The sequence below is a fragment of the Flavobacterium sp. LM5 genome, assembly GCF_002017945.1.
In the GTDB taxonomy this organism is placed as follows: domain Bacteria; phylum Bacteroidota; class Bacteroidia; order Flavobacteriales; family Flavobacteriaceae; genus Flavobacterium; species Flavobacterium succinicans.
The window spans coordinates 1,440,643-1,555,985 of record NZ_MUFX01000001.1; the positions used below are offsets into that span (position 1 = coordinate 1,440,643).

Annotated in this window: 94 protein-coding genes (2 of these 94 only partly in view); 68 read left to right on the forward strand and 26 right to left on the reverse strand. The window is 35.8% G+C overall.

Translation table 11 applies throughout. The annotated features are described in order from the left end of the window. From BXU11_RS06120 to dnaA, 3 genes are all read right to left on the reverse strand, one after another. A protein-coding gene (locus BXU11_RS06120; RefSeq protein ID WP_078211361.1) for a Uma2 family endonuclease crosses the window boundary here: on the reverse strand, positions 1-73 show its 5' portion. Its footprint begins 530 nt before the window's first position; the window shows 73 of its 603 coding nt (coding positions 1-73); it begins with the start codon at positions 71-73; the stop codon falls past the left edge of the window. Between the two features lie 153 nt (positions 74-226). Further along, a complete protein-coding gene (locus BXU11_RS06125; RefSeq protein ID WP_024982347.1) occupies positions 227-694 on the reverse strand; it encodes a low molecular weight protein-tyrosine-phosphatase in 468 nt (155 codons plus the stop codon). 9 nt (positions 695-703) lie between these two features. Further along, entirely contained in the window at positions 704-2,131 is a 1,428-nt protein-coding gene (dnaA, locus tag BXU11_RS06130) for a chromosomal replication initiator protein DnaA (protein WP_024982346.1), read from the reverse strand. 185 nt (positions 2,132-2,316) lie between these two features. On the opposite strand from dnaA, the gene BXU11_RS06135 reads away from it, so the two are divergent. Beyond that, positions 2,317-2,721 carry a thioesterase family protein gene (locus BXU11_RS06135; protein WP_024982345.1) on the forward strand — a complete coding sequence of 135 codons (405 nt, stop codon included), beginning with the start codon at positions 2,317-2,319 and terminating at the stop codon, positions 2,719-2,721. Between the two features lie 29 nt (positions 2,722-2,750). Here BXU11_RS06135 and BXU11_RS06140 read toward each other — a convergent pair whose 3' ends face one another. The 3 genes from BXU11_RS06140 to ribD form a co-directional block, all read right to left on the reverse strand. Further along, positions 2,751-3,383: a YigZ family protein gene (locus BXU11_RS06140; protein ID WP_078212113.1), complete on the reverse strand. Its 633-nt coding sequence runs from the start codon at positions 3,381-3,383 to the stop codon at positions 2,751-2,753. A gap of 401 nt (positions 3,384-3,784) precedes the next feature. Next, positions 3,785-4,390, reverse strand: a complete 606-nt coding sequence (locus BXU11_RS06145) for an HAD family phosphatase (RefSeq protein ID WP_078211362.1) — start codon at positions 4,388-4,390, stop codon at positions 3,785-3,787. Beyond that, positions 4,383-5,432: a bifunctional diaminohydroxyphosphoribosylaminopyrimidine deaminase/5-amino-6-(5-phosphoribosylamino)uracil reductase RibD gene (ribD, locus tag BXU11_RS06150; RefSeq protein ID WP_078211363.1), complete on the reverse strand. Its 1,050-nt coding sequence runs from the start codon at positions 5,430-5,432 to the stop codon at positions 4,383-4,385. Before ribD ends, BXU11_RS06145 begins: the two co-directional genes overlap by 8 nt. 556 nt (positions 5,433-5,988) lie before the next feature. Here ribD and BXU11_RS06155 point away from each other — a divergent pair. Together BXU11_RS06155 and prmC are read left to right on the forward strand one after the other, a co-directional pair. Then, positions 5,989-6,474, forward strand: a complete 486-nt coding sequence (locus BXU11_RS06155) for a GNAT family N-acetyltransferase (RefSeq protein ID WP_078212115.1) — start codon at positions 5,989-5,991, stop codon at positions 6,472-6,474. 42 nt (positions 6,475-6,516) lie between these two features. Next, complete coding sequence (gene prmC / locus BXU11_RS06160; protein WP_078211364.1) at positions 6,517-7,371, forward strand: peptide chain release factor N(5)-glutamine methyltransferase; 855 nt, start codon at positions 6,517-6,519, stop codon at positions 7,369-7,371. Positions 7,372-7,625: 254 nt separating this feature from the next. Here the strand turns inward: prmC and BXU11_RS06165 are convergent, their stop codons facing one another. Together BXU11_RS06165 and BXU11_RS06170 are read right to left on the reverse strand one after the other, a co-directional pair. Then, a complete protein-coding gene (locus BXU11_RS06165) occupies positions 7,626-8,870 on the reverse strand; it encodes an ABC transporter permease (protein ID WP_035717867.1) in 1,245 nt (414 codons plus the stop codon). A 266-nt stretch (positions 8,871-9,136) separates the two neighbouring features. Then, positions 9,137-9,976: a hypothetical protein gene (locus BXU11_RS06170; RefSeq protein ID WP_078211365.1), complete on the reverse strand. Its 840-nt coding sequence runs from the start codon at positions 9,974-9,976 to the stop codon at positions 9,137-9,139. A 330-nt stretch (positions 9,977-10,306) separates the two neighbouring features. On the opposite strand from BXU11_RS06170, the gene BXU11_RS06175 reads away from it, so the two are divergent. The 5 genes from BXU11_RS06175 (at position 10,307) to BXU11_RS06195 (ending at position 16,481) form a co-directional block, all read left to right on the forward strand. Then, a complete protein-coding gene (locus tag BXU11_RS06175) occupies positions 10,307-11,755 on the forward strand; it encodes a hypothetical protein (RefSeq protein ID WP_078212117.1) in 1,449 nt (482 codons plus the stop codon). A gap of 116 nt (positions 11,756-11,871) precedes the next feature. Next, complete coding sequence (locus tag BXU11_RS06180; RefSeq protein WP_078211366.1) at positions 11,872-13,641, forward strand: cytochrome-c peroxidase; 1,770 nt, start codon at positions 11,872-11,874, stop codon at positions 13,639-13,641. Between the two features lie 79 nt (positions 13,642-13,720). Next, on the forward strand, positions 13,721-15,133 hold the full coding sequence (locus tag BXU11_RS06185) for an MATE family efflux transporter (protein ID WP_223253709.1): 1,413 nt from the start codon (positions 13,721-13,723) through the stop codon (positions 15,131-15,133). A gap of 71 nt (positions 15,134-15,204) precedes the next feature. Next, positions 15,205-16,110, forward strand: a complete 906-nt coding sequence (locus BXU11_RS06190; protein ID WP_139363449.1) for a prohibitin family protein — start codon at positions 15,205-15,207, stop codon at positions 16,108-16,110. Between the two features lie 140 nt (positions 16,111-16,250). Then, positions 16,251-16,481, forward strand: a complete 231-nt coding sequence (locus BXU11_RS06195; RefSeq protein ID WP_024982332.1) for a hypothetical protein — start codon at positions 16,251-16,253, stop codon at positions 16,479-16,481. Between the two features lie 73 nt (positions 16,482-16,554). Here BXU11_RS06195 and BXU11_RS06200 read toward each other — a convergent pair whose 3' ends face one another. Together BXU11_RS06200 and meaB are read right to left on the reverse strand one after the other, a co-directional pair. Further along, positions 16,555-18,483 (reverse strand): LTA synthase family protein, encoded by a 1,929-nt coding sequence (locus tag BXU11_RS06200; protein WP_078211368.1) that lies wholly within the window; start codon positions 18,481-18,483, stop codon positions 16,555-16,557. An 84-nt stretch (positions 18,484-18,567) separates the two neighbouring features. Then, positions 18,568-19,656, reverse strand: coding sequence for a methylmalonyl Co-A mutase-associated GTPase MeaB (gene meaB, locus BXU11_RS06205; RefSeq protein WP_078211369.1), 1,089 nt, complete (start codon positions 19,654-19,656; stop codon positions 18,568-18,570). A gap of 117 nt (positions 19,657-19,773) precedes the next feature. Here meaB and BXU11_RS06210 point away from each other — a divergent pair, with 117 nt between their 5' ends. From BXU11_RS06210 to BXU11_RS06330, 25 genes are all read left to right on the forward strand, one after another. After that, positions 19,774-20,685: an AEC family transporter gene (locus BXU11_RS06210; protein WP_024982329.1), complete on the forward strand. Its 912-nt coding sequence runs from the start codon at positions 19,774-19,776 to the stop codon at positions 20,683-20,685. Positions 20,686-21,263: 578 nt separating this feature from the next. Continuing rightward, positions 21,264-22,205 carry a 5'-nucleotidase gene (locus BXU11_RS06215; protein ID WP_078211370.1) on the forward strand — a complete coding sequence of 314 codons (942 nt, stop codon included), beginning with the start codon at positions 21,264-21,266 and terminating at the stop codon, positions 22,203-22,205. A 168-nt stretch (positions 22,206-22,373) separates the two neighbouring features. After that, on the forward strand, positions 22,374-24,002 hold the full coding sequence (locus tag BXU11_RS06220; RefSeq protein WP_078211371.1) for a P-loop ATPase, Sll1717 family: 1,629 nt from the start codon (positions 22,374-22,376) through the stop codon (positions 24,000-24,002). Between the two features lie 335 nt (positions 24,003-24,337). Then, entirely contained in the window at positions 24,338-24,895 is a 558-nt protein-coding gene (locus BXU11_RS06225) for a hypothetical protein (RefSeq protein ID WP_078211372.1), read from the forward strand. Positions 24,896-25,081: 186 nt separating this feature from the next. Next, positions 25,082-25,774, forward strand: coding sequence for a potassium channel family protein (locus tag BXU11_RS06230; RefSeq protein ID WP_078211373.1), 693 nt, complete (start codon positions 25,082-25,084; stop codon positions 25,772-25,774). A gap of 451 nt (positions 25,775-26,225) precedes the next feature. Continuing rightward, complete coding sequence (locus BXU11_RS06235) at positions 26,226-27,113, forward strand: CorA family divalent cation transporter (RefSeq protein ID WP_078211374.1); 888 nt, start codon at positions 26,226-26,228, stop codon at positions 27,111-27,113. 72 nt (positions 27,114-27,185) lie between these two features. Continuing rightward, on the forward strand, positions 27,186-27,737 hold the full coding sequence (hemG, locus tag BXU11_RS06240; protein ID WP_223253678.1) for a menaquinone-dependent protoporphyrinogen IX dehydrogenase: 552 nt from the start codon (positions 27,186-27,188) through the stop codon (positions 27,735-27,737). 438 nt (positions 27,738-28,175) lie between these two features. After that, entirely contained in the window at positions 28,176-30,278 is a 2,103-nt protein-coding gene (locus BXU11_RS06245) for a glycoside hydrolase family 97 protein (RefSeq protein WP_078211375.1), read from the forward strand. 347 nt (positions 30,279-30,625) lie between these two features. Continuing rightward, complete coding sequence (locus tag BXU11_RS06250) at positions 30,626-31,636, forward strand: LacI family DNA-binding transcriptional regulator (RefSeq protein WP_078211376.1); 1,011 nt, start codon at positions 30,626-30,628, stop codon at positions 31,634-31,636. A 197-nt stretch (positions 31,637-31,833) separates the two neighbouring features. Beyond that, entirely contained in the window at positions 31,834-34,926 is a 3,093-nt protein-coding gene (locus BXU11_RS06255; RefSeq protein WP_024981211.1) for a SusC/RagA family TonB-linked outer membrane protein, read from the forward strand. Between the two features lie 17 nt (positions 34,927-34,943). Next, positions 34,944-36,452 (forward strand): SusD/RagB family nutrient-binding outer membrane lipoprotein, encoded by a 1,509-nt coding sequence (locus BXU11_RS06260; protein ID WP_078211377.1) that lies wholly within the window; start codon positions 34,944-34,946, stop codon positions 36,450-36,452. Between the two features lie 73 nt (positions 36,453-36,525). Further along, the gene (locus BXU11_RS06265; protein ID WP_078211378.1) at positions 36,526-38,976 is read left to right on the forward strand and encodes a prolyl oligopeptidase family serine peptidase; all 2,451 of its coding nucleotides are present in this window, start codon (positions 36,526-36,528) and stop codon (positions 38,974-38,976) included. Between the two features lie 55 nt (positions 38,977-39,031). Continuing rightward, positions 39,032-41,032: a glycoside hydrolase family 2 protein gene (locus BXU11_RS06270; RefSeq protein ID WP_078211379.1), complete on the forward strand. Its 2,001-nt coding sequence runs from the start codon at positions 39,032-39,034 to the stop codon at positions 41,030-41,032. A gap of 28 nt (positions 41,033-41,060) precedes the next feature. Beyond that, on the forward strand, positions 41,061-43,331 hold the full coding sequence (locus tag BXU11_RS06275; protein WP_078211380.1) for a GH92 family glycosyl hydrolase: 2,271 nt from the start codon (positions 41,061-41,063) through the stop codon (positions 43,329-43,331). 186 nt (positions 43,332-43,517) lie between these two features. Next, entirely contained in the window at positions 43,518-44,375 is an 858-nt protein-coding gene (locus BXU11_RS06280; RefSeq protein ID WP_078211381.1) for an endonuclease/exonuclease/phosphatase family protein, read from the forward strand. A 57-nt stretch (positions 44,376-44,432) separates the two neighbouring features. After that, the gene (locus tag BXU11_RS06285; protein WP_078211382.1) at positions 44,433-46,718 is read left to right on the forward strand and encodes a GH92 family glycosyl hydrolase; all 2,286 of its coding nucleotides are present in this window, start codon (positions 44,433-44,435) and stop codon (positions 46,716-46,718) included. Between the two features lie 6 nt (positions 46,719-46,724). Further along, positions 46,725-48,191, forward strand: coding sequence for a glycoside hydrolase family 125 protein (locus tag BXU11_RS06290; RefSeq protein ID WP_078211383.1), 1,467 nt, complete (start codon positions 46,725-46,727; stop codon positions 48,189-48,191). A 339-nt stretch (positions 48,192-48,530) separates the two neighbouring features. After that, positions 48,531-49,625, forward strand: coding sequence for a glycoside hydrolase family 18 protein (locus BXU11_RS06295; RefSeq protein ID WP_223253679.1), 1,095 nt, complete (start codon positions 48,531-48,533; stop codon positions 49,623-49,625). A gap of 234 nt (positions 49,626-49,859) precedes the next feature. Further along, entirely contained in the window at positions 49,860-50,771 is a 912-nt protein-coding gene (locus BXU11_RS06300) for an ROK family protein (protein ID WP_223253680.1), read from the forward strand. A 26-nt stretch (positions 50,772-50,797) separates the two neighbouring features. Beyond that, positions 50,798-51,793 (forward strand): isoaspartyl peptidase/L-asparaginase family protein, encoded by a 996-nt coding sequence (locus tag BXU11_RS06305; RefSeq protein ID WP_078211385.1) that lies wholly within the window; start codon positions 50,798-50,800, stop codon positions 51,791-51,793. Between the two features lie 603 nt (positions 51,794-52,396). Beyond that, the gene (locus tag BXU11_RS06310; RefSeq protein ID WP_078212125.1) at positions 52,397-53,071 is read left to right on the forward strand and encodes a copper homeostasis protein CutC; all 675 of its coding nucleotides are present in this window, start codon (positions 52,397-52,399) and stop codon (positions 53,069-53,071) included. Between the two features lie 257 nt (positions 53,072-53,328). Then, positions 53,329-53,988 carry a hypothetical protein gene (locus tag BXU11_RS06315; RefSeq protein WP_139363450.1) on the forward strand — a complete coding sequence of 220 codons (660 nt, stop codon included), beginning with the start codon at positions 53,329-53,331 and terminating at the stop codon, positions 53,986-53,988. Positions 53,989-54,114: 126 nt separating this feature from the next. Next, positions 54,115-54,963, forward strand: a complete 849-nt coding sequence (locus BXU11_RS06320) for an AbaSI family restriction endonuclease (protein WP_078211387.1) — start codon at positions 54,115-54,117, stop codon at positions 54,961-54,963. 176 nt (positions 54,964-55,139) lie between these two features. Next, positions 55,140-55,748: a hypothetical protein gene (locus tag BXU11_RS06325; protein WP_078211388.1), complete on the forward strand. Its 609-nt coding sequence runs from the start codon at positions 55,140-55,142 to the stop codon at positions 55,746-55,748. A 56-nt stretch (positions 55,749-55,804) separates the two neighbouring features. Further along, positions 55,805-56,890 (forward strand): nuclease-related domain-containing protein, encoded by a 1,086-nt coding sequence (locus BXU11_RS06330; protein WP_078211389.1) that lies wholly within the window; start codon positions 55,805-55,807, stop codon positions 56,888-56,890. A 130-nt stretch (positions 56,891-57,020) separates the two neighbouring features. Here the strand turns inward: BXU11_RS06330 and BXU11_RS17825 are convergent, their stop codons facing one another. After that, entirely contained in the window at positions 57,021-57,191 is a 171-nt protein-coding gene (locus tag BXU11_RS17825; RefSeq protein ID WP_189318508.1) for a hypothetical protein, read from the reverse strand. Positions 57,192-57,473: 282 nt separating this feature from the next. On the opposite strand from BXU11_RS17825, the gene hisS reads away from it, so the two are divergent. The 10 genes from hisS (at position 57,474) to mtaB (ending at position 68,715) form a co-directional block, all read left to right on the forward strand. Then, on the forward strand, positions 57,474-58,844 hold the full coding sequence (gene hisS / locus BXU11_RS06340) for a histidine--tRNA ligase (RefSeq protein WP_078211391.1): 1,371 nt from the start codon (positions 57,474-57,476) through the stop codon (positions 58,842-58,844). 315 nt (positions 58,845-59,159) lie between these two features. Then, complete coding sequence (locus BXU11_RS06345; protein ID WP_078211392.1) at positions 59,160-59,735, forward strand: nucleotide exchange factor GrpE; 576 nt, start codon at positions 59,160-59,162, stop codon at positions 59,733-59,735. 53 nt (positions 59,736-59,788) lie between these two features. Next, entirely contained in the window at positions 59,789-60,898 is a 1,110-nt protein-coding gene (dnaJ, locus tag BXU11_RS06350; protein WP_024981194.1) for a molecular chaperone DnaJ, read from the forward strand. A 477-nt stretch (positions 60,899-61,375) separates the two neighbouring features. Further along, positions 61,376-62,299 (forward strand): ABC transporter ATP-binding protein, encoded by a 924-nt coding sequence (locus tag BXU11_RS06355; RefSeq protein ID WP_024981193.1) that lies wholly within the window; start codon positions 61,376-61,378, stop codon positions 62,297-62,299. 227 nt (positions 62,300-62,526) lie between these two features. After that, on the forward strand, positions 62,527-63,843 hold the full coding sequence (locus BXU11_RS06360; RefSeq protein WP_024981192.1) for an ABC transporter permease: 1,317 nt from the start codon (positions 62,527-62,529) through the stop codon (positions 63,841-63,843). 70 nt (positions 63,844-63,913) lie between these two features. Continuing rightward, on the forward strand, positions 63,914-65,077 hold the full coding sequence (locus tag BXU11_RS06365) for a sigma-54 dependent transcriptional regulator (RefSeq protein ID WP_078211393.1): 1,164 nt from the start codon (positions 63,914-63,916) through the stop codon (positions 65,075-65,077). A gap of 90 nt (positions 65,078-65,167) precedes the next feature. Next, the gene (locus tag BXU11_RS06370; protein WP_078211394.1) at positions 65,168-65,812 is read left to right on the forward strand and encodes a DEAD/DEAH box helicase; all 645 of its coding nucleotides are present in this window, start codon (positions 65,168-65,170) and stop codon (positions 65,810-65,812) included. A 368-nt stretch (positions 65,813-66,180) separates the two neighbouring features. Then, the gene (locus BXU11_RS06375) at positions 66,181-66,399 is read left to right on the forward strand and encodes a putative signal transducing protein (protein ID WP_024981189.1); all 219 of its coding nucleotides are present in this window, start codon (positions 66,181-66,183) and stop codon (positions 66,397-66,399) included. 16 nt (positions 66,400-66,415) lie between these two features. Further along, a complete protein-coding gene (locus tag BXU11_RS06380) occupies positions 66,416-67,207 on the forward strand; it encodes a Cof-type HAD-IIB family hydrolase (RefSeq protein WP_078211395.1) in 792 nt (263 codons plus the stop codon). 188 nt (positions 67,208-67,395) lie between these two features. Beyond that, entirely contained in the window at positions 67,396-68,715 is a 1,320-nt protein-coding gene (gene mtaB, locus BXU11_RS06385) for a tRNA (N(6)-L-threonylcarbamoyladenosine(37)-C(2))-methylthiotransferase MtaB (RefSeq protein ID WP_078211396.1), read from the forward strand. Between the two features lie 73 nt (positions 68,716-68,788). Here mtaB and BXU11_RS06390 read toward each other — a convergent pair whose 3' ends face one another. The 7 genes from BXU11_RS06390 to BXU11_RS06420 all read right to left on the reverse strand — a co-directional run bounded on the left by BXU11_RS06390 (position 68,789) and on the right by BXU11_RS06420 (position 75,935). Continuing rightward, positions 68,789-69,298, reverse strand: a complete 510-nt coding sequence (locus BXU11_RS06390) for a hypothetical protein (protein WP_024981187.1) — start codon at positions 69,296-69,298, stop codon at positions 68,789-68,791. 11 nt (positions 69,299-69,309) lie between these two features. After that, positions 69,310-70,026 carry a 3-ketoacyl-ACP reductase gene (locus BXU11_RS06395; protein ID WP_024981186.1) on the reverse strand — a complete coding sequence of 239 codons (717 nt, stop codon included), beginning with the start codon at positions 70,024-70,026 and terminating at the stop codon, positions 69,310-69,312. Positions 70,027-70,259: 233 nt separating this feature from the next. Next, a complete protein-coding gene (gene nudK, locus BXU11_RS06400; RefSeq protein WP_078211397.1) occupies positions 70,260-70,880 on the reverse strand; it encodes a GDP-mannose pyrophosphatase NudK in 621 nt (206 codons plus the stop codon). A 64-nt stretch (positions 70,881-70,944) separates the two neighbouring features. Then, positions 70,945-72,216: an adenylosuccinate synthase gene (locus BXU11_RS06405; RefSeq protein ID WP_078211398.1), complete on the reverse strand. Its 1,272-nt coding sequence runs from the start codon at positions 72,214-72,216 to the stop codon at positions 70,945-70,947. Between the two features lie 77 nt (positions 72,217-72,293). Continuing rightward, positions 72,294-72,752: a Fur family transcriptional regulator gene (locus BXU11_RS06410; protein ID WP_024981183.1), complete on the reverse strand. Its 459-nt coding sequence runs from the start codon at positions 72,750-72,752 to the stop codon at positions 72,294-72,296. Between the two features lie 83 nt (positions 72,753-72,835). Next, positions 72,836-75,058, reverse strand: coding sequence for a bifunctional (p)ppGpp synthetase/guanosine-3',5'-bis(diphosphate) 3'-pyrophosphohydrolase (locus tag BXU11_RS06415; RefSeq protein ID WP_024981182.1), 2,223 nt, complete (start codon positions 75,056-75,058; stop codon positions 72,836-72,838). Between the two features lie 91 nt (positions 75,059-75,149). Further along, positions 75,150-75,935: an RNA methyltransferase gene (locus BXU11_RS06420; protein WP_078211399.1), complete on the reverse strand. Its 786-nt coding sequence runs from the start codon at positions 75,933-75,935 to the stop codon at positions 75,150-75,152. 166 nt (positions 75,936-76,101) lie between these two features. On the opposite strand from BXU11_RS06420, the gene BXU11_RS06425 reads away from it, so the two are divergent. Genes BXU11_RS06425 through BXU11_RS06440 form a run of 4 tightly spaced genes read left to right on the forward strand, consistent with a single transcriptional unit; the run spans position 76,102 to position 80,112 of the window. Next, positions 76,102-76,719, forward strand: a complete 618-nt coding sequence (locus BXU11_RS06425) for a trimeric intracellular cation channel family protein (RefSeq protein WP_078211400.1) — start codon at positions 76,102-76,104, stop codon at positions 76,717-76,719. A 13-nt stretch (positions 76,720-76,732) separates the two neighbouring features. Beyond that, positions 76,733-77,686: a FemAB family protein gene (locus BXU11_RS06430; RefSeq protein WP_078211401.1), complete on the forward strand. Its 954-nt coding sequence runs from the start codon at positions 76,733-76,735 to the stop codon at positions 77,684-77,686. Next, positions 77,683-78,807, forward strand: coding sequence for a DegT/DnrJ/EryC1/StrS aminotransferase family protein (locus BXU11_RS06435; protein ID WP_078211402.1), 1,125 nt, complete (start codon positions 77,683-77,685; stop codon positions 78,805-78,807). Before BXU11_RS06430 ends, BXU11_RS06435 begins: the two co-directional genes overlap by 4 nt. 33 nt (positions 78,808-78,840) lie before the next feature. After that, a complete protein-coding gene (locus tag BXU11_RS06440) occupies positions 78,841-80,112 on the forward strand; it encodes an O-antigen translocase (RefSeq protein ID WP_189318509.1) in 1,272 nt (423 codons plus the stop codon). On the opposite strand, the gene BXU11_RS06445 is transcribed toward BXU11_RS06440, so the two are convergent. Beyond that, complete coding sequence (locus BXU11_RS06445) at positions 80,109-81,248, reverse strand: glycosyltransferase (RefSeq protein ID WP_078211406.1); 1,140 nt, start codon at positions 81,246-81,248, stop codon at positions 80,109-80,111. The genes BXU11_RS06440 and BXU11_RS06445 overlap by 4 nt on opposite strands. Positions 81,249-81,292: 44 nt before the next feature. Between BXU11_RS06445 and BXU11_RS06450 the strand changes: the two genes are divergently transcribed. The 3 genes from BXU11_RS06450 to BXU11_RS06460 are packed head-to-tail and all read left to right on the forward strand — an operon-like array spanning position 81,293 to position 83,621. Further along, positions 81,293-82,117 (forward strand): glycosyltransferase family A protein, encoded by an 825-nt coding sequence (locus BXU11_RS06450; RefSeq protein ID WP_189318510.1) that lies wholly within the window; start codon positions 81,293-81,295, stop codon positions 82,115-82,117. Continuing rightward, complete coding sequence (locus BXU11_RS06455) at positions 82,114-82,521, forward strand: FdtA/QdtA family cupin domain-containing protein (protein ID WP_078211408.1); 408 nt, start codon at positions 82,114-82,116, stop codon at positions 82,519-82,521. The genes BXU11_RS06450 and BXU11_RS06455 overlap by 4 nt, the downstream gene beginning before the upstream one ends. Continuing rightward, positions 82,518-83,621, forward strand: coding sequence for a glycosyltransferase family 4 protein (locus tag BXU11_RS06460; RefSeq protein WP_078211410.1), 1,104 nt, complete (start codon positions 82,518-82,520; stop codon positions 83,619-83,621). Before BXU11_RS06455 ends, BXU11_RS06460 begins: the two co-directional genes overlap by 4 nt. On the opposite strand, the gene BXU11_RS06465 is transcribed toward BXU11_RS06460, so the two are convergent. After that, positions 83,608-84,504 (reverse strand): glycosyltransferase, encoded by an 897-nt coding sequence (locus BXU11_RS06465; RefSeq protein ID WP_078211412.1) that lies wholly within the window; start codon positions 84,502-84,504, stop codon positions 83,608-83,610. The two genes, BXU11_RS06460 and BXU11_RS06465, sit on opposite strands and share 14 nt — an antisense overlap. Continuing rightward, entirely contained in the window at positions 84,504-85,187 is a 684-nt protein-coding gene (locus BXU11_RS06470) for a cell division ATP-binding protein FtsE (protein ID WP_024981171.1), read from the reverse strand. Before BXU11_RS06470 ends, BXU11_RS06465 begins: the two co-directional genes overlap by 1 nt. 349 nt (positions 85,188-85,536) lie before the next feature. Here BXU11_RS06470 and BXU11_RS06475 point away from each other — a divergent pair, with 349 nt between their 5' ends. The 7 genes from BXU11_RS06475 (at position 85,537) to BXU11_RS06515 (ending at position 94,572) form a co-directional block, all read left to right on the forward strand. Beyond that, positions 85,537-88,551 (forward strand): tetratricopeptide repeat protein, encoded by a 3,015-nt coding sequence (locus BXU11_RS06475; RefSeq protein ID WP_078211414.1) that lies wholly within the window; start codon positions 85,537-85,539, stop codon positions 88,549-88,551. Between the two features lie 66 nt (positions 88,552-88,617). Then, positions 88,618-89,481, forward strand: coding sequence for a PhzF family phenazine biosynthesis protein (locus BXU11_RS06480; RefSeq protein ID WP_078211416.1), 864 nt, complete (start codon positions 88,618-88,620; stop codon positions 89,479-89,481). A 123-nt stretch (positions 89,482-89,604) separates the two neighbouring features. Then, a complete protein-coding gene (locus tag BXU11_RS06485) occupies positions 89,605-91,353 on the forward strand; it encodes a TonB-dependent receptor (protein ID WP_078211418.1) in 1,749 nt (582 codons plus the stop codon). A gap of 58 nt (positions 91,354-91,411) precedes the next feature. Beyond that, the gene (locus tag BXU11_RS06490) at positions 91,412-91,861 is read left to right on the forward strand and encodes a hypothetical protein (protein WP_024981167.1); all 450 of its coding nucleotides are present in this window, start codon (positions 91,412-91,414) and stop codon (positions 91,859-91,861) included. Positions 91,862-92,865: 1,004 nt separating this feature from the next. After that, positions 92,866-93,861, forward strand: a complete 996-nt coding sequence (locus BXU11_RS06505) for a hypothetical protein (RefSeq protein ID WP_078211424.1) — start codon at positions 92,866-92,868, stop codon at positions 93,859-93,861. Between the two features lie 4 nt (positions 93,862-93,865). After that, a complete protein-coding gene (locus BXU11_RS06510; protein ID WP_024981164.1) occupies positions 93,866-94,210 on the forward strand; it encodes a hypothetical protein in 345 nt (114 codons plus the stop codon). An 11-nt stretch (positions 94,211-94,221) separates the two neighbouring features. Then, a complete protein-coding gene (locus BXU11_RS06515) occupies positions 94,222-94,572 on the forward strand; it encodes a hypothetical protein (protein ID WP_078211426.1) in 351 nt (116 codons plus the stop codon). A 56-nt stretch (positions 94,573-94,628) separates the two neighbouring features. Here BXU11_RS06515 and BXU11_RS06520 read toward each other — a convergent pair whose 3' ends face one another. Then, entirely contained in the window at positions 94,629-94,835 is a 207-nt protein-coding gene (locus BXU11_RS06520; RefSeq protein ID WP_024981162.1) for a hypothetical protein, read from the reverse strand. A gap of 193 nt (positions 94,836-95,028) precedes the next feature. Here BXU11_RS06520 and BXU11_RS06525 point away from each other — a divergent pair, with 193 nt between their 5' ends. The 7 genes from BXU11_RS06525 (at position 95,029) to BXU11_RS06555 (ending at position 108,170) form a co-directional block, all read left to right on the forward strand. Further along, entirely contained in the window at positions 95,029-96,654 is a 1,626-nt protein-coding gene (locus BXU11_RS06525; protein ID WP_078212128.1) for an amidohydrolase, read from the forward strand. A 421-nt stretch (positions 96,655-97,075) separates the two neighbouring features. Next, positions 97,076-98,752, forward strand: a complete 1,677-nt coding sequence (asnB, locus tag BXU11_RS06530; protein ID WP_024981160.1) for an asparagine synthase B — start codon at positions 97,076-97,078, stop codon at positions 98,750-98,752. A 185-nt stretch (positions 98,753-98,937) separates the two neighbouring features. Then, a complete protein-coding gene (gene gyrB, locus BXU11_RS06535) occupies positions 98,938-100,881 on the forward strand; it encodes a DNA topoisomerase (ATP-hydrolyzing) subunit B (RefSeq protein ID WP_024981159.1) in 1,944 nt (647 codons plus the stop codon). A 55-nt stretch (positions 100,882-100,936) separates the two neighbouring features. After that, positions 100,937-101,872 carry a malate dehydrogenase gene (mdh, locus tag BXU11_RS06540; protein WP_078211428.1) on the forward strand — a complete coding sequence of 312 codons (936 nt, stop codon included), beginning with the start codon at positions 100,937-100,939 and terminating at the stop codon, positions 101,870-101,872. 227 nt (positions 101,873-102,099) lie between these two features. After that, complete coding sequence (gene secDF / locus BXU11_RS06545) at positions 102,100-105,078, forward strand: protein translocase subunit SecDF (RefSeq protein WP_078211430.1); 2,979 nt, start codon at positions 102,100-102,102, stop codon at positions 105,076-105,078. Between the two features lie 299 nt (positions 105,079-105,377). Then, on the forward strand, positions 105,378-107,486 hold the full coding sequence (locus BXU11_RS06550; RefSeq protein WP_078211432.1) for a prolyl oligopeptidase family protein: 2,109 nt from the start codon (positions 105,378-105,380) through the stop codon (positions 107,484-107,486). Between the two features lie 75 nt (positions 107,487-107,561). Continuing rightward, positions 107,562-108,170, forward strand: a complete 609-nt coding sequence (locus BXU11_RS06555) for an acyloxyacyl hydrolase (protein WP_078211434.1) — start codon at positions 107,562-107,564, stop codon at positions 108,168-108,170. 47 nt (positions 108,171-108,217) lie between these two features. Here the strand turns inward: BXU11_RS06555 and BXU11_RS06560 are convergent, their stop codons facing one another. The 3 genes from BXU11_RS06560 to BXU11_RS06570 all read right to left on the reverse strand — a co-directional run bounded on the left by BXU11_RS06560 (position 108,218) and on the right by BXU11_RS06570 (position 110,286). Then, complete coding sequence (locus BXU11_RS06560) at positions 108,218-108,616, reverse strand: hypothetical protein (RefSeq protein ID WP_024981153.1); 399 nt, start codon at positions 108,614-108,616, stop codon at positions 108,218-108,220. Between the two features lie 649 nt (positions 108,617-109,265). Continuing rightward, positions 109,266-109,664, reverse strand: a complete 399-nt coding sequence (locus BXU11_RS06565) for a hypothetical protein (protein WP_078211436.1) — start codon at positions 109,662-109,664, stop codon at positions 109,266-109,268. A 226-nt stretch (positions 109,665-109,890) separates the two neighbouring features. Further along, positions 109,891-110,286, reverse strand: a complete 396-nt coding sequence (locus BXU11_RS06570; RefSeq protein WP_024981151.1) for a hypothetical protein — start codon at positions 110,284-110,286, stop codon at positions 109,891-109,893. Positions 110,287-110,477: 191 nt separating this feature from the next. Here BXU11_RS06570 and BXU11_RS06575 point away from each other — a divergent pair, with 191 nt between their 5' ends. The 3 genes from BXU11_RS06575 (at position 110,478) to BXU11_RS06585 (ending at position 112,843) form a co-directional block, all read left to right on the forward strand. Then, positions 110,478-111,350: an AraC family transcriptional regulator gene (locus tag BXU11_RS06575; protein ID WP_078211438.1), complete on the forward strand. Its 873-nt coding sequence runs from the start codon at positions 110,478-110,480 to the stop codon at positions 111,348-111,350. Between the two features lie 70 nt (positions 111,351-111,420). After that, on the forward strand, positions 111,421-112,272 hold the full coding sequence (locus BXU11_RS06580; RefSeq protein ID WP_078211440.1) for an alpha/beta hydrolase family protein: 852 nt from the start codon (positions 111,421-111,423) through the stop codon (positions 112,270-112,272). Between the two features lie 73 nt (positions 112,273-112,345). Continuing rightward, complete coding sequence (locus tag BXU11_RS06585; RefSeq protein ID WP_078211442.1) at positions 112,346-112,843, forward strand: hypothetical protein; 498 nt, start codon at positions 112,346-112,348, stop codon at positions 112,841-112,843. Positions 112,844-112,897: 54 nt separating this feature from the next. On the opposite strand, the gene BXU11_RS06590 is transcribed toward BXU11_RS06585, so the two are convergent. After that, positions 112,898-113,851, reverse strand: a complete 954-nt coding sequence (locus BXU11_RS06590) for a TerC family protein (RefSeq protein ID WP_078211444.1) — start codon at positions 113,849-113,851, stop codon at positions 112,898-112,900. Between the two features lie 293 nt (positions 113,852-114,144). On the opposite strand from BXU11_RS06590, the gene BXU11_RS06595 reads away from it, so the two are divergent. After that, a protein-coding gene (locus BXU11_RS06595) for a glutamine synthetase III (RefSeq protein WP_078211446.1) crosses the window boundary here: on the forward strand, positions 114,145-115,343 show its 5' portion. It continues 991 nt past the right edge of the window; only the first 1,199 of its 2,190 coding nucleotides appear in the window; it begins with the start codon at positions 114,145-114,147; its stop codon lies off the right edge, out of view.

Here is a 115,343-nt window from a genome sequence, read left to right on the forward strand (position 1 = left end):
GCCATAGCAAATAATCGGAATAGGTGTAGGTTTTTGTCAAATCTAAGTCTGAAAAATTTTTTACTACTGACATGTGCTGTGTTTTTTACAAAGTTATAAAACTATCTGAACTTGTTTGTGATTTTTTACAATTGAGTAATAATTACAATTGTGTTTTTAACCACTTAATGTTCAATAAATATGTGAAGTTTTATACTTTATAGAAGAGCAGGAATTCTTGTTGTATTTAAGAATGCTTCTCAATGACTTTTTTGGCAATTACATCACAAGCTTCGTCTAGCATTTGATATACATTTTCAAATCCATTGGTTAAGCCGTAATAAGGATCGGGTACATCTACATTTTCACCTGGAAACAATTCGTTTAAAATCATTTGAACTTTGTTTTTCTGGGTGTCATTTTTTGCCATCTCAATCACGGTGTCATAATTGGAGATGTCCATCACGTAAATATAATCGAAGGTATCGAAATCTTTGGTGCTAAATTGTCTTCCTTTTTGGTGCGCAATCGAGAGGTTGTGGTGCTCAGCTACTGCAATGGAGCGTTTGTCAGGAGCGTGGCCTATGTGCCAAGAGCCTGTTCCGGCAGAATCAACAACGAATTGATCCGCTGGTAGTTTTGAGGCTAATATTCCTTCTGCCAAGGGAGAACGACAAATGTTTCCTAAGCAAACCATTAATATTTTTACAGGCATAATCCGCTTTTATAGCGTTAATTTAGAGTTGATATCGTCAACAAATTTTTTGAATTGTTTGTCGGTGGCTACAAGGTTGTCAACCGTCTTGCAAGCATGTAAAACGGTAGCATGATCACGATCGCCAATTTGTGAGCCAATATTGGCTAGAGATGCCTTAGTGAATTTTTTAGCAAAAAACATGGCCAGTTGACGGGCTTGAACCACGTGTCTTTTTCTGGTTTTGGATTGCAAAGTTTCGATGTCCAATTGAAAATAGTCAGAAACAATTTTTTGAATAAAATCAATCGAGATTTCTCTTTTGACGTTTTTGACAAATTTCTCCACCACGCTTTTGGCTAACTCAATAGTTACTTCTTTTTTGTTGAAAGAAGATTGTGCGATTAAGGAGATAATGGCGCCTTCGAGTTCACGAACATTGGATTTGATATTCCGGGCAACATACTCAATGATGTCTTCTGGAATTTCAACACCATCGCGGTACAAGATGTTTTTCAAAATTGAAATACGAGTTTCGTAGTCCGGTTGATGTAACTCGGCCGATAATCCCCATTTGAAACGAGACAGCAAACGTTGTTCGATATCTTGCATGTCAACAGGAGCTTTGTCTGAAGTCAAAATTACTTGTTTGCCGTTTTGGTGCAAATAGTTGAAGATGTGGAAAAATACATCTTGAGTTCCTGATTTTCCAGATAAAAACTGAACATCATCAATAATCAATACATCGATCAATTGATAGAAGTGAATGAAATCATTACGGTTGTTTTTCTTAACCGAATCGATATATTGCTGGGTGAAAATTTCGGCAGAAATGTATAAAACCGTTTTTTCTGGATATTTGTCTTTAATCTCTACACCAATAGCGTGAGCTAAGTGAGTTTTTCCCAATCCAACGCCACCAAAGATTAATAGAGGGTTGAACGAGGTGCCTCCGGGTTTGTTGGCTACAGCCATACCTGCCGAACGCGCCAATCTGTTGGAGTCCCCTTCTAGGAAATTATCAAAACTATAATTAGGGTTTAATTGCGATTCAATTTTTAAATTGCGAATCCCAGGAATCACAAAAGGATTTTTTAGTTCGGGATTCAAATTTTTGATTGGAGCATCCACTTCCTGTGGTTTCATCACCACACGATTGGTACTTGGTAATTGTTCCGTAAACGGTTGTTTATTACCATAAGTGTTCTCCATTCTAATTTTATAAAGCAGCTTAGCATTCTTACCAAGTTCTTTGGTAAGGGCTACTTTTAATAATTTTACATAGTGCTCCTCTAGCCATTCGTAAAAGAATTTACTAGGTACTTGAATATATAAAGCATTGTCGGTTAACTCAACTGATTTTATAGGTTCAAACCAAGTTTTGTACGCTTGCTCTTGAATGTTGTCCTTTATAAAAGATAAACAGTTTTCCCATACCGATTGTGCAGTTTTATTCATAGATTTGGCGAAATTATTTTTACTTTAGATGATTTTTGAAGCAAAAAACGGTGACTGTTTTTTGTGATTTTCAGGTTAACAAAAGTGTGAATAATTTTTTGTATAAAAAAATATATTGACCAATAATTTTAGAAAAAAATGTTGTAAGGGCATTAAAAATTTTAATTTTTTTTTAAGAAAACACAATGAAAAATCATCAAGTAGAAGTACGTGTTCGTTATTCCGAAACGGATCAAATGGGAGTAGTTTATCACGGGAATTATGTGCCTTATTTTGAGATAGGGCGCGTGGAATGGCTTAGAAATAAGGGGGTTTCGTATAAAGTGATGGAAGAAAACGGCATTGCGCTCCCCATCGTTTCTATGACAATCAATTACAAAAAATCGGCTCGTTATGATGATTTATTGACAATTCATACCACTTTTAAAAGGCAGACGTCCGTGAAGATCGAATTCGAGTGCGCCATTTACAGCGAAACCCAAGAGTTATTAACAACGGCCGATTTTGTACTGGTTTTTGTCTCTCTAAAAACGGGTCGTCCAATCGCTCCTCCAGATTATATTTTGGAGCTTTTAAAAAACATCGACTAACGACAAAAAACATCGACAAAAAACATGTTTCATTCTTTTTTTTCGATCTGAATCTCAAACATATTTTCAAAAATGCCGAAAATCATTTCGGCGTTTTTTTTTCGAATACAACACTCTATTTTGCCAATCGGTACATTCGTTTGGACATCAATTTCCATTTCTTGATTCACAATTTGAAGTTGTTTTTCTTTAATAACACGCATCACTTTGTTCATGTTCTTATAATCGAAAGTGATTACGAAAAAAACATCAATAGTTTTCTCCACAATTTCACTCGCTGCTATCGCTAATTGCGCTGTGGTTTTATAGGCCGCAATCAAGCCACCAACCCCCAATTTGGTACCTCCAAAAATCCGAACTACCACAATCAAAATATTCGTCAAACCAAAGGACTGAATTTGACCGTAAATGGGAGTTCCCGCCGTATTGCTCGGCTCCCCATCATCGTTGGCCCTATACACGAACGTTTCAGTTCCAATTTGGTAGGCATAACAATAATGCACCGCATGCGGATGTTCTTTTTTAAGCACTTCAAGAATAGGTTTCACTTCGTCTTCGTGCGTGATCGGAAACGTGTACCCAAAAAACTTACTGTTTTTTTCCTTAAACAATATTGGTTCGTTGGGCGCAGCAATAGTTTGATAAGTATCTTTCATGTTCAACTTTTCTGAAAGGGGGATTTTTGTTGCAAATTTAAGTTTATTTCTTGGAGCAGCACCCAAGGCATAGTTATGAGGCATGGGTTCCCGCTATTCGCTATATCTTTTTCATACGCTTGGCAGGTTTTAGGGACCTGCCAAGCGTATGAAAAAGGATGCCGCTACTATCGGGGCTAAGGAGAAGCAGGGTTTTTTACTTAGAAAGATTTTTCATCAACGATGCGCTAAGTTGCAGGAATAAGGATTGTCAAATTTAATTCCGATTTTGACTTGCCATTTTTTGCTTGCAATTTACCAAACCATATTCTCGCTAAAACGCTAAGGAGTAGTATTCACAAGGTTTTTTTGCGACTTTGCGAGCAATCAATATAAATAGGACACTATTTTATTTTGATTGCTTAGCATTAGTCTAAGCTATTTTTTTTAAACAAATCGACCACATCTTCTTTTCCAACTTGTAGGTGCCAAACTTGCATGCCTAGTGCTTGAGCAGCGTCGGTGTTTTCTTTCTTATCGTCTACAAACAAAGTTCTTTTCGGCGACAATTCATTTTGTTGTAGCACGTGTAAGTAAATTTCAGCATCTGGTTTTCGCATCCCTACTTCAAAAGAAAAATACACTTTCTCAAAACATTGATAAAAAGCACTGTAGAAGGAACTCCCCGTTTTTTGCTCAAAGGTGTCAATATGAATCGCATCGGTATTGCTCAACAAAAACAGGCGGTATTTTTGTGATAATAATTGTAAAAACTCCAAACGATACAGCGGAAAATCTAGTAAAATAGCATTCCAAGCTGCAAGAATTTCTTCTGGACTGGCGTGGGGTAAATGTTTTTGAAAACCATTCAAAAATGCGTCTCGTGTACAATTTCCTTTTTCAAATGCCATATTGAGCTCGTTCAAATCGTCATGCCAAGCCGTAAGCCCTAATTGTCGCAGTTGGTCTTGCGTGGCTTGCTTGTCTAAATTGATAAATACATCTCCAAAATCAAAAATAATCGCATTAATCATGATTGCTAAGTATTAAAAGTTCGTCGGTGCCGTAGGTTGTTTTTTCAAGGCAATGACCCGTAATTTGTGGGGCTGGTATCCCACTAGTAAAGGTAACGGCTCCTTTAAAAATTCGGGCTTCATCCCACATATTCAAATCAATAAAATGCTGAATGGTAGTGGTGCCTCCTTCAATAATAACGGATTGCAGGCGGTGTTCATACAGTTTTGCTAGGAGTTGGGATACAATGTTTTGATTGAAATCTATCGCTTCAAAAATGCAGTTTTCCTTTGAGACACGGTCAGTTGCTGATGTGAAAATCAAAGTAGGGACACTTTGATCCAATACAAAACTATCCGCTGGAATGCGACCTTCTCGGTCAATAATTACTCGAGTAGGATGTTGACCAAACCAATCTCTGGTGTCTAACTTCGGATTGTCGGCAACAACGGTTTGAGTGCCTACCAAAATCGCTTGCTCTTCGCTGCGCCATTTGTGCACCAATTGTCGCGAGTAGGGATTGGTAATCCAAATCGGAGCTCGTTCGTGATCAGGGTTTGGACTTGGAGCGATAAATCCGTCTTGACTTTCGGCCCATTTCAAGATAATGTAAGGGCGTTTTTGGTTGTGATAGGTAAAAAAACGTTTGTTCAAGGCTTGGCATTCTTTTTCGAGTACACCCACTAGTACTTCAATCCCCGCGTTTTTCAAACGTTCTATGCCTTTACCCGCCACTTGATGGTTGGGGTCAACCGTGCCTATGACCACTTTCGGGATGCCACTTCTCACGATCAAATCAGCACAAGGCGGTGTTTTTCCAAAATGACTACAGGGTTCAAGGCTGACATAAATAGTAGCTTCTTTTAATAAAGAGGTATCTTTTACGCTATTGATGGCGTGGACTTCGGCGTGGGGCTCTCCGGCTTTTCGGTGCCAACCTTCGCCGATAATTTGCCCGTTGGCTACAACTACGCTGCCCACCATCGGGTTAGGATAGGTAGCGCCTAAGCCGTTCTTGGCCAGTTCAATGCAACGTTTTATGTATTTTTCAGGACTATTCATCATACAAAAGTACTATTTTTTAGGTGTCAGATTTAGTTTTCCTTGTGCAAGACGTTCGCTTTTATGTGTTTTAATCGCAAAGGTCGCAAAGGATTACGCAAGGAGCGCAAAACTTTAAACGTTTATTATGACGTTATTTGTGCAACTTTCTTAGTTTTCATTATACTCAAGCTATAATTTGTGAATTCGTGGCTGCTTTTATATTTTTTGTCCTGAATTTCACTAAGCATGCACAAATTCTTAAACCCTCGTTATTTGTGTAACTTCGTCAATTTTCATTATATTCAAACTACAATTAGTGAATTCGTGGTTGCTTTTATTTTTGATTACATTCAGGCTGCAATTTGTGAATTCGTGGCCGTTATAAAGATTTTGTTACAATTATACATAAACTATTTTTAGCCTAGTTATTTGTGTAATTTTTCTCAATTATATTATATTCAAGCTACAATTAGTGAATTCGTGGCTGCTTTTTTAAAAGCGAATGCCAATTAGTTTTGCTAATTTGTCAATTAACAATGCTATTTTTGTCGCACTAACTTCAGTACTAAACACTATGTCAAATTGGACCATTAGAAAAATTGAAAAAAAAGATAATCCTGCCGTAGCTCAGTTAATACGTGCCGTTTTTGATGAGTTGGAAATTCCAAAAGTAGGCACCGCTTACGAGGATCCTTATTTGGATTTGATGTTCGAAGAATACAGCAAGCCACGGTCGCTGTATTTTGTAGTGGAGCAGGATGGCGAAGTTGTTGGTTGTGCTGGAGTGGCGCCTTTGGCTAACGAAAAAGAAACCATTTGTGAATTGCAAAAAATGTACTTTTTGCCAGCCACGCGCGGGAAAGGAATTGGAAGCGAAATGATGGCTATTTGTTTGCAAGCTGCTAAAGACTTTGGTTTTGAGCAATGCTATCTCGAAACGATGCCGTTTATGCATGAAGCCCAAAAGTTGTATAAGAAAACAGGTTTTGAGTACTTGTGCAGTGCCATGGGCAATACTGGACACAGCAGTTGTCCGGTTTGGATGCTGAAAGATTTGTAAACACCTAATGTCGATACGAATCGATATTCAGTACTATTGATTATGATAATAAAAGAATATAGAACTCATTTTATTCAGGAACTTTCCTCTATTTATGACGAAGGCGAGGCCGAAAGTTTTTTCTATTTGATTTTGGAAGCCAAACAGCAACTCAAACGAATCGATTTGGCGTTGCGACCTGAATTGACTTTTTCGGAGGTCGAACTCGTGGTTTGGAACACGATTTTAGAAGATTTGAAAAAAGAAATCCCGATTCAGTACCTTTTAGGAAAGACTAGTTTTTATGGTTTGGATTTTGAAGTCAATGAAAACGTGTTGATTCCAAGACCCGAAACCGAAGAGTTGGTGGAATGGATGCTAGAAGTTTGTAGCAAAATGGAAACAACAGCAGAATTTTCCATTCTCGATATCGGGACGGGAAGTGGTTGTATTCCGATTAGTTTGAAACAACATTTGCCTCAGGCCAAAGTTTCGGCTATTGATGTTTCGGAAAAGGCTTTGGAAGTCGCTAAAGGCAATGCAAAGTTGAATGGAGTAGAAGTGCATTTTATACTGCAAAACATTTTGGAAACAACCGAATTATTGGAGCGTTATGATGTGATTGTTTCGAATCCGCCCTATGTTCGGAATTTGGAAAAGCAAGAAATCAAGAACAATGTGTTGGAATATGAACCGCATTTGGCTTTGTTTGTAGCCGATGATGATGCTTTGATTTTTTATCGAAAAATTGGGGAGTTGGCATTGAAAAGTTTGCGTCCGAACGGCAAGTTGTTTTTTGAAATCAATCAGTATTTAGGTAAGGAAACGGTTGATTTGTTAAAAGATTTAGGTTTTCAAAACGTGGAATTACGAAAAGATATTTACGGAAATGACAGGATGATTTTGGTTTCTTTGTAAGTGGAGTTGTTGAATTAAAATCATAGTAGATTTTGGCTAAAGCCCAAAGTAAAACTAATTATAAAGAATGGGCTAAAGCCCATTCCTATTGATATTTTGATGTCAAATTTATAATTATCAATCTTTTTGCTTTGCGTGAGGGATAGGAGCTGGCTACCGAAGTAGCGCGTATAGCCCGACCGCATAAAAAAAAGGGACCGACTAGCACGATTGCTGAGTGGGTCCCTTTTTTTTATGGGGTCACGCCCTAATACTTATTCATATCGCAATGCCTCAATTGGGTCGAGTTTAGAAGCTTTTACGGCAGGGTAGAGTCCAGAAACAATCGCGACCATAAAACTGGTGGCAAAGGCAGCGAAGATGGCGCCCCACGGAATAACGAAGGCGAAATCCATGGCGCTGGCGATGCCGTAACCGATTAGGATTCCGAATATAATACCGACTAATCCACCAATTTGACCAATGAGCAAGGTTTCGATAAAAAACTGAATCGCCACGGTTGATTTTTTGGCACCCAAGGCTTTTCGAACGCCAATTTCTCGGGTTCTTTCGGTTACCGATACAATCATGATGTTCATTAAAGCAATTGAGGAACCAAAAATCGTGATTACCCCGATGAGCCATGCTGCTAAACCTAAATATTGGGTGATGCCCAAAATACGATTGATCAAATCATCGCTGCGCACTACGCCAAAGTTATTGTCTTTGACAGGGCTTAATTTTCGCACGCGACGCATGACGCTGGTGGCGTTGTCTACGGCTTGGTCTAACAATTCTTTTCGGCCCACCATTACGCTCACGCTGTAGTTGATGTTTGGCGCACTGAAAATGGAACGCGCTACTTGAATAGGTATCAACACGCGTAAATCCTGACTGTTACCAAAAGTAGATCCTTTTTCTTTGAGCACGCCAATGACTCTGAATTTGGCTCCGCGAATAGAAATGATTTTGTCGATAGGGTTGATGTCTTTTAGTAGACCTTTTTCGAAATCCGACCCAACTACACAAACGAATGCGTTGTTTTTGATGTCGAAACTTGTGAAATTACGACCCGCACTAAACTCTAATCCGGAGTTTACCGCATACATTTCGTCGACCCCTACAATTTTGTTCTCGGGATCGGTTTTGGTGTTCAGGTACTTGACTTCGGCAGCTTGGCTGGCGTTGAACGAAATGGAGGTTTCGGTAAATGGATATTTGTATTTATTTCTAAACGCTACAGCATCTGGGTAAGAGATAATCGGGTTGATGATTTCTCGCTCGCCGCCGCCACGGTTTCTGGTCGTGTTTTCGTATTGATTGATGTTGAAGGTATTGGCACCCATCGAGGCAAAATCCGATGAAATTTGATTTTCTAAAGCCGCCACCACGGTCAAAATTCCTACCAAAGCTGTGATTCCAATAGCGATAATCAGTACCGTAAGTATGGTACGCAGCAATTGCGTTTTGATCGAACCCAACGCAATTTTTATGTTTTCTTTGAATAATTTTAGCATCATGTAAGTTTGTCACGAAAATACAATTTTTGTTACAAAGTTTGTTTTTCAAAAACGCTATATTGTAAAATAAAAAACATGGAATGGCAAAGTTGAAAGTCTTCTTCGCTAATTTAATTTGCCTGTTGATGCAGTTAGTTACAAGTCTATGTGATTTTGGTTTTTTATTTCTAAATAGTTGAATTTTATGTATTTGTGTTTTGTAAGGTTTTTGGAATCTCGTAGTTTGTTTCTTGATTTTATGTAGTGACAAAATCAAAAAAAAACTTTTAGAGCTTGCTTTTGTTTAAAGATAATTTATAAATATTCGTTTCTAGCACTTCCGAGTCTTTGTCTTCACAGAGCAAAAAGTCCAAGGTTTTGTCCGAATTTTGATAGAGGGTAAGACCTTCAAATTTTTGGGTATCGCTAATTTTTTGAGTAAATTCTATTTTCATGGTTTCCAGATTTATAGTGCCAATTAAACTCCCCAAAACCTCTCCGTCTTTATAGGTCGATTGCGTATCTTCGGCGGTAGCCAAGAAGTAAATTTTATCGTCAACCAAAACAGCATCAGTAAAACTGCTGCGTACACCATTAATTTTAGGCAACTTATACTCGTTGCTTATCATATTAAACTCATTGATCAAGTTTTTGCCATAAATTGTAAAAATGACATTCTTGCTCGATTTGCCGTTCCCGCGATTAAAAAGCATCCATTCTTTTCCATTATAAATCGCTCCTTCTAAATTAAAATCAGCCGGTTTGATTTGGCCAAAACTCTGCATTACGCCATACAAGTCGGTCAAATCGTTGGTTTTGATTTCTTTTTCGGTCGTATTGATTTCTATCATTTTGTTGCGTTTGGCCGTAGAACCTGAACCAAAAACATATAATTTGTCGTCGAAACTCGTCATGGCTTCAAAATCGGGTTTGTCTTTTTTGGCAATATTGACGCTGGCATTTTCAATAATTGCGTGCTGCTGTAAGTCTTTGGCTTCCATATTGTATTCGTATAAATAGCCACTGTTGTCACTAATAACATATAAGGAAGGCGATTTGTAAATAAGACCAGAAGCAGAACCAATACCGATGATTTGAAATAAAAGTTCGAGAGTGAATTTTTCCATTGCATTATAATATTTGTATCCAACATTCCATTAAAGTGCGGAATCGAGATGAATTAAAAAGCAACTAAAGTAATGATTTGTTTCAAAAAACTCATTGGTTTATTAGGACTTTAAAATTTTCTTTTAATATTTTTTTTGGCAATAGTCCAAGTGATTTGACTTCTTATTGTTAATTCAATTTAAACTCAATATTTTGTTACTGTTAGATTGTAAATTTTAGATTAATTTATAATTTAAAATCTTACGCATTGATAGCTTTTCATTAATCTTAGAATGATAATTACTTTAAATGTAGGTACTTATTTTGTGGGTATAAAAAAACTTAAATCAATGAAAAAACTAATCTTACCCTTATTGTGTTTGGTCTCACTTATTTCGTGTGAGAATGATTCTAATGATGCTAAAGAAACATCAGCAGTTGTTTTAAAAAATCAATCTGTAACGCCAGTTTTGCTGAAAAAAATGACAGGATTTGAAAATCTAGAGTTGTTCTCTTTGATTTCATCTGATGATGTTATAGCGAATAGTCCAAAATTTGTTTTCGGAGGTTCAGCAGATGGAACAGGTTTATTGAAAAATGCCGATGGAACTTTTACTTTTTTAGTAAATCACGAAGACAATTTTGCGGTTTCAAGAGTTACTCTTGATAAAACATTTAAACCTGTTAAAGGTGAGTATTTGTTAAACTCGGATGGAGGATTTTGGAGGTTGTGTAGCGCAACAATGGCTACCCCAGCAGAACATGGTTTTGGTCCTATATTTTTAACTTCTGGTGAGTCTGGAGAAGAATCGCTTACGCATGGTTTGGATCCTTTTGCTAGTGTAGCTGAAGCATCTAAAAACAGAGGTTTAGAGGCGTTAGGGAGATTAAATGCCGAAAATGCAGTGCCATTAAATGCAAAGGCATATCCTGGTAAAACTGTAATTCTTTTGGGTGATGACGATTCAGACACTTACGGCGGTCAAGTTTTTATGTATGTTGCTGATAAAGTGGGCGATTTGCAAAATGGTTCGTTGTACATGATGAAGCGTAATGACGACAATCAAAGAGAAAAAGATATTGCGGTGAACCAAAAATATCCTGTTTCATTTGTGAAAATAGAAAATCATAAAACGTTGACAGGAGCTGCTATCAATGCTTCGGTAAATACACTTAAAGCGCTAAAGTTTGGTCGTGTTGAAGATTTGGATTACAAAAAAGGAAGCGTTGAAGGCACAAGAGAAATTTATTTTAACGTAACAGGGCAAAACAATACGGGAACAAATGCTGATGCCTCTAGAGCCAAATATGGACGTGTGTACAAATTGAATTTAGACGAAAAAGATCCTTTAAAAGGGAGCTTAGAAGTTATCTTAGACGGAGACGATCGTAATGGTGTTGCTGGTAAATTTCAAAATCCAGACAATATATGTGTTACTAAAAATTATGTTTACATTCAAGAAGATTCTAATGGCTACGGTGACGAAACACATGATGCCTATATTTATCAATACAATATCGCTACCAAACAATTAAAAGTAGTTTTTGAATTAGATCATCGTCGTACGGCTACCGATGCTGCTACTTATAATGTTGGAGGTGCTTCAAAATTCGGAAGCTGGGAATACGGCGCAATGATTGATGTATCTGAGCAATTAGGCATTGATGATACCTTTTTATTATCTGTGCAACCTCATACATGGAGAGGTGATAAATACAAAGGTGTAGACGGAGGAACAAAACGTCCTACTGAAAATCAAGCTAGTCAAATAGTTCTAATTAAAGGATTAGCAAGATAATATCATTTTTAAATTTTTACTTAGCCACGATTGTATGTAAGCAATCGTGGTTTTAGTTTTTTTATGCATCCGTTTTTATGATTGCAGTTTAAAAGCAAAAACAACTCATTTTTTTTATGAAAAAATATTTTTTCTTAGTGCTATTATGTTCTTTTTTTTCTTGTGAAAAAAAGGAAAATACTCATGAGCTTATTTCATCTAATTTTACCAATGGCGTTTCCGAATTAATTCACGAAGTAGATCAATTAAAACTTTTGGTAGCTTCAGATGCCAAGCTTTCAACGATTCAGAATCAATTTTTAAAAGCTAGAAATAGCTACAAGAAATTGGAATGGATGAGCGAGTACTATTACCCAACAGTTTCTAAATCAATCAACGGACCAGCAATTCCTGAGTTTGAAGAAAATGATGGCATAACAGTACCTCCAGAGGGTTTGCAAGTGGTAGAAGAATTTTTGTTTCCAAAATATGATGTAGCTACTAAATCAGATTTAGAAATGGAAATAGGTGTATTGAGGTCTAATTTAAATCGATTACAAAAGGTTTCGGAAAAAACCACATTAGCGGATACTTACATTTTTGATGCGTTGCGACTATCTGTTTTTAGAATGATTACCCTCGGAATTACGGGCTTTGATTCTCCAGTTGCACTGCATTCCATCCCAGAAGCAAAAGTGGTTTTAGAGAGTATTGCTCAAACGGTAGCTCTCTACAAAAATAAAATAGATAAGGAGTCATTTCAAGCGCTTACAACAACGCTTTCTCAAGGAAAAAAATACTTGGGAACTCATACCAATTTCAATGCTTTTGATAGAGCGTATTTTATAAAAAATATAGCTAATCCATTGAGTAAACAGTTATATCAATGTCAAAAAAATGCTTTGATTTCCTTTGCAAAAGAGACCAGAGGCTTAAAAACTACAGCGCAAACCCTTTTTGATAAAGAGGCTTTTGATATAGAAGCTTTTAATGGTTTTCCTGATTATAAAACCACGCCAGAAAAAATTGCTTTAGGAAAAAAGTTATTCAATGACCCTATTTTGTCGGGCAATAATACGCGCTCTTGTGCTTCTTGTCACCATTCTGATATTGCTTTTACAGATGGTTTAGAGCAAACCATTTCCTTAGATGGTAAAACCAAAGTAAAGCGAAACACGCCCACTTTGATGAACATCGCTTTCCAACGTGCTTTCTTCTATGATTCTAAAGTAAGTTATCTCGAAGACCAAGCGGTGGCAGTCATCACAAACGAAATCGAAATGCACGGTTCTCTTGAAAAATCAGTGAAAGCCTTGCAAAAAGATAAAAAGTATGTCGCAGAATTCAAAAAAGCATTTCCTAAAAATGAGATTAACGAATTCGGAATCAAAAACGCCTTGGCTTCCTACGTTCGTTCTTTGAGCCAATACAATTCAAAGTTTGATGAGTATATGCGTGACGAAGGCGAATTTTCATCAGATGAAAAAGCAGGTTTTAATCTATTTGCAGGTAAAGCTAAATGTGCTACTTGCCATTTTATTCCTTTAACCAACGGGACAGTCCCACCTAATTTTATGAAAACAGAAAGCGAAATTTTAGGAGTACCGAACAGGCATAATTATTTAGATGCCGATTTAGGAAAATATGAATTGACCCAAGCCGAAATTCATAGAAATTCTTTTAAAACACCCACAATCAGAAACATTGAGTTAACGGCGCCTTACATGCATAATGGTGTTTTCAAAACCTTAGAAGAAGTCATTGATTTTTATAACAAAGGTGGTGGTATTGGCCTTGGATTTAAAGTACCCAATCAAACCCTTCCTGAAGATCCGTTACTTCTATCAGAAAAAGAGAAAAAACAATTGATTGCTTTTATGAAGACACTAACAGATACAAAAAGTTAGCGACTAAATTGGAAAAAAGGGTGTTAAGAGCTTTAGCTTTTTTATAACCCTTTTTTTAAACAAAAATCGTCAGGTTCTGATTACCTTTGCCGACTTAAAAAATAGATGCATGAACCTGTCACAATACACCAAAGAATTTTCGGCCAATATTAGATTAGCATATCCTGTTATTTTGGGGATGTTAGGACATACAATGATTGGAGTAGTGGATAATTATATGGTAGGATCTTTAGGATCAACTGAATTGGCGGCGGTTTCATTAGGAAATAGTTTTGTTTTTCTGGCACTTTCATTGGGTATCGGGTTTTCTACAGCCATTACACCTTTGGTAGCCGAGGCACATGCTGAGAGAAATACAGATAAAATTAGAGCTACGTTTCATCATGGATTATTTTTGTGTACGATTCTAGGATTGGTATTGTTTGTATTGACCATTTTATCGAAACATTTGATGTACTTGATGGATCAACCCGCAGCAGTAGTAGCTTTAGCAGGACCTTATATTGATTGGATTGCTTTTTCTTTGCTTCCATTAGTGGTTTATCAGGGATATAAACAATTTTCCGACGGATTATCTCAAACGAAATATGCGATGTATGCTATTTTTTTAGCAGTGGTTTTAAATATTTTTTTCAATTATTTATTGATCCATGGTATTTGGATTTTTCCAAAATTAGGGATTATTGGGGCTGCCTTAGGAACGGTCATTTCCAGAGTGATTATGGTCATATTCATGCATTATATCATGAAACACAATGCAATTATGCAAGAGTTTTTTACAGGATTTAGTTTTAGTTCCATAAAAAAATCGATTTTACAAAAAATAATCAACCTTGGTGTGCCTTCTTCCATGCAAATGATGTTTGAAGTCACTTTATTTACAGCCGCGATTTGGCTTTCGGGAACTCTTGGAAAAAACAATCAGGCGGCGAATCAAATTGCATTGACCTTGGCTTCGTCCACGTTTATGGTAGCCATGGGACTTAATGTTACGGCTATGATCCGAGTAGGAAATGCCAAAGGTATGGCAGATTTTAAGGGATTAATTGTTGTGGCACGTTCCATTTTTATACTGACCATCCTTTTAGAAACCGTTTTTGCATTTCTTTTTATCGTGTTTCATCAATATTTACCTTATTTGTTCTTGAATACCGACGATGTAACTCAGGCAATCGATAATCAAGAAATTGTAATGATTACGGCCAAATTACTAATTGTAGCTGCTTTTTTTCAAATTTCAGATGGTATTCAGGTGGTTGTTTTGGGAGCTTTGAGAGGGCTTCAAGACGTCAAAATCCCCATGTATATTACTTTTGTAGCCTATTGGGTGGTAGGGTTTCCAATTTCAATTTATTTAGGAAAATATACAGAGCTTGGAGCTGTTGGTATCTGGATTGGTTTATTAGCAGGACTAACTGCTGCTGCGGTTTTTTTATACATCCGATTTGCACGATTAACCAAGAAATTAGTAGTGTTGGAAATGTTGAAATAAAATTTTTCTTATAAATGTAACTTCTTTTTTATTCCGTCGTATAATAAGCATATCAACTAAAACCAAAAAAAATGATTGTATTTATTATTCTAGGAATAATTTTATTAGTCGTTAGTTTCTATTTAACCAACAGTGCTAATCCTTTATCTAAATTTTCTAATCTTTTAAAGATTGTAGGTATTTTATTATTGATAATCGGAGTTTTTTCTTCGATGTTCAAGCAAATCGACGCGGGTAAAGTAGGCGTAAAATCGCTTTATGGTAGCGTACAACCCGATGTTTTAGAAAGTGGCCTTCACGTAGTAAATCCGCTTTTGGATATTACTGTTTTTGATGTGCAAACACAAAACTATACCATGTCAGCCGTTCATAATGAAGGGGCTCAAGAAGGTGATGACGCCATCAGAGTATTGTCTAATGACGGATTGGAAGTAGTCATAGACTTAACCGTGTTGTATCGTGTAATCCCAAATGAAGCTCCAAAAATTCTAAAAGGAATTGGAGAAAGCTATACCGATAAAATTGTACGTCCAGTAACGAGAACCCGTATTCGCGACAATGCTGTTTATTATGATGCGGTGGCTTTGTATTCAACCAAAAGGAATGAATTTCAGCAACGCATTTTCCAAAGTATTGAGGCCGATTTCAAAGCTAGAGGATTGGTGTTAGAGCAATTGCTGATTCGAAATATCAATTTGCCAGAATCCGTAAAGAAAACCATCGAAAGTAAAATTAATGCCGAACAAGATGCTCAAAAAATGACCTTTGTTTTGCAAAAAGAAAAACAAGAAGCGGAACGTAAAAGGGTAGAAGCACAGGGTATCGCAGATTATCAACGTATCATTTCTTTAGGGCTAACCGACAAACAATTGCAATACGAACAAATTAAAGCTCAGAAAGAAATCGCAACTTCTCCCAATACTAAAATTATTTTTATGGGAAAAGGTAGTGCACCCGTGATTCTTTCGGATAAATAGTTTTTGAGGTTAATAGGTTATTTGATTAATCGGTCAACTTTTAAGGACTGAATGCTTAAATTTGTAAAAAATTATACGCTTTGCATAGTTTCGAAGTAAAATAGAGTCAATAGACAACAAATAATAAACAACAAACAAAAATGGAATTACCAAAATTTTTACTAGGCGACAATACCGACTTTCCAGACGATATTTTTATCATTCATATGGATTATCCTCGATTTATCATTAATCTTAAAGATGATGAGGTAGAGTTTTTAGAAGAACCTGAAGATCTAGACGAAGCCGAATTAAACGCCGAAATGGAAGGCTTAATCGAACAAGCGAATGCGTTTTATGACCGCGAAATAGCACGATTCGAAGAAGAATAAGTTGGAATTAATCTCATAATAAAAAGGGTAGTGTATGATTTTGATACACTACCCTTTTTTTATGTTACCCATTCTATTTCTGGATAGAATATTTACTCTTTTTGTATAAATACGAAGCCGTAATCACGTGACTCAACGCATCCTTTGCTAGTTCTTTGTTCAGAGGTACAGGCGTAAAAATGGTGTCTTTTGAAACTTTAAATTGCAATGGCTCTTTGTTGGGTTGCATAATGACCACTTGGTCTTCTACTCGGAAGGCATTCACATCGTGAAACTGCATAATTGCTCTTCCTTGGGTTGTAGCAGGCAAACGGAACAGATTTCGACCCGGCATTGGCGTGATAACATTCATTCCAATTTTACTCAATGTGGTAGGTTGGATGTCAATTTGGCTACACAATTTTTCATATTTGGTATTTTTTGGAATGTTGGGACCAATCAACAAAGCCGGTATATGAAATTTATGAATAGGTACTAAATGTTTTCCATAAGTTCTAGTGTTGTGGTCGGCAATGACTAAGAAAATGGTGTTTTTGTAATAGGCCTCTTTTTTGGCTAATGCAAAAAACTTCCCAATAGCATAATCGGCATATTTCATTGCATTATGCACGGTGTTTTTAGGCTTTTCGTACAACTGAATTCTGCCATCAGGAAACTCAAATGGTTCGTGATTCGAAGAGGAGAAAACCAGAGACACAAAAGGTTTGTCTTTTAGTGTTTTGAAATACGCATTGGCTTTCACCATTACATCTTCATCGGACCAACCCCAAGTTCCGTGAAATGCACTTGTTTTAGGGTCGTATTGCGGTTCGTCAATGATGGTGCTAAAGCCGTTTCCGTTAAAAAAAGCGCCCATATTATCAAAGTTGGCCATTCCTCCATAAATAAAACTGGTGTCATATCCTTTTGTTTTCAATAAACTAGCAATGGTATAAAAGTCTTTTTGAGAGTTATTCAGTTTGACCACACTTTCTGATGGCGAAGGCAGAAAACCAGTGACAACGGCTTCAATCCCGCGAACACTTCTAGTACCTGTCGAGTACATATTGGTAAACAGTGTTCCTTCTTTCGTCAATTTATCAAATTCTGGTGTTAGTGGTAATCCGCCCAAACTTCCCACATATTCGGCGCCTAAGCTTTCTTCCAAAATAATAACAATATTGTAAGGCTTTTTTAGAATGGTATCCGATTCGCTTTTATGAAGTAATGGAAAATTGGCATCCACAAAATCTTCTGGTTTTGCATCCATATATTTTTTTACGCGAGGAATGGCTTCTTCGGGTTTCATTTTTCCGTACATCTTATCGGAGTTTCCTTCATTCTTTAAAGAATAAACAGCAAAACCAAGCGTGTAAAATGAGTTCAATCCCAAACAATTCGTTAACTGGTCAGTAGAAAAAATAGCGTTACTAGCATTAATTGGTCTTTTGGAAGTCAAACTTGAACGCGCACCAAAAAACAACAAAAAAGCGACTAAAGGAAATAGGAGTAATTTGGTTTTGTAAGACGCTTTTCCAACTCCAAAAAGCTGTTTTCTAAACCGAATTAATGCATAAATAAAGGCCGACAAGAAAACGATAGTAGCCAAAATCGAAGGCAAATAGCCTTTGTACAACATCCCAATCACTTCTTTTGGGTAAATCAAATACTCAATGAAAAGTTGGTTAGGTCGTGTGTCGTATTGCGCAATAAAATTGGGCGTAGCCAATTCAAAGAACAGTAATAAACTCAGAAAAAAGATAAAGTAAACCGTCAAAAAAGATTGAATTTTGAGTACCCATTTTTCTGGAAAGACACTAATCAATACGGCTGGAAGCAACGAAACATAGCACAATAATATCAAATCCATTCGGAGACCGATGGGGAAAAGATATCCGTAGTTTTCGGTGGCAACCACACGTTCTTTGAATAGAAAAAATAAAACGATTCGGCTTAGGGTAGTGATGCATAAACCAAGTAACAAAAAGTTTACAATTGGTCGTAAGTGGGCTGTTTTTTTCAAGAGAAATTAAAATTTAGTAGCGCAAAAATACTATTTAGTGAAAGATTTTTAATGATTTTGTTCGGATAAACAGAAAGGAAAAAGTTATTTTTTAAAGTAAGCATCCAAAATTTGTTGTGCAGCAGCAAATGGAGAAAGGGCATTATTGGCCACAGCTTCTTTATTTTTTTCTAATAGCGGAACAATTTCTGGATGATTATAAAAATGGTTTTTCAAATACTCATTGATGGTTTCGAGCATCCAATATTGGTTTTGTGCAGCTCTTTTTTCAAAAAAATACTGATTGCTTTGAGTGGTTTCTATGTAGGTTAAAATAGTTTCCCAAATGGCTGAAATGCCTTCTTTTGTTAGGGCACTACACGTTGAAGTAGTAGGTGTCCAACCCGATTTTTTTGCTGGGAAAAGATGCAAAGCACGGTTGAATTCCACCTTTGCTAAATTTGATTTTCGGATATTGTCGCCATCCGCTTTGTTGATGACTATCGCATCGGCCATTTCCATAATGCCGCGTTTGATGCCTTGTAATTCATCGCCGGCTCCGGCAATTTTTAGCAATAAAAAAAAGTCGACCATACTGTGCACCGCGGTTTCGCTTTGGCCAACACCTACCGTTTCAATGATAATGGTGTCAAAGCCAAAAGCTTCGCACAAGGAGATGGTTTCTCTGGTTTTTCGAGCCACACCACCCAAAGTTTCCCCAGATGCTGAAGGTCGAATAAATGCATTTTTATCTTTCACCAATTCCTCCATTCGGGTTTTGTCGCCCAAGATACTTCCGTGCGAAATGGTGCTGCTAGGATCGACAGCAAGAACAGCTACTTTTCTACCTAAACTCGTTAAGTGTTTTCCAAAAGCTTCTATAAAAGTACTTTTGCCAACACCGGGAACTCCTGTAATACCTATTCTAACGGATTCTTTTACGTGTAACAAACACGAATTTATGACTTCGTTGGCTTGACTCAAATGTTTAGGATTGGTGCTTTCTACTAGTGTAATGGCACGGCTCAATGCGGTAATATTACCAGCCAAAATCCCTTCAACTAATTCCGTAGGAGTTGGTGTTTTTTTTCGAAACGATTGAATGGTGTTAGCCGCTAAAGCACTAACACTTTCGGGTGAAGCAATACCCGGAATTTCGTGAAGCGCTGATTTTTTTGGATTCGTATGGGTCAAGATGAAATTGTTTTGAGAGTAAAATTAAATAAAACTTGCGGGTTTGCGTGACTATTAAAATAATTTTAATCGTATTTTTGAAATCATCTCTTACATTTTTATTGAATAATAAGCCCTATGATTAATTTTATCGTTATAGTTGTTTTTTTAGTGCTCGGACTGATGCTTCAACGCGTTTCAGCCATTCCAAAAAACACCCCCAAAATCCTCAATTGGATTGTAATTCAAATTTGTCTTCCCGCTTTGGCCTTGTATCACATTCCAAAAATTCAGTGGAATGCACAATTGTTGTATCCTATTCTAGTGGCTTGGATTATTTTTCTATTGTCGTGGCTCTTTTTTGGCATCCTTGGAAAACAACTGGGATGGTCAAGAAAGTTAATCGGTTGTATGATTATTTGTAGCGGCATGAGCAATACCTCTTTTCTAGGTTTCCCCATCATTACCGCACTCTATGGCGAGAGCGGAATGAAAACCGCCATCTTAGTCGATCAACCCGGATCTTTTGTGGTGTTGTCTACCCTTGCAGTTTTGGTCGCTACTTTGTATTCAAAAGGCAATACTAGCGGATTTCAAATTCTAAAAAAAATAGCTTTTTTTCCGCCCTTCATCACCTTTGTCTTGGCCTGTTTTCTTAATGTGTATCAGTTTCAAATGCCGTCTTTTATAGAACAAGGACTCAAAATTTTGGGCGCAGGCGTTACACCCTTGGCGTTGCTTTCAGTAGGATTGCAACTGCAGTTTGATCGCAAAAGCAAACACTGGAATTTTTTAGGATTGGGACTATTTTTCAAACTACTATTGGCACCCGCTTTTGTTTTTTTGCTTTACATAATAATTTTACAACAGCATTCAGAGGTTATCGAAGTGGCTTTGCTTGAAAGTGCCATGGCGCCCATGATTACGGCAAGTATTTTGGCCACAAGTTATGGTTTGAAACCCAAATTATGCAGCATGATGATAGGTTTTGGAATACCAATTTCCTTTATCACCCTAGGTTTTTGGTATTTTATGCTACAATGGATATAAGAATTTAGGAGCTATTCCCGCTTTACATTACAAGTCCTCACCCCCAAAGCCATGGTACTACGCCCCAAAAGGAGCTTCCGTTGGTCGCTCTTTTGAGGCAAGTACCATTGTCTTTGGGCGCTCCGGGCTTTTCATTGCAATCGGGGCTAGGGCACAATGTCTTTAGTTAAGAGATTTTAGATTGAAGATTAACGATTCTTGACCCGAGCGTTAGCGAACTGGCGAAGCATTTTAGATTTTGGAGTAAGTGAGTAAAAAACATGTGATTTTCAGTATCTTATATATCAGCAATCAAAAATCGTTAATCAAAAATCAGCAATCATTTTATCCTTAACTTAATGACATTGGGCTAGGGCAGTAGGAAACCCAAAACGTTTGGTTGGAAGTATAACCCGAAAAGAAACAGTTTTTGTCGATTTTTGTAAGTAAATTTTGTTATATTTGAAAAAACAAAGCAACATTTTTTTGCTTAGTTACCTTGATTGTTGGTGAGTAGCTGAAAAAATTGTTTCGCTTATATACTAGTTGGCAAACAGTTTAGAAAAACCGAAAAACCTCATTAGAAATTACAATAAAATATGGCATTAGACTTTTCAAAAATATTAGTAGTTGGAGTTTCTTCTAGAGCTCTTTTTAATTTAGAAGTAGAAAATGAAATTTTCAAAAATGAAAATATAGAAGGATTTAGAAAATATCAATTAGAACACGAAAATGAATTATTATCTGAAGGAACAGCTTTTCCTTTAATTAAAAGTCTATTAAAGTTAAATGAAATTGCTTCTAAACAAATTATTGAAGTTGTCGTAATGTCTAGAAATAGTCCAGAAACAGGAGTTCGAGTTTTAAAATCAATGAAACACTTTAATCTTCCAATTACTAGATGGGCATTTTCGGGAGGCGAACCACTTTCTCCATTTATTGATGCTTTTGATATTGACTTATTTTTATCAAAAGACGAAGTTGAAGTTCAGAAGATAAGTGATACTTCAAATTGTGCCACAGCATTAATATACGCACCACCAACAGATTATCTTCCCGAGATAGACAGAGTGAAATTTGCGTTTGATGCTGATGCTGTTGTTTTCTCAGAAGAATCCGAACAGATTTATAAAGAAAAAGGTATTGAAGCTTTTCATCAACACGAAACCGAAAATGAAGATATTCCATTAAGTGACGGACCATTTGCAGAATTGTTAAGAAAATTATCTAAAATTCAAGAATTTTTACCAACAACAATAGAATTAACACCATTAAGAATTGCAATTGTAACGGCTAGAAATGCCCCAAGTCATATGAGAGTAATTAAGACACTACGTCATTGGGGTGTTTACGTTGATGAAGCATATTTTTTGGGTGGATTATCGAAAGACAAAGTTTTAAAAGCATTTGGAGCTCATATTTTTTTTGACGATCAAGAAACTCATCTTGAAGGCTCAAGTAAAGTCGTGCCTTCTGGAAAAGTATTATACAAAACCGACTCTCCATTAAAAAAATACGAAAAAAACAAAATCAAAGAATAAAAAACCGATTTGCCAACAGCTGTTTTGAGCTAGCTGGAATTTAGTAGAATTACCGTTTCACATCATATTTTCGTTAAACCGAAAATTGAGCGGTTACGCATTTCCAGCCATCTCAAAGCAGCAAAACGTTGGCAGAAATATTACCAATAAAACACACAAACATAGTTGATGGATAAATATAATAAAGCAATACCCGAATTTGATTTAAAAAAAATTGGATGTATTAATTTCGGAAATTTAGAAGGTGAAAAAGACACAAAACTTTCAAATTCATTTTTTATAACTGACTCAATATTAAATTTAATACAAGGTAGATTTAATTATGTATTATCTCCAAAAGGGGGTGGGAAAAGCGCAGTTTTTAGAGCATTGAATGAAAAATTATTAGATTTTTCAGATTTTTTCGAATACCATAAATACAGTATTGTACCTATAAATAATGCATTTGTATTTGAAACAGATTATTTGCCTACTGAAAAATTTAAAATAGAAGATAACAGAAAAACATATACCTTAAGTTGGGCGTTATATTTCTTAACAGAACTGATTAATGATATAAAGACAAATCACTCTGACAAGCAAAATTATGGGACTTTTATAAAAAAAGTTGCTCGTGTTGAAGAATTGAAAGAAAATTTCAGACTTTACAATATTGTCGATATAATCAATAATTTTAATTTAGGATTGACCTTTTCTGTTAGTGGTTTACCAATAGAAATGTCTCCAACAATAAAAATTACTGAAAAAAAAGACAGACTTGTTCTTAATAATTTGTTTGTTGAAATAAATAAATTTTACAAAGAGAATAATTTAACATCACTAATCTTAATTGATAGATTGGATAATTTTGTTAGAAAAGAAGCATATCATATACAAAAGAATTATATACAAGGTTTAATAGATTGCATTGAAGAAATTTCTATTCTTGAAAATATCAATCCAATTCTATTTATTAGAACAGATTTATTCTACGCTTATGATATAGATTTTGAATACGATAAAGTAAAAGAAAGAACAATTGAATTAAATTGGAGTGAAGATGAAACCTTAAATTTTATTGTTTATCGTTTACTTTCAAATAATTATATACATCACAATTATGGGGAATATTTTCATTTTGTTATTGAAGAAGGATTTTCTGGAAAGCACCGACATACAAAAAATGATATTAATGGACTTTGGAAAAAATTTAAAAATCTTTTCAAAAACGATGAGGTTAAATATGATTTAAAAAGAACACTAGGCTACACTATTGCAGAAAAATTTATTAGATTATTTTTTCCTAAAACAATTGGAGAATCAAATACTGATTTTTGTGTTTGGATAACTGAAAGCTTAAAAGATTCAAATTCGTTTGTCAATCCAAGAGTTGTAATTTACTTTTTTAATCAACTTTTTGAATTACAAAAACAGTTTTATAAAGATAATCCCATTGATGTAGATGTCAAATTAAAAGCCTTAAATAATACTGACGAATACCATTTTGATATATTCAAACAAGAGGTTATCGAACAGGTCTATAATAAAGTTAAAAATGACGAATTAAGAAATATATTGAAAATTTTGAAAAACAGTAATTCTCAATCAATTTTTAAAGAAATTAATTTAAGAACGTTGAATAAATCAAGATTTTTTTATGGAGATATAAATGTAAAAAAGTTAGGCGTTCAAAAAGAAGAATATGATAGAGTTCTTAAATATTTATCATTATTAGGATATTGTAAAGAAGTTGAAAAACAGATTTATGAAATTCCTAAGATTTACAGATATGAAATGACTTTACAAACAATCGAATAAATACTTCTACCAACACACATGGCTGTTGCACAACTAAAAAAAAGATTAAATCTAACTTTTAATTAATTTTTCAAAACTAATTTAGTTCTATAAATTAATGTATTACGCTTTGAGCGATTTAAAAAACCAGAATATTAGGAGGAAGTTTTAGTTGTGCAACAAGCACACACGCTGTAAACAATTCGGGAATTAGGCTTAATGTAAAAATGGTTTTGTACTTGGAATATTGTGATTAACTGAAACAATAAGAATTATTAACCCTGACCATCGCCTACTAGCAAACCGTTATGCAACATTTTAGAAAAACATCCCCAACTAAAAAACAATAGAATTAAATGAAAAAAAGCTTATTTATTTTAACATTTGGACTTTTATCAACCTTGAATTATGCTCAAGAAAAAAACAACATTGAAACTGAAAAAGTTTTCCGTGTAAATTTTTTAAATCCAGCAATTGAATTGGAAATTCCAACAGGACAATACTCAACTTTTTCTTCAGCTCTCGGAGTTGGTTATGGTGGAGGATACCCTGATTTGACTTATGGTGGAAGCGGATTTATTTATATAATTAGTCCATTTGCGGATTTTCAACAAAAATGGTTTTATAACCTGAATAAAAGAAACGGTAAAAACCGAAATACGGAAAATAACTCTGGAAATTTTGTATCGTTAAGATTTATAACACGTGGAAATTCAATAGCAGAAAATGTAAATCGGACTTCAGATTTTGATTATGCATTTGGACCAACTTGGGGAATACAAAGAAAATATGGAAAAAATTTTCACTTACTGTTTGACGTTGGACCTCAATACTATTTTGACACAAATGGAAATGGAAATATTTGGCCAATTATGTTACAACTGAATTTAGGATTTGACTTAAAAAGAAAATAAAAATTGCTGGTAATACAAGCTACAAGCGATTTGGATATTAGGCTTAAATAGTAAGTTGGTTTTGTATTTAGGATGATTTGATAAATCCGAATAATGGGCTTAATTTAGTCCCAAACTGCTTGTCGAACGGGAAAGTTAGCTCTAATTTTATCGTAAAAAAGAGAATTCAAATTAGCCAATTAGAAAATGATTCAACTAAAAATATTGAAAAAAAAAATAATTATATTTCATTCAAACCATAGTTATGAAATTTTATTAATTGCTTTGCTTTTCCATCTATATGGAAGTGTTTTTTTTACAGATTTACATTTCTATGGAACTTACGTAAGAATAATAAACACGATTATTCTTTATTTTGCATCAACAAATAGTTTTTTTCAAAGAAAAAATAAAATATCCCAAACAAATAAAATTATTATATTTACTACACTATTTCTTAATTTAAGTTTACTATTATTTGATGGAAATCAAGTATTAAAGGTAATTAGAGAGTTTTCATATTTAATATTTCTAAGCTTAATTTTATACAACACAGCTGTTTTTCTATTTTCTCCTCATCGCCTTGATAAAGCATTAATTTCTGCATCAATATCAGGATATTTATTAATAATTGAAATTGCTGTTAGAACTTTTATGATTTTTTACCAATCAAACAAGAATCACATTTTAAGCAATATTGATTTCAGTTACCACACAAATACATTTATTGATACAGTATATTTTTGTACTGTTACAATAACAAGTATTGGTTATGGAGATGTACTTCCAATTTCTCATAACGCTAAAATGGCAACGTCTTTATTAGGTCTTACAGGTCAATTTTATTTAGTAATCATTATGGGAATAATGGTAAGCAAATTTATATCCAAAGAAAAATAAATAAAAACATATGAATATTTTGAAACTACAATTAAAAGAATTGTAACTATTCAGTTTTTCGGGACATTAATTGCCTCCAACTTTAGTTGGAGGGGTGAAATTTTAAATATTTAAAGGCTTTAGCCAAAATCAGCTGCTTTTATTTGGCTAAAGCCAACACAATCCATCCCAATAACTCCAGCTAAAGCTGGAGCCAATTGAAAGCACGACAACCTGAATAGTTACAAAGAATTTTAGTTAGAACTGTTGATAAAACAATTTCAAACGCTGTAAGAAATGTAACATATAGCGCAACAGATTATAAAAACACACACCAATAGCTACTCCTATTGTAAATCATCACAAAGCCTTGTAACTTTTTTATATATTCGTATCCAAATAAATATTTGTAATGCGTTTCATATTGGTTTCTTGATTTTTCGATGAGCGCATCTATTCACACCAAAACAAAATGACACCACCCACCCAAAAAAAAATACAATTCGACAACTTTGTTTGGATAGACATTTGCCAACCTAGTCAAGAAAATCTAGACCAAATTGCCAAAGAATACCAGTTGGATTTTTTTCAAATTAAAGACAGTTTAGAGCGAGGCCACTTGCCAAAATTTGAAAAGCAGCCCAATTATAATTTTTTAATTCTTAGGGCTTTTACGCCGAGAATGGCCAGTAAAGCTACTACTATCAATGAATTGTCGCATAAAATCGCATTTTTTTACAACGGACACAAAATCATCACGGTGCATCGCAGTCCGTTTGCATTTTTGGAAACCGTAAAAAAAGACCACAAAACACCCGAGGAAATTTTGATTTATTTGATACATAAAATGGTAGAAACCTATCAAGTCCCTTTGAACGACTTGGACGAAAAAATCATTCAAATCGAAAAGACGATTTTCCTGCAAGACTATTCTAAAATCTCCTTGGAAGAACTGTATTTCTTGAAAGCACAAACGCGGATTACCAAAAAGTTGTTGCAGATATTTCAAAATGTCATTCACCAACTCGAAGTGAGCGAGTCCTCCAAAACCGCTTTGCAAGACATCAAAGATAAGCTGCTGAGCTTGCTGCTCAATTATGACGAAGTACTCGAAAACGCCAACAATTTATTGAATACCTTTCTTTCGGTTAACGCTCAAAAAAGCAATGATGTGATGAAATTGTTGACCATCTTTTCGGCTTTCTTTTTGCCGCTAACGTTTATTGCAGGAATTTATGGAATGAATTTTGAGCATATGCCCGAACTAAAATGGCCGCTCGGCTATTTCATGACACTGGGCGTGATGGTCGTCATTGCTTTGGTCATCTATTTTTGGTTCAAGAGAAAACGGATTCTTTGAGGCATCATTCCGTTGCAAACTTTGAATTTTGAATCAAAACAAAATAAAAAAACGGAGAACAACTATTAAACCATGATGATGGACGAAAAACCTAAAAAAGCAACGCAAATCCTGATAATTTTCGCCTCGGTTGATGGCATGACACAACGAATTTGCGAATCAATAGCGCGTGTTCTTCAGCAAGATCAATCCAGTGTAACGTTGGTGTCTGTTGATGAATACGATGCTGAAATAGCGGATTTTGATAAAGTTTTGATCGCTTCGAGTATTCGGTACGGCAAGCATCATTCCAAAATAACTACTTTTATTCAGGACAATGCCACGCTTTTGAATGCTAAAAAATCGGCCTTTATTTCGGTGAATTTGGTCGCTCGTAAAGTAGAAAAGCGCACGGCCGACACCAATCCGTACGTGATTAAATTTTTGAAAAATATTTCTTGGAAACCCGCACGAGTTGCTGTATTTGCTGGTAAATTAGATTATCCTCACTATGGTTTTTGGGATCGAATCATGATTCAATTGATCATGCGATTGACCAAAGGCCCAACGGATCCGAAAACAGTCATAGAATATACCGATTGGGATCAAGTAGACGCTTTTGCGCGATCTTTTTCTGAATGGTAAGACCAATTTTGACCCTTTTTTAGTGCTATTTTTTTCTTTTTAAATGAGGGCGATTGTTGTTTTTTGCAAAGAAAAAAAAGCAGGAATAAGCTTTGGCCAAATCTACTGCTACAAGTTCAGTATTGAATAATTCTGCGATGGAGAAAGGGTAAATTGTTGGAGGAGACTTTTTTTAAACAACAAAAAACTTTCGAAGTGGAATTTCAAAACATACTTTCAAAAACGGAATGCCTTGTTGTTTTTTAATGATTTAGTATTCAATTGGTTACGCCTTCTGTTGTTTTTTATTGATAATTACTTCAAAATTTTACTAAAAAAAGCCTGAGTTTTAAAGTTTTGTTAAATAATGGAGCTTTGTTTATGAAATCGATAATTTTATGAAAAATCGGAATATTTCTTCTTTCCGTAATTTGTTTAATTTTTCTTCCCCAGTCGATTATGAAAAAAATAGTAGCACTAAGTCTGTTTTTAGTATTGTTTATGCCTTTGGGTTTTTCACAAGTTTTGCAATCTCCCAACAAGGATTTGGCACTTTCCTTTGCATTAGATGAAAAAGGCACTCCTGTTTATGATTTGTCCTATAAAAATAAAACAGCGATCCAAAAAAGTAACATGGGTTTTGTGATTCAAAAAGACATTCTTTTCAATCAAAACTTCGAGATTCAAAAAGTATCTTTTACTACCGAGCATTCAAAATGGGAACCTGTTTTGGGCGAACAAAAGGAAATTACAAACCATTACAATGAAATGAAAGTGGAGTTGCTACAACCCAAAAGCAAAAGGTTGTTGACGATTTACTTTCGATTGTTTGACGATGGCTTAGGCTTTCGATACGAATTTCCGGTGCAACCAAATTTGAGACATTTTATGATTCAGGAAGAAACAACCGAGTTCAATTTGGTGGGTAATCATAAGGCGTTTTGGATTCCTGGGGATTACGATACCAACGAGTACAAATACACCACTTCTTTAATATCTGAAATTCCAGGATTGTATGAGGCTTCTTCAAAAGAATCTTTAGCGGCTCAATCCAGAATTAAAAATGTAGCTGTGCAAACGCCCTTGATGATGAAATCAAAAGACGGATTGTATATTAATATTCACGAAGCGGCTTTGGTGGATTTTCCCGCTATGGCTTTGAATGTTGAGGCTGCTAAATTTGGATTATCGTCACATTTAACGCCAGATGCTGTAGGCAATAAAGGCTATGTGCAAACGGGTAAAAAAACACCTTGGCGAACCATTATTGTTAGTGATGATGCCCGTCAGATATTGGCTTCCAAAATGATTTTGAATTTAAATGAGCCTTGTGCTTTGACAGACGTTTCGTGGATTAAACCCGTGAAATATGTTGGGGTTTGGTGGGAATATTTTACTGGAGGCGGTTCCACTTGGGCGTATAGCAATGACCAAGATGTAAAGATTGGAGAAACTGATTTTTCAAAACTAAAACCCAATACCACACACGGTGCTAACACTAAGCATGTGAAAGAATATATCGATTTTGCTTCAGAAAATGGTATCGACGCAGTATTGGTAGAAGGTTGGAACGAAGGTTGGGAAGACAACACCGCTTTCAAAAAAGAAAAAATCTATAGTTTCACGAAAGCATATCCTGATTTTGATGTATCAGAACTTCAAAAGTATGCAAAGGCTAAAGGCGTGAAAATGATCATGCATCACGAAACCACTTCGTCTACCATTGATTATGAGCGTCAGTTGGCGGCTGCTTTTCAATTTATGAACGATCATGAGTATGATGCTGTAAAAACAGGTTATGTAGGGCCAATGATTCCAAGAGGCGAACATCATGATGGTCAAATGATGGTCAATCATTATTTGCATGTTGCAAAAGAAGCCGCGAAGCATAAAATTATGGTCAATTCGCATGAAGCGGTGCGCCCAACAGGATTGCATCGTACGTATCCGAATTGGATTGCACAAGAGTCGGCTCGTGGTACCGAATTTGAATCCTTTGAAGGAAATAATCCCGATCATACCACTATTTTGCCATTTACCCGATTGATGGGAGGGCCGATGGATTACACACCAGGGATTTTTCAAGGTGATTTTTCGGTATACGGTAGCAAAAAAAATAAATTGAGTACAACTTTGGTCAAACAATTGGCTTTGTACGTAACGATGTATAGTCCGTTGCAAATGGCTGCCGATTTACCTGAAAACTACAACCGATTTAAGGATGCTTTTCAATTTATTAAGGACGTAGCTTTAGATTGGGACAGTACCACTATATTAGAGGCTGAACCCGGAGATTATCTTACTATAGCTCGAAAAGCCAAAGGTAAGGACGAGTGGTTTGTAGGAGGTATCACGGATGAAAAGGCTCGTGAAGCGTTGATTGATTTCAGTTTTTTACCCAAGGGGAAAACCTTTACGGCTACCATTTATGCCGATGCTAAGAATGCCGATTATTTGAACAATCCGCAAGCCTATACCATTAAGAAGATTAAAGTAAAAAGCACGACTCAATTAAAACAACGTTTGGCCAAAAGTGGCGGCGTAGCTATTTCGATTCGATAATAGCTGAGACAAGTGGTTTGATAAAAGCGATAAAGTAGCAGTACTTTGTCGCTTTTTTTTATTGTTTCTTTTCAAGGACTCTTTTTCAAGGGGAAAGATCCGAATTATTATTTTTTTAAGATTCTTGTTAACTCATTATTGATATGTAAGCAAATTGATAAAAACGGGATTTATTTTTTTTCTATGCTGTTAAAATCATTTATTTTATTTAACACAACTCCGTTTATTTATCCGAATAATGCAATTTTATGTAGAAATATTTAGGAAAATCTTTCCCTAAAACGTTTTTGTATTGAAAAATTAGTTGTATGTTTGTGTGGAGGTACTAAAAGAAGTATTTCACAATTATGAAAAAAACTACCATTAAAGATATAGCAAAAGAAGCAGGAGTCTCGGTTTCAACCGTGTCATTTGTGATGAATGGTAAGGGCAAAAAAATGGGGATAAGTGAGGCTGTTATTTTAAAAGTTCAAAAAGTAGTTTCGGAATTAGGGTATAAGCCCAATGTAAATGCGAGTAGTTTGCGAACTGGAAAAACGCAAAGTATTGTTTTTTTGGTAGAGGATATTTCGAATCCTTTTTTTTCCAGTTTTGCCCGTGTGATAGAAGAAGAAGCGAGTAAGTATGATTATCGTGTTTTTTATTTTAGTACGAATAACAATGATGAGTCCACAAAGGTATTGTTGAAAAGATTGGTACAAGAAAACGCCGATGGATTTGTGATTACGCCTACGGAAAATTTGCAAGACGAAATCGATATGCTACTTCATGATAAAAGGCCAGTAGTACTCATTGATCGTTTTTTTGAGGGACAAAATGTAAGCCATGTTATTATTGATAACTATGACGGTGCTTTTCAAGCTACGAAAGTTTTAATAGATAAAGGGTGTAAAAAAATTGCCTTAGTGACCACTTTGCATGGAATGGTTCAAATGGAGTTACGAAAATCAGGATATATTGATGCTTTGAAACAACATAGTGTTTTTGATCCGAATTTGATATTGATTACTGATTTTTTAGAAAAAGAAGAAGATAGGGTAAATGATATAGTGACGTTACTTCAAAAGGATAAAGAGATAGATGGTATTTTGTTTTTGTCTAACTATTTAGGATTTGCTGGATTATTGGCCATGCGAAAATTAGGTTTGCAAATCCCCAAGGATGTTTCTGTTATTTGTTTTGATGATGTAGATAGCTTCAGAATTCATTCCCCAGCTATTTCAGTAGTAGCACAACCTATTGACGAAATGGGAAAAAAAGTGGTGGACTTGTTGATGGCTCAGATTAAAACACCAGAAAGTTATCAAGTTGAGAAACTATTTGTAAAAGGAAAATATATTGAGAGGGAATCGGTTTAAGGCTATAAGTAGCCCCTCTTTTTTTAAAAAAATGCAATTCAATTGCATTTTTTTAAAAAAAGTTTACTAAAACGTTTTAGCGAACTTTTTAAAGCCAAAAAAAACAAGTGTAACATAAAAAAAGAGATATGAAAAAATGAATTAAAAACAGAATCAATTTTTAAAATAAATCAAAACAAAAAACAAATAGTAATTTTATGAAACGAATAGGAATAGTTTTGTGTTTTATTTTGTTGGGTTGCTTTAATGCAATGGCCCAAAATAGAACGATAAGTGGAAAAGTGAAGGATCAACAAAACATGACCGTAATAGGTGCAAATGTGAAAGTAATTGGTCAATCATTGAGTACGGTAACTGATTTTGACGGGAATTTTTCTTTGTCAGTACCTGCCGAGAGTGTGAAACTTGAAGTGTCATCTGTAGGTTTAAACACCTTGGTGTACACTGTAGACCCATCTAAAAACAATGTTGTTATTGTTTTATCTGAAAGCGTAACTCAATTAAAAGATGTGGTAATTACTTCGATGGGAGTAAAAAAACAAAGAAAAAGTTTAGGATATGCTGTTGGTGAGATTAAAGGAGAAGATTTAACTAAGACTAAAGAGGTAAATCTAGGAAATGCATTGCAAGGTAGAATAGCGGGGGTAAATGTTTCTGCTCCGGTAAGTGGTCCTTCTGGATCGAGTCGTGTGGTGATTCGTGGGGCAACTTCTGCTTCTGGCTCTAACCAACCTTTGTATGTAATTGACGGAATTCCAGTAGATAATACGCAACAAGGTAACGCTGGACAATGGGGAGGAAATGACAAAGGAGATGGTATGTCTTCTTTTAATCCAGATGATATTGCTTCGATGTCTGTAATGAAAGGGAGTGCGGCTTCTGCTTTGTATGGATTTAGAGGATCTAACGGGGTAATTTTAATTACGACCAAAAAAGGAAAATCTGGTAAAGGAATTGGTGTTGATTTTAGTACCAATATTACCATGAGTAATGCTATGGATTTATTAGAATGGCAAGATAAGTACGGTGCAGGTCAACCTAATGCTTCTGGTGTTTACGAGCGTTTCCCTTCTACAGATCAAGTACAAAATAGTTTCTTTTTTGCTTGGGGAGACCGTTATGATGGTACAGCTGCTGCATCTATTGATGGACAAAGCAGACCGTATCAAGCGTATGGTAAAAATAATGTAAAAAATTTCTACAGAACAGGTTTCAATATGGCCAACACTTTGGCATTATCTGGTGGGAACGAAACCTCTAATTTTAGATTGTCTTTAGGAAATACTAAAAACGAATCTATTATGCCAAACAATGATTTTGGAAGAACGAATATTGCTTTTAATTACAATGCAAATCCTAACGAGAAAATCAATATTGAGACCAACGCACAATACATTATTGAGAAAACCAATAATAGACCTTATTTGAATGATGGTCCAAGAAATGCAGCTTTCCCAGTGGTATTCATGTCGCCTTCTACAGATATCAGATGGTTAAGCAATCCATTTGACGCTAAAGGTGGAGAATCGGATATGTTAGGATCTAATCTTTACATGACACAACCTTATTTTGCTACTGGTGTAGATTTGAATAATGATTTGAGAAAGCGTTTTGTAGGTTCGGCCAAAGTAAATTATAATATTACCGATAAATTATACGCAAAAGGGGTAATTGGTATTGATGATATCAATTACGAATACGAAGAAATTGAACCAACGGGTATTGCTTATAACCCAGGAGGATCTATTGAGAACAGAATTGAAAACCGTTCTGAGGTAAATGCTTCGGCTTATTTAGGATACAAAACCGATATTGGTAAAAACTTTTCACTAGATGCTTTTGTTGGAGGAAACATGCAATACAATAGATTTAGTGGGATCAAAATGAAAGGAAATAATTTCATCATACCATTTGAGTACTTTTATGGAAATACTACTCCAGAAAGAACTGAGAAATTGTTTTCTGAAAGTGCTGTAAATTCACTTTTTTACTCAGCTGATTTTGGGTATAAAGACTACTTATTCCTTGGTCTAACAGGACGTCAAGATTGGTTCTCTACCTTGGATCCTTCTAGCAATTCTATTTTTTACCCTTCAGTAAGTTCAAGTTTTATATATTCTGAAGTATTAAAATTACCAGAATGGATGTCTTATGGTAAAGTTAGAGTAGGTTGGGGTAACGTAGGTGGTGCCTTGCCAGATGCTTATGCTTTAAATTTAGCGTACTCTGCTCCTGATGGACAAACCATCATCAACGGGCAACCGGTACTTGGAATCAACAGTGAAAGTGTGCCTAATAGTAAATTGAAACCTTACAATGTAAGCACGATTGAATTTGGTTTCGAAAACACCTTTTTCAATAATATATTGAGTACCGATTTGACTTTTTATCGCAAAAAGACTACCAATGATATTGCCGATGTAGATATTTCATCAGCAACAGGATTCAAAAGAACCAAAATTAATGTGGGTGAAATTCTAAACAAAGGGGTTGAATTTGCCGTAAATACTAGAGCGATCAAAACCGATAATTTCTCTTGGAATATTGGTTACAACATTGGCTACAATGACAACCAAGTTTTAAGTTTATCCGAAGGAATTACTACTAAAACACTTGAAGGTGGTAGAGACGGTAGAGCTTCTGTAGTTTTAGAAGTTGGACAAGCCTTTGGAACGATCAAAGCGTATGATTACATGAGAGATGCCAATGGCGAAATAGTATTGCAAGCAGATGGTAGATTTGCAAGAGGTGAATTAATCAATTGTGGACCTGGAGTTGCACCAGTATCGATGGGTTTCACTAACGATTTTAAATACAAAAACTTTACCCTTTCTGTTTTGATTGATGCCAAATTTGGTGGACACATTTACTCAGCGACTAACCAATTGGGAACTCGTTATGGATTGACAGAAAAAACATTAGAAGGTCGTGAAACAGGTATTCAAGTTTCAGGAAAAGATATCAATGGAAACCCTGTAAATAAAACGGTTTCGGCATACAATTACTGGAGAAGTTACAGCGATGTGTCATCCAACTTTGTGTACGATGCTGATTTTATCAAATTAAGATCGATTTCTTTCAACTATAACATGCCACAACGTTACTTCAAAAACACAGGAATTCAAGCCTTGAGTTTGGGAGTATCTGGACACAACTTACTTACTTTATACAGCACGACTCCAAATATTGACCCAGAATCGAATTATTCTAACAGCAATGCGCAAGGTTTAGAAAGAGCCTCTATGCCATTGACAAGAAATTTTGGATTTAATTTGAATGTTAAGTTTTAATACAAAAAAAGAACAAGATGAAAAATAAATTAATACCCTATATCGGTGCGCTTTTGCTTGGTGTATTTAGTTTAAGCTCATGCGACAATGGGTTTGAAGACATGAATGAGAATCCTAATGCGGTACTTAAACCAGATCCAAAATCAATGTTCACCTTAGCCGAGGTATACATGAATGGTCAAGATTTCTCGCACACTAGAACGAATAATTTGTATACCAGCCAGTTTGTGCAATACTTTGCTTCACCAGGAAGTTCAGGCTCTATTTATGTTTGGAGTGGTTCTTTGAGTGGCGCAGTATTTGGGGAAACTTACGGGAAAGGTTTAAATCAAACCTTTCAATTACAATCCGTAATACCTCAAACAGACGACTACAACAACATGAATCAGGCGTGTCGCATCATGAAAGCCTATATGTTTCAACGATTGACCGATGCCTACGGAGAGATTCCTTACTTTGAAGCAGGTAAAGGATACAATGGACTTCTTTTTGCCCCAAAATATGATACTCAAAAGGTTATTTATGATGATTTATTGAAAGAGCTAGACCAAGCCAGCGATGCCTTGGACGCTAGTAAACCATTTGTTGGAAATGCCGATTTGTTTTACAAAGGCGATATCGCCAAATGGAAAAAATTCGCCAACTCTTTACTTTTAAGAGTAGCGATGCGTATCTCAAATGTAGATCCTGCTTTATCGAAACAATATGTGGAGAAAGCGGTAGCCAAAGGAGTTTTTACTTCTAATGCAGACAATGTGGTTTTACAACATGAGCTTAATCCTCAAGGGGTAAAAACCAATCCAATTACTTCTACTTGGGCGATCAAAGAAATAAATGGTGGAGATTGTAACATCAAATACAGTAAAACCTTTATCGATCAGTTAAAAAATAACAACGATCCAAGGTTACGAATCTTAGCTAAATTAGAAGGCTCAGGAGATAATACTCCAGCGAAGCAACAAGGTTTAGATAATGGTGCGTTAGAGTTTCCAAATGGAGGAAACAAGAAATTAATTTCAGATCCTAACACGTCTACCGTTTTACGTACTGATGCTCCAACGATCATCATGCACAACGCCGAAGTACAATTCTTATTGGCCGAAGCCGCTCAAAAAGGATGGGACGTTAAGGGTACGGCCAAAACATTCTATGAAGATGGAGTAAAAGCTGCCATGCAAATGCTAACCGTTTTTGGTAATAAAGTGCCAGCGGTAACCGATGCAGAATATACAGACTACATTACCGCTCATCCTTTTGATGCCAATAAAGCTTTGGAACAAATTGGAACTCAAAAATGGATTTCTTTATTGTTTAATGGGTACGAAGCATTTGCAGAGTACAGAAGAACAGGTTTCCCTATTTTAACTCCTGTGAATCATCCAGGTAGCGAAACCAATGGAACTATTCCAAGAAGATTAATTTACGATCAATCAGAGTTGATCACTAATGCAGCCAATTACAGAGAGGCGATTAAACGTCAAGGACCAGATTTGTTAACAACAAAAATTTGGTGGGACAAGAAATAATTCAATAAAAAAATAATAAGCTGGGTAATCTCTTTACCCAGCTTATATTTAATAACAGCATAAATTTAATACGATGAGAAAACTCTTTTTATTATTATTATCATTTCAAGTAACGACAATGGTAGCCCAAACTACCGTCAAAGGAAATGTAGTAGAATATTTTGGTAAAGAAAAAATAGAAACCACCGCAGAAGGAAAGGTTTTACATCAATTCACCAATGGTTTTTTTCTTATCGATCCTATTCCAGCAGGAACCCTTTTTAACGGACAAGATATTGTCGCTTGGAACTATGCCAATACGGCAACTTTACAATCAAAAGTTAACAAAGAATGGACGCCAGTAAGCGCAGATTCAGCAGGCGTTTTTAAAAGTACTGATGCTTCAAAAGGCTTTTTGTTTACACAATTTAATGCCGCAAATGAGCAAATCGTACTTTTAGAAACTACCGGAGGCACACGAACCTATGTAAACGGTTTTCCACATGAAGGTGATACTTATGATTATGGTTACGCTTTGGCTCCCATAGTTTTGAAAAAAGGACATAATGAATTTATTTTTACTGCTGGTCGCTACGGAAGAGTGGCCACAAAATTGGTAATTCCATCCAAAAATATTCTGTTTACCTCACGCGATATGACTTTACCCGATGTTATTATTGGTGAAACAAATGCCAAATGGGGCGCTATCCGAATCATTAATGCTACTAATAAAGCTGTAAAAGGACTAACCATTACTACCGAGTTGGCCACTGGAGAAAAAACAGTGTACCAAACCGATGCCATCATGCCATTGCATGTGCGTAAAGCCAAATTCTTAATTCCAGCCACAACTTCTAATGTTGTCGGCCCTATAAAAGCAGTGGTAACCCTCTCAGATAGCAAAGGAAAAGTACTCGATACTATGTCTTTTGAATTGCAAGTACGAAAAGCAACCGTTCACCACGAAAGAACTTTTTTGAGTAAAGTAGACAAAAGTGTGCAATACTACAGTTTGGCTCCAGCCCTAAATCCTGGGCCACAAGCCTTGGTTTTGTCAGTACACGGTGCTTCTGTAGAAGCCAGAAATCAAACAAGAGCGTACAAGCAAAAAGATTGGACGCACATTGTAGCACCAACCAATCGTCGTCCTTTTGGATACAATTGGGAAGAATGGGGACGCATCGATGCGCTTGAAGTTTTAGCCGAAGCTAAGAAAATATTGCAACCCATTCCGGCATTAACCTATTTAACCGGACATTCTATGGGCGGACACGGGTCTTGGTTTTTAGGAACGAATTACCCAGATAAATTTGCTGCGGTGGCGCCTTGTGCTTCTTATCCAGATATCATGACCTATCGTTCTGAAAAAACCGATTTGAATAATGCTGATACTGATGCTTTTTCGTTCATAAAAAGAGCAGCCAATGCCGGAAGAGTCAAAAGCATGATTCACAATTTAAAACAATCTGGAGTGTATGTGTTGCATGGCGACGCTGATAGTACTGTTCCGGTACATCATGCGCGTACTATGCGCAATGTTTTGAGTGATTTTCATCCGAATTTCTGTTATTATGAATACCCAAAAGGGGAACATTGGTACGGAGACGAATCGGTAGATTGGCATCCTATCTTCGAATTTTTCAAACGTCAATCCATTCCAGAGAATAATCAAGTAACCGAAATTGATTTTACAACAGCTTCTCCAGTAGTTTCTGCCAAAGATTATTGGATTAAAATTGAACAACAAGAACAACCTTTTGAGTTCTCGAATGTAAAAGCCAATTGGGAAAAGCATTTTATTACCATTACCACTCAAAACGTGGCGATGTTGGAATTGGATTTACCTTCTTTAAAAATAAAAGGAACGGTGGTTATAAAAATAAATGACCAACAAGTGACTACGAGTACCGACAAAAAAGTACTTATCGCGGTTCAAAAAGGAAAAGTACAGTTGGTCAATCAATTGAATACCAAACAAAAATATGCTGAGCGTCAAGGCGGATTCAAATATGCTTTTGATAATAATGTGGTATTGGTCTATGCTACAGGCGGGACAAAAGCTGAAAAAGAATGGTATGAAAACCGCGCTCGTGTAGATGCCGAAACGTTTTATTACAGAGGCAATGCCAGTATTGATGTTGTGGCGGATACCGATTTTAATCTAAAAGCCTACAAAGACCGAAATGTCGTGCTTTATGGTAATGCTACTACTAACAAAGCTTGGAATGTATTGCTGAAAAATGCGCCAATTCAAGTGAAAAACAATCAAATTTCGGTTGGAAATAAAACTCTTAAAGGGAATGATTTGGCAACTTACTTTGTGTATCCTCGAAAAGATAGTCCAACGGCATTAGTTGGAGTAGTGGCAGGTACTGGTGAAAAAGGAATGAAAGCGACAGCATTGAATAGTTATATTTCTGGAATTACAGGATTTCCTGATGTCATGATATTTACTGCCGATATGCTCAAAAACGGTTTGACTGATATGAAAGTGACTGGTTTTTTTGATAACGATTGGTCGGTACAATCTTTGAAATTTTATTAACTAACTTTAGGATTCATTAGCCATGCAATAGTCTTTGGTAATTAAAATAGAAAATATGAAGCACTTCTCCAAAATAAAATCATTCGGTTTACTGCTACTATCGTTGGTACACCTTTCGGCAGTTGCCCAAAAAGCGACTATTGAAATTCATTCGAATTGGAACTATAAAGAAGTAGGTACGTCAAAATGGTTTCCCGCTAGCGTTCCTGGTGAAATTCACACCGATTTGTTGAACAATAAACAAATTGAAGATCCTTATTTCGGTACTAACGAAGAAAAATTACAATGGATCGAAAAGAAAGATTGGGAATACAGCACGACTTTTAAAGTGACACCAGTTCTTTTGAAAAAGAAAAACATCAACCTTGTTTTTGACGGCTTAGATACTTTCGCGACCGTTTACCTGAACAATCAAGAAATTTTGAAAGCAGATAATATGTTCCGTCAGTGGAAAGTTGAGGTAAAAAAAGCACTTCGTCCCGGAAATAATACGCTAAGAATCGTCTTTGAATCGGCACAAAATAAAGCCGATGCCCTAGCCAAAAAGGACTTGCCTTTCGTAATTCCAGACAATCCCAGAGCCTATATTCGTAAAGCACAGTTTCATTTTGGATGGGATTGGGGACCAAAATTTACCACTTGCGGTATTTGGAAAGCGGTTCGTTTAGAAGCCTTTGATGCGCTTCCTTTAGAAAAACCGTACACTTTAGATCGCAAAATTGAATTGGTGCAAGAAGATGACAAACATGGAAAATCTTTCTATTTTAAAATCGATGGAAAACCAGTCTACATGAAAGGAGCGAACTATATTCCATCAGATGCTTTTCAATCTAGAGTGACGAAAAAAGAATACGAGAAAGTAATCAAAATGGCCAAAGAAGCCAATATGAATATGCTTCGTATTTGGGGAGGTGGTATTTATGAAGACGATTATTTTTATGATTTATGCGATAAAAACGGTATTTATGTTTGGCAAGATTTTATGTTCGCAGGAACGATGGTGCCCGGAGACAAAGCCTTTTTTGACAATGTTAGGGAAGAAGTAAAATACCAAGTAAAACGCTTGCGTCACCACCCGAGTATCGTGGCTTGGTGTGGAAATAACGAAATTGATGAGGCTTTTCATCATTGGGGATGGCAAAAATCATTTGCAATTTCTAAAAAAGATTCGACCAAATTATGGCACGATTATGTGCGACTTTTTCAAGATAGTATTCCAAAATGGGTGAAAGAAGTTGACGGAAAACGCCCTTATATCAGTACTTCGCCAGTGTACGGCTGGGGAAAAGAAAAAAGTATTACCCACGGCGATAGCCATTATTGGGGCACTTGGTGGGGATTGCAAGACCTAGAAATTGTAGAACAAAAAACAGGCCGATTTGTGAGTGAATACGGTATGCAAGCCATGCCAAATTATAGCACGATCGAAAAAATTACGTCGCCAAAAGATCGTTTTTTATACTCAGACGCTATCAAATCACATCAAAAAGCGGGGAAAGGTTTTGAAAAATTGAATTCGTATTTGAATCGTTATTTTATAGATTCGACTCAAATTAAGAAAATGAACGTAAAGGATTATACCTATCTCACTCAATGTTTGCAGTATTATGCTTTGAAAAATATCATTGGCGTTCATCGTGCAAAAGCACCTTACAACATGGGCACCTTGGTTTGGCAGCTCAACGATTGTTGGCCCGTTTCGAGTTGGAGTGTAACCGACTATTACAACCGACAACCCAAAGCCGCTTGGTATGCCATGCGCGAAGCTTATCGAGACGATACAACGCCACAAGTTGATTGGACACGCCCTATTGATTTCAAACTCGAAGATCCAAAAATCAGCTACACGATACAAGGCAATGTTATAACTGTAAAAGCAGTACGAGAGGCCAAATATGTACACATTGAAATAGAAAATTTCACCGACAAATTGAGCGATGATTATTTTGATCTAAAAGCAGGAGAAGAGAAAAAAATCATGATTGAGGGACCTAAAATTAAGCCCAAAATTTCGATCACATCGCTTTATGAGGTTTTAGAAAAATACAAATTATAATAGTAGAATGGAATAAAAAGGGAAGATTATGAGGAAGTTTAAGGGACAGAATAAGAGTAGAATAGTTGGGATGGCCTTGTTGCTGGTTTTTCAATTGGGATTTTCTCAAAGTAAACCGTTATCCAAAAAACAAAGCCTAACGCAATTTGTAGATCCATATATTGGTTCTGGAGGTCATGGACATGTTTTTGTGGGAGCCAATGTACCTTTGGGAGCTGTACAATTAGGCCCTGTGAATATATTCGAAGGGTGGGATTGGTGTAGTGGCTACAATTATCAAAGCAATACCATTGTTGGATTTACGCATCAGCATTTAAGCGGAACTGGAATTGGTGATTTGAATGATATTCTGGTATTGCCTGTTACCGGAAAAGTGCCTTTGACCAAAATCACCAAAGAAAACATGAACGGCTATGGTTCTTTTTTCTCTCATGAGAAAGAAGTTGTAAAGCCAGGATACTACAGTGTGGTCTTGGACAAATACAACATCAAGGCAGAACTTTCTACAACGAAACGCGTCGGATTTCATAAATATACGTTTCCTACCAACAACGATGCGCACGTTTTGGTGGACTTAGCCGATGGTGTGGGCTGGGACAAACCGATGAAAACATTTGTCAAAAAAATTAACGAAACAACCATTGTGGGTTACCGACTTTCCGAAGGATGGGCAAAGGATCAAAGAGTTTATTTTGCCATGACTTTTTCGCAACCCATCAGTAAAATGGAGTTGTACGATGCGGTTACACCCAAAGCAGGAACAGAATTGGAGGGCGTAAGAGTAAAAGCTGTGATTGATTTTGCCTCTTTAAAAAATAAAGAAGTATTGGTTAAAATTGGAATTTCACCCGTAAGCTACGACAATGCCTTAGATAATTTAAAAGCCGAAGCACCGCATTGGGACTTTAATAAAGTGGTCCAACAAGCCGATGCCGATTGGAACAAAGAATTAAGCAAAGTAAAAATCAGTGCCGACTTGAACACCAAAAAAGTGTTTTATACAGCCATGTATCACACCTTGTTTGCACCTTCTATTTTTAATGATGCCAATGGCGATTATTTAGGTACAGACAAAAAAGTGTATACTAAACAGAATTTTACTAATTACACTACTTTTTCGTTGTGGGATACCTACCGCGCGTTGCATCCTTTGTATACCATCATGCAACCTGAAAAAATTAATGATATCATTCAGTCCTTTTTGGCCATTTACAAACAACAAGGTCGCTTGCCTGTTTGGCATTTGATGGGAAATGAAACCGATTGTATGAATGGGAATCACTCCATAGCTGTAATTGTGGATGCATATCTAAAAGGCTTCCGTGATTATGATGTGAATTTGGCCTACGAAGCCATCAAAACCACGGCCATGCAAACCAGAGCAGGAATGGATTATGTACAAAAACTGCAATACATTCCTGCCGATTCTCAACTAGAATCCGTAGCCAATGCTTTAGAATATGCTATTGACGATTGGGGCGTGGCTCAAATGGCTAAAGCGTTGAATAAGCAAGCCGATTATGAATATTTTTCAAAAAGAGCCCAATTGTACAAAGCCTATTTTGATCCAGAAACAGGATTTATGAGAGGGAAATTAGCCAATGGCGAATGGAGAACCCCATTTAATCCTTTGGCTTCTTCACACCGAAAAGACGATTATGTTGAAGGAAATGCTTGGCAATACACTTGGTTGGTGCCTCATGATCCGTATGGTTTGATTGATTTGTTTGGTGGAGAAGCACCATTTTTGAAAAAATTCGATCAATTGTTCGAACTTCCTGAAGTACTCGAAGGTGAAGAAGTTTCTCCAGATATTACTGGTTTGATTGGGCAATATGCTCAAGGTAACGAACCGAGTCATCATATTCCTTACCTATATGCTTACGTGGGACAACCTTGGAAAACGGCCAAAATTGTTCGTGAAGTTTTTGAGAAATTTTACACCACCAAACCCGATGGAATTTGCGGGAATGAAGATGTAGGACAAATGTCGGCTTGGTACATTATGTCTTCTATGGGATTCTACAGTGTTAATCCTTCAAACGGAATTTATGTTATGGGTAGTCCTTTGGTACAGTCAGCCACCATTCAAAATCCAAAAGGGAAAGCTTTTACCATGAATGCGATTAATAATTCGGCTACGAATATTTACATTCAAAAAGCAGAATGGAATGGAAAACCGTACACAAAATCATACCTCACGCACGAAATGATTGCCAAAGGTGGCGAACTGAAATTGTTTATGGGTAGCCAACCTTCTGCCACTTTTGGGGTAGCCAAAGCAGATAGACCGCTTTAGATAATGTTCAACCATGAATGGTGAAGGTTGATAAAAAATAGTCATTAAGATATTGAGCGAATAAAGACTTAATGGATCTTAATATCTTAATGGTTTACATTTTTTGAAACTTAATTTTAAAGCTGAACACACACAATTTGTGGTAGGATTTTTAAAAATAGAGACACCACACTAAATTCGAAAATTATGAAGAAAATAATCAGTAGTATTTGTTTTGCTTTGGCCTTCTTTTTAGGAAATGCGCAAAACGCCAAAACGTCTAATTATACGATCATGTCTTTCAATATTCGATATGATAATCCAAATGACGGAGCCAACAGTTGGCAAAATCGGAAAGACAATGCTTTGAACATGCTTCGTTACAACGAGGTCGATGTTTTGGGATTGCAAGAAGTCTTAGCGCATCAATTAGCAGACATAAAAAAAGAATTTCCCGAGTATGAAGCCATTGGAGTAGGGCGAGAAGATGGGAAACAAAAGGGTGAATTTAGTCCTGTTCTTTTCAATAAAAACAAATTTCAATTGCTCCAATCAGGTTACTTTTGGTTAAGCGAGACTCCGACACTTCCTTCCAAAGGTTGGGATGCTGCTTGCGAACGCATCGCTACTTGGGTACAGTTGAAAGACAAGAAATCGGGTAAAAAAGTTTTTGTACTCAACACCCATTTCGATCATGAAGGCCAAGTTGCCCGTCAAGAAAGCGTGGCATTGATTAAAACCAAGATTGACCAATTGAGCAGCAATTTTCCAGTTATTTTGATGGGTGATTTCAATGCAACTCCTGAATCCAGCATTATTCAATCCTTATTGAAAAACGACAGCAGAACACCTTTGTTTGACGCAAAGAACAAAGCAAAAGTAGTATATGGCCCGCAATGGACGTTTCATGATTTTGGCAAAATCCCTTTCGAAAAGCGTATACTGATTGATTATTTTATGGTGAGCCCTTCGGTGAATGTTCAAAAATATGGGGTACTTGCCGAGACCTTAAACCAGACACAATTGTCTGATCATACCCCAATTCTTATTAAAGTCACACTATAATATTGAGACTCATTAACAACACAGGAACAGGTTTAGGTTCTTGATAAAATAGCAGCAATGAATTACAAAAAAATCTTTTTAAGCCTTACTTTATGGTCCTCCCTTTTGACAATAGCCCAAAATAAGGGCGCAGATCCTGTAGATCATGTCAATCCATTAATGGGAACACAATCTACTCATGCCCTTTCCAATGGAAATACTTATCCTATAATCGCCCGACCTTGGGGTATGAATTTTTGGTCACCTCAAACTGGAAAAATGGGCGATGGCTGGATGTATTCGTACAATGCCGATAAAATTCGAGGGTTCAAGCAAACCCATCAACCCTCGCCATGGATCAATGATTATGGGCAATTTTCGATTATGCCTACCACGGGTAAAATTGTAGTGAATGAAAACGAACGTGCGTCTTGGTTTAGTCATAAAGCCGAAAGCGTGAAACCCCATCACTACAGTGTCTATTTAGCCGATTACGATGTAACTACCGAAATGACTGCCACTGAAAGAGCGGCTCATTTTCAAATCACCTTTCCAAAAAATGACCAATCTTCAATTGTGATTGATGCTTTTGACAAAGGTTCTTATATCAAAATCATTCCTTCACAAAACAAAGTGATTGGGTATACCACGCGCAATAGTGGCGGCGTACCGAGTAATTTTAAGAACTATTTCGTTTTACAATTTGACAAAGCCTTTGCTTACCAACATACTTGGAATAAAAGCGGTATTGTTAAAGATGTTTTAGAAATGAAAGCGGATCATTCAGGTGCTGTAGTAGGTTTTAAAACCCAAAAAGGAGAGAAAGTAAACGTTCGTGTAGCGTCTTCTTTTATCAGTTTTGAACAAGCCGAATTGAATTTGTCTCGCGAATTAAAAAACGATTCTTTCGAAAAAGTAGTAGCTGATTCTAAAGCCATTTGGAACACAACTTTAGGAAAAGTAAAAATTGAAGGTGGAGATGAAACGCAAAGAAATACGTTTTTTTCTTGTTTGTACCGCACCGTTCTTTTTCCTCAAAAACAATATGAAATGGACGCTAACAACGCCATTGTACACTACAGTCCTTTTAACGGTACCGTACAATCGGGGTATATGTTTGCAGGAACAGGATTTTGGGATACGTTTAGAGCCTTATATCCTTTGTTGAATTTGGTCTACCCATCGATCAATAAAGAAATGCAAGAAGGATTGATCAATGCGTACAAAGAAGGCGGATTTTTGCCAGAATGGTCTAGCCCTGGTTTCCGTGATTGTATGGTGGGGAACAATTCTGCTTCTGTAGTGGCTGATGCGTACTTGAAAGGTTTACGAGGGTACGACATCAACACCTTGTATGAAGCGCTTCTAAAAGGAGCCAACAACGAAGGCCCAGACGCTACCGGACGAAAAGGGGTGAAGTACTACAACACGCTTGGCTATGTTCCTTTTGATGTGAAAATCAATGAAAATGCGGCCAGAACGTTAGAGTATGCTTATGATGATTTTACGATTTGGAAATTGGCCAAAGCTTTAAACCGTCCAAAATCTGAAATCAAAATGTTTGAATCTCGCATGATGAATTATAAAAAATTATTCAACCCCGAAATCAATTTGATGAGTGGTCGTAACAAAGACGGTTCTTTCCCTAAAAATTTCAATCCTTTCAAATGGGGCGATGCGTTTACAGAAGGCAATGGATGGCATTACAGCTGGAGTGTATTTCATGACATTCAGGGCTTGATCGACTTGATGGGAGGCACCACAAAATTCAATGATAAACTTGACTCCGTTTTTGATTTACCTCCAGTTTTTGACGAAAGTTATTATGGAGCCGTGATTCATGAAATTCGTGAAATGCAAATCATGAACATGGGACAATATGCACATGGCAATCAGCCGATTCAGCATTTGATTTATCTGTACAATTACAGCGGACAACCTTGGAAAACACAATTTTGGTCTCGTGAAGTGATGAACAGAATGTACAAACCAACGCCAGATGGGTATTGTGGTGACGAAGATAACGGTCAAACGTCGGCTTGGTACGTATTCTCCGCTTTAGGATTTTACCCAGTTTGTCCAGGTTCAGACGAATATGTGCTTGGAGCGCCATTGTTCAACAAAGCCTCTATCGAATTTGAAAACGGCAAAGTGTTGACCATCAATGCCCCTGAAAATTCAGATGAAAACAAATATGTAAAAACCTTGCAATGGGACCAAAAGGAATATGATAAAAATTATCTCAACCATTTTGATCTGTTAAAAGGAGGAGCGCTTCATTTTGATATGACCGCTACTCCCGACCAAAAACGAGGAACTACTCCCGCTAGTTTTCCTTACTCTTATTCATTAAACAAAAAATAAAACGATATGCAATCACGTAGAAAATTTATTAGAAATTCGGGATTATTTACCGCAGGAGTTTTAGCCATGCAAAATCAAATTTTTGCCATGAACTCTGATTCTATTTTTGATATAGCCAAAGACAAGAAATTCATCAGTCAACGTCCGCCTTTGGCACAAAGAAAGTTTACCAGTAAAGCCATTGAAGCCGCTATAGTTCGAGTGAAAAAACAAATTGCTAATCCAGAATTGGCTTGGTTATTTGAAAACTGTTTCCCGAATACTTTAGATACCACGGTTGATTTTGAAATGATCGATGGCAAACCCGATACATATGTGATTACTGGCGATATTGATGCGATGTGGTTACGCGACAGTACCGCTCAAATTTGGCCTTATATGCCTTTTATCAAAGAAGATGAAAAGCTAAAACTGTTGATTCAAGGGGTAATCAACCGTCATACCAAATGCATTTTGTTGGATCCTTATGCCAATGCTTTTTATAAAGATTTCAACGAAGTGAGCGAATGGAAAAATGACATGACCAAGATGCAACCCGGTATTCACGAGCGCAAATGGGAAATTGATAGTTTGTGTTATCCAATCCGATTGGCGTACCAATATTGGAAACAAACCGGCGATTTGAGCGTTTTCGATAAAGATTGGAAAGAATCAATGCGTTTAGTATTACAAACGTTCAAAGAACAACAACGTTGGGAAAACAAAGGCCCTTATACGTTTCAACGTCATACCGCTTGGGCGACCGATGGCGTGCCTTTGGCAGGATATGGATATCCCGTAAAACCTTGTGGACTGATTGTTTCTACCTTCCGTCCTAGTGATGATAGCACTTTGTTTGGATTCTTGATTCCGAGTAATATGTTTGCGGTGGAGGTATTAGGCAATTTAGTAGAAATGTTCTCTTCTCCTGGATTGAAAGATCCAGAAATGGCAACCAAAGCGCAAGAATTGAAAGCGCAAGTCACCAAAGGACTTGAAGAACACGGTATTGTGAATCATCCAAAATTAGGAAAAGTGCTTGCCTTTGAAGTGAATGGTTATGGTAGTTTCCACATGATGGATGATGCCAATGTACCTTCGTTGATCTCTTTACCGTATTTGGGCGCTATCAAACCAGAAAGCGAACTGTATTTGAATACCCGAAAAATTATCCTTTCAGATAATAATCCATTTTTCTACAAAGGAAAAGCAGGCGAAGGAGTAGGAGGACCACACACGGGCGAAGATACCATTTGGCCGATGAGCATCATTCTCCGAGCGTTGACGAGTATTGATGAAAACGAAGTAAAAGCGTGTTTGAGCAATTTGATCAAATCCAATGCCGATACCGGTTTCATGCACGAATCGTTTCATAAAGACGACGTACATCAATTTACCCGAAAATGGTTTGCATGGGCGAATACCTTGTTTGGCGAATTGATTATGGATGTGAGCGTTAAATACCCTCATCTATTAAAAGACAAAAACATATAATAAAAAAGTTCCGGAGGAACGATCGATTTTGTAGCAACGGATTTTAATCCGTTGTTAGGAGGAACGGCCAATTTTGTAGCAACGGATTTTAATCCGTTGGTTAGGAACGATCCATAATGTAACAACGGATTTTAATCCGTTGTTGAGAATGATTCATTTTTTAGTAACGGATTTCAATCTGTTGTTGAGAAAATGTGTTTTTAGTTTGTTGTTAAGAGAGGTTGATTGTATAGCAACGGAGTAGTCATCCGTTGCTAGCAACAGCCGTTAGGAAAATTGTTTTTTATCCCTTTATTGCTCGTGTTTTTTGTAGAGAATTGTAATAAAATAATATTGATTATGAGAAATATAGTAAAAAAAATAGGTGTTTTATTGCTTCTTATGAGCTTTTCTGTTTTGGCTCAGAAAAAGTCACAAATGGATGTTATTGCTTATTATACAGGGGATAAGGAAGGAATTAACCAGTACAATGTCGGCCAATTATCGCATATTATTTTTAGTTTTTGTCACTTAAAAGACGGCAAACTACAAGTAGACAACGCCAGAGATTCGATTACCATAAAATATTTAGTTAGTTTAAAAAGCAAGCATCCCAAGCTCAAAGTCATGTTGTCTTTGGGCGGTTGGGGTGGTTGTCCAGATTGTTCGGAGGTGTTTTCGACTCCGAAAGGAAGAGCTGTTTTTGCTCAATCGGTGAAAGAAGTAAATGCGTATTTCAAAACTGATGGTCTCGATTTGGATTGGGAATATCCCACTATCGAAGGATTTCCAGGGCACACTTATCAAAAAGCAGATAAAGCTAATTTTACCGCTTTGGTGCAAGAACTCCGCAAGGCTTTAGGACCAAAAAACGAGCTGAGTTTTGCTGCGGGAGGTTTTCAAACCTATTTGGATCAATCGGTCGAGTGGAAAAAAATCATGCCATTGCTGGATCGGGTGAATGTAATGAGCTATGATTTAGTGAATGGATATTCAAAAGTTACAGGACATCATACGCCATTGCATCGCACTTTTGAAGGAGAAGAAGCTACGGATCATGCGGTGGATTATTTGCTGAATTTAGGGATTCCTAGTTCCAAAATTGTGATTGGTGCTGCTTTTTATACTAGAGTTTGGAAAGATGTTAAGCCAATCAATAACGGATTGTACCAAAGTGGGATTCCGACTAGTGGAGTAAATTTTAAAAAATACACTACCGAATTCACAGCTGAAAAAGGATGGAAATATTTTTGGGATGCCAAAGCCAAAGCGCCTTATTGGTACAATGCAACCGAGGGATTATTTGCCACAGGCGACGATCTAGCCTCGGTCAAAGCCAAAACGCAATATGCTAGGGATAAGAAATTGGGCGGTATCATGTTTTGGGAATTGGTCTTAGACGAACCCCAAAACGGAATGCTCGAGGCCATACATCAAGCCAAAGGCAATAACTAAGATAAAGTTCCGGAGGAACGGCCAATCTTGTAGCAACGGATTTTAATCCGTTGGGTAGGAACGGCAATTTTGTAGCAACGGATTTCAATCCGTTGATAGAAGCAATTGTGGTAACGCCCAAATTAAATAATTTAAAAAAAAAGCTATTGATGATAGCAGTAAACGATAAAGTAGTCACGGCATAAAGTCCGTTGGTTTTATAAAATTAATTTAGAAACGAGAATGAATACGGATATGAAACATGTAATCACCTTAGATATTGGGGGATCCCACATCACAGCCGCTGTGGTCAATGCCACGACCAAAACAGTGTATACAAACACCATTGTAAAAGAATCATTTGATTCGAATGAAGAAGTAGAGGAGGTTTTAAGCCTTTGGAAAAAAGTAATTTATACTTGTTTTGCCAAAGCCGATGTCCAAAAACTTGAAGGATTGGCGTTTTGTATGCCAGGGCCTTTTGATTATGAAAAAGGGATTTGTTGGATTAAAGACCAATCGAAATACGAAAAATTTTACGGAGTAGATGTCAAGAAGGCGATACGTGAAAAAATGGAATTGCCGGCAGATTTTCCAGTGTATTTTCAAAATGATGCCGACAGTTTTGGGATTGGCGAGGTGTACCAAAATCCAGCATTTTTGGACAAAAAAGTCATTGCCATTACCCTTGGCACCGGATTAGGCGCTTGCTTTATTGATCATGGCAACGTGGCCTTGCATGCTGTGGGCGTACCCAAAGATGGCGAAATTTACAACCTTCCATACAAAGACACGATGGCCGAAGATTATGTTTCTGCCCGAGGATTGCTTCGTAACTACAATAACAAAGCGTCCCAATCGGTACAAAACGGTTTGAATTTGTATGAGTTGGCAGTTAGAAATGACGCTTTGGCCATTGCTGCTTTCCAAGAATTTGGCAAAGATTTGGCCGCAGTCTTACTTCCTTTAGTACAAGAATTTCAGGCCGAAGCCCTAGTTTTTGGCGGGAAAATTGCCGATGGAAAGGATTTCTTCTTACCAGAATTACAATCGCTTTTTGCAGCGCATGGGTTAGAACCGAGCATTGCCATTTCTAACGATAATGAAAAAGCAGCCTTGTTGGGAGCGGCTAATTTATTTTTAGCCGAAACATTAGCTGAAATGTAGTAAATTTAGGTTTCAAATGTAAACATATGAACAACCGTCGTCAATTTCTAAAAACAGCAACCATAGCCTCTGCGGCGGTGGTTTTGCCGTCTTTTACTGTTGCAGCAGAGGAAGTGCCAACGAGCACCCCTTCCAAAATCCGAAAACCTATAGTATTGTCCACTTGGCGTTTTGGCCTTCAAGCCAATGCTGCCGCTTGGGAAGTTCTCAAAAATAATGGTAAAGCCCTAGACGCAGTAGAAGCAGGGGTCAAAATTCCCGAAGGCGATCCCAACGAACGCAGTGTAGGTTACGGTGGCCGACCTGATCGCGATGGACGTGTCACGCTCGACGCTTGTATTATGGACGAAAAAGCCAATATTGGTGCCGTGGGTTGTTTGGAATACATCAAGCATCCTATTTCGGTGGCGCGTGCCGTGATGGAAAAAACGCCTCATGTGATGTTGGTAGGCGAGGGTGCTTTGCAGTTTGCCCTTTCGCAAGGATTTACCAAAGAAAATTTATTGGTCGAAGCCAGCGAAAAAGAGTGGAAAGAATGGCTCAAAACCAGCGAATACAAACCCATTGCCAATATCGAAAACCACGATACCATTGGCATGATTGCCTTAGACAATCACGGCGATTTGTCTGGCGCTTGTACCACTAGCGGTATGGCGTTTAAGATGCACGGCCGTTTGGGCGATTCGCCCATTATTGGAGCAGGTTTGTATGTCGATAACGAAATTGGAGCCGCTACCGCCACAGGACATGGCGAAGAAGTGGTGCGTATTTCGGGTTGTCATTTGGTGGTTGAGTTGATGCGACAAGGAAAATCTCCACAAAAAGCCTGCGAAGAAGCCGTGGCGCGCATCGTAAAACTAACCCAAAACCGTGGCAAAAACCTCAAAGACATCCAAGTTGGATTTATTGCGTTGAACAAGCAAGGCGAGTATGGCTCGTATTGCATTCAAGGGGGATTCAATTATGCGGTGCACGATGCTTCAGGCAACCAACTCATCGATGCGAACTACTTTTTAAAATAACTTAATAAAAAAATAATTAAACCATTAAGACATTAAGAACCATTAAGTTTTGATAGAAACTCAATGGTGGAAAAATAAAAACAATGCAGCGTATCATTAAGAATAATTAATTTAAACCATTAAGAACCATTAAGTTCTGATAGAAACTCAATGGTGGAAAAATAAAAACAATGCAGCGTATCATTAAGAATAATTGAATTGAACCATTAAGGCATTAAGAACCATTAAGTTTTGATAGAAACTCAATGGTGGAAAAATAAAAACAATGCAGCATATCATTAAGAATAATTAATTAAACCATTAAAATAGAATAAATCCTTAATGAACCTTAATGTCTTAATGGTAAAAAAAAAAAACCATTAAAATAGAATGAAGCCTTAATAAACCTTAATATCTTAATGGTAAAAAAAAAGCCACCCATTAAAATAGAATAAATCCTTAATGAACTTTAATATCTTAATGGTAAAAAAAAACACCCATTAAAATAGAATGAAGCCTTAATGAACCTTAATATCTTAATGGTAAAAAAAGCCACGCATTAAAATAGAATGAAGCCTTAATGAACCTTAATGTCTTAATGGTAAAAAAAAAATGCAACATCAAATGAACCAATTAGAAATCGCCTGTTTTAGCTTAGACGCCATTGCCATCGCCCAAGAAAATGGCGCCGACAGAATCGAATTATGTCTCGACCGAGACGCTGGTGGCATCACACCGCCCTTCGAAATGGCACAAGCCGCCCGTGCCCTGACCACCGTAGCGCTCAACGTGATGATTCGCCCACGTGAAGGCGATTTTGTCTACACCGAAACCGAGTTCCAAGCGATGAAAAACAGCATTACCGCTTTCAAAAATCTTGGCGTCGATGGTTTTGTGTTTGGCATCCTCCATCCAGACGGTAGCATTCATGCCGAGGGCAATGCCGCTTTGGTGAATTTGGCGCATCCGTTGCCTTGCACCTTTCACCGTGCTTTCGATGGTATCACTGACCCGCTGCAAGGGTTAGAAACGTTAGTGGCTTGTGGTTTCAAAACCGTCCTGACGTCTGGAGTGCGCACCAATGTGACCGAAGGCGCTGACCTCCTACAACAATTGGTCGCTTACGCCGGTGACCGCATTACGATGATGCCCGGAGGCGGATTGCGTTCGAGCAATGCCCGTTGGCTAAGCCAAACCACCCGAGCCGTGTACTACCATTCCGCCGCGATTACCGACGATAGCGAACTTCCCAACCCCACCGAAGTCGCCTTGCTAAAACAGCAATTGAATACCCTTTAAAATCCTATTTTGGGCATGTCCCCGAGGCACACGACTCTGCACAACCACAACTTCCTGCACCTCGGGGCCGGGCTGTACGCTATATCTCTTGGGGCGAACCCCGCCCCAAGAGGATGCCGCTCCCATCCCTCATGCGGGCAAGTCGGCAATTATTAGTGCTCAGAAAGCAGTAAGTAATGGTGAAATTTTGTAAGAAGATTTCAGAAAATTTTTATAAGTTTAGCGTAAAAATGGATATATTTGGGATTACATAAATTATGACCCTTATCATACCGATCTACCTCATTGCGGGTGGCTTTGTATGCTTTTGTTTTACATTTATAGAAGTTTGCGGTAATAATTCAGAAAATATGAGCTTAAAAGGACTAATTGAAAATCAAACAATAATTATTGATGATCATAAAAGAGGAAGTCGAGAAATTAAAAATTGGGACGATGAATCAAATGATGTTCATATTGACAAAATGACCAATTTTCCTCTCGACGGGAAACGGCAGAAAGTACGAATTAGAATTCCTATAAATTCCACTAGACCTATAAAAATTGAAAATCAAAAAAAAGATACTCTTACACAAATTCCAAAACAATTAGAAAGAGAAATTAAAAAAGCTTTTGAAAACACTGGAAAGAGAAGAGATTTTATTCTTGAAATAATCAACATATTAAAAGACTTTGAAACTTCGCTTAATAATGAAGATAGAGCAAAACAAATATTAGAAAATTTATCAAATCATTTTGGTCTCAAATGGACTGGAGAAAAAATTACAACTTATGTTGAAGAAGTTCTAATGGCTTACACCGAAGTATTTGAAGATAAAAAAGGTGAAAATTTTTTTATGAAAATAGACAAAGAAAAAATAGAAATTGGCCAAAATAGTGGTTATGCTAAACAATTTGGAAAAATAAATCGAAAATAATTACTACCACCAATACACGCTACAAGCAGTTTGGGTATTAGGCTTAATTTGAAATTGGTTTTGTATTTGGAAGATTTGGCAAATCCGAAATAGTGATTTACAGAAATTAAAATAATATTATATGATATGACTGAATTGGATTACGTAATTAAACAATTATCTAAAACAAACAAAAAGAATTACGAAAACTATGTTGTAACTCGTATTTGGCATGGATTAAGTTCTTTAGATGTGAAATTTATAACTCAACAATATGTCAGGAGACCTGAGGGTTATGCTTTGACTGATATGTATTTTCCTCAATTTGATTTACATATTGAGATTGATGAGCCTGCACATTTAAATCAAGAAGAACTTGATAGGAATAGAGAACTTGATATTATCAATTCAACAAATCATACTTTTGAAAGAATTGCAATTAATAACAACATAAGGGTCATTAATGAAAAAACGGACAAGATTATTGATCATATAAAAAAATTACGTGAAGATAGTATTCAAAATGATTCTTTTGTGCCTTGGGATTTAAAGAAAGAATTTAATCCAGATTTTCATAGAGAAAAGGGATATTTAGATATTAATGAAAACCCAGTTTTTAGGACAATTTTAGATGCTAGTAATTGCTTAGGTCAAAATTACAAAGGTGTTCAACGTGGTTGGTTTAAAAGTAAATTGTACGAAAATCATAATCTATGGTTTCCAAAATTTTATGAAAATGCTAACTGGGATAATAAAATGATTGAAGAAGGTAAAACAATTGTTGAGAAATGTAAAATTGAAGATAGAAAAGAATCTCATTATAAAAATTTAATTGATAGCCCTGTAAAAAGGATAGTGTTTCCAAGAAGTATTGATAATTTGGGTTTCATTTTGTATAAGTTTATAGGGATTTTTGAAACTGATAAGGAAAGATCAAATCCTGAAAATGGGATGTTTTATAAAAGAATCAACACACGAATTGAATTAAAAAAATAGCCTCCAAGAGCGTCCCGCTCGAGCCCATAACAATGTCTCATCCTAAAATAAGTTTACATAATTATTACAATCCATTTATCTAGATTTCAACACAAAATGAAGTATTTGTCTTTTTCACGGCAGCACAATCGTCTCGATCGAGTTCATTACAACTAACCCAAAACCAAAATAGAAAAATGAAAAAAAGAGTCCTGCTATTTTTATTGCTAAGTATGTCGCAGCTGCATTACAGTCAAAAATCCATTACAATGACGAACAGTTATGGAAGTGAAAATCAAGAAATTCAAAACTTAATGGATTTTGAGAAGATTTACACGGAGCGATTAAACTTCACAAGCGAAGATTTAAAAGGAAAAGATTATGAAGTGAGTCTTGAAGAATTCAAAAATGGAAAGCTCATTAAGACTAGTGCTCTTTTTGATAGCTCAGACAGTGATTATTTTAAAATTGACTCGAATAGCGAATCTTTAAGTTTCTTTTTCAAGCTAAGTGATGGAAAATTAAAAACCTATATAAGAGGAAAGAAGTTCGGGAGTAAAAAGTATTATTTTGAGTTGGATAGCGATTCAGATGAATATACATTAAAAGACTTTTTTGGAGATAAAAAAGAGGTAACTATTGATTTTCAAAAGAAAAATGCTGTTTTTGCCATTATAACCCCCACTATATATAATGACGGTTCAAGTTCGTATTGCGAGGTAGCCTATTCCGGCATTGCACCTGAGAAGTTTGGGGAACATTTTAATATTCCCCATTATTTTATTGTTTCCATAAAGTTCAAGTAGAAAAGTAATTGTAGTGTTTTAGATGGGTTAGAGTCAGTAATAATAATTTCTATAAAATGTGTTTAATTTATAATACAATTGGTGCTTTGAGTCATATAGAAAAGTATTTGACCCAAAATAACCTTAACGAGTTTCATTCGATTACCGATTTATTAAACTTTGAAAATGGCTATAGTGCTATTAAGCAACAAATTATTGAAGATCATAGGTTGGCGATCCAAACTGAACGTCAAACTCTCGAAGATGAAATACCGCGATTGAGCGAAGCAATTACGAATTGCGAGTTTGAACAAAATGAAAAATTAAACCAAAAACTAAGTGATCTACATCAAAGAGTTGAGTTGTTGTTTTTACCTAATTCGAGTTTTATTTCGATTCTAAAAGATTTATTTTTAAACATTAAGCTTTGGGCAAAAATTTGGTCGGCTCCTATTTTTTATCGAATTCACCTCTTCATTTTAACACGAAAGCAAAATAATTTACTCAAGCAAAAAACAATTCGCCTTGATTTTATAAACACTGACTTTGAGCGAGCAGTTATTCAAAGTAGTGCATGTGATTTACAAAGCCTTGAACGAAAGCTTGATTTGATATTAGAAATCAAGAATTTTATTTATGGTGCTATTGGAGAACATAAAGTTCAAATAGAGTTGTCAAAATTATCGGACGATTATGTTTTGATTAATGATTTTTCTTGTACTTTCAAAAAACCGATATTGTTTTCGAATGGTAAAGATGCCATAAAGTCAATTCAAATAGATCACGTATTAATTGCTCCTGCAGGAGTTTTTATAATTGAGACGAAAAATTGGAGTAAAAATTCTATTAAAAACATCGATTTGTTTTCACCCATTCAGCAAGTTAAAAGAACTAATTTTGCGCTTTCAAAAATTTTAGCTAGAAAAAAATTAAAAAAACATCATTGGGGAGTCAGAAAAATTCCAATAAAAAACATAGTGACTTTTATCAATAATAAACCAAATGAAGAGTTTCATTTCGTGAAAATTCTCGGACTACATGAGCTTGTGAAATATATTACTTATTTTCCATCATGTCTTTCAAAAGATGAGGTAGGTGAGATTTCTAGTTTTTTACTTAATTATGGTGATTCAAAAAATAATTCTTGCAAAATAAGCATATAACCTCATAAGAAACAAGATCACTTAGCGTGTCGCTCTCTATATAACCTCCAAGTTCCCTCGGAACGATTTATTTTGTAGCAACGGATTTCAATCCGTTGTTTAGGAACGATTTATTTTGTAGCAACGGATTTTAATCCGTTGGTTGGGAATGATTTATTTTGTAGCAACGCATTTCAATCCGTTGGTTGGGAACGATTTGTTTTGTAGGAATGGATTTCAATCTTTTGATCACAAAAAAAATATCCAGCTTGTCTTGTTTTCTATTGGCTCCAGCTTTAGATGGAGTTATGCTTGTTTTCAATTGGCTCCAGCTTTAGCTGGAGTTATTAAGGTTGGATTGTGTTGGCTTTAGCCCAATAAAAGCAGCTAATTTTGGCTAAAGCCTTTAAAATTTTCAAATTCCAGCCCTCCAACTTTAGTTGGAGATAAATTAATGTCTCCTAAAAACGGAATAGTTACACATCCACAAAAGGACTGCGTTGCTACAAGAAAAATGCACTATAGTAATAAACCCATTATTTTTGAATGGGAATTCTTTTAAAAAGTAAGATATTTGCAATCTTAATTGAAAATTCATTTTACAATGGCTTCAAAACCCAGTATACCCAAAGGAACACGCGATTTTTCGCCAGCCGAAGTGGCCAAAAGACAATATATTATTCAAACGATAAAAAGCAATTTTGAGAAATTTGGCTTTCAACCTATAGAAACTCCTTCCTTCGAGAACTCAGATACTTTGATGGGGAAATATGGCGAAGAAGGCGACCGCTTGATTTTTAAAATCTTGAATTCTGGAGATTATTTGTCAAAAGCCAATGCGACGCATTTAGAGAACAAAGACAGTTTAAAATTGACGGCGAGTATTTCCGAAAAAGCCTTGCGTTATGATTTGACCGTTCCTTTTGCGCGATACGTGGTACAACACCAAAGTGAAATCGAATTTCCGTTCAAACGCTATCAAATTCAGCCTGTTTGGCGCGCCGACCGTCCACAAAAAGGACGTTTCAGAGAATTTTTTCAGTGCGATGCCGATGTGGTAGGTTCCAAATCCTTGTGGCAAGAAGTGGAGTTGGTACAATTGTATGACACCGTTTTTACGGCTTTAGGATTAGAAGGCGTGACGATCAAAATCAACAATCGTAAAATTTTATCTGGCATTGCTGAGGTGATTGGAGCTTCGGACAAGCTGATTGATTTTACCGTGGCATTGGACAAACTAGATAAAATTGGCGAAGACGGCGTAAAGAAAGAAATGATCGAAAAAGGCATTTCTGAAGAAGCGATTGCTAAAGTGCAACCTTTGTTTAGTTTTACAGGAACTATTGCAGAGAAAATCAACCAATTGTCACAATTGCTTTCTGCTTCGGTAGAAGGGATGAAAGGTGTTGAAGAATTACAATTCATTTGCGAAAAAGTAACCCAACTCGGATTAGCTACCGCTCAATTGGATTTGGATGTGACTTTGGCCAGAGGATTGAATTATTATACAGGAGCTATTTTTGAAATCGCTCCTCCTAAGACTGTTTCCATGGGTTCCATTGGTGGTGGCGGAAGATATGACGATTTAACGGGTATTTTTGGTTTGAAAAACATGAGTGGTGTCGGGATTTCATTTGGTTTAGACCGAATTTATTTGGTTGTAGAAGAATTGGGATTGTTCCCAGATACTGTGTCGGCAACTTCGAAAGCATTGTTTGTGAATTATGGCGAAACCGAAGCTTTTGTGGCAATGCAAACCATTCAAAAGCTTAGAGCAGAAGGAATTAAAGTAGAATTGTATCCTGATGCAGTAAAAATGGGCAAACAATTGCAGTACGCAGATAAAAGAGGTATTGGCTATGCCGTGATTTTGGGAACACAAGAAATTGAATCCAAGACGTTTGCTTTGAAAAATCTAAGTACAGGTGAACAAGTGTTCTTGGATTATGAAGGATTAAAAAACCATCTTTTGTAATAGGTTGAGACCAAAAAAAAGCTTCGTTTGTTTAAACGAAGCTTTTTTTATTATAAACAATGCTGAATTAATAATTAACTAAAAACCGAAATATATTTTGTGTTACAAAAACAACTATTCTGATAAATAATAAGCAAATTTAGGCAAACTATTTCAAGATACTCTTAAAAATATATTAAATTTATAATAAGTGTGTAAAAATGAATGCAATAGGTGTTTTTTCTGATGTTTATTATCTAGTTGTTGTTATGACAATTTGGCATTTTTGGCATTTTGGCAATACTTTTGAGAATAGTTGAAAAGAATCAAAAAAGGATGTTTAAAAATTTTTTTAAAAATAAAAGCAATATGACTACTGAAAATACAGAGTTCGATCAAGAAATAGATGACGCAACGTTAGAGAATAATGCAAATGGAGAGCAACTTATCATTGAAGAATTAAGTGTTGAAGAACAATTGGCACAAGATTTAGCCAAAGAAAAAGATAAATTTTTGCGCTTGTTCGCTGAGTTTGAAAACTACAAAAGACGTACTACAAAGGAGCGTATTGAGTTATTCAAAACAGCCAATCAAGAAGTTTTATTGGCTTTGTTGCCTGTTTTGGACGATTTTGATCGTGCTATGGTAGAAATCAATAAGTCAGAAGATGAGTTATTGACTAAAGGGGTAGAGTTGATTCACGAGAAGTTGAAAGGAACTTTGGTGGCCAAAGGATTAGAAGTAGTGGATGTAAATGCAGGTGACGCTTTTAACGCTGATTTTGCTGAGGCAATTACTCAAATCCCAGCACCATCTGACGATTTAAAAGGAAAAATTGTGGATGTATTGGAAAAAGGATACAAATTAGGCGATAAAATTATTCGTTTTCCAAAAGTGGTTATAGGACAATAAATCAACATTCAAGTTAGCACATTTGTAGCTGAATATAATAGCACAATTTAAAAATGAAAAAAGATTTTTACGAAATATTAGGCGTATCTAAAAGTGCTTCGGAGGCTGAAATCAAAAAGGCTTACCGAAAAAAGGCCATAGAATTTCACCCTGACAAAAATCCTGACAATCCTGCAGCCGAGGAGCAATTCAAATTGGCTGCCGAAGCGTATGAAGTATTAAGCGATCCGCAAAAGAAAGCCAAATACGATCAATACGGTCACCAAGCTTTTGATGGAGCTGGAGGTTATGGCGGTGGTCATGGCGGTATGAATATGGATGATATTTTTAGTCAATTCGGAGATATTTTCGGAGGTGGCTTTGGTGGTTTCGGAGGCGGAGGCGGAGGTCCTCGTCGTGCCAAAGGAAGCAACATGCGAATTAAAGTCAAATTGACATTGGAAGAAATTGCCAATGGTGTTGAGAAAAAAGTAAAAGTTAAGCGTAAGGTACAAGCGCCTGGTGTTTCTTATAAAACCTGTTCTACTTGTAACGGTCAAGGTCAAGTGATGCGTGTGACCAATACTATTTTGGGTCGTATGCAATCGGCGTCAACTTGTCCGTCTTGTGGAGGTTCTGGACAAATTTTGGATAAAAAACCAAACAATGCCGATGCACAGGGAATGATTTTAGAAGACGAAACGGTTTCTATCAAAATTCCAGCTGGTGTAGTTGACGGTATGCAATTGAAAGTTTCTGGAAAAGGAAATGATGCTCCTGGAAATAGTATACCTGGTGATTTGATTGTAGCGATTGAAGAGTTAGAGCACGAGTTCTTGAAACGTGAAGGAGAGAATTTACACTACGATTTGTACATCAGTTTTGCGGAAGCGGTTTTGGGTATTTCTAAAGATATCGAAGCGGTGAATGGCAAAGTGCGTATCAAATTAGAAGAAGGGATTCAATCTGGAAAAATATTGCGTTTGAAAGGAAAAGGAATTCCAAGTATCAATGGTTACGGAAGTGGCGATTTATTAGTTCACGTGAATGTTTGGACACCAAAAACATTGACCAAAGAACAAAAACAATTCTTTGAAAATGCGTTGAACGACGATAATTTCACCCCGCATCCTGAAAAATCAGACAAATCATTCTTTGAGAAAGTTAAAGATATGTTTTCTTAATTTTTTTAATCTTATTTTATACTAATCCCTGTGTTTTTGTAGCACGGGGATTTTTTTGTCGTTTAGTTTTTTAAAATTGGATTACCGCAAATTCGCAAATTATTTTTTTTAAAGTATATTTTTTGATTACCGCAGATTCGCAAATTTTGAAAGTGTTTACAGTTGTGATAATTTGCGAATTTGCGGTTCAAATCTGGTTGGTATTAAAAAGGTAATTGAAATAGTAAAATGTACTTTTTAGCCCCGATTGTAGTGGAAATCCTTTGATGCCGGGGTTCGGCAGCAAAGATTGCAACGGAAAGCGGGACGACTCGTGCTTGAAATATCGATTCGTGCTGCTCCCAAAAAACAGGAAACGACTTCAAGTTTAGAGTTGAAGTTCGTCTAGTTTTATTGCTGTAAAAAGCGGCATTTTCTGTAACAATTGGGCGTTGTTGACTACTAATTACCTATTTTTGCAATTCTAAAAATCAAGCTATGAGTAGTATTCTCGAGGTAAAAAATGTAGTGAAACAATATGGCGATTATGTGGCGCTTAATTCCGTTTCGCTTTCGATACCCAAAGGCAGTATTTATGGTTTATTAGGACCTAATGGTGCCGGAAAAACCTCTTTAATTCGTATCATCAATCAGATTACGTTGCCCGATAGTGGTGAAGTACTTTTGGATGGTGAAAAACTGCAACCCCATCACATTCAACACATCGGGTATCTTCCCGAAGAGAGAGGTTTGTACAAATCGATGAAAGTAGGCGAGCAGTGTTTGTATTTGGCGCAACTGAAAGGGCTTTCTAAAAAAGAAGCTAAAATTCAGTTGGACTATTGGTTTGAGAAATTAGACATCAAAGGCTGGTGGAATAAGAAAATCGAGGAGTTGTCAAAAGGAATGGCACAAAAGATTCAGTTTGTGGTGTGTGTGTTGCACCAACCCAAATTGTTGATTTTTGATGAGCCGTTTTCAGGTTTTGACCCTGTGAATGCTAATATTATCAAAGATGAGATTTTAGGATTAAAGGAAAAAGGTACGACCATTATTTTCTCAACCCATAGAATGGAAAGTGTAGAGGAATTGTGTGACCATATCGCTTTGATTCATAAATCGAATAAACTCATAGAAGGAAAATTGGAAGAAGTAAAACGCCAATACCGCTCTAATAGTTTTGAAGTGGGTATTTTGACGGATAATGTCGAAGGCTTAATGTATGATTTGACGCAAAAATTTACCGTGGGCCCAGCCAATTTCAAGTCTTTGAATCAAGAATTGAAATTAGAAATTCAGCTAGGTACTGGGACACCAAATGAGTTGTTGCAAGTCCTTACTCAACGTGGTCAAGTGACGCATTTTGTGGAAAAAATCCCAAGTGTGAACGATATCTTTATTAAAACTGTAACTGAAAAATAATCTTTTGAAATTTTAAAATTCCAAATATCAAAAGTATTGGAATTTAAGTTTTAAATTTTTAAACAAGTATTACCATGAATTGTGTGGGTAAGGAAAAAGTTTTTTTACCATTAAGAATATTAAGGTTGCGATTGCTTAATGAAACTTAATTACTTAATGGTTCAAAGAAATAAAAATTTTAATTTTAAAACCACACGATTGATAGTAAGACCTATAAAACTAACTATATGAGTATGATTTCGTTGATTATAAAAAGAGAATTTATTGCCAAGGTGCGCAACAAATCCTTTATCGTGATGACTTTTTTGAGTCCACTTTTGTTTGTTGGAATTGCCGCTTTTGTTAGCTATTTGGCGTCCATGAAGGCTGATACTAAACAGATTGCGATTCACGACGAAACAGGTTTGTTTGTTGCCGATTTTATGGCCAAAAATAAAAAAGATAGCGAATTCCAGTATTTGGATTTGTCAGTTTTGGAAGTGAAAGCACTCAAAGACAGTATAACCTCTGAACGTTTTGACGGTTTGCTAGCCATTCCAAAAACCACGTCAATTGCCGATTTGGAGAAGAAAATTCAATACATCTCAAATGATAGTCCTAGCATTCTTTTTATCGAAGGAGTCCAAAAAGTATTAGATCAAAAAATCACCCAACTCAATTTTCAAGCCGCAAAATTGGATACTGTGGCGATACATAAAGCGCAGTCCAATATCAACATCAGTTTGAGTAAAGCCTCAGGCGAGGAAAGTTTGAAAGGATTGAATGAAATTAAAATTGCCATTGGTGGTGCTTTTGGGTATTTGATCATGATGTTTATTGTGATTTATGGCAATATGGTGATGCGAAGCGTAATCGAAGAGAAAACCAATCGTATCATCGAAATCATTATTTCTTCGGTAAAACCTTTTCAGTTGATGATGGGTAAAATCATTGGAACTTCATTGGCAGGTATTCTTCAGTTTTTAATTTGGGCGATTATAGGTTTAGGATTGTTATTTGGTGCTTCTTTGTTTTTTGGTGTCGATTTAGGTCCAACTGCCAAAGTGCCTCCTGCAGTGATGCAAGCTGCTCAGCATGAATTAGCCAATACGGCGCAATTGTATATAGCTGAATTATGGAATCTTCCGATTGGGACTTTGCTGACTTGTTTTGTGATTTATTTCATTGGAGGGTACTTTTTGTACAGTTCCTTTTATGCTGCCATCGGTGCTGCGGTTGACAACGAAACCGATTCACAACAGTTTTTGCTACCGATTATTATGCCTTTAATTTTGGGTGTTTACATCGGGTTTTTTACGGTAATCAATGACCCTCACGGCACGGTAGCCACCATTTTCTCGATTGTGCCTTTGACATCGCCAATCGTGATGCTAATGCGTATTCCTTTTGGCGTACCTTTGTGGCAAATTTTGCTTTCGATAGTACTTTTATTCGGAACGTTTTTATTGGTAGTTTGGTTTGCATCCAAAATTTATCGCGTGGGTATTTTGATGTACGGTAAAAAACCAAGTTGGAAAGAATTGTATAAGTGGTTGAAGTATTAAATTCCAAAAAGTAAATCCCAAAATCCAACTATTGGAATTTGGAATTTTTAAAATTTGAAAATTGTTAAGAATGAGTAAAATATTAATTATAGAAGACGAAGCAGCGATTCGTAGGGTTTTGGTAAAAATCCTTTCAGAAGAAAATGATTCGTATCAAGTAGACGAAGCTGAAGACGGTGCTGTAGGTTTAGAGAAAATAAAAAATACCGATTATGATTTGGTGCTTTGCGATATCAAAATGCCAAAATTAGACGGTGTGGAAGTATTGGAGGCTGTCAAAAAAATCAAACCTGAAATTCCAATGGTGATGATTTCAGGACACGGCGATATGGAAACGGCCATCAATACGATGCGTTTGGGAGCTTTTGATTATATCTCAAAACCGCCTGATTTGAATCGATTGTTGAATACGGTTCGCAATGCCTTGGACCGCAAAAAATTGGTAGTTGAGAATAAAATTCTAAAGAAAAAAGTTAGCAAAAACTACGAAATGATTGGCGAGAGCGAAGCTATTAATCATATCAAAATGATGATTGATAAAGTAGCTCCTACCGAAGCCAGAGTATTAATCACAGGACCTAACGGGACGGGAAAAGAATTAGTAGCTCATCAATTGCACGAGAAAAGTGAACGTGCTAGTTTTCCTTTAATCGAAGTGAACTGTGCTGCTATTCCATCAGAATTGATAGAAAGTGAGTTGTTTGGACACGTAAAAGGCGCTTTCACCTCGGCAGTGAAAGACCGTGCAGGAAAGTTTGAAGCAGCGGATAAAGGCACTATTTTCTTGGACGAGATTGGTGATATGAGTCTTTCGGCTCAAGCCAAAGTGTTGCGTGCGTTGCAAGAAAGTATGATTACGAGAGTGGGAGCCGATAAAGACATTAAAGTGGATGTTCGTGTGGTAGCTGCAACCAACAAAGACTTGAAACAAGAGATTGCCGAAGGTCGTTTTAGAGAAGATTTGTACCACCGTTTGGCGGTTATATTAATAAAAGTTCCTGCGTTGAATGAACGTCGCACCGATATTCCGATGTTGGTTACACATTTTGCAGAGAAAATTGCTTCAGAACAAGGCAATGCTGTGAAAAAATTCTCGGAGGCAGCCATTAGCTTGCTTCAAGAATACGATTGGACAGGAAACATACGAGAGTTACGCAATGTAGTGGAACGCTTAATAATTCTGGGAGGAACCGAAATCTCTGAAACGGATGTGAAGTTGTTTGCTTCAAAATAAATTTAATGATTTGAAGATTGAAAAATGTAAAGATTAATAAATGCAATAAATCTTTCAATTTTCAATTCTTCAATTTTTCAATAAGGACAAATGAAACTAAAAAAAATAAACGAGAATCTTCAAAAAGCATTGATAGAAAATGGTTTAGTAGAAGCCAATGCTATGCAGCAAGAGACTTTTTCTACGCTAAAAAGTGGTGCAGATTGTTTGATCATTGCACCAAAAGCAAGCGGAAAAACAACGACTATTGTTATCAATGTAATTCAGCGTTTGGCGGGTGCCAATGAAGAATCTCCAAGAGCACTTATCGTAGTTGAAGACAAAGCCAAAGTGTTGGCAATGGAAGAGCTTTTTGATAAATACAATCGATATGCCAAGTTAGAAGTATACGGAGTACACGATAAAGGCGATATGGACTATGACAAAAATTACATATCCACAGGTATCGATGTTTTGATTGGTACACCTAATCGATTGAATGAAATGTTTTCCTCTGCAGGTTACAATGTCAATCGTTTAAAAATGTTCATCATTGATGACACTGATCCTATGTTGAAATTACGTCACGAAACCAAGATTATGCGTATTTCAAACAGTATTGCCAAAACGCAACGTATCATTTTTGCGGAACAAATTACGGAACGAATTGATTTGTTGGCAGAGAAAATGCTAATCGAACCTTTTGAGTTTGATTTCGATGAAGAAGAGGAAGAGGAGGAAGAAGATACAGAATAGATTTTAGACGTGAGATTTAAGAAAGCAGACCTCAGAATAGAACCCAATGTCATTAAGTTAAGGAATAATCAATAATTTGATTACTGATTTTTGAGTAACAATTTTTGATAGCTGATGTATAAGATGCTGAAAATTATATAATTTTCACTCACTTGCTCCAAAATCTAAAATCAAGAATCGTTACTCTACAATCTAAAATCTCTTAACTTAATGACATTGGAATAGAACCTTTGCGCTTAAATTTGAACTCAACAACAACCCCTCAACAACAAACTACTTACAACAAACTACTTACAACAAACTACTAACAACAAACCATAAACCACAAACAGTTAACCACCAACCCTCAACAACAAACATAAAACAGTATGGGATTAATGAAAGTGTTTTCAGGCAGTGAAATATTAGCACTAGCCTTACAAGAAAAATTAGAAACAGCGGGAATCGAAACCGTAAAAAAAGACAATATTCAATCGGCTCGTTTGGGTGGATTTGGTGGTTCCGATTTGGCCATTGAAATTTTTATTCAAGAAACAGATTTTGCTAAGGCGAATCCAGTTATCGAGGATTTTAGAATGAGTATTTAAATTGTTTCCATAAGTTATGAAATACAAAATGCTAGTTTTAGATATGGATGACACGCTGTTGACAGATAATCATACCATTTCTAAAGAGAATCGAGCCATGATTGCTATGGCACAAGAAAAGGGTGTTGAAGTGGTTTTAGCATCAGGAAGACCTACGCCAGCGATGACACATTTTGCGAATGATTTGCAGAATAATTATATGATTTCCTTTAATGGTGCCGTAGTTACCGATTTAAAAGACGATACGGTAATTTTTGAACAATCGCTGACCAAGGAGCAAATTCACGAACTACATGATTATAGTCTGAAGGCGAAAACGCATATCATTACGTATATTAATAATACGATTGTAAGCGAAACCCACTCTGAATTTATTGAGGTTGAACGAAGCATAACGGGTATGCCGCATGATTTGGTTCCTGATTTTAAAGCGGCTGTCACTTCCAATGCAGTAAAATGTATTTTACTAGAAGACCCTTCTTATTTGAAAACGGTAGAGAGCGATTTGAAACAAGCAATGCCTGATTTAAGCGTTTCTATGTCGAAACCTTTCTTTTTGGAAGTTGCCCCTAATGGCATTGATAAAGCCGCAAGTATTCAATTTTTAGCCAAAAGATTAGGTATTGAACAAAGCGAAATTATTGCAGTAGGCAATGCAGGAAACGATTTGACCATGATTCAATATGCGGGATTAGGCGTTTGGGTGGATAATGTAACTCCCGAATTGAGAGGTTTTGGAGATATTGTTGTAGCTTCGAATAATAATCACGGCGTAGCTGAGGTTATCGAACGCTTTATTTTAGGTTAGGATAAAGGCTACTCTTTTATTAAGATTTAAAAAATCCGCTGTTTTTCATTGTAATAAATAAAAATTAGCGGATTTTTTAGTGCTTTAGTGTTTAAATTATCTAACTGCTTCATTTTTAATTCTTAGAATTTATATGTAAATTTGCACCCTCAATTTTTTGACAACGATTTCATTAATTGAGCTATCTTATGGAAAATAAAAAACGTGTAGCCTTCTATACGCTGGGTTGTAAATTGAACTTTTCAGAAACGTCAACCATAGCGAGAAATCTTCAAGAAGAAGGCTTTGAAAGAGTGGATTTTGAAGAAGTAGCCGATATGTATGTTATAAATACTTGCTCAGTTACAGAAAATGCAGACAAACAATTCAAGCAAGTCGTGCGCAAAGCGATGAAGCTGAATGATAAAGCCTTTGTAGCCGCTGTGGGTTGTTATGCACAATTAAAACCAGAAGAACTCGCCGATGTGGAAGGCGTAGATTTGGTTCTGGGTGCCACAGAAAAATTCAAACTAAACGATTACATCAACGATTTGTCCAAAAACGATTTTGGTCAAGTGCATTCATGCGAAATTGCCGAAGCCGATTTTTATGTAGGCAGTTATTCAATTGGTGATAGAACGCGCGCTTTTCTTAAAGTACAAGACGGTTGCGATTACAAATGTACCTATTGTACCATTCCGCTTGCGAGAGGAATTTCTAGAAGTGATGCTTTAGAAAATGTATTAAAAAATGCTTCTGAAATTTCACAGCAAGGGATCAAAGAAATAGTGCTTACAGGTGTAAATATTGGCGATTACGGAAAAGGAGAGTTTGGGAACAAAAAACACGAACACACCTTCCTTGATTTGGTAAAAGCACTTGACGAAGTGGAGGGAATTGAACGTCTTCGTATTTCATCTATCGAACCCAATTTGTTGAAAAACGAAACGATTGATTTTGTTTCCAAAAGTCGAACCTTTGTCCCGCATTTTCATATTCCTTTGCAATCTGGGAGTAACGATATTTTAAAGTTAATGAAACGTCGTTACCTTCGTGAAGTATATACCGATAGAGTAGCCAATATTCGTCAAGTAATGCCACACGCTTGTATTGGTGTAGATGTTATCGTTGGATTTCCTGGAGAAACCGATGAGCATTTCCTAGAAACCTATCATTTTTTGAATGATTTAGATATTTCTTATTTACACGTTTTTACCTATTCTGAGCGAGACAATACTGAAGCTATTGCTATGGATGGTGTAGTTCCCAATAACGTTCGGGCGAAGCGAAGTAAAATGTTGCGAGGGTTATCGGTAAAAAAACGTCGTGCGTTTTATGAAAGTCAATTGGGGACTAGCCGAACTGTTTTATTCGAAAGTGAGAACAAAGAGGGATACATTCACGGTTTTACCGAAAACTATGTAAAAGTAAAAACACCTTGGGACCCTGCATTGGTGAATACGTTACACGAAATTCAATTGACTCGAATTGACGAAGACGGAAGTGTTCGAATGGAGTTTATTAACTAACTGTTCGTACTATAATTTATTTCAATTAAAATAGAAAAGCCCTTATTTCAAAGGGCTTTTCTGCTTTATAGTTTTAATTTTCTTCATCAGGAATCACTAACTGGATAGAATTAATATAGTCGGTGTCAAATTCTATAGTTCTTATCTTTTCAGGTTTAAAACTCAATTCACCACCAAATTCTCCTTGGGTGTCCAAGAAATCAAGGATCAGTTCGTCTTTGCTAAGGGCAATGAGTTTTCCTAAATATGCGGAGCGTGTTGATTTTTTGGCAATCTGAAAAACACCATAATTTTCATCCAAAAAAGCGACAATCGAGGCTAAATCTTGAATTGGAATGATTTTGTCAGTCGTAGTTTTCTCCCCTTTTAATCGGATTACTTTTTCGGTAAATTCATGTTCTTCATCTCGGTGTATGGTTTTTACTTTTTTGTGTTTAAGAAGTATAAACCCATCCAGAATAAAATCAACAGGATTTTTACGTAATAAAATCCATTCTTCGGAATAATCGATTAAAAAGCCAGTAAAAATTTCTTTTAAATCTTCAAATTCAATTGAAATTAATTGTCCTATATGTTTTTTCATCGCTAATAATTTTAAGGATTAGTGGACCAGATACTGCTGTTTTTGATAAAAACACGACGGTTCAATTGAAGTTGTGCCACCAACAATTCGGCAATGTCTTCAGCTTGCATTACTTTATCTGGATTACCGTCAGTAAGGTTCAGTTCTTTGGCCATGTCTGTCGCCACAGTACTTGGTGTCAAAGCGCTCACTCTAATATTGTGCTTGCGCATTTCTTGCATCAATGAATCGGTCAAGCCTAAAAGCCCAAATTTTGAGGCACTGTATGCACTGGTCAACGCATTACCGTTTAACCCTGCTGTAGATGAAATGTTGATAATATCACCCGTTTGTCTTTCGATCATGTTGGGCAAAATAGCACGGGTCACGTAATACACGCCCATCAAATTCACTTGAATAATACGCTCCCATTCTGAGGGTTCTAATTCTAAAAATTTGCCAAAAGCAGCAATTCCAGCATTATTAATCAAAATATCGATAGTTTTAAACGTGCTTAACGCTTTTTCAACAGCCAAATTAACCGAATGCATATCCGCGACATCAGCCGTCAATGCAAGGGATTTAACGCCAAATGCGCTGATTTCTTTCGCAACTTCATCTATCTCTGTTTGTGTTCTGGCCATCAATACTACATTAACACCTTCTTTGGCCAAGGCTATCGCTATCGCTTTACCTATTCCTTTTCCAGCCCCAGTAATGAGGGCATTTTTATTTTTTAAATCCGTCATGATATAATTTAATTTTAGCTAAAACAAAAGATCAGTCTATCAAAAATAAGCTATTTTCGGTCTAAAATAATGGTTTTCGGCATTCTTAATTTTAGTTTAACATAGCCTTTTTATCATGAGTTATTGTTGTAGTATATGTGTTTGAACGAGTAACACTTTGTCTTTTATTTAATTACTGCTAATAATTAACTTTTGGATAGAAATTCAAATAAAATAAAAATAAGGTCTCACGATTATTCTGGACTACAGTCATTGGCTAATCTCGTTGCGTTGGGAATTAAGCAATTGATTTTGGCGTATTGCAAGAGCATAATTGTTTTGGCATCTTTAATTTCGCCAGTTTCAATCATCAGATACGCTTGATCAAATGGAATTTCAATCACCTCAATTTCTTCATGTTCCTGATCCAATCCGCCGCCCTCGCTTACTTTCATGGAAGCATCATATTCTCCCACAAAAAAATATAGTATTTCTGTAACGGCTCCCGGAGACATATAGGATTCGAATATTTTTTTTACGCTAGAAAGGCGATAACCAGTTTCTTCCTCAATTTCGCGAATAATGCAAGCTTCTGGATTTTCATCATCTAAAACTCCTGCGCAAGCCTCAATAAGTAAGCCTGATGCATTACCATTCAGGTAAGTAGGCAATCGAAATTGGCGGGTTAAAATAACCGTTCCTTTGTGTGTATTGTATAATAAAATAACAGCCCCATTACCTCGATCATACACCTCTCGTTTTTGAGTATCCCAAGTCTTGTCTTTCTTTTGATAGGCAACGGTTACTTTGTTCAAAACATACCAGTTATCTGATAGAAGTTCAGTTTTCTTGATTTGGTATTTAGGATTGTTCATTATCTTTTAGATGTTTTTGTGTTGACAAAAAAAACGCTCTGAAATCTCAGAGCGTTAGGTGTTTTTATTTTAAAATAGTTTGCTTTCTGTCTGGTCCAACAGAAACTATTTTTATAGGCACTTCAACCTCTTTTTCTATGAATTCAATGTATTCTTTCAATTCTTTTGGTAATTCCTCATAAGTAGTCATTCCAGTCAAATCTTGTGCCCATCCTTTGAATTCTTGGTATACAGGAGTTACATTTTCTGGTTCGATGTTGTATGGGAAATGAGCAATTTCTTGACCTTTATATTGGTAAGCGGTACATATTTTTAAGGTTTCAAAGCCAGAAAGCACATCGCCTTTCATCATCATCAATTGGGTTACTCCGTTTACTTGAACGGCATATTTCAAGGCTACTAAATCCAACCAACCACAACGTCTTTGTCTTCCGGTTACCGATCCAAATTCATTTCCAATTTTGGCCATTGTTGCACCTACTTCGTCAAATAATTCTGTTGGAAAAGGGCCACTTCCTACACGTGTTACATACGCTTTGAAAATTCCGTATACTTCTTTGATTTTGTTTGGTGCAATACCTAAACCAGTACAAGCTCCAGCAGCTGTAGTATTAGATGAAGTTACAAATGGATAGGTTCCAAAATCAACATCTAACAAAGAACCTTGAGCACCTTCGCACAAAATAGATTTTCCTGCTTTTTGAGCTTGGTGTAAATATTCTTCACTATCAATAAAATCTAGTTTTTTTAGTTCAGTAATAGCTTCAAAAAATTCAGCTTCCATTTCGGCTAAATTATATTGGATGGCTACATCGTAGAATTTGATCATTTCTTCGTGTTTGTCAGCCAAGGCTCTGTAACGATCTGCAAAATCTTCTAATTCGATGTCACCAACACGTAGTCCGTTTCTACCTGTTTTGTCCATGTATGTTGGGCCAATTCCTTTTAAAGTAGAACCAATTTTTGCTTTTCCTTTGGCCGCTTCAGAAGCAGCATCAAGCAAACGATGGGTAGGTAGTATCAAATGCGCTTTTCTAGAAATGATTAGCTTGCTTTTGATGTCTAAATCAAATTTTTGTAAACCTTCGATTTCTTTTTGAAATACTACAGGATCAATTACTACACCATTACCAATAATGTTAATAGAGTTTTTATGAAAAATACCAGAAGGAATTGTTCTTAAAACATGTTTGATGCCATCAAATTCCAAGGTGTGTCCTGCATTTGGTCCTCCTTGAAAACGGGCAATGATATCATAATTAGAGGTAAGTACGTCTACAATTTTCCCTTTTCCTTCATCTCCCCATTGTAATCCTAATAATAAATCTACGGTCATTATCTGTATTGTTTGTTGTTAAATAAATAGAATTGGACAACGGTTGAGTTGTCCAGTCTTCTTTAGTCTATAAAAAATTATTCTGTTTTCTTTTTGTTACCGTATAAATACAGTGAGTGATTGGTAATTTCGATATCAAAAATCTCTTCGATTGTTTTTTTGATCGTTTGAATTCTTGGATCACAAAACTCTATGACTTCACCAGTATCGGTCATGATGATGTGATCGTGTTGTTTGTCGAAATATGATTTTTCGTAATGCGCCTGATTTTGTCCAAATTGATGTTTTCGAACTAATGCACAATCTAACAATAACTCTATGGTGTTGTATAAGGTAGCCCTGCTCACACGATAGTTTTTGTTTTTCATCTTGATATACAAATTTTCGATATCAAAATGTTCTTCACTATCGTAAATTTCTTGTAGGATAGCATAGCGTTCAGGTGTTTTTCTATGTCCTTTATTTTCGAGATACATTGTAAAAACATTTTTTACAATTTCTTGATTTTTATTGTTTTCTGTAGAGATGAGTGTCATATCTGGCAAAGATAAATTATTTTGTTTAAAGATTAAAGGCCCTAGTTTTAAAGTTGTACATTAATTATTTCTTAAAAGCGCTTTTAGGTATTATAGACTCGGGTTACAGTCTCAATTCCATCAATTTTTTTGATGTTATTGATTAGTTTTTTCAGAATGGTATTATTTTGTACAATTACGGCAATCTGACCCTCAAATAATCCTGCATTAGTACTCAATGAAATGCTCTGAATGTTAACATGCATGTTGTTTGAAATTACTTTAGTGAGTTGGTTGGTGAGCCCCATAACATCCATTCCGGTAATGTTCAGTAAGGCTTTGAATTCTTCTTGAGAAGAGTCAATCCATTTAGCGATCATGATTCTATAGGCATAGTTGGATTGCATTCCAAGGGCGTTGGGACAATCTTTTTTGTGTACTTTTATTCCTTCGTTGATAGTGACAAAACCAAACACATCATCACCTGGAATTGGGGTGCAACAAGGAGCAAATTTATAATCCAATTTGTCGTGTTCTGTACCAAAAACCAATAAATCGTAATTGTTGTTGATTTCTGGTTTGTTGATATCAGCATCGGCCGTGTTTTTTTGATTTCTCTTTATTTTATTTTTAAAGAAATTGATAATGGTGTTGCTTTTTTTGGCCGCAAAGTCTTTTAATTGTTGATTTTCAATAGCACCAATTCCTACTCTATAATAAAGATCCAAACTGGTTTTGAGTTTGAAAAAATTCACCAACTCATTGGTTACTGATTCACTCAAATTAATTTTCAAATGTTTCAGTTTTCGAGTAAGAATCTCTTTTCCTTCCTCGCCAATTTTTTTGGTGTTTTCGTTTAAGACATTTTTTATTTTAGTTTTGGCTCTTGAGGTGGTTACATAATCGAGCCAGTTGGCGGTTGGTTTTTGGTATTGTGAGGTAATCACATCGACTTGATCCCCACTTTTGAGTTCATGGTTCAAAGGGACTAGTTTTCCGTTTACACGAGTTCCTCTGGTTTTAATTCCTATTTCTGAATGGATGCTAAAAGCAAAATCTAATGAGGTAGCACCTTTGGGCAGTGATTTGATATCGCCTTTCGGGGTAAATACAAAGATTTCTTTTGAATATAAATTCATTTTGAAATCTTCCACAAAATCAACAGCGTTGGTTTCTGAGTTTTCTAATGCTTCACGTAATAGATTCAGCCAAACATCTAAGCCACTTTCTTCGGTAGCGCCATTTTTGTATTTATAGTGTGCGGCATATCCTTTTTCGGCAATTTCGTCCATGCGTTCACTTCGTACTTGCACCTCTACCCATCGTCCTTTTGGTCCCATAACGGTAATATGAAGTGCTTCATAACCAGTAGATTTAGGCGAAGAAATCCAATCTCGCAATCGGCTAGGGCTTGGTCTGTAAAAGTCTGTAACTATGGAATAGATTTTCCAAGCTAAAAATTTCTCTTCGTGAGGTTCTGCATTGTATACTATGCGCAAAGCAAATTTGTCATACACTTCGTCGAAACGCACATTTTGAGCTTTCATTTTCCGACGGATGGAGTATATTGATTTGGGTCTTCCTTTTATGATGTATTGGATACCTTCTTTGTCCAAAGAAGTTTTTAGTACATCTGAAATGTCTTTGATATACGCATCTTGTTCTTCTTTGGTTTCTTTTATTTTACTAACAATTTCATTGTATACATCGGGTTCGGTGTATTTTAGCCCTAAATCTTCTAATTTGGTTTTGATGTTGTATAATCCCAATCGGTGTGCAAGTGGGGCATAAATATATAAGGTTTCCGAAGCGATTTTAGTCTGCTTATCCTCTCTCATCGAATCCATGGTTTGCATATTGTGCAAACGATCGGCCAATTTTATCAAAATTACACGCACATCATCGTTCAAGGTCAGAATCATTTTTCTAAAATTTTCGGCTTGAATAGAGGCGTTTAAGTCTTTTTGAACCAACGATATTTTGGTTAGTCCTTCAACGAGTTGCGCCACTTTAGGATTAAAAAGGCGTTCAATTTCGCGAACCGTCATGGGGGTATCCTCAACCACATCATGTAACAAAGCGGCGGCTATAGAGGTAGCACCTAAACCAATTTCCGAAGCGACAATTTTGGCCACGGCTATAGGATGAAAAATATAAGCCTCACCTGATTTTCTTCTTTGGTCTTTGTGGGCATCCACGGCAACGTCAAAGGCTAAACGAATCAGTTTTTTATCTGTTGTCGTTAAGGTTTGGTAGCTAATACGCAACAATTCTTTGTATTCTTGTGCGATGGCTTTGTTTTCTTTTTCTATTTCTAATTCGGTCATAACGGCAGGGTTCTTTTTCTAAAAATAAGTAATTATTATCGGACTTGCAATTGCGAGTTAGTCTTTCTGTTTCGAGTAATTTTGGAGAGCATTAAAAACCTCTTTGTCTTTTGGCTTCGAAAATCAAAATAGCTGCCGCCACCGAAACGTTCATCGAATCGATTTCGCCTTGCATGGGGATAATGATGTTTTGCGTGGCTGCATCACGCCATTCTTGCGTGAGTCCTGTAGCTTCTGTTCCTACCACCAAAGCTGTTGGAGTAGTATAATTTTGTAAATGATACCCGTTAGAATTTTGTAACGTTGCACAATAAAAATGAATGTTTCTCTGTTTCAAAAAAGTAATAATTTCGGCCGTGCTGCCTGTTGCGATTTGATTGGTAAACAAACAGCCTACGCTCGAACGAACAATATTCGGATTATACAAATCACTTTTTGGATTGGCAATGATTACAGCATCCAAATTAGCTGCATCTGCCGTTCGTAACAAAGCACCAATGTTGCCTGGTTTTTCTGGAGCCTCTGCCACCAGAATCAAAGGATTTTCGGAGAGCTTTAAATCGGATAATAAAGTTGATTTGGTTTTGGCTACAGCCAAGACACCTTCTGTAGAATCTCTGTAAGCTAGTTTTTCATAAACGGACGAAGTAATTTCTATGAGTTCAGCATTTGAAACTAATTGTTTGGTTTGGTTTTCTGAACAAATTTCAGGAACAAATAATAAGGTTTCAATTTCGTAGCCGCCTTTTATGGCAATGCTAATTTCTCTTTGCCCTTCAATCAAAAAAGTTCCGGTTTGTTTCCTAGCTTTTGCTTTTTCTTGAAGTAGGACTAATGATTTTATATACGGATTTTGTATGGAAGTAATTTGTTTCAACTTTTTTTTAATTACAAATATACATATTGTGTGGGTTTTGTATAAAATTATACAGGAAGAAAATCATCCAAATCAATTCCATTTCTATTCTGTGTCGTTTTACGAGTATATTTCTTTACTTTTGAAACGATTTTTACATCTTATTTAGCGACTTAAAAGTTATAGTATGACATTTTTTGATGCATTAGACCTTATTGGGACTTTGGCATTTGCCATCTCAGGGGCACTTACAGCACTTCACAAACGCATGGATCCGTTTGGGGTATTAATTATCGCTTTTGTGACAGCCGTAGGAGGCGGAACGCTCCGAGATGTGTTAATTGGTAGAACACCCGTAGGTTGGATGCAAGATTTGAATTACCTGTATGTTATCACCTTAGGCTTTGTTTTGGTAGTCGTTTTTAGAGGGAAACTGCTTAGGTTTAAACTCTCGATGCTGTTATCTGACACTGTTGGTTTGGGAGTATTTACGTTAATCGGAATTCAAAAAGGCCTTGATTTTGGTGTGCATCCCTATATTTGTGTAGCATTGGGCACCATGACGGCTTGTTTTGGAGGCGTTATTAGAGATGTTTTATGTGTTGAAATCCCTGTTATTTTTAGAAAAGAAATATATGCCACGATTTGTATTTTAGGAGGAGCGGTCTTTTTTGTACTCAAAGAATGGCAACTTCCCGATACGTTGGTTTACCTAATCACTTCTTTAGTTATTATTGTTGTTCGATTGCTTGTGGTTAAGTTTAATTGGTCATTACCCACCTTGGATTTAAAACCAAATCAATAACTTTTAAGTTTTTATGGTGAAAAATTATACGATAAAGCACTATGAAAAAAGTGATTACGAGCTTTGGAACACCTTTGTAAGTACCGCATACAATGCAACCTTTTTGTTTCATAGGGACTTTATGGAGTACCATCAAGATCGATTCGATGATTTTTCACTTCTTGTATTTGATAAAACGAAGTTGATAGCTATTTTGCCCGCCAATAGAGTAGACAACAAGATATATTCACATCAAGGATTGACTTATGGTGGATTGGTGTATACTTCCAAATTAAAAATAGAAAAGATAGAAACGATTCTGGATTTGTTGTTTGATTTTTTCAAGGGCAAGCGGATAGAACATTTTTATTTACATCCAATTCCTTCGTTTTATTTAGGACATGGCAATGCAGCAATTGACTTTTTTTTGATGAAAAAAGGAGCGCAATTGTACCGAAAAGAAATGAATATGGTCGCACATTTGTCTCAAGAGATTCCAATTTCTAAAAGTAAATTAAAGCATTTTAGACGGACAGAATTATTAGGATTGAGAGTAGTTGAAGAAACTAATTTTCAGCCTTTTTGGGAAAAGATTTTAGAGCCAAGATTAGCAGAAAAATACGATGCGAAACCAGTTCATAGCTTAGCAGAAATTCAATTGCTTCACGAAAGATTTCCCAAAAACATCAAACAATTTTCAGCTTATTTAGAGGATAAAATTGTCGCAGGAATCACCATTTTTGAATTTGAAAACGGAGTAAAATCGCAGTACGGTGCCACTTCCAAAAAAGGTGAAAAATACCGCGCCTTGGATTTTTTATTCATTTCTTTACTAGATATTTTTCAAAAAAGAGGCAAACTTTTTTTTGATATGGGAATTGTAAATGACTCTGGTGAAAAAGGATTTCATAGCGGCTTATTACAGCAAAAAGAAGAATTGGGTTGCACGGTTTGGAGTCAGGATTTTTATAAAATCACCTTAAAATGATACGATTTTTAGACTTAAAAAAAATAAACGAGCGGTATGAAACGGCATTTCAAGATACATTGAAATCGGTTTTAGAGCGTGGTTGGTATATTTTAGGTAAAGAAGTCGAAACCTTCGAAAATAATTTTGCAACCTATTGTAAAACCCAATATTGTGTGAGCGTGGGTAATGGTTTGGATGCTTTGATTTTAATATTTAAAGGCTATATCCAATTAGGTAAATTACAAAAAGGGGATGAAGTTATTGTACCAGCCAATACTTATATTGCTAGTATTTTAGCTATTCTAGCTGCTGATTTGGTTCCTGTTTTGGTAGAACCAAGAATAGAAACTTACAACATTAACCCTGATTTGATTCCAGAAAAAATAACGCCAAAGACCAAAGCTATTTTGGCGGTTCATTTGTATGGTCAATTGGCAGAAATGGAGCGCATTCATACAATTGCTGAACAGAATGATTTATTAGTTATCGAAGATGCGGCTCAGGCTCACGGAATCCCCCTAAGCCCCGAAGGGGAAATGAATGATGTTGAGAAAGCTCCCCCTTCGGGGGCGGGGGGAGCTCATGCCTACAGTTTTTATCCGAGTAAAAATTTAGGAGCTTTAGGCGATGGAGGAGCGGTTGTAACCAATGATGCTCCATTGGCGAAAGTGATACAATCCCTTCGTAATTATGGTTCCGAAACAATATATCTGAACGAATTTATTGGTGTAAATTCAAGATTGGATGAAATTCAAGCCGCTTTTTTGAACCTGAAATTATCTAATTTAGATGCAGATAATGAAAAGCGAAGAAGTATTGCCAAACGCTATTTGACCGAAATCAAAAACGATAAAATCATCTTGCCATTTTGGGATTTTTCTAAAAATCACGTTTTCCATTTGTTTGTGATTCGAACTTCAAGAAGAGCTGAATTACAAGCCTATTTACAACAACACCGCATCGAAACAGCAATTCATTATCCCATTCCGCCGCACAAGCAAAAGGCTTTGGCACAAATGAATGCACTCTCGTTTCCCATCACAGAGAAGATACACGAGGAGGTTTTGAGTATTCCGCTACATCCAGCTCTAAAGGATGAAGAAGTTAGTGCTATCATCAAAGCCTTAAACCAATATTAATTGCTGATTTTGACCCATTTTAACAATAAGTATTTGAAGTTTTTTAAAGAAAATAATCTATTGAAGGTGCTGAGTGTGAATTCACTTTCGGTAGGAACTACTTTTGTATTGGGTTTTATCTCGAACAAGATGGTTGCGGTTTTTTTAGGGCCTTCTGGAATGGCCATATTAGGTAATTTTAGAAATCTGGGTGCGATGCTAAAATCCGTTGCAACGCTTGGTATTAGTACTTCTTTGGTAAAATTAGTAGCTGAGAACAAAGAAAATAAAAAAGCACTTTCGGAATTGTATGCTACTTTTCTATCCGTTTTCTTTATTATTTCTTCTTTATTAGCCATTGGGGTTTTCTGTTTTGCGGAGGCTATCGGACAGCTTTTGTTTCATTCCAACCAATGGACTACTCCAATCCGAATAGTAGGTTTGTCTTTGCCGTTGGTATTGCTTAATACGTTTTGGTTAGCCATTTATAATGGTTTGGAACAGTTCAAAACTATTGTTTTGGTGCAATTGGTTTCTTCTGTTTTGGTTTTTTTGGTTACCATAAGCTTGATTTATTTTCATTCCATTAGTGGTGCGGTATGGGCGATTGCTTTAAGTGAATTACTGATGGTGTTTGCTACTTTGGTTTTTGTAATAAAAGACAAACGCCTTTTTCAATTTCGTTTTCGGTTTTTGGTTAAAAAAGAATACGTGACAGCCATTCAAAAGTTTTCTGCAATGGCTTTACTTACGGCCATTATTGCTCCGTTAACACTGCTTTTGATACGGAATGCAATTACTGTAAATTATTCTTTAGTCGAAGCTGGTTTTTGGGAAGCTACTACCAAATTATCTAGTTTTTATATGCTTTTTTTTACTTCGGGATTGTCATTGTATTATATGCCAAAATTAGCGTCATTGTCAACCGAGGACGCTTTTAAGCAAGAAGTAAAGGTGTACTTTTCGTCTTTTGTTCCTTTGTTTTTAGTAATGTTATTGGTTTTGTTTTTTGCCAAAGAATGGATTTTGAAGTGGGTTTTCACCCCTGAATTTTTGAAGTTACAATCGGTATTGATTTGGCAATTTTTAGGTGATTTTTTTAAAATACTAACTTTAGCTTTTGGGTACCAAATTTTGGTCAAAGCACGACTCAAAGTTTATTTTTTTCTTGAAATAACTTTTAATCTAAGCTATTTACTACTATCACTGTATAGTATAAAAACTCGGGGATATGAAGGAGCGATTCAAGCCTATTGCTGTGCTAGTGCCTTAGGTTTTGTTTTAGTTTTACTGGTATTTAGAAAACTATTTTTACCTAAGAGTTAAAGTTTCCAAGCCGCAAGATATTGTTCTGCGATTTTTTTATAATGATGTTCTTTTTCTATGAATGCTCTTGCTCGTTCTCCAATTTCCTTTAGTTCACTGGGGTTTTCGATTAAGTGGGATAATTGGTTCACAAGGTAATCTTTATCTGGTAGTGTGTGAATTGCTACATTTTCATTTAAACCATAATAATTCATAAACGCCTCGCTTGCACCCGTAAAAACTACTTTTCCTTTTGCCATAGCTTCCAAAGCGTTATACCCTTGGTCCATAGCATAAATTTGGTCCAGTACGATATGTGCTTTATTGTACAGGCTGATGTAGATTTCATAGGGTTGGTTTTCGCAAATAGAGATACGAACTTTAGTACCGTATTTTTTCTCAATTTCGGCCAATGCTTTTTCAAAATAAGGAATTCCTTTTTTAATGTAACTCCCTCGATTAATACCTAAGAAAATCACGACGGGTTCAAGAAGGCTTATGGCTTCAAAAGGATTCTTTTCACAATTGACTGGATTAGGAATCAGTGGTGCATTGAATCCCATACGTTCCATCGGAATTTTATAATCCATATCGGAAGTCGTCATCGATTGACAATTTTGTGCTAACCATTCGAAGGTTTTTCTGTAAGCTGGTTTGGTGTATTTTAAAGGGTAATAAAAATGATTTTTGAGTGTAGCATCTTCAAAAAAAGGCGTCAAAATAGAATAAGGCAATTCTTTTTTTAGCAAATAATCAATAATTGGCGTTTCGTCACCGCAAACCACCAAACTTCGACTTTTTATATTTTGAAATAACTTGCGGTATAGAAATCTCGAAACCCAAGGGAAAGTGGCTAATGCATCTGAATTGATGAGTTGTACATGGTCAAATTTATTAAGTTTTGGAAGTAAAAAGTAAAAACGAATCGCATGTTCTATCTGTTCCATTTCAATTCGAGTTACACTGTAAATAAGGTTTCTTATTTTCTTAAAAAACCAATTACTATTGGTAATTTGGGCTCGAAACGAATAATCAGATGGGAAGTTTTTGAAAGCATCACCCGAGGCTACAAGTACCACTTCATGACCCAATGCCACCAAGCCTTCTTTTAAAGAATTGTGTAACCTGCTGTATTCGCCAATCAAAAGTATTTTCATTTACAAACCCTATTTTTCTATATTTGTGTAAATGTAAGAACAAATTGAATATTCGCTATACAAAAGAGGTTGTTGAAATTATAATTGCAACGATGAATAGGGATTCGTTGGATTTTTTGATTCCGATGTTTCCTTTTGCTCATTTTGCTGATTTTTCAATTTTAATCGTCAATCAAACCCATGAAAATGCTATTTTGACCTCCAGTTTTCCTGCTGTCAAAGTCATTAATTCCTTTGAAATAGGGTTGTCTAAAAGTAGAAATTTGGGATTGAAAAATTCCCGAGGAGAAATTTTAATTTTGGCAGATGATGATGAAGTATTTCAACCTGATTTTATAGAAACAATTGTCGCTGCCTATGAACTGTTTCCCGATGCAGCAGTGATTAGTTTTCAGATTGAAAACGAAAATAGGAAGTTGTTTAAAAAATACCCAAAAAAGAGTCAAAAGTTTTTAAAACCATTGACTTTGTTTTCTGTAATGTCAATTGAAATAACGATAAATAAAGCCATTTTGGACGTCTCAGGAATTGAATTTGATACTCATTTTGGATTAGGAGCGACCTTTGAGATGGGTGAAGAAGCCATTTTTTTAATGGATTTGTACGGTCAACAACAGCAAATTTCTTTTGTTCCCAAAGTAATTGCAGCCCATGAGACACAAACGACTACAGATAAAGTATCGTTTTTGCAACGGTATTACATTCAAGGCGCTTTTTTGAAACGTATAGGAATGAGCAATTGGATTTTTAGCGTTTTACAAAAAGTGTTTTATGATGTAAAACAGAAAAAGATAAGGCTAAAAGAAACACCCAAAGCCATTCAATTTGCGTTTAATGGGCGCAAAAAATACTTAGAAATTACCCAATGAAAACTACTCTTAAAGACCTAAAAACGATTGCAATTCCAGTGGTAGAAGACACTCGAGGGAATTTAGGATTTATTCAAAAGGATATCTTAACCTTCGATTTCAAACGAGTTTATTACCTTTTTGATGTGCCAAGTTCGGCATTTAGAGGAGGACATTCGCATGTTGTTCAGCAAGAAGTTTTGATTGCTTTAAGCGGCAGTTTTGAAGTGGTGTTGGATGATGGCTTGGATAAAAAAACAATTTTACTCAATAAACCTTCGGTGGGATTACTAATTCCGACAGGGATTTGGAGAGAATTACAAAATTTTTCTTCGGGTGCTGTTTGTTTGGTTTTGGCATCGGATGTTTTTGAAGAATCGGATTATATTCGAGACTATCCACAATTTTTGGCTTCCAAACAATGAAATTGCTTTATCTGATTCCGTCTGTCAATAATGCGGGAGGTGTGGCCAAAATACTTGCTCTGAAAACGCATTATTTTATTGAAAAATGGGGTTATGAAATCCACGTAGTTACTCAAAATGAAGGGCATAAAAATCCCTTTTTTGATTTTCATCCTACTATTGTTTGGCATGATATTGAGCGAAAAGGGCAATCGCTGAAGGCTGTTTTTCAATATAAAAAGCAACTTAAGGAAGTAGCACTTTCTTTACAACCCGACTGCATTGTTGTTGCAGACAATGGATTGAAAGCCTATTTGGTTCCATTTCTATTAAACAAAAAAATACCCATTGTATTCGAATGTCACGGGTCGAAATACCAAAAAGAAGCGCCGTTTTCTATTTCCTTTTTGAACAAAATGAAATACAATTGCACCCTTTGGTTTAAAGAATGGGCAGCCAAGCAATTTGATGCCTTCGTTGTTTTGAATGCTGAAAGTGCCAAAGAGTGGCCTGCTTCAAATTGTACAATTATTACCAATCCCTTAGTAATCAGAACTGCAGAAAAAAAGCAAATCAGTTCTAAACGCGTAGTGGCAATTGCCAGAAATGCCTATGAAAAAGGATTGGACCGTTTGCTGGTGATATGGCAGCAAGTGGCTAAGCGTCAACCCGAATGGGAACTTTGTATTTATGGCGTTTTGAATCCCGAAACCCAATTGCTTCCGTTGGCTCAGGCATTAGGTGTTGAAAGTAGCGTTACGTTTTATCCACCTGTTGTGGCCGTTGAGACGGTTTATTTAGATAGTGCTGTGTTTGTGATGACTTCACGTTATGAAGGATTGGGTTTGGTGCTGCTTGAGGCTATGGCTTCTGGTTTGCCTTGTGTGGCTTACGATTGTCCAGTAGGTCCAAGGTCAATTATCACTGATGGTGTAAATGGCTTTTTGGTTGAGGATGGTAATGTTGAGGCATTTGTGGAGCGATTGGCATTGCTTTTTCAGGATGAAAAATTGAGAGAAACGATAGGTGAAAATGCTCAAAAAAGTATAGCTAACTATGAGCTAAATACTATTATGAATCAATGGAAAGCCTTGTTCGATAGTTTGATTATACAGCGTTAGTTTGCAAGTGACATAAATAACCCAATTTGTACCAATCGAAAAGGAGTAAAGATGGTTTTTTTGAACACAAATTTTGGCTGACTTTCTTTTTCGTTTTTTGAAACAACCAACTGAGTAGTCCCACTAATTTTAATTTTTCCACTAATAAAAATACGCGAGCAATCTTGCTTTCTTTGGTATCGATGATTTGATGGCGGACTAAAAACAACAAGTTTTTTTGCGCCATTTCTGTTTTGGCTAAAAAAGCTGTTGAAGTTTCTAAATTGAGATGAAAAGTAGGGTTGTCAAGATGGAATACAGTAATGTTCTGTGAAGCTAAATTGGTGAGAAAACAAAAATCTTCATATCCGTATTCTTTTAGAGATTCTGGAAACGGAAATTGTGTAGCGATTTCTTTTTTGATTAATAAATTAGAAGTTAAAGCGCTGCTGTTGGGTTTTTTATTCCTGATGTTGCAAGGAAGTGCTTCTCTTTTTTGACCATACACCCAGCGTAACAATTGTGAGTTGTATGGCTTTTTGGGATGATATATAATACCTCCAAAAACCAAAGATGACATCGGTTTTTGTATAAACGAAAGATAGTTTTTGATAAAAAAAGAATCTCTAGGAAAGGTGTCGCAATCCAAAAGAAGTAACCAGTCAAATTGAGCTTTTTGAATCAGTAGGTTTCGATTGTTTCCTCTACCTAAATTGACTTTGTTTTTAGAAAAAGTGCAATAGGGTAGCTGTTCAATAGCAAGATTTTCTTCTATATGTGATGTAGAAAAATCGTCTTGGCAAAGGATTTCGAATTGAATTCCGGCTGCAACGCATTGTTTGTGTACTTCCAAAACTAATGGAAATACCGCATAATTGTATACCGGAATAAGAACAGAAAGCATTATACCGTGCGCTGAACCACTTCAAAAATTTTAGAATCTTCGCACTTCAATGTTTTGGAGGGGTATTTTAGCAACAAGGCATAATCATGAGTGGCCATGATGATGGTTTTTCCGTTGGCATTGATTTTTTTGAGCAATTCAAGTACTTCGGCACTGGTTTGAGGATCCAAATTTCCAGTAGGTTCGTCGGCTAAGATGAATTCAGGATCGTTAAGCAAGGCTCTAGCAATGGCTACTCTTTGTTGTTCTCCTCCCGAAAGTTGGTGTGGCATTTTGTTGCCAAAATCTTGCATGCCTACTTTGGTAAGCACTTCTTCGATTTTGTCATTCATTGCAACTGCCTCTGTCCAACCTGTTGCTTTGAGTACAAAAAGCATATTATCGTTTACAGAACGATCGGGTAAGAGTTTGAAATCCTGAAATACGATTCCGATTTTGCGTCTCAAAAAGGGGATTTCGTCTTCTTTTAGGGTTTCTAGACTGAAATCTACAATATGCCCGTTCCCTTCTGTTAAGGGTAAGTCGCCGTAAAGGGTTTTTAATAAACTACTTTTTCCAGATCCCGTTTTTCCAATAATGTAGATAAACTCACCATGATTTACCTCTAAATTTACTTCGGATAAAATGGTTCTTCCTTCTTGATATATGGTTACGTTGTGTAAAGCTAATACGGTTTGTGACATGATTGAAGTGATTTATTGCGTAAAAGTAAGAAGTTAGTGTTTGGATTCAAAATAAATTCAACGCATTCGAATAAAAAACGATACTGTCCTTAAAAATTGTTTGTAAAAAATCACTATTGTTTCTTTATAGCAATGATCGCAGCGGCATCCTTTTTTGTATAACAGACAGTTTTTTAACTGCCTGTTATACAAAAAAGATATAGCGAAGAGCAGGACGATGTGGCTAAATAAGCCTATTGTTGCCGCTTCAAGAAAATAAGTAAAGGGTTTTGAATGATAATAAAATGTTATAAAGCATCGTTAGTAAGGTGATAATATGATATATTTGAATGATTAAAAAATAAGCAAAATGCGTATATTTTACAGGCTTTTTTTCTTGCCTTTTCTACTTACTTTTTCTATTGTTTCTGCTCAAAAATCAACCCTTTATACTCATGATTTAAAGGATTTTAATACGGCACTTTTGTTGTATAACGATCAGCAATATGCTGCTGCTAAAGTGATTTTTGAACAAGTTGCCAAAAAAACAAATCAGGAAGAAATTTTGGCCGATTGCGCCTATTATGTTGCCAATTGTGCGATTCGCACGCAACAGCCGAATGCGGATCAGTTGGTAGAACATTTCGTGACGAGGTATCCAACGAACATCAAACGCAATCAGGCGTATCTTGAAGTGGCTCATTTTTATTTTGAAAAGAATAATTTCCCGAAAGCTTTGTTTTGGTTTGATAAGGTAGAGGGGAGCCAATTGACACAAAAAGAGCTAGATAAATTCAATTTTCAAAAAGGCTACAGTTATTACAATGCCAGAAAGAAAAAAGAGGCCATAAAATATTTGAATACTGTTGTGAATACGCCAGAATACGGTGCTCAAGCCAAGTATTACTTGGGCTTTATGGCGTATGAAGGCGATGATTACAAAGCGGCAACAAAGTATTTTGATGAGGTTTCAGGTGAAGAAAAATACAAAGAGAAGTTATCGTATTTTCAGGCGGATATGAATTTCAAGTTGGGTAATTTCCAAAAAGCGATTGATTTGGGTTTGAAAGCGATGGCTCAATCGAATGAAATGGAGTTGTCTGAACTGAATAAAATTATTGGAGAAAGTTATTTTAACCTTAAAAATTACGAAAAAGCCATTCCGTATTTATCTGAATACAAAGGGAAAAAAGGCAAGTGGAACAATACCGATTTTTATCAATTGGGCTATGCGTATTATCAGCAAAAACAATATGAAAACGCTATTGCTCAGTTTAATAAAATCATTGACGGAAAAGATTTTGTGGCCCAAAATGCCTATTATCATTTAGGCGAATCGTATTTGGATTTGGGGCAAAAAACACAAGCTTTGCATGCGTTTAAGAATGCCTCTGAGATGGATTTCAATGCAGAGCTTCAAGAAGACGCTAGGTTGAATTATGCCAAATTGAGTTATGAAATTGGAAATTCATACGAAAGTGTGCCTTCTATTTTGATCGCTTTTTTAGAAAAATATCCACGAAATACGAATGCGAGTGAAGTAGAGAAATTGTTGATTGATTCTTATATTTCTTCTAAAAATTACAAAGAAGCCCTCGTTTTATTGGAAAGAAATAAAACGGCAGAGAATAAAATCGTGTATCAAAAAGTGTTGTTTTACAGCGGAATCGAAGCGGTTACGGCTGGAGATTATGCCACAGCAAACAAGCTTTTTTACCGAGCGATCAACGAATCAAAAGATCCTGCAATCACCGCTCGCGCCACGTTTTGGAAAGCTGAATCGGATTTTGTTTTAGAGGATTATGCTGTGGCTTTGGCAGGTTTTAAACAATTTGCCAGTTTATCTAGTGCCACCGCGACACCCGAATTCAAAAACAGTAATTATAATTTAGGCTATGCGAGTTTCAAATTGAAAGAATATGAGCAAGCAGCCACTTATTTTCAAAAGCAAATAGAAGAGAACAAAGAAGATAAAGTGCGTTTGGCAGACGCTTATTTGCGTTTGGCGGATTGTCGATTTGTGGGTTCAAAATATTGGCCCGCGATTGATAATTATGTGAAAGCGATCGAATTGAAAAGCGTAGATTCAGATTATGGCTATTTTCAAAAAGCGCTTTGTTATGGTTTTTTGGCAAAAAATGATAAGAAAATTGCTGAATTGACGGCGTTTTTAGCCCGTTTTACAACTTCGGTTTATCGTGATGATGTTTTGTTTGAACTTGGAAATACTTATGTTGCCGATAAGAAAGAGGAATTGGCACTTAAAACCTACAATCAATTGATTGCCGAATTCCCTGAAGGATCATTTACTTCCAAAGCGTTGTTGCGTCAAGGATTGGTGTATTACAATGATGATAAAAATGATTTGGCCTTGGCCAAGTTCAAAAAGATTGCGGCCGATTTTCCTAAAACTCCAGAGGCTTTAGAGGCGGTGTCTTCCGCGCGTTTGATTTATGTAGATAGCGGCAAAGTCAATGAATATGCGGCTTGGGTGCGAACGCTATCTTTTGTTTCGGTTACCGATGTCGAATTGGAAAACGACAGTTATGAAGCGGCCGAAAAACAATGGCAACAAGGCAATACCAAACAAGCTCTTGCGGGTTGGAATGCGTATCTGACGTCTTTTCCCAACGGGATTCATGCTTTAAAAGCCAATTTTCAAGTAGCGCAAGCGTATTACAATGAAGGCGCCACTGGAAAATCAATACCGCATTATGATTTTGTGGTGGCTCAATCTCGTTCTGAATTTACTGAACAAGCCCTAGTGCGTTTGGCTCAAATTCATTTAAAAGATAAAAGAAGCGAGCTTGCTACAATAGTCTTATTGCGTTTAGAAACCGAATCGGATGTGGCACAAAACAAAATTTTTGCGATGGCCAATTTGATGAAAATGTATTACGAAACGAAGAACTACAGTAAGGCGGTGGTCTATGCCGAAAAAGTTTTAGCCGAGCCAAAAACTGAAGAAATGGTCAAAAGCGATGCTCAAATTATAGTAGCTCGAAGCGCGATTGAAGTGGGAGACGAGGCCAAAGCGAAACTGGGTTATGCTAAATTGTTGCCCATTGCCAAAGGCGAAGTAGCGGCCGAAGCCATTTACTACGATGCGTATTTCAAAAATAAAGAGGGTAAATTTGAAGCTTCGAACGAAGCGGTTCAAAAACTAGCTAAAAATTATTCCAGTTATCGCTATTTGGGCGCCAAAGGGTTGGTGGTGATGGCTAGCAATTTTTATGGTTTGAAAGACAGTTTTCAAGCGACTTACATTCTAGAAAGTGTCATCAATAATTTCACGGATTATAAAGATGTGGTCGCTACGGCACAAGCAGCATTAGAGAAAATTAAAACAGAAGAAGCCAAAACGAATGCTTCCATTACCAAATAAGTTGGATGCAAAATGTAAAAAAGATGGTTTTACATTTTACTTCTAACAAAACACCTTTTACAAATTATGACTTTACCATTTTATATCGTTGATGTTTTTACGGACAAAAAATATGCAGGGAATCAGCTGGCTGTTTTTTTAGATGCAGCAGGCTTGAGTTCAGAACAAATGCAAAAGATTGCTCGCGAAATAAATTTTGCCGAAAGTACTTTTATTACCAAGCTGGATGCTCAAAATAACAGTGCCGAGGTTAAAATTTTTACACCAGCGCATGAAATGCAATTTGCGGGGCATCCTATAATTGGAACTTCTTGGGTTTTGATGCATAAAGTGTTGGAGAATGCGCCTGAAAAGATCAAATTAACGGTTCCGATTGGTCCCATTACAATTCAAAAAACGGATGAATTGCTTTGGTTGAAAGCCGCACAACCCAAATTTTGGGATATTTTTTCGAAAGAGGTATTCCCTTCGTTTAGTAATTTAAAAAAAGAAGATTTTGAAAATCAATTTCCGATTCAAGAAGTCACCACCGGAAGCGCTTTTGTATTGGTGGGATTAAGCAGTAAAAGAGCGTTAGACAACTTGGTTCTTGATAAAGACAAAACCGATGATTGGTTGAAAAAGAATTGTAAAACCGCCCATAGAGCCTTGTATTTTTATTATTTAGAAGGGACAAAATTATTTAGCCGAATGTTGTGCATCGAAAACAATCAATTGATTGAAGATGCTGCCACAGGAAGTGCCAGTACTTGTTTGCAAGCCTTTTTGTTGAAATATCATTTACCAGCTTTTGAAATAATTAATTATCAAGGAGAGGCTATAGGTCGTCCGTCTCAGATTTATTTTAAAGGGAAAGTAACCGATGATCAATTTGATATTCAAATTGGTGGAAAAGCACAGTTTGTTGCCAAAGGCGAGTGGGAAGTTTAATGCCATAGCATCAAAAATTAATTTATTTAGGAAACACAATAAAAATTACGGAGAAAGTGTAGCGTTAGAAATGAAATTTTTCTTTTGCTTTTTTCATTTCTCTGAATAAAAATAAAGTAAAAAATGAAATACCAAAATCGAATCCTCCTTTTCCTGTTGTCGTTTGCGGTGCAGTTTTCCTTCGCCCAAAAAAAGAACGAAACCATTGGAGCAGAAGAAGTAAATGTGGTCAAATCTTTTTCGCCTACCGTTTTGGATGCTTTCAAAATCAAAGAAACGCCGCTTTTGGACGATAAGGGTAACGCCAAGAAAGAAACCGTGAAGTATACGGTTTTGCCTTTTCCAGTTGCCTCAACTTTTACCCCAAGCAAAGGAGTAGCCGCCGACGTCGAAAAAAGCAAAGCCATTAAGTTGTTTGAGAATTATGCTGCTTTCGGAATCGGGAATTATGGAACGCTCAAAGGGGACCTTTTTGTGAATAAAAAATTAAATGCTTCGGATTATGCGGGAGGACGCTTTCAACATCATTCTTCTCAAGGAGGTATTAATGAAGTGTTGCTCGACGACCATTTTTATGACACCAAATTAGATTTGTTTTACGGAACCAACCAATCCGATCTTTCTTGGAAAGCAGAAGCTGGTTTTCAGAGCCAAACCTATAATTGGTATGGGTTGCCTGAGGGATTTGGAAGTACTTTAACAGATGCACAACGCAACGATTTGATTAAAGGCATCAGCTCTGAGCAAAAATACAACACGCTTACACTTGGCGGTACAGTAGACTTTGCGGATAGTATGTTTGGGGAAACTTCGGTAAAGTTTCATCATTTTTCTGATGCTTTTGGTTCGTCTGAAAATCAATTTTGGGCTAAGCCCACTTTTGATATTGAATTGATGAATGCTGCCATTCATACGGATGTGGTGTTGGATTATGTTGGAGGAACTTTCGAGAACAATTACTTTAAAACAAATACCGAAGCGGTGAAATATGGTTTTGTTAATTTTGGAATTGCGCCTAGTTTTGACATGAAAGAAGACGATTGGTCTTTAGAAATTGGGGCGAGTTTGTTTTATAGCTTCAATACGCAAGCCAGTAAAAGCAAATTATATTTTTATCCAAACTTCAAAGCATCCTACAAAGTGGTGGGCGATTTGATGATCTTTTATTTAGGGGCTTATGGAAGTTTAAAACAGAATACTTATATGGATTTTGTGAATGAAAATCCATTTCTTTCTCCCACTTTATTGATTCAGCCTACAGATACTAAGTACAATCTTTTTGCTGGATTAAAAGGTAAATTGGCAAATTCAGTTAGTTATACTGTTAGCGCGTCTTACTTGAACGAAGGCAACAAAGCTTTGTTCAAAGCGAATAATTATACAGAAAACAGTGCGAATGAGCCTTACGCTTTCGGAAATTCATTAGGCATAGTCTATGATGATGTTAAAACGATAAGTCTTTATGGCGAATTAAAAGCCGATTTTTCTAAAAATGTCACTTTCGGAATCAACGCCACCCTAAATACCTATACGACGGATACGCAGGCCGAAGCTTGGAATTTGCCCGCGATGAAAATCAATTCAAGCTTAGAGGTTGTTATTACCGATAAATGGTTTGCGGGCGCCAAAGTCTTTTTCGTAGGCGAGCGAAAAGAGAATCAATTCAACACGGATTTGGTTACCAATTCTAATAGTATTATTTTACCTTCTTATTTTGATGCTAATTTGCATGTAGGCTACCAATACAACGAACGCATTACCGCATTTTTAAGAGCTAACAATATTGCCAACCAAGCCTATCAAAAATGGCTCAATCTTCCCGTTCAAGGATTTCAAATCTTGGCTGGAGCGAGTTATAAATTTGATTTTTAAATTTTTTCATAAAAACTCTGACAGGGTTCATAACCCTGTCAGAGTTGAAGTTTTTCTTATGACATTCAAACAAAAAATACACGCCTACTACCTACAATTAGTACAAGACCGCATCGATGCCTTTCGCGATATGATTACTGCATTGACCGAAGATTCAAAGAATGACGCAAAAGGATCAGCAGGTGACAAGCACGAAACGGCACTTTCTATGATGCATCTTGAGCAAGAAAAATTCAACCACAAACTCCAAGAAGTTTTGGGGCAAAAAGCGGTGTTAGATAAAATTGATACTACCATCGTAGCCGAAACCATCGTTGTAGGCAGTTTGGTTGTAGCCAATGGCATTTACTTGTACCTCAGTTTGGCCTTGCCCAAAATCACAATCGAAGGCACCAACATCATCGCGCTTTCGCCACAATCGCCTTTGGGCAGTAAATTAATGGGCAGCAAAGTAGGTTTCGAATTCGAAATCAACACCACCAAATACACCATTCAAGAAATACATTAAAAACAGTAGTTGGAGTAGGAGCAGGAGGCAAAAGGCTTTCTTAGCAACATCGTCCCGTGATCCGCTATATCTTTACTGCCGAACCCCGGCAGCAAAGGATGCCACTCCTCCCGGGGCTAGTAGGGATTATTTTGGATTTTCGGGAAATATATATTCTATCAATCTGCAAGCCCTATCTTGGGCAAAACCTTCTATCGATAGTTATGGTAAAATGGCGTGAGACTTTTATCGCGTTTACGGATGGCAAAACAATTAAAATGGCGAAGATTCGGAGATGTTCGCAGCCTGTTCGACAATTTTTTTACTCTTCGAAGGGGAGGATAGAGCTGTTCTTTAAAACAACTCTGCACGAATAAAAATGAAATAAAAATAAATAAAATACTACTTTTGCAATTAAATTTATTAATAAAAATATGAAAACCCCTTTTTTAATTATCTTATTGCTTACCTTTTTTTTAAACTCATGTACTAAAGAAGAAGAAGACGCTTCTTCCATTAACGATCGACATTTTATTGATAACAACCTTAAGAAAAAAATATACTCAAATTCTCTGAGATTTTATCTAAAGTGACTTACAATAGAAAGGATGTAAGAGTGTTCCTGAAAAATGAAGCACTGAAACAATTTGATAAAGACTATAACGTTCTTTATTATTTAGTTAGAAATAGTGTAATAAATGGAGACCGTTTTAGAGATATTTTAGTAAGTTTTTCTTCTGAAAAAGATATCGCTGAAATTGAGAAAAATGTTCCTTTAATTAATTATTTTAGTTCCTAGCATTCCTTTTTTTAATATTTCTGCAAATAATTTAGATACTAATGATGCCGAAATACCGGTAGTTGTTTCAAAAGAAAACACAACAGACTTATATTTAAATGGAAAACTAGAAGTAACGCTAGAGAAAGGTGAAGTTCCAGATTTTCATGTTTTTGTTGTAAAAGAAAACGATAGGGTTGACGTTAATTCCATTCATTTTAATTCATTGACAGCTAAAAACAATTCTATGAGCTTAAAAAACACTGTCGAATTTTTATCTCCTAACTTTAATGGATTAAAAAAAGATAATGTAAATACAAATAAGACGAATGTTAATAAAAATGAGTTAAGTAAAATTGTATTTGATTCTTTTTCTTTCTTTAATCAAAATACATCTTATAATGATGTAGCGGCAAACAAAGCTTATCAAAGAGATTATGTTTATTATGGAATAACAAACAAAGATTCTAAAGGTATTCTAAATCAAAATGTAACTGATTATATCGATTATTTAGAGATCAATCCTAATCTCTATTTCAAACTTGCTTTAAATTCAGGCGATAAAGGTAATCCTTCTATTACTAATGAGACAGTAACTCAGACAAAAAGACAATTGAGTACTGAAGAATTAATTGATAGAATGTGGACTAAAGGGGCTTATGAATTTAAATTTGAGATCTTTTCAGAGAACAGTAGTAATAGTTCTTCCATAATTATTCCTGTAAAACCTTCAGATATTTGGAATTTTAATATCACTCATACCAGACAGAACGGAACTGTATTTAGAAGTAGTAAAAACACTTACAAAATAAATCCAGCAAATTTCACAAGTAAAGTTTTTCGTTTAAATGATATGGTTGCTTTTAATAAGTGGGATATATCAAAAGAATCTCTACACCGCTTTATAAATGTATCCGAAGTTAATTTATCAAGTTCTATTACAGAAGAAGTTAATTATACCGTCAGTAAAGTTGCTGAAGGAAAGTTTGAAGGATCAGTAAAATTAGGTGTTGGGTCGAAAACGAGTGCCGAACTTGGAGGAAGTGGTTCTTATAAAGAAGAAACTACACAAGAAAAGAAATTTCTTAGAACATTTAATGTTGGAGATGATGTATTAGCTACTTCTATTAAAGTATATTTTTACAATCCGATTATTAATAATATTAACAACAATGGTGAATGCGACTTGTTTTACTATAGTACTGGTGCTGTTAAATTTTCTATAATTCCAAAAATTCAATAAAATTATGAAAAAAAAAATATTATTTTTCTTTTTATCCGTATTCATTTTTTCATTATATTCTTGTTCTTCAGATGACAATAACAGCGAATCTTATGATTTAAATGTTGTTTTTATTAGTAATAATCCAGATTCCAATGTATACATCAGCGGCACTGGTATTGATGGTAAGTATATTAAAAAAGCACATAAAGAAGTTGTTACTGTGCCTAGATCTAACGAAAAAAAATTTTATGCAAGATGTGAGGATGAAAAAACTTTGTTAACTATAAAAATTTTTAATTCCAAAGGGAAATTAATTCAAGAAAAATCTCAGAACTCAGTGGTAACTATTATACTGCCTAAATTTTGATAAAAAAAATTATGAAAAAAAAAATATTGTTTTTCTTTTTATCCGTATTCATTTTTTCATTATATTCTTGTTCTTCAGATGACAATAACAACGAATATTATGATTTAAATGTTGTTTTTATTAGTAATAATCCGGATTCTAATGTATTAATCAGCGGTACTGGGATCATTGGAGGTAAGTACATTAAAAAAGTACATAAAGAAGTTGTTTCTGTGCCTAGATATAGCGAAAAAATTTTTTATGCAAGCTGTGAGGATGAAAAAACTTTGTTAACTATAAAAATTTTTAATTCCAAAGGAAAATTAATTCAAGAAAAATCTCAGAACTCAGGGGTAGCTATTATTATACTGCCTAAATTTTAAAAAAAATAAGCTGTCAAAAATGACAGCTTATTTTTTTACCAAAAGGGCAATGAAATTTAGTATTGATTCGTTCTCCATTCAGGATATTTATTGTCTAAAAAATTTTGACTGTCTTTAGGTAAATTATAATAAAATTGTTCTCTCCCTTTTAAAATGCCTTTTTCAAATTCTTCTCTTTTTACTTCTTGAATATCTTTAAAAGCATTGATTCCGTAAACAGCTCCAGCAACTGCCACAACAAAGCAAATACCACAGAAGGACATGAGGACTTTTGTATTAGTATCTAAAAAAGAAATTTTAGTCTCCTTTTTTCTAAAACTTCTATTCTCTCGGGAATGGAAAGGTTTTTTAAATTGGATGTGACTTCATTTAAGGCTGTTTTTTAGCAAGCAGACTAAAAGTATTTTAGACTTTACTTTTCCTTATCTTAGCGTGACCAAACCCAATTTCAAAATTATGAAATCATTTTATCTGTTTTTTGTATCCCTATTCCTGTTTTCTTGTACGTCTAACACACAGACAGAAGTGGATACGCTTGTGACCAATGCTAGCATTTATACCGTAAACGCTGCCTTTGAAAAAGCTTCTGCTATTGCCATTAAGGATGGAAAAATTCTAGCCATCGGAAATACGGATTCGCTTCTGAAAAAATATACTTCCAAGATCATTTTAGATTACAAAGGAAAATTTGTTTATCCTGGATTAATAGATGCGCATTGTCATTTTTATGGGTATGGCCTAACGTTACAAGAAGTAGATTTAAGAGGCACGAAAAGCTTCGAAGAAATAATTACGCGCCTTAAAGCGTTTCAAAAAGCAAAAAATCCAACATTTATTGTCGGTAATGGTTGGGACCAAAACGATTGGGCGGTGAAGAAATTTCCAACCAAAACAGCACTCGATGCTGCTTTTCCAAACGTTCCTGTGGTGCTCAACCGCATTGATGGGCACGCTATTGTGGTCAATTCCAAAGTGCTGCAAATGGCTGGAATTACCGCCAAAACAAAAGCGGAAGGCGGACAAATTGAACTTCAAAATGGTGAGCCAACCGGAATTCTGATTGACAATCCTATGGAATTGGTGTTTAAAATCATTCCAAAACCCAGCCGAAAAACACAAATCGCCGCGCTTTTGGATGCCGAAAAAGTAATGTTTGATTATGGCTTGACTACTGTGAACGACGCAGGATTAGACCCTGATATTATTCAGTTGATAGACAGTTTGCAAAAAGCGGGAAAAATGAAAATCAATGTCTATGCTATGATTACGGCGAATCAAAAAAATATGGATTTGTATTTCAAAAAAGGAATCTACAAAACCAATCAACTGAATGTGCGTTCATTCAAAATGTATGGCGATGGCGCTTTGGGGTCCAGAGGCGCTTGTATGCACAAACCGTATTCGGATAGTCCTAAACAATTTGGAGCTTTGTTGTCTCCAGTGCCTCAATTGAAAGCAGTAGCTCAACAAATTGCCAATTCGCCTTTTCAGCTCAATACGCACGCCATCGGAGATTCGGCCAATACTGTTTTGCTTAAAATCTACAAAGAAGTTTTGACAGGTAAAAAAGACCGTCGCTGGAAAATTGAACACGCACAAGTAATTCAGGAATCCGATTTTGATTATTTCAAACTCGGAATCATTCCTTCCGTTCAACCCACACACGCCACTTCGGATATGTATTGGGCAGGTGATCGTTTGGGGAAAGACCGTTTGAAAAATGCCTATGCGAATAAAAAGCTACTTCAAAAAGCAGGTACAATAGCCCTAGGAACTGATTTTCCTGTGGAAGAAGTCAATCCAATGCTTACGTTTCACGCTGCAGTAGCACGTCAAGATGTAAAAGGATTTCCTAAAAATGGTTTCCAAATCGAAAATGCTTTGTCTCGCGAAGAAACCTTAAAAGGAATGACGCTTTGGGCCGCCTATTCTAATTTCGAAGAAAACGAAAAAGGAAGTTTGGAAGTCGGTAAGTGGGCGGATTTTGTGGTTTTTGATGCCGATTTGATGCAAGTCGAAGCTGGTCAGATTGTTAAGATGAAGCCTTCAAGTACTTATATCAAAGGATCAAAGCAAAAATAATCGTGATTATAGCAATAACTTATTTTTAATAGTCCATTTTGTCAGTTCGAGGTTTGATTTTAATTCTAAAAAAGCAATATTAAATGACATTTGCATTGTCAGGTTGAGCGCAGTCGAAACCCTTCTTAAACAAAAACGTCAATGGTAGCTCACTCGAGAACCCTTGTAATATCTCGACTGCGCTCGATATGACAAAAATAGGATTGGCTATAATGAAATAGTGTTTGGAATTAGATAGCGTTCTCGATTTACAGATTTTAAGCGTTTCTTCTAATTGGTTCTGTTTTGTATTTCATATTTTACTTAAAAATCCATTTTTGGTTATAATTTATAACTAAAAGTGGATTTTGAGTTTTCTATTTGTATCTGTTGTGTCATCTTTGCTTCATCAAATTAAATAATCAGATTAAAAAATATAGCTATGTGCGGAATTGTATGTGCCTTTGACTTAAAACAGAAATCAGAAACCCTAAGACCTCAAGTTTTAGAAATGTCTAAAATTATCCGCCACCGTGGACCAGATTGGAGTGGCATCTTTAGTAATGAAAAAGCGATTTTGTCTCACGAACGTTTGGCCATTGTAGATCCAGCTTCAGGGAAACAACCATTGTTAAGCGAAGATGGCAATTTGATTTTGGCTGCCAATGGCGAAATTTATAACCACCGCGATTTACGCAAACAGTTTGATGGTAAATATCAATTTAAGACCGAAAGTGATTGCGAAGTAATTTTGGCTTTATACAAAGAAAAAGGAGTTGATTTTATTGACGAAATGAATGGAATCTTCGGATTTGCTATTTATGATGTTGAAAAAGACGAGTACTTTGTAGCTCGTGATCATATGGGAATTATTCCTTTATATATAGGATGGGATCAACACGGCACTTTTTATGTAGCTTCTGAATTGAAAGCATTAGAAGGCTATTGTACAAAAATAGAGTTGTTTCCTCCAGGACATTATTTGTCCAGTAAAGATGGTGAGTTTGTACAATGGTACAAAAGAGATTGGACAGACTATGAAGCGGTAAAAGACAATGAAACTAGTATTCCAGCGATTAAAGAAGCTTTAGAAGCTGCGGTTCACAGACAATTAATGAGTGATGTGCCTTATGGAGTGTTGCTTTCAGGAGGTTTGGATTCGTCAATTACATCGGCGGTAGCCAAAAAATACGCTCAAAAACGTATTGAGTCAGACGATCAAGTAGATGCTTGGTATCCACAATTGCACTCGTTTTCTGTTGGTTTAGAAGGTTCGCCAGATTTAGCTGCTGCTCAAAAAGTGGCAGAACATATTGGAACGATTCATCACGAAATTAAATTTACCATTCAAGAAGGATTGGATGCTGTTCGTGATGTGATTTACAACCTAGAAACGTATGATGTTACTACTGTAAGAGCTTCAACTCCTATGTGGTTGATGGCAAGGGTGATTAAATCAATGGGAATTAAAATGGTGTTGTCTGGTGAAGGTGCCGATGAGTTATTTGGAGGCTATTTGTATTTCCATAAAGCGCCGAATGCAAGAGAATTTCACGAAGAGAACGTTCGTAAATTAGGGAAACTTCATATGTACGATTGTTTGAGAGCGAATAAAAGTTTGGCTGCTTGGGGAATTGAAGGACGTGTACCATTTTTAGACAAAGAGTTTATGGATGTGGCGATGCGCATTAATCCTCAAGATAAAATGATCAATAAAGAACACCCAATGGAGAAATGGGTAGTTCGTAAAGCTTTTGAAGACATGTTGCCTGAAAGTGTAGCTTGGAGACAGAAAGAACAATTTAGTGATGGTGTGGGATACAGTTGGATTGATACTTTGAAAGCAGTTGTTGCTGAAGAAGTAACTGACGAACAATTGGCTAATGCTAAATATAAATTCCCTTTGCAAACACCAACTTCAAAAGAGGAGTATTACTACCGTTCTATTTTTGCAGAACATTTCCCAAGTGATGCAGCGGCTTTGTGTGTTCCTCAAGAAGCTAGTGTGGCTTGTAGTACCAAAATCGCCTTAGAATGGGATGAAGCTTTTAAAAACATGAACGATCCATCAGGTAGAGCCGTGGCCAATGTGCACGATGATGCTTATGTAAAAGCATAAATTTTGAATTAGTTATTCAGGTTTAAATGTGGAAAACGCGTCCTTTTTAAGGCGCGTTTTTTGTTTTGGGATATAAACCATAAATGTTGATAACTTGGACGCTTAAAAAGCCATTTTTGAACTAAAATCCTTTCTGCTTTTGTATATTTGCGTGTTATAGAAAATATATTTTAGAATAAACACATATGAGCGAAGAAATCAATAAGAACAATTATTCAGCAGATAGTATTCAGGCATTGGAAGGAATGGAGCACGTAAGAATGCGTCCATCGATGTATATTGGAGATGTAGGTGTCCGTGGTTTGCATCATTTAGTGTATGAAGTGGTAGATAACTCTATAGATGAGGCGATGGGTGGGCATTGCGACACTATTAGCGTTGCAATAAATGAAGATGGTTCTATTACAGTTGAAGACAACGGTCGAGGAATTCCAGTAGGGATTCATAAAAAAGAAGGCGTTTCAGCACTTGAGGTAGTAATGACCAAAATTGGAGCTGGAGGTAAATTTGATAAAGATTCTTATAAAGTATCTGGAGGTCTTCACGGTGTTGGGGTATCTTGTGTGAATGCTTTATCTTCTCATTTAAGAGCAACCGTTCATAGTAGCGATGGTAAAGTATATGAGCAAGAATACGAAAGAGGAAAAGCTTTATATCCAGTAAAACAAATTGGAGATACCACTAAAAGAGGTACTATTGTAACTTTCTATCCTGACCCAACTATTTTTACGCAAACTACAGAGTATTCATATGATACACTTTCTGCACGTATGCGTGAATTGTCTTTTTTGAATAAAGGGATTTCAATCACATTTACAGATAAAAGAGAAGTTGATAAAGATGGTAATTTCTTAGGAGAAGTATTTCATTCTACCGAAGGATTAAAGGAATACATTCGCTATTTGGATGGAAACCGTGAGCCGATTATTGGACACGTAATCTCAATGGATCACGAAAAAGGAGAAATTCCTGTTGAAGTAGCTTTGATATACAACACAAGTTATTCTGAAAACATATTTTCGTATGTAAATAATATCAATACACACGAAGGAGGAACGCATTTGCAAGGTTTTAGAAGTGGTTTGACAAGAACGCTTAAAAAGTATGCTGATGCTTCTGGAATGCTTGATAAATTAAAGTTCGAAATTACTGGAGATGATTTCCGTGAAGGGTTAACTGCGATTATTTCTGTAAAAGTTGCAGAGCCACAATTTGAAGGACAAACAAAAACCAAATTAGGAAATAGAGAAGTAGTTTCTCCTGTAAGTCAAGCGGTAGGAGAAATGCTAGAGAATTATTTGGAAGAGAATCCAAATGATGCTAGAATCATTATCCAAAAAGTAATTTTAGCGGCTCAAGCGCGACACGCAGCTAAGAAAGCTCGTGAAATGGTACAACGTAAAACCGTTATGGGCGGTGGAGGTTTACCTGGTAAATTATCCGATTGTTCAGAACAAGATCCGGCAAGATGTGAAGTGTATCTTGTCGAGGGAGATTCGGCTGGTGGAACAGCAAAACAAGGACGTGATCGTGCGTTTCAAGCTATTTTGCCTTTGAGAGGTAAGATTTTGAACGTGGAGAAAGCCATGCATCACAAAGTTTTTGAAAACGAAGAGATTCGAAATATATTTACAGCACTTGGTGTAACTGTAGGAACAGAAGAAGATAGTAAAGCGCTTAATATTTCTAAACTACGTTATCATAAAGTAATTATTATGTGTGATGCCGATGTTGATGGTAGTCATATTTCTACGTTGATTTTGACCTTCTTTTTCCGTTTTATGAAAGAATTAATTGAAGAAGGACACGTGTATATCGCAGCGCCACCTTTGTATTTGGTTAAAAAAGGAAATAAAAAAGAATACGCTTGGAATGATGTTCAGCGTGATCAAGCCAATGAAAGGATGGGTGGTAGTGCAGCAATTCAACGTTATAAAGGTCTTGGAGAAATGAATGCGGAACAGTTGTGGGAAACGACTATGGATCCGAATTTCAGGACTTTACGACAAGTAAATATTGATAGTTTGGTAGAGGCAGATCGTGTTTTCTCAATGTTAATGGGAGATGAAGTTCCACCAAGAAGAGAATTTATTGAAAAAAATGCTGTATATGCCAATATAGATGCGTAAATTAGGGGATTGATTATAAGGATCAATTTTTATACATAAATAAAACAAAATTAAAATGAAAGTTACCATTGTAGGAGCAGGAAATGTGGGAGCAACCTGCGCAGATGTAATTGCTTACAGAGGAATTGCAAGTGAAGTAGTATTATTAGACATTAGAGAAGGTTTTGCTGAAGGTAAAGCTATGGATATTTCTCAATGTGCTACTAATACAGGATTTAATACCAAAGTTTCAGGTAGTACTAATGATTATTCTAAAACAGCGAACAGTGATGTAGTAGTGATTACTTCAGGTATTCCTAGAAAACCAGGGATGACACGTGAAGAATTAATCGGGATCAATGCTGGAATCGTAAAAACGGTTGCTGATAATATTCTAGCACATTCACCAAATGCAATTGTAGTAGTAGTGTCTAATCCAATGGATACAATGACCTATTTAGCGTTGAAAGCAACAGGTTTGCCAAAAAACAGAATCATCGGAATGGGTGGAGCTTTAGATAGTTCACGTTTTAGATATTTCTTGTCAAAAGCACTAGATGTGCCAGCTAACGACGTATCTGCTATGGTTATTGGAGGACACGGAGATACAACTATGATTCCTTTGACTCGTTTGGCGTCTTATAATGGTATTCCAGTTTCTCAGTTTGCTTCTCAAGAAGTTTTAGATAAAGTAGCGGCAGATACAATGGTTGGAGGAGCTACTTTAACCGGTTTATTAGGTACATCAGCTTGGTATGCACCAGGTGCTTCAGTAGCTTACCTTGTAGATAGTATTTTGAATGATCAAAAGAAAATGATTGCTTGTTCTGTTTTCTTAGAAGGAGAGTATGGTCAAAGCGATATTTGTATTGGTGTTCCATGTATTATTGGTAAAAATGGAGTAGAGCAAATACTTGATATTAACTTAAATGAAGCTGAAAAAGCGGCATTTGCCAAAAGTGCAGACGCTGTAAGAGCAATGAATGCTGATTTGAAAGCTGTATTGGTATAGCCATTTTTATATCTCAAAAAAAAGACTGCACTTTTGCAGTTTTTTTTTTGAGATTAATGGGCAAAAAAATTGGTTTATCATTCCGTTAATGATATATTTGCTCGGTTTAAAAAAAATGATATAATGCACGATTGATTTTTTTGTTTTAAAAAAAACGAGGTCACCGCTTATTTTATTGAGGTTTAGAACAAAAAGAGTATTAAAAAAATAATTAATTTTTAGTAGTAATGCAGAATAAAGGACTAATTAAATTTTTCGCAATTCTATTTGCATTGGTAAGTATTTACCAACTTTCATTCACATTTGTTTCTGATAAGATTCAAAGTGATGCAAAATCATTTGCTGGTGGAAACACTGACAAAGAAGTAAAATATTTAGATTCCATTGGGAAAGAAAAAGTATTCAACCTTGGTTTTACTGATTTTACCTATAATGAGGTTAAAGACAAACAAATTAATAAAGGTCTTGACTTAGAAGGTGGAATTAATGTTATTCTTCAAATTTCAGTTAAGGATATCTTGAAAGGTTTGTCTAATAATTCTAAAAACCCAGTTTTTAATAAGTCATTAGCGGATGCAACTGCAAATCAAAAAGGGAATCAAACCTATTTGGATGCCTTTTTTGAGGCTTTTGAAGCCAATGCAAACGGTACTACAAAATTAGCGTCTCCTGAAATTTTTGCAAACAGAAGCTTGCAAGGTGAGGGTGGTGTTGATTTTCAAATGACAGATGCGCAAGTACAAAAAGTAATCAAAAGAAAAGTTAATGAATCTGTTGAGAGTGCTTTTGGTGTTTTAAGAGAGCGTATCGATAAATTTGGCGTTACACAACCAAACATCCAAAAATTAGGTGAGTCTGGAAGAATTCTTGTTGAATTACCTGGTGCTAAAGATGTAGATAGAATCAAAAGATTATTGCAAGGTAAAGCAGAATTACAATTCTGGGAAACCTATAAAATTGAAGAAATTGGTAATTTCTTAGTAGCTGCTAATGATGTTTTGAAGAAAACGGAAGTGGCAAAAGTTGAAACTAAAAAAATAGCTAAAGATACATTAAGTGCTTTATTGGCTGACGAAAAAGATTCAACTGCTACAAAAGCAGGTAAAAATCCTTTGTTTGATAAAATTATTGCTCAAGGTGGAGGGCCTGTTTTAGGAATGTTTTCTCCAAAAGACACGGCTGTTGTTAATGGGTATTTAAAAAGAGCTGACATAAAAGTATTATTGTCTGGAGACCAGCGTTATGCTAAATTTGTTTGGGGAAAACCTACTTCAATTGCTGATGCAAAAGCTAAAGACAAAAAAATCGATGCGGTTGAATTGTATGCCTTAAAAGGAAATAGAAATGATGCTCCTTCAATGGCTGGTGGTGTAGTTACGGATGCAATGGATACCTTTGATCAAATGGGTAAACCTGCAGTATCTATGCAAATGAACTCAAAAGGAGCCAAAGAATGGGAAGAATTAACGGGAAGAGCTTATACTACTAAAGGATATATTGCTATCGTTTTAGATAATGTGGTGTATTCTGCACCTGGAGTATCTTCAGGACCAATTTCTGGTGGTAGATCTGAGATTTCTGGAAATTTTGATATTACAGAAACTAAAGATTTAGCCAACGTTTTAAGAGCAGGTAAATTACCAGCTTCAGCTGATATTGTTCAATCAGAAGTAGTAGGGCCATCTTTAGGTCAAGAAGCTATTGATAATGGAACAATGTCTGCAATAGTTGGGCTTTTATTAGTTTCGCTTTGGATGATGGTATATTATGGTAAGGCAGGTTGGTATGCAAATATCGCATTGGCGGTTAACTTGTTGTTCTTGTTCGGAATTTTAGCAAGTTTAGGTGCGGTGTTGACCTTGCCTGGTATTGCGGGTATCGTTTTAACAATGGGTACAGCAGTGGATGCGAACATCATTATTTACGAAAGAGCGAAAGAAGAATTACGTTTAGGTAAAACATTGAATGAAGCTGTTATTGCTTCTTACAGTTGGAAAGGTGCTATGCGTTCTATTGTAGATGCTAACGTAACCCATATTCTTACTGGTGCTGTATTGTTTATTTTTGGATCAGGACCAATCAAAGGATTTGCTACTACCTTATTAATTGGTATCGTAACTTCATTGTTTACTTCTATTTTTATTGCTAGAATTTTTATTGATAGAAATATTGCAGGTAAAAATGACTTGTCATTCGTTACTAACTTCTCTAAAAATTTCTTTACTAATTTCCACTTTAATTTCTTAGGAATTAAAAAATGGTCTTATGCATTCTCAGCTATTGTAACTGTGGTATCTATTATTTCTATAGCTACAAATGGTTTTGATCAAGGGGTTGATTTCGTTGGAGGAAGAACATTCCAAGTGCGTTTTGAGAAACCTGTAAAAGCTGAGGAAATTAAAGAAGAATTGACTAAGGTTTTTGGAAGTGCTGAGGCTAAAATATTTGGTAAAGACAATCAATTGAAGATTACTACTAAATATAAGGTTGAAGAAAACGGCAGTGAAGCTGACGAGGAAGTAAATAAAATTTTATATGAAACCTTAAAAAAGCATTATTCTGCAGATGTTACTTATGATAAATTTGTAAATGCTTACGACGGTAAAGTTGTAGGGGTGGTTTCGGCTTCAAAAGTTGGACCTACAGTAGCAGAAGATATTAAAACAAATTCATACTGGGCAGTTTTAGGAGCTATGCTTATTGTTGGTTTGTATTTGGTAATCAGTTTCAGAAAATGGCAATATAGTTTAGGAGCTATTGCTGCGGTAGCGCATGACGTTATCTTTGTATTAGGAATCTATTCTTTATGCTACAAATTCATGCCATTCGGTATGGAAATTGACCAACACTTTATTGCGGCAATCTTAACAGTTATTGGTTATTCAATGAATGATACTGTAATTGTATTTGACAGAGTACGTGAATTCTTAGATGGTAAAACGAAAGGTAATTTTGCTGAAATCGTAAATAATTCTATTAACTCTACTATGTCAAGAACGATTAATACGTCATTAACGATGATTGTGGTATTGTTAATCATGTTCATCTTTGGTGGAGAGTCTATTAGAGGATTTATCTTCGCTATGTTGATTGGTATTGTAGTAGGAACATATTCTTCATTATTTATTGCTACTCCAGTATTAGTAGATTCTATCTCTATTGCTGATAAAAAATTAATTGAAGAAAGACATAACGAGAACAATTAAGTTATAGTCTGTTGATAACAAAGGGCGCATTGTATGATGCGCCCTTTTTTTGTTTACTCATTAGGTTTGTAGTTGTGTTAACTAAAATAGGAATTGTTGATCAGTTGCGTGAGGGATGGCAGTGGAGCTCTCCCGATTTTTCATCGGGAAGCGGGAACGTACAGCCCGACCTGGAATTTTTATGGAGGGGCACGCCCAAAAATAACTTTTGTTTTATATTTAGTTTGAGGGTAATTTATTAGATTTGTTTTGAAGTATTTTTATAAAATTGTGTTCCATTTTAAATTAATCTCACATATATGAAAAAAGTAATTTTAAGTACTATGATTGTTTCTTCTTCTTTGCTTTCGTATGGGCAATCCGCGATAAAGTATCCTGCCACTAAAAAGACTGACAAAGTAGATCTTTATTTTGGTAATTCTATTCCAGACCCTTTTAGATGGTTAGAAGATGACCGTTCAGCCGAAACTGCTGATTGGGTAAAAGAACAAAACAAAGTGACCTTCGATTATCTAGCTGCAATTCCGTTTAGAAATACGATAAAAGCACGTATGGAAAAACTTTGGAATTATGAAAAAGTTTCAGCTCCTTTCAAAGAAGGAGATTATACGTATTATTATAAAAATAATGGATTGCAAAACCAATCAGTATTGTATAGAAAAGATGCTAAAGGTACTGAAGAGTTGTTTTTAGATCCCAATACTTTTTCTAAAGACGCTACAACTTCATTGGATGGTGTGAGTTTTTCTAAAGATGGTTCTTTAGTGGCTTATTCCATCTCAGAAGCGGGAAGTGATTGGAGGAAAGTTATTTTTATTGATGCTAAAACGAAGCAGAGTATAGGTGAACCTTTAGTGGATGTAAAGTTTAGTGGTTTGTCTTGGAAAGGGAATGAAGGAATTTTTTATTCTAGTTACGAAAAACCAAAAGGAAGTGAACTTTCTGCAAAAACAGACCAACACCGTTTATTTTTTCATAAGCTTGGAACTAAACAAGCAGAAGACGCTATTCTATTTGGAGATCAAGAAAAACGCAGATATGTTGGTGGCTATGTATCGGATGATAATCGTTATTTGTTTATTTCTGCCGCTAATTCTACCTCAGGGAATGAATTGTACTTTAAAGATTTATCTGTTGCAAATAGCCCTATTGTTGCTATTCATAAAGGATTTGAATTTGATGTTGACGTATTGGATAATGAAGGAAGTACATTGTTTATTGTTACCAATTTAAAAGCGCCTAACAAAAGAATTGTTACTGTAGATGTTGCAAACCCAGGTGTTGAAAACTGGAAAGATTTGATTCCAGAAACCGAGCAAGTATTAAATCCATCGACTGGTGCTGGATATATTTTTGCTAATTATATGAAAGACGCTGTGTCTGTTGTGAAACAATTTGATTATAAAGGAAAACTAATTCGTACTATTGCCTTGCCAGGTGTTGGTACAGCTTCAGGTTTTGGAGGAAAAGCCAAAGATAAAGAGTTGTATTTTTCATTTACCAACTACGTTACACCAGGAACCACTTATACCTTCTTTCCAGAAAGTGGTAAGTCGTCTGTTTATGTTAAGCCTAAAGTTGATTTTGTTTCTGAAAATTATGAGTCTAAACAAGTATTTTTTACTTCAAAAGACGGAACAAAAGTTCCGATGATTATTACCCATAAGAAAGGATTGCAATTAAACGGAAAGAATCCAGCTATTTTGTATGGTTATGGTGGATTTAATGTGAGTTTAACACCAAGTTTTAGCATTGCCAATGCGGTTTGGTTAGAAATGGGCGGAATTTATGCAGTAGCCAATATGCGTGGAGGCGGAGAATATGGAAAAAAATGGCACGACGCCGGAACCAAAATGCAAAAACAAAATGTATTTGATGATTTTATTGCAGCAGGGGAATATTTAATCGTTCAAAAGTATACTTCATCCGATTTCTTAGCAATTCGTGGTGGTTCTAACGGTGGTTTATTGGTTGGAGCTGTAATGACACAAAGACCCGACTTGATGAAGGTTGCACTTCCTGCGGTTGGTGTTTTGGATATGTTGCGTTATCATACATTTACTGCTGGTGCAGGTTGGGCGTACGACTATGGCACAGCTGAAGATTCTAAAGAAATGTTTGCCTATTTAAAAGGCTATTCGCCAGTGCATAATGTAAAATCAGGAGTAAAATATCCTGCTACATTAGTAACCACTGGAGATCATGATGATCGTGTAGTTCCGGCGCACAGTTTTAAATTTGCTGCTGAATTACAAGAAAAACAAACAGGCAGTAACCCCGTTTTGATTCGTATTGAGACCAATGCGGGACATGGCGCTGGAAAACCAGTGTCTAAGACAATTGAAGAAGCTGCCGATATTCAGGCGTTTACTTTGTTCAATATGGGATTTAAATCCATTCCTAAATAATACAAATTTTTAGTTTACTTTTGAAAGCATTCCTAGAGTCATAGGAATGCTTTTTTATTTAACTCAATTAAGTGCATGCGATTATTTATTTCTTTTTTATTTCTCCTTTGTAGTAATCTTATATGGTGTCAATCGAGTAATGATAGTTGGAAATTAGGTTTTTCTTATGGAACAGGAAATGCTTTTAAAAACACCGATTATACGTATACCAATTCCAGTTATAAAGTGTTGTTTTATAAAAAATGGGGGACTTACAAGGGAATTGATTTTTCTTTTTTCTTTGGCCCAGAATACAATCACGCTTCTCATCAATTGCTGAATTTTTATTTTGTAAAACCTGAAACGCCAAATTATGAAGCCAAACGAGACGCTTTTATGCAATTAAAAACCATTAACGAAGGTGTTTTGTATTTAGGAATGATGGTTCAAAAAAAGATCAGTAAACGAAGTGCTATTTACGTTTTAGGAAGCATAAGTCCTATGCTTACGGATACCGAGACCGAACGCTTGTCTAAAGGTTTTGCTTTTTGTGATATTCTAGCGCTTGGGTATACTCTAGAGTTAAAGCATTTTATTATTGATGTTCGGCCCAGTTATAGGCATGTTTCTAATGCAGGATTAAAGCAATCGAATGCAGGTTTTAATACTAAAAATATTGAGTTTGGAGTTGTAGTTCCATTATAAACAAAAAGCCGACTTTTGGAGTCGGCTCTTATTTTGTTGTTTGTGTTTTATTTGTTGATTGTAGCTACAATTTTTTGTGCATTGTTTTTAAAAACTTCAGCGATAGCTTTTCTGTTGACTACTAATTCTTTTTTATCAATAGCGATTTCATGCTTTACTGATTTTAGTTTGTTTTCAACTACTAAATAGTATTTTCCTTGTGGAAATTCTTCTAGATTGTAGTTTTTTATGATTCCATTTTTTCCTGATGCTTTTTCAGTAAACAATAGATTGTTTTCTTGATCATAAATTGAAATTATAACATTTTGTTGGCCATTAAGAGAAAAACTAATTTCGTTTCCAGTTCTTTTTTTTACATTCAGTAAAAAATCTCCTTCAATTGCGTAAGTGTTTAAACTTGCTAGGGCAAATACTGCTACTAAACCTAATTTTGAGAATGTTTTCATAATGTTTGTTTTAAGTTGTTAGTTAGAATTTCTGGTGCTAAATTACTTGAACATGTTTTATTCAAACACAACAGGATTTTCTAATTTAGTTGTTATTTTAACCTTTCGAAAACGTAGTTGTGTTGTTTTTGGTAATTTAGCATATGTTTTAGTTAATATAGTATAGGTTCTAGATATGAAATGTGTATTGAAAAATGATTTTTATTGTTTTTTTTCATCATCTAAAGAATTTTTGTAACGTATAAAAATTGAAAAATTGGCTTTTTTTATGATAATAATATAATTTTAGTTTTTAATCTGTTTTTGTATAAATAAATGCTTTGATTTTTTCGAATTTGTTAGTGTAGCAGTAGCGGAGAACATAGTGTGTTTGCAAAACAGATGAAATGGGTGAAACTAATTAGTGGTGTTAAGAAGTTTCAAAAGTATATGGTTATTCGAAAAATCCTAATGAATAGTTGGTGAGCTAATCTTTTACTATATTCTGAAACGAGTTGTAAATGTTATTTTTTGTTTTATTCTGTAAAAAGAACAGTATTGAAGGGTATCAGCAAGTCTTTTTATGGTAAAGTAAAAGGAATGCTCAATACTAAAAAAAAAGAAGACCGCTTAGGATGGTCTTCTTAGTGTGAAAATGGATAATACAAATTTATTGCACTGTAAATAATTTTTTTTTGTCTACTTTGTTTAGGTATACTTCTACGATTGGATTTTTACTCAATTGTGAACTGGATTGAGTAATGGTTATTTTGTGCTTTACCGATTTAAGATCACTAGATACAATTAAATAATATTGGCCTTCTGGAAATTCATCAAGATTATAGGTTTTTGTAATTCCTTTTTCGCCAATAGCCTGTTCTGAGAATAATTCTTTGTTAGCGGCATCAACAATGGAAATCTTTATTTTTTGTTTACCATTTAATATAAAATGAATTTCATTTCCCTGTCTTTTTTTGACAGTAAGAATAAAATCGCCTTCAATGGCGTACGTTTTAATACTGAAGGCGAATAAAAATACAGCGAATAAAAAAGTTGAGATAGATTTCATGCTATTTGGTTTTAGTTTGGTTGTTATTTGTCTTACAAAATTAATTTTATTAGTTCCTGATATCACAACTATTTTTTCTGATACATATGCTATTTTGTCATTATGATCTATTAATGGATTAAAATGAATTTTACTAATCTGTTTTATGTTTTATTGTGGCATAAAAAAAGCTGTCCATCAAGACAGCTTTTAAAAAAAAAGTATAAATTCTAGTTTCTTGACCTTATTATTTTGAAACCAGCGAGTTATTTTTGAATGAATTTTTGTAAACTTCTAAATAAGCTCTTCTGTTTAAAACAGAATTACCACTATTTACTTTGATTTCGTGTTTTACTTCTTTAAGTGCAGTAGTTACCACTAAAGTGTAAGTTCCCATTGGTAAATCAGCAAGATCGTAATGTTTGATGATACCATTTTGTCCTTTTGCATTTTCAGAGTAAACCAATTCATTTTCGGCGTCGTAAATAGCAATTAAAGCTTTTTCAATTCCATTCATTGAAAAACTAATTTCGTTTCCTTTAGTGTTTTTTACATTTAGGAAAAATTCACCATCAATGGTATATGAATTTAAATTGGCTAATAAGAATATTGCGATTAAGCTTAATTTTTGAATTGATTTCATAGATTTTATTTTGTAATTGTTGTAATTAATAATTTATTTGGCAAAATTATTGAAGTTTATGCAAGACGAAAACAACTTTTTTTTTCTAATATCTATGCTATATTGTCATTTTCGAAAACGATTTATGTTAATTTTGATAATATTGATTATCTTTTATGTAGCTTTGGTAGGTCAAGTAAAATCTATGTTTTATGAAAAAAATGGAAGTTGCTTTAGAAGTTATTGCGCCATCTTACGGGAGTTCATTTACGATTCTTCAATTTGATGAAAACACAAATAGTAAGTCACATGTGTGGCATCATCATCCCGAGATTGAAATTGTTTATGTACATGGTGGTTCAGGAAAACGCCAAATAGGGAGTCATCTTTCTTATTTTACCGAGGGTGATCTAATTTTAATTGGAAGTCATTTGCCGCACTGTGGTTTTACAAATGCTCAGACAGGAAATGAGTCCGAAACTGTGATTCAATTTCATCCTGATTTTTTAGGGGATGATTTTTTTAAGATTCCAGAAATGAGTAAAGTTTCTAATTTACTGCAACAAGCCAAGGCTGGTATTGCTTTTAGCGGTGAAGCAAAATTGCGAATTGGAGAAAAGGTCGGACAAATGAATGCTCTTGATCCATTTGAGCGTTTGCAAATGTTGTGGAGTGTGCTTTATGATATGAGTAATTCAACAGAAAACTCCATTTTGAACGCTGAGGGTTTTTCTTTAGAATTACAAGTTCAGGATAATGATCGAATAAATGTTGTTTTTAATCATGTTAAAGATCATTTTCAAGAGCCGATTACTTTAGAAGAAGTGGCAGAATTGGTCAGTATGACAATTCCTTCTTTTTGTCGTTATTTTAAGAAGATTACCAATAAGACTTTTACCACTTTTGTAAATGAGTACCGCATTGTTCATGCTTGTAAACTCTTAACAGAAAAACCCATGAGCATTAATGATGTATGTTTTGAAAGCGGATTTAATAATTTTAGTCATTTTAATAAATCTTTTAAAGCTTATACGGGCTGTAGCGCCTCTCAATATCGTAATGGATTGAAAACAATCATTAAGTAGTTTATTCTTTTTTTAATACAAAGTAAAGGGTAAGTTTTGTAAATTGGCCAATAAAGTTATACTAGTACTTATGAATAGGTTCAAAATTTTTGTTTTATTATTTTTCTTTTTAATGACTATTCCCGTTTTTTCTGCCAAAGTAGATACGATTATGGTGAATAGTATTGCGATGAATAAGAATTTCAAAACTGCAGTCGTACTTCCAAATTCTTATGCCAAAAGTAAAATTTCTTATCCCGTTTTGTATTTGTTACATGGTGCTTACGGACATTTTAGTGATTGGTTAAAAAATACACCAAGCAAGAATTTAGTAAAAAATTTGGCCGATCAATATGACTTGATTATTGTGATGCCCGAAGGGGAGAAATATAGTTTTTATTTGGATAGCCCGATAAACAAAGGGAGTCAGTTTGAAACCTTTATAACCAAAGAAGTGATAGGAGCAGTTGATGCCTCCTACAGAACTATTACTGATAAACGGGCACGTGCTATTACAGGTTTGTCTATGGGTGGACATGGAGCGTTATATTTATCCGCAAAACATCCTGAATTGTTTTGTGCAGCCGGTAGTATGAGTGGTGCCGTGGATATGAGTGTTATGCTCGATAGGCAGTCATCTGCTCAAGTAATTGAATTGATGCAACCTGTTTTTGGGGAGGAAAGTAATAATAGAAAATTATACGAAAAACACGCTGTTTTAAGAATGATCGATGCGATAAAGGTCAATCAATTACCTTTAATAATGGATTGTGGTGTAGATGATTTTTTGATTGAGCCTAACAGGGAATTACACCGACAATTAGTCTATAATAAAGTAGCGCATGATTATACAGAGCGAGCAGGTGCACATACTTGGGTGTATTGGGAAAATGCCCTGCCGTATCATCTCTTGTTTTTTAGTAAAATTATGTCGAGAAAATAATATTTTTTTAATAACACAAAAAAATGGTTCGGTTTTTGAATTGCACACTTAATAACTTAAAAAAATAATAAAAATGAAAAGAATAATTACATTAATTGCTGTTATTGGAATGATAGCATTTTCAGGATGTTCATCTGATGATGACTTTGATTCTGATACAATTGGAGAGGTTTTTGAACTTAGAAACGTAAATTTTGATTTTAATGCAACTGATGGATATAATATTTATCAGAAACTATCGCCACAAATTTTTCCGTCTGATGTCATTTTGGTTTATAGGTTAACGGGAACGGTTAATGGTTCAACGCCTATATGGCAATCCATCCCAAGAACGCTATATACTTCACAAGGGGAACTAGATTATGATTTTGATTTTAGTAGAGAGGACTTTACTATTTATGCAGGTGGTAACTATAATTTAGCACTAACACCTGAGTTTCTAAGAAATCAAACATTTAGAATTGTTATTGTGCCTGCTGCTTTTTCAAGAAATTTGAATACTAATGATTATTTCTCAGTTATAAAAGCCTTAAATTTAAATGATGGTAAAGTAAAACAGATTCAATTATAACTTGGATAAGTTTTCAATAGTAAAGCGGTGTTGTAGGACACCGCTTTTTTTGTTTTACTCAATGATGTCTTCTTCTTTATTGAGTTTTAAGGAAACAAGAATGCCTGTTCCTAATGAAAGTACAATGAATCCTAATGAAGCCCATTCGGGGACTTCTATATAATCATGCAGTAACATTTTCAGTCCCACAAAACTTAAAATTGCAATTAAGCTGTATTCCAAATAACTAAATTTTGCCAGCATATTGGCTAAAAAGAAATACATCGAACGTAATCCTAAAATTGCAAAAATATTGGAGCTAAATACCAAAAAAGGATCTGAGGTAATGGCTAATATGGCTGGAACACTATCCACTGCAAATAAAACATCCATAACTTCAATAACGATCAACGCCACAAAAAGTGGAGTAGCATGATTTTTATCTTTTATTTTAATAAAGAAATGCTCTCTGTCAGTATGTGAAGTAAGAGGAATGATTTTGCCAAGGGTTTTGTATACAAAAGAATTTTTAGGTTCAAATTCATCATCTTCGCCAGCAAAAAGCATTTTGATGGCAGTAAATAGTAAAAATCCACCGAATAAATAGGTGGTCCAGGCAAATTTATTGATGATCATCACGCCAAAGAAAATCATTAACCCTCTAAAAACGATGGCACCCAAGATACCCCAAAAGAGGACACGATGTTGGTATTTTTGTGGGATTTTGAAAGCAGCGAAAATAATGGCAATTACAAATATATTGTCCACACTCAAAGATAACTCTATAAGGTAGCCCGTGATAAATTTCATAGTAGCTACCGTGGGTTTTAGTTGAGTTGGATTGTCTATTAAGTTATTGTTGTACAGCCAATAAATTACACCAGAAAAAAGCATGGATAGCGTGAACCAAATTAAAGTCCATTTACTTGCTTCTTTAGTACTTATTATATGGGGGTTTTTATTGAAAACACCTAAATCAAGTGCTAAAACCCCCATAATCATTACAATGAAAAATCCCCAAACTATCATATATTATTGTTTTATTTGAGACAAATGTAGTTGAAGAGTTGATACTAGTAAAATTTTTAGAAAAATATTTTATATTTTTATTTGACCTCCAAAACCAACTTGGTTAAAATGTAAAAATATAGATATTAATACAGGGATAATTATGGAGTTGATAGATTTGTAATAATAAATTATTAAATTCTTATTTTTTGCATTGAGCCCTATAAAATGTAGAGGTAAAATTCATGTAGAATGATAAAAGTTTTATATTTGCATTAAATTTTAGGGGTTTAATAAATAAAAAACAATCTTTTATGTCTACATTACGTTTTCAAGCTTTAAAAGAAGCATCTACAAGAAAGCCAGTTAAATTTGAAGAAACCGATAGAAAATCAACTCTTTTTGGTTCCAATGTGTTTAATGATAAAGCGATGAAGCAATATTTGACTTCAGACGCTTATAAAGCAGTAAAAGGAGCTGTAATGCACGGAACCAAAATCGACAGAAAAATTGCTGATTATATAGCAATGGGTATGAAAGAGTGGGCTTTGTCTAAAGGGGTGACGCATTATACGCACTGGTTTCAACCATTAACTGGTACAACTGCAGAGAAACACGATGCTTTTTTTGAAACGTCATACGATGGTAGCGATTCTGTAGAGAAATTTGGTGGAGCACAATTGGTTCAACAAGAGCCAGATGCATCAAGTTTCCCAAATGGAGGGATTAGAAATACTTTTGAAGCAAGAGGATATACCGCTTGGGATCCAACATCTCCAGCTTTTATTTATGGGACTACTTTATGTATTCCAACTGTTTTTATTTCCTATACTGGCGAAGCTTTAGATAATAAAATTCCATTATTAAGAGCGTTATCGGCGATGGATGAGGCTGCAACGGAAGTATGTAAATATTTTGACAAGAACGTAAAGAAAGTAACTGCTACTTTAGGATGGGAGCAAGAATACTTTTTGATTGATAGCTCTTTAGCTAATTCTCGTCCTGATTTGATGATGACTGGTAGAACTTTACTAGGGCATACTTCTGCAAAAGGACAGCAATTAGATGACCATTATTTTGGTTCAATTCCTTCACGTGCTTTAACGTACATGAGAGATTTGGAACAAGAATGTATGTTGCTTGGAATTCCAGTAAAAACACGTCATAATGAAGTAGCACCAAACCAGTTTGAGTTAGCGCCTATTTTTGAAGAAACGAACTTAGCAGTAGACCACAACTGTTTGCTAATGGATGTTATGGGTAAAGTAGCTGAAAGACATGATTTTAAAGTGTTGTTACATGAAAAACCATTCAAAGGAGTTAATGGTTCTGGAAAACATAACAACTGGTCATTAGCTACAGATACAGGGGTGAATTTGTTAAGCCCAAGTAAAACGCCAATGAGTAATTTACAGTTCTTGACTTTCTTCATTAATACGATTAAAGCAGTAAATGATTATGAAGAGTTATTAAGAGCATCTATTGCTACAGCAAGTAATGATCACAGACTTGG

What these genes read in the sequence shown, in the direction of transcription:
- BXU11_RS06510 (WP_024981164.1), top strand. Translation starts at nt 93,866, where the DNA reads ATGAAAAAAAAAATATTATTTTTCTTTTTATCCGTATTCATTTTTTCA.
- BXU11_RS06455 (WP_078211408.1), top strand. Translation starts at nt 82,114, where the DNA reads ATGAAAACTACTCTTAAAGACCTAAAAACGATTGCAATTCCAGTGGTA.
- BXU11_RS06475 (WP_078211414.1), top strand. Translation starts at nt 85,537, where the DNA reads ATGCGTATATTTTACAGGCTTTTTTTCTTGCCTTTTCTACTTACTTTT.
- BXU11_RS06555 (WP_078211434.1), top strand. Translation starts at nt 107,562, where the DNA reads ATGCGATTATTTATTTCTTTTTTATTTCTCCTTTGTAGTAATCTTATA.
- BXU11_RS06405 (WP_078211398.1), bottom strand. Translation starts at nt 72,216, where the DNA reads ATGACCGTAGATTTATTATTAGGATTACAATGGGGAGATGAAGGAAAA.
- BXU11_RS06415 (WP_024981182.1), bottom strand. Translation starts at nt 75,058, where the DNA reads ATGACCGAATTAGAAATAGAAAAAGAAAACAAAGCCATCGCACAAGAA.
- BXU11_RS06375 (WP_024981189.1), top strand. Translation starts at nt 66,181, where the DNA reads ATGGGATTAATGAAAGTGTTTTCAGGCAGTGAAATATTAGCACTAGCC.
- BXU11_RS06135 (WP_024982345.1), top strand. Translation starts at nt 2,317, where the DNA reads ATGAAAAATCATCAAGTAGAAGTACGTGTTCGTTATTCCGAAACGGAT.
- BXU11_RS06370 (WP_078211394.1), top strand. Translation starts at nt 65,168, where the DNA reads ATGAAACTAAAAAAAATAAACGAGAATCTTCAAAAAGCATTGATAGAA.
- secDF (WP_078211430.1), top strand. Translation starts at nt 102,100, where the DNA reads ATGCAGAATAAAGGACTAATTAAATTTTTCGCAATTCTATTTGCATTG.
- BXU11_RS06445 (WP_078211406.1), bottom strand. Translation starts at nt 81,248, where the DNA reads ATGAAAATACTTTTGATTGGCGAATACAGCAGGTTACACAATTCTTTA.
- BXU11_RS06165 (WP_035717867.1), bottom strand. Translation starts at nt 8,870, where the DNA reads ATGATGCTAAAATTATTCAAAGAAAACATAAAAATTGCGTTGGGTTCG.
- BXU11_RS06570 (WP_024981151.1), bottom strand. Translation starts at nt 110,286, where the DNA reads ATGAAATCAATTCAAAAATTAAGCTTAATCGCAATATTCTTATTAGCC.
- BXU11_RS06355 (WP_024981193.1), top strand. Translation starts at nt 61,376, where the DNA reads ATGAGTAGTATTCTCGAGGTAAAAAATGTAGTGAAACAATATGGCGAT.
- hemG (WP_223253678.1), top strand. Translation starts at nt 27,186, where the DNA reads ATGATGATGGACGAAAAACCTAAAAAAGCAACGCAAATCCTGATAATT.
- BXU11_RS06295 (WP_223253679.1), top strand. Translation starts at nt 48,531, where the DNA reads ATGAGAAATATAGTAAAAAAAATAGGTGTTTTATTGCTTCTTATGAGC.
- BXU11_RS06505 (WP_078211424.1), top strand. Translation starts at nt 92,866, where the DNA reads ATGAGCTTAAAAAACACTGTCGAATTTTTATCTCCTAACTTTAATGGA.
- BXU11_RS06410 (WP_024981183.1), bottom strand. Translation starts at nt 72,752, where the DNA reads ATGACACTCATCTCTACAGAAAACAATAAAAATCAAGAAATTGTAAAA.
- BXU11_RS06395 (WP_024981186.1), bottom strand. Translation starts at nt 70,026, where the DNA reads ATGACGGATTTAAAAAATAAAAATGCCCTCATTACTGGGGCTGGAAAA.
- BXU11_RS06315 (WP_139363450.1), top strand. Translation starts at nt 53,329, where the DNA reads ATGACCCTTATCATACCGATCTACCTCATTGCGGGTGGCTTTGTATGC.
- BXU11_RS06210 (WP_024982329.1), top strand. Translation starts at nt 19,774, where the DNA reads ATGATTAATTTTATCGTTATAGTTGTTTTTTTAGTGCTCGGACTGATG.
- ribD (WP_078211363.1), bottom strand. Translation starts at nt 5,432, where the DNA reads ATGAATAGTCCTGAAAAATACATAAAACGTTGCATTGAACTGGCCAAG.
- hisS (WP_078211391.1), top strand. Translation starts at nt 57,474, where the DNA reads ATGGCTTCAAAACCCAGTATACCCAAAGGAACACGCGATTTTTCGCCA.
- prmC (WP_078211364.1), top strand. Translation starts at nt 6,517, where the DNA reads ATGATAATAAAAGAATATAGAACTCATTTTATTCAGGAACTTTCCTCT.
- BXU11_RS06580 (WP_078211440.1), top strand. Translation starts at nt 111,421, where the DNA reads ATGAATAGGTTCAAAATTTTTGTTTTATTATTTTTCTTTTTAATGACT.
- BXU11_RS06465 (WP_078211412.1), bottom strand. Translation starts at nt 84,504, where the DNA reads ATGCTTTCTGTTCTTATTCCGGTATACAATTATGCGGTATTTCCATTA.
- BXU11_RS06225 (WP_078211372.1), top strand. Translation starts at nt 24,338, where the DNA reads ATGAAAAAAAGCTTATTTATTTTAACATTTGGACTTTTATCAACCTTG.
- BXU11_RS06480 (WP_078211416.1), top strand. Translation starts at nt 88,618, where the DNA reads ATGACTTTACCATTTTATATCGTTGATGTTTTTACGGACAAAAAATAT.
- BXU11_RS06365 (WP_078211393.1), top strand. Translation starts at nt 63,914, where the DNA reads ATGAGTAAAATATTAATTATAGAAGACGAAGCAGCGATTCGTAGGGTT.
- BXU11_RS06575 (WP_078211438.1), top strand. Translation starts at nt 110,478, where the DNA reads ATGAAAAAAATGGAAGTTGCTTTAGAAGTTATTGCGCCATCTTACGGG.
- BXU11_RS06170 (WP_078211365.1), bottom strand. Translation starts at nt 9,976, where the DNA reads ATGGAAAAATTCACTCTCGAACTTTTATTTCAAATCATCGGTATTGGT.
- BXU11_RS06380 (WP_078211395.1), top strand. Translation starts at nt 66,416, where the DNA reads ATGAAATACAAAATGCTAGTTTTAGATATGGATGACACGCTGTTGACA.
- BXU11_RS06330 (WP_078211389.1), top strand. Translation starts at nt 55,805, where the DNA reads ATGTGTTTAATTTATAATACAATTGGTGCTTTGAGTCATATAGAAAAG.
- BXU11_RS06515 (WP_078211426.1), top strand. Translation starts at nt 94,222, where the DNA reads ATGAAAAAAAAAATATTGTTTTTCTTTTTATCCGTATTCATTTTTTCA.
- BXU11_RS06460 (WP_078211410.1), top strand. Translation starts at nt 82,518, where the DNA reads ATGAAATTGCTTTATCTGATTCCGTCTGTCAATAATGCGGGAGGTGTG.
- BXU11_RS06320 (WP_078211387.1), top strand. Translation starts at nt 54,115, where the DNA reads ATGACTGAATTGGATTACGTAATTAAACAATTATCTAAAACAAACAAA.
- BXU11_RS06280 (WP_078211381.1), top strand. Translation starts at nt 43,518, where the DNA reads ATGAAGAAAATAATCAGTAGTATTTGTTTTGCTTTGGCCTTCTTTTTA.
- BXU11_RS06435 (WP_078211402.1), top strand. Translation starts at nt 77,683, where the DNA reads ATGATACGATTTTTAGACTTAAAAAAAATAAACGAGCGGTATGAAACG.
- BXU11_RS06215 (WP_078211370.1), top strand. Translation starts at nt 21,264, where the DNA reads ATGGCATTAGACTTTTCAAAAATATTAGTAGTTGGAGTTTCTTCTAGA.
- BXU11_RS06360 (WP_024981192.1), top strand. Translation starts at nt 62,527, where the DNA reads ATGAGTATGATTTCGTTGATTATAAAAAGAGAATTTATTGCCAAGGTG.
- BXU11_RS06235 (WP_078211374.1), top strand. Translation starts at nt 26,226, where the DNA reads ATGACACCACCCACCCAAAAAAAAATACAATTCGACAACTTTGTTTGG.
- BXU11_RS06390 (WP_024981187.1), bottom strand. Translation starts at nt 69,298, where the DNA reads ATGAAAAAACATATAGGACAATTAATTTCAATTGAATTTGAAGATTTA.
- gyrB (WP_024981159.1), top strand. Translation starts at nt 98,938, where the DNA reads ATGAGCGAAGAAATCAATAAGAACAATTATTCAGCAGATAGTATTCAG.
- BXU11_RS06285 (WP_078211382.1), top strand. Translation starts at nt 44,433, where the DNA reads ATGAATTACAAAAAAATCTTTTTAAGCCTTACTTTATGGTCCTCCCTT.
- BXU11_RS06425 (WP_078211400.1), top strand. Translation starts at nt 76,102, where the DNA reads ATGACATTTTTTGATGCATTAGACCTTATTGGGACTTTGGCATTTGCC.
- BXU11_RS06275 (WP_078211380.1), top strand. Translation starts at nt 41,061, where the DNA reads ATGAGGAAGTTTAAGGGACAGAATAAGAGTAGAATAGTTGGGATGGCC.
- BXU11_RS06550 (WP_078211432.1), top strand. Translation starts at nt 105,378, where the DNA reads ATGAAAAAAGTAATTTTAAGTACTATGATTGTTTCTTCTTCTTTGCTT.
- mtaB (WP_078211396.1), top strand. Translation starts at nt 67,396, where the DNA reads ATGGAAAATAAAAAACGTGTAGCCTTCTATACGCTGGGTTGTAAATTG.
- BXU11_RS06430 (WP_078211401.1), top strand. Translation starts at nt 76,733, where the DNA reads ATGGTGAAAAATTATACGATAAAGCACTATGAAAAAAGTGATTACGAG.
- BXU11_RS06230 (WP_078211373.1), top strand. Translation starts at nt 25,082, where the DNA reads ATGATTCAACTAAAAATATTGAAAAAAAAAATAATTATATTTCATTCA.
- BXU11_RS06190 (WP_139363449.1), top strand. Translation starts at nt 15,205, where the DNA reads ATGATTGTATTTATTATTCTAGGAATAATTTTATTAGTCGTTAGTTTC.
- BXU11_RS06590 (WP_078211444.1), bottom strand. Translation starts at nt 113,851, where the DNA reads ATGATAGTTTGGGGATTTTTCATTGTAATGATTATGGGGGTTTTAGCA.
- BXU11_RS06245 (WP_078211375.1), top strand. Translation starts at nt 28,176, where the DNA reads ATGAAAAAAATAGTAGCACTAAGTCTGTTTTTAGTATTGTTTATGCCT.
- BXU11_RS06145 (WP_078211362.1), bottom strand. Translation starts at nt 4,390, where the DNA reads ATGATTAATGCGATTATTTTTGATTTTGGAGATGTATTTATCAATTTA.
- BXU11_RS06565 (WP_078211436.1), bottom strand. Translation starts at nt 109,664, where the DNA reads ATGAAATCTATCTCAACTTTTTTATTCGCTGTATTTTTATTCGCCTTC.
- BXU11_RS06270 (WP_078211379.1), top strand. Translation starts at nt 39,032, where the DNA reads ATGAAGCACTTCTCCAAAATAAAATCATTCGGTTTACTGCTACTATCG.
- BXU11_RS06155 (WP_078212115.1), top strand. Translation starts at nt 5,989, where the DNA reads ATGTCAAATTGGACCATTAGAAAAATTGAAAAAAAAGATAATCCTGCC.
- BXU11_RS06490 (WP_024981167.1), top strand. Translation starts at nt 91,412, where the DNA reads ATGACATTCAAACAAAAAATACACGCCTACTACCTACAATTAGTACAA.
- mdh (WP_078211428.1), top strand. Translation starts at nt 100,937, where the DNA reads ATGAAAGTTACCATTGTAGGAGCAGGAAATGTGGGAGCAACCTGCGCA.
- BXU11_RS06525 (WP_078212128.1), top strand. Translation starts at nt 95,029, where the DNA reads ATGAAATCATTTTATCTGTTTTTTGTATCCCTATTCCTGTTTTCTTGT.
- BXU11_RS06125 (WP_024982347.1), bottom strand. Translation starts at nt 694, where the DNA reads ATGCCTGTAAAAATATTAATGGTTTGCTTAGGAAACATTTGTCGTTCT.
- BXU11_RS06325 (WP_078211388.1), top strand. Translation starts at nt 55,140, where the DNA reads ATGAAAAAAAGAGTCCTGCTATTTTTATTGCTAAGTATGTCGCAGCTG.
- BXU11_RS06195 (WP_024982332.1), top strand. Translation starts at nt 16,251, where the DNA reads ATGGAATTACCAAAATTTTTACTAGGCGACAATACCGACTTTCCAGAC.
- BXU11_RS06180 (WP_078211366.1), top strand. Translation starts at nt 11,872, where the DNA reads ATGAAAAAATATTTTTTCTTAGTGCTATTATGTTCTTTTTTTTCTTGT.
- BXU11_RS06220 (WP_078211371.1), top strand. Translation starts at nt 22,374, where the DNA reads ATGGATAAATATAATAAAGCAATACCCGAATTTGATTTAAAAAAAATT.
- asnB (WP_024981160.1), top strand. Translation starts at nt 97,076, where the DNA reads ATGTGCGGAATTGTATGTGCCTTTGACTTAAAACAGAAATCAGAAACC.
- BXU11_RS06485 (WP_078211418.1), top strand. Translation starts at nt 89,605, where the DNA reads ATGAAATACCAAAATCGAATCCTCCTTTTCCTGTTGTCGTTTGCGGTG.
- BXU11_RS06175 (WP_078212117.1), top strand. Translation starts at nt 10,307, where the DNA reads ATGAAAAAACTAATCTTACCCTTATTGTGTTTGGTCTCACTTATTTCG.
- BXU11_RS06260 (WP_078211377.1), top strand. Translation starts at nt 34,944, where the DNA reads ATGAAAAATAAATTAATACCCTATATCGGTGCGCTTTTGCTTGGTGTA.
- BXU11_RS06305 (WP_078211385.1), top strand. Translation starts at nt 50,798, where the DNA reads ATGAACAACCGTCGTCAATTTCTAAAAACAGCAACCATAGCCTCTGCG.
- BXU11_RS06250 (WP_078211376.1), top strand. Translation starts at nt 30,626, where the DNA reads ATGAAAAAAACTACCATTAAAGATATAGCAAAAGAAGCAGGAGTCTCG.
- BXU11_RS06470 (WP_024981171.1), bottom strand. Translation starts at nt 85,187, where the DNA reads ATGTCACAAACCGTATTAGCTTTACACAACGTAACCATATATCAAGAA.
- dnaA (WP_024982346.1), bottom strand. Translation starts at nt 2,131, where the DNA reads ATGAATAAAACTGCACAATCGGTATGGGAAAACTGTTTATCTTTTATA.
- BXU11_RS06560 (WP_024981153.1), bottom strand. Translation starts at nt 108,616, where the DNA reads ATGAAAACATTCTCAAAATTAGGTTTAGTAGCAGTATTTGCCCTAGCA.
- nudK (WP_078211397.1), bottom strand. Translation starts at nt 70,880, where the DNA reads ATGAACAATCCTAAATACCAAATCAAGAAAACTGAACTTCTATCAGAT.
- BXU11_RS06585 (WP_078211442.1), top strand. Translation starts at nt 112,346, where the DNA reads ATGAAAAGAATAATTACATTAATTGCTGTTATTGGAATGATAGCATTT.
- BXU11_RS06300 (WP_223253680.1), top strand. Translation starts at nt 49,860, where the DNA reads ATGAAACATGTAATCACCTTAGATATTGGGGGATCCCACATCACAGCC.
- dnaJ (WP_024981194.1), top strand. Translation starts at nt 59,789, where the DNA reads ATGAAAAAAGATTTTTACGAAATATTAGGCGTATCTAAAAGTGCTTCG.
- BXU11_RS06290 (WP_078211383.1), top strand. Translation starts at nt 46,725, where the DNA reads ATGCAATCACGTAGAAAATTTATTAGAAATTCGGGATTATTTACCGCA.
- BXU11_RS06520 (WP_024981162.1), bottom strand. Translation starts at nt 94,835, where the DNA reads ATGTCCTTCTGTGGTATTTGCTTTGTTGTGGCAGTTGCTGGAGCTGTT.
- BXU11_RS06345 (WP_078211392.1), top strand. Translation starts at nt 59,160, where the DNA reads ATGTTTAAAAATTTTTTTAAAAATAAAAGCAATATGACTACTGAAAAT.
- BXU11_RS06255 (WP_024981211.1), top strand. Translation starts at nt 31,834, where the DNA reads ATGAAACGAATAGGAATAGTTTTGTGTTTTATTTTGTTGGGTTGCTTT.
- BXU11_RS06265 (WP_078211378.1), top strand. Translation starts at nt 36,526, where the DNA reads ATGAGAAAACTCTTTTTATTATTATTATCATTTCAAGTAACGACAATG.
- BXU11_RS06310 (WP_078212125.1), top strand. Translation starts at nt 52,397, where the DNA reads ATGAACCAATTAGAAATCGCCTGTTTTAGCTTAGACGCCATTGCCATC.